The sequence below is a fragment of the Streptomyces sp. NBC_00554 genome, assembly GCF_041431135.1.
Lineage (GTDB): Bacteria > Actinomycetota > Actinomycetes > Streptomycetales > Streptomycetaceae > Streptomyces.
Genome location: NZ_CP107799.1, coordinates 57672 through 170767, shown reverse-complemented (window position 1 = coordinate 170767; position 113096 = coordinate 57672). Strand labels below are relative to the sequence as shown.

Genomic DNA, 113096 nt, shown 5'->3' with positions numbered 1-113096 from the left:
GACTGGCTGAAGGTCGAGAAGGTGATGCTCTCGCCCCACTCCTTCGCGTGCTTGGCGTACCCCGAGTCGGCGGCGTGGAAGGCCACGACGACCCCGGCCTCAGCGGCCATCGCCCAGAACCTGTCGTGGGCGGGGTCGCCGAGCGACCGGGGAGCCCCCGGGCTGACGACCGGTGCCGGGCGCAGCACGATCATCCGCGTACCGGCCTCGATCACCCGCCGCAACTCGCGCTCCGCGGCGCCGGGATCGACCAGGCTGAACACGGGCGGGGCGATGATGCGGCCGTCGCGGTTGTAGCCCCACTCGTCGTCGATCCAGCGGTTGAAGGAGTCGAGTACGGCGTGCAGGGCCGGCGGGTCGTCGTGGAGCAGTTCCTCGATGCCGAGCGCGAGGGTGGGCAGGATGCAGACCTGGGCAACCGACTGACGCTCCAGCACATCGAGGCGCAGCGCGCGGTCGCGGTACTCGGGTCGGATCGGCTCCAGTGTGCCGATCAGCTTGCGGCCGTCGGAGCCGGCACTGTTCTCGGCCCGGAAGTACTCGATGAGCGCTCCGGGCCTGGCGACCGGATCGAAGGTCGGGTTGCTGATCATCGTGAAGAGCCGGTCACCGATCAGCAACCGGGTACGCCCGTCCTCGGTCTTCGCCCAGCGGAAGGCCTGGCTGAACCGCTTGTCGAGATGCCGGGTGAATGAGTCGGCGGACTCGTAGAAGTGCTGGTCGACGTCGGCGAGGGCGAAGTCCGGCCCCAGGAGTGAGCTGTCCATGAGAAACCTCTCTGTCCCGTACCCCGACGGGACGGCGGATGAGGCGGATCGAGCATCTCTCAGGGAACGTATCGTAAGCCTTTCGATATGGGAACGGGATGGAGACAGACTGTCAGATACAGTGAGGTGTGAGCGATTGAATCCTGTCTCTACACTGCCGCACTATGTGGGGCCAGTGTCAGAATCGCCGGGTCGACCAGGTGCCGCTCGCGCCCGGTCGACTGCCCGCGGGAAGAGGAGAACCGATGTCGATGCTGCCCGAGGCCGGAGCGTGGGGAACCCAGGCGCCGGTCCCGCGGGATGTGGCTTCGCCGTCCCAGCCGGATGTGGCGTCGCCGACCCCACCCGATGTGGCTTCACCGGCCCCTGCCGTCCACACCGTGCTGGATCTCCTCGAACTGGCGGAGACCGAACCGGACGTCTACCAGGCCTCGTTGGTCTACGACGACGACCAATACGTGCTGTACGGAGGGCAGGTGGCGGCGCAGGCCCTGCTGGCGGCAGGCCGCACCGTGCCGCAGGAACGGCTACCGCACTCCCTGCACGGCTACTTCCTGCGCGGTGGATCCTCGGCCCGGCCGACGGTGTTCCGCGTCGAGCGGGACCGTGACGGTCGGTCCTTCTCCGCCCGTCGCGTGGTCGCGCTTCAGGACGGAGCGGTCATCTTCACCATGTCGGCGTCGTTCTCGGTGGCCGAGGCGGGCGTCGACGTCGAAGCCGGCCCGGACCCCGAACTCCCGCCGCCCGCACGCCTACCCGACCTGCCGCTGCACCGGCTGCTGTCGTTCGAGGGAAGGCTCCCGCCACAGGTACGCCCCGGTCCGGACGATCTGCCCACCCGCCTCTGGGCCCGCTGCACCGCCAGCCTGCCGGACTCGCCGCTCCTGCACGCCTGCGTACTGACCTACCTGTCGGACTTCTCCACCGGCCTCGCCCTGCTGGAGGACGACACGTCCGCCACCGGGGCGAGCCTGGACCACGCGGTGTGGTTCCACCGCGACATCCGGATGGACGACTGGGTGCTGATGGAGCTCGCACCGCACACCGCCGCCGGCGCGCGCGGGTGGTACACCGGCTCCGTACACCGCTCCGACGGCGTGCGGGTGGCGAGCCTGGCCCAGGAGGCACTCTTCCGCAAGCGCCGATGACGCGCCGCGAGCCCGGCTCGACCCCAAGTCCACCGATCCTCAAGGATTTTCAGTCGAGGCAGATCGCTTTGGTTCCGTGCGGTGCGGTGAGCTCCCCTCCCTTGATCTGGGCGTACCAGCCGCAGGCGGCGACCGTGGCGGGCTTCCCCTCGTGGTAGGTGGTCGGCGGGATCATCCCGTCGAGAGTGTCGTTCGCCGGCCGGGCCAGGAGGCCCTCGATGACGTCCGCGGAGGTGGGCGGCGCGGAGGTCGCCTTGGCCAGTGCCTTGCCGAACATCACCGCGGACGCCCAGCCCGCCGTCGCGCTGGTGTTGAGCGGGGAATCGGGGGAGTAGACGCTCATCGTCTCCCGGAACTGCTTCGCCGCCGCGTCGTCGGCGAACCAGTCGAACGAGTCGTTGGCCAGGTACGCACCCTCGTGGACCGGGTTCTTGGCCACGTCCGCCCGGTAGCTCTGGCCGGGAATCATGAACAGCGGTTTGTAGCCCTGCTTGGCGCAGTCCGAGATGAAGCGGGTCGTCACCTCCTGCGAGGTACCGGTGATGACCGCCTCGACACCCTTGCCGCGCATGCTCAGGCACTGGGAGGTGTAGCTCGGTGTGGAGGCGGAGACGGCGAGGCCCGAGGCGAACGTCACCCCGACCTCCGGCGCGGCACGCTTCACCAGGGAGAACATGTTCTGGCACGCGGGAACCTCGGCGCAGGCGATCGCGCCGACCTTGCCGTGGCCGGCGAGTTTCGCCGCGTTCACCCACAGGGCGATGTAGTTGGCCCCGGTCTGGGCCGTCGGGAAGAACAGAGGGTTCGTCTCGTAGACGGTGGCGTTGGAGGAACCGCCCAGCACGGGAATCCCCTTTTCGGCCGCGTACTTCTCCCACACCGCCTCAAGACCGGCCTCGTGGCTGCCGACGAGCGCGATCACCTTGTCCTGCTCGACCAGGCTCTTGACGGCGGCCAGGGCTTTGGCCGGGTCCGCCTGGTCGTCCTTGACGACGACCTTGACCGGATGACCGTTGATCCCGCCGTTGTCGTTCGTCCACTGCGCCCACGCCGACACCGCGTCCGGCGATGACTTGGACGTGGCGCCGGCGAACCCGCTGAAGTGGCCGACGCTCCCGATGACGATCGGCGTTCCCGTCGGATCCGCCACGTTCGGCCGCGCTTTGGCGCTCGTTCCCTCGCCGTCACCGCTTCCGCAGGCGGACGCGAGCAGCATCACCGCGACCGCCGCGCCGCTCATCCGCAGCGCACGCCTTCCTCGTATTCCTGGCATAACCCTCTCCTGTTCTGCGCCGGACCGTGGCGCGACCCGAATGCGGGCACGCCTGATGGACCCCCTGATGAACCCCATGTGCTGGTAAGCGTGTTGGCCGGCCGGTCAGTGGGAGACCGACGCCGAGCCGAGGTAGTGCTCGAAGATGTCCTCGCGGATGCCGGCGGGCTCGCCGTCGTACGCGATGCGCCCCTTCGCGAGGACGCAGACCCGGTCGGCAGCGGCCAGTGCCCTGTTGACGTACTGCTCGACGAGGAGGAGTGAGGCGCCTTCCTGGATGATCTTCGCGAGGAACTCGTAGATCTGGTCGATGACGACGGGCGCGAGACCCATGGACACCTCGTCGACGAGGACCAGACGCGGTTCGTCGAGGTAGCTGCGGACTACGGACAGCATCTGCTGCTGGCCACCGGAGAGTTCGCCCGCCCGCTGGTTCAACTTCCCTCCGAGCACGGGAAAGTGCTCCACGGCCCGCTCGACCGCGGCCTTGTCCTGCCGCTTCCAGGTGTGCAGGACCAGGTTCTCCCGGACGGTGAGGGACGGATACACGCCACGGCCCTCCGGGATGTGGCACAGCCCCTGCCTGGCGCGTCGGTGCGGTCGGGTGCCGGTGAGCTCCTTGCCGTCGAACCGGATGTGTCCCGCGGTCGGCCGCAGCAGCCCGGAGATCACGCGCAGCAGCGTCGTCTTGCCCGCGCCGTTGGGTCCCAGGAGCGCCACGACACTGCTCCGCGGCACGGTGAGGGACACCTCCCGCAGGACGCCGAGTCCGCCGTACCCGGCCTCGATCCCGCGCACTTCGAGCAGCGGCGGGTCTTCCGTAGCCGGTCCCTCCGTCGCCGGTTCGTCTGTCGTTGGTTCGTCTGTCGCCGGTTCTTCGCCGCGGCCGTCCTGGCCGGTGACACCCGTATGGACCGTCACAGTCCCACCTCCTCGGTGCCTGCACGCTGGGGCAGTTCGGTGGATGAGCCCAGAGCGGACGAGCCCAGATAGGCCGCCCGCACGGCGTCGCTGGCGGCGACCTCGGCCGGAGTGCCCTCGAAGATCGGCACCCCGAAGTCGAGGACGTACAGGTAGTCGCACACATCCATCACCAGCGCCATGTCGTGCTCGATGATCAGGACGCCGATGTCCCGCTCACGCACCGTCTCCCGCAGCACCTCGCCGAAGCGCGCGGTCTCGATCCGGTTCAGCCCCGAGGACGGCTCGTCGAGGAGCAGGGCGTCGAAGGGGCCCGCCAGGCAGCGGGCCAGTTCGACCAGGCGGCGCTGGCCGGTGGAGAGCCCGCCGACCGGATGGTCGAGGAGGTCGGTCAGTCCGCAGGTCCGTGCCGCCGTGGCGACCGCCTCTGCGATGGCCACCCGGTCGGCGGGGCTGCCGGCGATGTGCCGCCACGGCCACGCGCCGGCCAGCGACGCCTCGCGGCCGAGGGCGATGTTCTCCCGCACCGTCATCGAGTCGAAGAGCTCCATGCGCTGGAAGGTGCGGCCCAGACCGCGGCGGGCGCGGGTCGCGGGGCTGAGGCGGGCGAGGTCGCGCCCGTGCAGGTGCACGGAGCCGCTCGACGGCCGGACCAGTCCGCTGCACACGTTGAACGTGGTCGTCTTTCCCGCGCCGTTGGGCCCGATGAGGCCGGTGATGCGGCCCTTGGGAGCCGACAGGGAGAAGTCGTTGACGGCCACGCTGCCACCGAACCGGACGGTCAGCGCCTCGATTCGTACGCCCTTGGACGGCAGCGCCTCGCTCGGCGGGCGGCCCCCCTCGGACGCACCCAACTGCTTGACCGGTACTGTCAGATCTGGATCCCTTTTGGTGCTCGTCAACGCTTCCACGGATTCCGTCGGGGGGCCGGTCACCCCGGGGCGCGCACGACCGCCGATCCGGTCCAGGAAGCGGCGCAGTGCCGGAATCGGTTGCGGGCCGCCCGTCAGTGACACCAGCACCGCCGACGCTCCGAACACGAGGTTCAGCCAGTACGTGGTGTTCTCGTCGCTGATGTAGGCGCCCGGGAGTGTCATCGCCGCGGCCGCGAAGAACGCGTACCAGGGTTCGCCACCGAGTGCGAGCACGAGGACGGCCACCAGGACCAGCGAGGAGAACGAGGTGAAGGAAGCGCCGTTCACCGCTGAGATCGCGCCACCGTACAGGCCTCCGTAGACGGCGGCCATGAACGCGGAGACACAGAAGACCAGCACCCGCGTCGTGTTGACGCTCGTACCGTGGGTCGCGAGGGCCGTGGGGGAGTCGTCGAGCCCGCGCAGCAGCCGGCCGAGCCGGCTGTGGTGGATGAGGACGACCGCGACCGACGCGAGCAGTACGAAGACGAGGACGAGGTAGTAGTAACCGCGGTCGCCGCCGAAGAGATCCCCTCCTGGCCGTGGCACGGTACGACCGTCCGGACTGGAACCGAACAGCACGTTCAGCGGATAGCCCATCTGCTCCAGCGCGATACCGAACCCGAAGGTCGCAAGCGCCAGGAAGACCCCGGACATCCTGATGGCCGGGATCGCGATGAAGGCGCCCACGGGTACGGCGACCAGGCCGGCGAGCAGCAGAGCGACCAGCCACGGCAGCCCGAGTCCGCCCGAGAAGTGGGCCATCGACGCCGCTCCGACCGCGGCGAACGCCATGTGGGAGAGCGAGATCAGGCCGGCTGTCCGGATCAGCAGCCCGAGCGAAAGGAAGAGGACGACCTTCGTGAGGGCGTCCGTATAGGTGGGCAGGCGGGCGCTGCTCACCAGGATCGGGACCAGGACGAGGGCGACGACGAGTACCGCGCCGCCGCCGAACTGGACGCGGGCCGGCGCCCGCCACTGGCTGGTGACCAGGGGGCGGGTGGTGATGCGCCGGTCGGTCAGGCGTCGTCGCGGCGCCAGCACCAATACGGCGAACAGCACAAGGAAGGGCACACTGGGCGGCAACCCGGTGAGCAGGGCGTTCGGATGGGTCACCGATCCGTACCGGGTGAGGACCGAGGCGAGGACACCGACGACGATTCCGCCGGCGTACGCGAGCGGCAGACTGGAGAACAGGCCGAACGCGGCGGCGCCGAACGCCTGCACGACGAGCAGGGTCAGCAGGAGTGCGTCCAGGCTGAGACTCGGTGCGAGGAGCACCCCGGCCATGCACGCGAAGGTCGAGCCGATGATCCACGCCCATCGCCGGACCGCGACCGGGTTCGTGCCCGCGGTGTCCAGCAGCTCGGGATTGTCCACGACCCCTCGCATCGCGAGACCCAGTCTGGCGAACCGGAAGAAGAGGGAGAGCGCGGCGGTCGAGACGAGCGCGATCAAGGCGATGATGACGCGGTCCCAGCTGACGGCGGCATCCGCGAGGGTGAACGCGTTCGACGTAGGCAGGTAGTTGGGGAATGTCTGGCTCTGGGATCCGAACTTCGCGGTGAAGAACCCCTGGACCGCGAGAATCAGGCCGACCGTGGCGACGACCTTGTGGACGGTCCGCGCATCGGCGAGGCGGCGCGCCATCAGCTCCAGGAGCAGCCCGAGTGCCGGCCCCAGGACGCCCACGGAGACGAACGCCGCCCAGCCCCACGGCACGCCGTGGTTCACATGGAGTGTGTAGAAGGCGTACGCGGCTGTCGTCGCGACCGCTCCATGGCCGAAGTTGAGAATCCCGGACGTCTTGTAGGTCAGGACCAGGCCCGTCGCGGCAAGGCCGTAGACCGATCCTGAGGCGATGCCGATGATGACGAACGGCAGAAGATCGTTCATCGCGACACCCCGCTGTCGGCGGGGCTCTGGGCGGTGAGCGGGCACGTCGGTGTGACCATCTCAGACTCCTTCGTCCGAAGGCGTGAGGGGACGGTGCCGAGGTCGTGGCTGTGTGTCGGTGGACGCTACTAAGTACATGGCCGGAAGGGAACCCTCGGTCGACACATCTGTCAGAACTGGGGTCCATCGGGCAGTCTCGCCGTAGGCGGCGGGGAGAAATGTCGTCCCGACTTCCTCCGTCACGGGCCTAGGCAGCGCTCGTCTATATAGTGCAATAATAAATCTAGAAGATCTGAATGTGCCTTCGAGAGGCCGGGGAGACCCGGACGGATCCTGGAGGGGTCGTGAATCTGGCAGGCAGCGTTGTTCTGGTGACCGGTGGTGCCGGTGGGCTGGGGGAGGCCACGGTGCGCAGGGTCGCCGCCGCGGGCGCCTCCGTGGTGATCGCCGACCTCGCCGACGACCGGGCCGAGAAGTTGGCGGCCGAGCTGGGACCCGGCGCTCGCTATGTACGGACCGATGTGACCGACGAGGCCGGCGTCGCCCAAGCGGTGGAAGAGGCAAAGAAGTTGGGCACCTTCCGCTACGCGGTGGTCGCCCATGGCGGCTTCGGTGTCGCGGAGAAGGTCGTGGGCCGGGACGGCAGTCCCGCCGGGCTCGCGGGCTTCACGAAGACCGTCGACCTGTACCTGACGGGGACCTTCAACGTGCTGCGGATCGCGGCGGCGGCGATCGCCGAGAGCGAGCCGGACGCGGACGGACAGCGCGGAGCGATCGTGGCCACCGCCAGCATCGCCGCGTTCGAGGGGCAGATCGGCCAGATCGCCTACGCGGCGGCCAAGGCGGGGGTGGTCGGCATGACCCTCGTCGCCGCACGGGACCTCGGCTCGCTCGGGATCCGGGCCGTCACGGTCGCGCCGGGGACCATGCGGACTCCGATCATGGAGTCCGTGGGGGACGAGGCGCTGGCCAGGTTCGCCGCCAACATCCCCAATCCGCGACGGCTCGGCAGGCCCGAGGAGTACGCCGCGCTCGTGCAGCACATCCTCGAGAACCCCTACCTGAACGGCGAGACCATCCGCCTCGACGGAGCCCAGCGCTTCGGTCCGAGGTAGCGAGGCCACCGCAAGGTGGTGAGGCAACTCGCCCAGCCAGTCAGATGTTTGTACTCAATCGGACGGACGGCCGGTCACCAGAGAACAACGCTTGAAGGAGTCAGCAATGCCGCTGCAACCCTGGATGAAGCTCATCTCCGTCGACGACCACCTGATCGAGCACCCGATGGTCTGGCAGGACCGCCTGTCGGCCAAACACCGGGAACGCGCGCCGCGCATCGTGGAGACACCGCGCGAAGGCCTCCCGGCGGTCCAGTCCTGGCTCTACGAGGACAGGCCCTACCCCTACATAGGCCTCAACGCGGTGGCGGGCAAGAAGCCCGAGGAGTACGGCATCGACCCGGTCCGCTACGACGAGATGATCCCTGGGTGCTACGACCCCAAGGCACGCGTCGCCGACATGGACATCGACGGAGTGGAGGCCATGATGTGCTTCCCCTCCTTCCCGGGGTTCTGCGGCACGGTGTTCATGAAGGGAGACGACAAGGAACTGTCGCTGCGGTGCGTCCAGGCGTACAACGACTTCGTTCTCGACGAGTGGAGTGCCGCCGCACCCGGCCGGCTCATCCCCGTCGTGATCCTTCCGCTGTGGGACGCGCAGTTGTCGGTGCAGGAGATCCACCGCACCGCGGCGAAGGGCGCCAAGGCGATCTCGTTCCCCGACCTGCCGCATGCACTCGGACTCCCGTCCATGCACACCGACTACTGGGACCCGGTCCTCTCGGCGGCCGAGGAGACGGGCCTGCCCCTGTGCCAGCACTTCGGCAGCGGCGGCGCCATGTCGATTCCCCAGGTCGCGACGGACGCGCCGTTCGCCGTGATGATCAACCTGATGGGCACCAACAGCATGCACGCCACCGCCGACTGGCTGTTCTCCCCGGCGCTGCACAAGCACCCGAAGCTCAAGATCGGCCTCTCCGAGGGCGGCATCGGCTGGATTCCGTACATCGTCCAGCGGGCCGACTATGTATGGCGCAAGCACCGCGCCTACCAGAACATCAACCAGGACGTGATGCCCTCGGAGCTGTTCCGGAAGCACTTCCACGGGTGCTTCATCGAGGACGACTTCGGGGTCGACAACCGTCATGCCATCGGGGTCGACCGGATCACCTGGGAGTGCGACTACCCGCACTCGGACTCGTTCTGGCCCGCGAGCCGCAAGCGCGCGGCCGACGCGTTCGCGGACGTACCGGACGACGAGGTCCACAAGATGGTGGAGCTGAACGCCCGGCGGTTCTACAACCTGCCCGACGCCGTGCCCGCGGAGCGCGCCGCGGCAGTGAGCTGAGGGCCCGTCATGGACCGGATCGAGCAACTGCCGCTGGACGACTGGAACGACCAGGACCTCCTGACCCGTGACGAGGCGGGTGAGCGCCTTCAGCAGGAGATCCAGGTGGTCACCGGCGAGCTGGCGCAGCTGCGCCGGGGCACACCGGACCGGACCACCACGGCCGGCGTCGAACTCCTCGACAAACGGCTGACGGCGATGAAGGCGGCGCTCTCGGAGCTGACCGGCGGCTGAGGGGAACGGCGGCGGCGCCGTTGAGGGAAGTTGAAGAAAAGGGTGGTGGCGCCGACGCCGTTGCAGGAAACGGTGGTGGCGCCGACCGCTCGCTCATGCAACTGATGCGTTGCGTGCGCCTGGCCCACGGCGCGGGAGGCGACCGCAATCCGTCCCCTCTCCACCGCCGCCATCGCCACGTAGAACCCCTGCCCCTCCTTGCCGAGCAGATGGTCAGCGGGCAGCCGGGCCTCGTCCAGGAAGACGTCACCGGTGGAGATCGACCGGAACCCCAGCTTGTTGACGCGGCCGCGCGCCGATCAGGCTGGAGGGCAAGCTCATATGGACGGCCGCGATGTGGTCCACCCGGGCCATCTCCTCGATCACCACCGAGTAGGTGAGGTGGTCGAGACCGAGGCCGCCGGGCCTGCACCGGCAGGCTGCGGGTGACCCGACCGACCGGCCGCAGGGCCGGCCCGCCTGCCGTGATCAGGACCGCCCCCGCCCGGGTCCAGGTCCGCGGCGAGCACCAGGGTGCGGGGCCGGGCGGACAGTACGGCGTCCAGCGCGGCCGGAGCGCCGCCCCCCACCCGCTCGGCCACCTAGGTGTCCGGCGGCAGACCGAGGCCTGCCAGCAGGGCTGCCGAGTTGCCGCCCTCCAGCAGGGGCAGATCGCGGGTGACCAGCACCACGTGCGCCACCCCCGCAGCCCCTGCCGCCGCCAGCGCGGCGCGTCCGGCCTCGACGGCCATGGTGACGGCGTCCTCGTCACCGCCGGGGAGCCGTCTTTAGGGGAGCCCGTATCCAAGGGTGCGACCACCCCGCCAGGTGGCGGCATCCGGACCAGCCAAAACCCGCCGTCTGGCGATGGCCGCCGTACGGGCGCGCGTACCAGCATGAAGAGGTGGAACCCCCCACCCATCCGCCTCGGATCCATCAGTCCTTTTGATCCTTTTGATCAGCGAGGCGTCACGGGAAAGAGAAAGACAAGATGCTCGTAGAAGTCGATGTGCCGAAGTGTGTGGCCTCGGGGCAGTGCGTTCTGATCGCTCCAGAGGTCTTCGACCAGCGGGATGACGACGGCATGGTCGTGCTCCTCGATGAGCGGCCGGCAGCCGAACTGCACGAAGGGGTACGGGAGTCGGCCATGGTCTGCCCGGCCGCCGCGATCCGGCTGGTGGACGCGTGAGGCGCGTTGCCGTCGTCGGGGCCTCGGCGGCCGGTCTCGCCGCGGCGGAGACGCTGCGCAGGGAGAACTTCGGCGGCACCATCACCCTGATCGGCGACGAGCCCCATCTGCCGTACGACCGCCCTCCGTTGTCCAAGCAGATCCTCTCCGGGGAGTGGGGCGCGGACCGGCTGCCGCTGCGGGCCCCGGCCGACGTCGACGCGCTGAAACTGGAACTGCGCCTCGGTTCTGCGGCGACGGGCCTGGACCTGGCGGGCCGGAGCGTCGCACTGTCCGACGGCGACCAGGTGCCGTACGACGGCCTGGTCATCGCGACCGGGGTGCGCCCGCGGAGGCTGCCCGGCCATGCGCGGGCCCACGTGCTGCGGACCCTCGAAGACGCGCTGGCCCTGAAGGGGCGACTGGAAGCCGGGTGCCGCCTGGTCGTGGTGGGCGCCGGGTTCCTGGGCGCCGAGGCGGCCGCTGTGGCCCGTGGTCTGGGCGCGGAGGTGACCCTGTTGGAGCCGGCGCCGGTTCCCCTCGCCCATGCCGTGGGCGAGGAGGTCGGCCGGGTGCTGTCGGGGGCCCATGCCGAGCACGGGGTGGACCTGCGGACCGGCGTGCTGGTCCAGGAGGTCACCGCGGACGGCGTACGGCTGGCGGACGGCACGCTGATCGAGGCCGACGAGGTACTGGTGGCGATCGGATCGCTGCCCAACACCGAGTGGCTGGAGGGCAGCGGGCTGCGTCTGGACAACGGACTGGTCTGCGACGAGTACGGCCAGGCCGCGCCCGGCGTGTACGGGGCCGGGGATGTGGCCCACTGGTACAACCCGTTGTTCGGTACGTCGATGCGGATCGAGCACCGCACCCACGCCAGTGAGCAGGGCATGGCGGTCACCCGCAACCTGCTGTGCGACGACTCGGGCGCGCAGCGGGCGTTCGCCCCGGTGCCGTACTTCTGGTCCGACCAGTACGACATGAAGATCCAGGCGTACGGCTATCTGCGGGCCCACGAGGAGATGGCCGTCGTCGAGGGCTCGCTGGCCGAGCGCCGTTTCGTGGCCGCGTACCGGAGGGGAACGCGGTTGGTGGGGGTGCTCGGGGTGGGTGTTCCGCCCAAGGCGATCCGCTCCTGGCGTGCGGCGATCGCCGCCGGTGCCGAGTGGCGCGACACCGTGCGTGGTGTGCCGGCCGCGTAGTGTGCCGGACCTCACCAAGGGTGGCAGAAACTGCCACCAAGGTGTGGCAGTTTCTGCCACCCCCTGTTAGCGTCGGGCTCGGCGCCCCTCCGGATGTCGCACGGATGCCGTGTTCAGACGCCCACCGTCGACGCCCACCATCCGGATCCCGTTCCGATCCGCCCCATCCCGTTTCCGTCCTCCGATCTTCCTGAAGGAGCACTGGTCATGAGCCGCACATCCGTCACCAGCCCCGTCGTCATCGAGGCTGCCATCACTCCGCTGCGCAAGGGGGAGCCGCTCCAGACGAGCGAGGAGCTCATCCACGAGGCCACCGAGTCGCTGGCCGGCGGCGCCGCGATCGTCCACCACCACCACGACTTCCGGCAGACCCGCGAGGGCGCGATCGCGCAGATCGTCCACGTCGAGAGCGAGATCCTCAAGGCCTACCCGGAGGTGTTCGTCTACAACGACTACCTCCGCGGCGAGAAGATCATGGAGGAGAAGAACGCCCACCTGCCGGCGCTCGCCCAAGCGGGTGTCCTCACGATGGCCGCGCTCGACCCGGGTCTGACGCAGTTCGGCATGCTCGGCGAGAACGGTCTGCCCTCCATCCACGTGCAGGGCGGCGCCGACTACGCCTCCGCGCACGAGGTCGTCGAGTTCGCCGACAGGACGGGTACTCCGCTCAGCCTCGGTGTGTACGACCCGAGCAACCTGCGCTGGATCCTCGCCTACGCGGCCAAGGGCCTGTTCCCGGCCGGCTCGATGATCAAGCTGTACTTCGGCGGCGAGTACCAGCTCGGCGGCGTCAAGTGGCCGACCGCCGGATTCGGTCTGCCCCCGACCAACCAGTCCCTCGACATGTACCTCTCGTTGATGGAGGGCTGCGACCTCCCCTGGATCGTCAGCATCCAGGGCGGTGTCCTGCTCGACTCCGAGATCGCTCAGCGCACCCTGGAACTCGGCGGCCACCTGCGGGTCGGCGTCGAGGACACCGCGGGCGCCACCGCGATGTCCAACCGCGAGACCGTCGAGGCCGCCGTCGCGCTCGCCGAGAAGGTCGGCCGCCCGGTGGCGACCGGCGCCCAGGCGCACGCCGTACTCAAGGGCGGTGCGGCATGACGGCGCTGCCCGAGGTCCGCCTCTGGGTGGGCGAGAAGAAGCTGCCGACCGGCTCCGGAGGCGTGTTCGACCACGTCAACCCGGCGACCGGACAGGTGCAGGCGCAGATCCCGCTGGCCGGATCCGCCGAGGTCGCGGACGCCGTCGAAGCGGCGGCCGAGGCATTCAAGGTCTGGCGCGGAATGCGCCCCGACCAGCGCCGCGATCTCCTGCTGCGCCTGGGCGAGCTGATCCGCGAGAAACAGCCCGAGCTCACCCGGATCGCCGCCCTGGAAAACGGCACCCCCGTGATCGGCGGCCCGCACTATGTGAAGCTGGCCGTCAACTGGCTGACCTACTACGCGGGTTGGGCCGACAAACTGCAGGGCACGGTCACCGGATCGTTCGTCCAGGGAACCGACTTCACCTACAGCCAGCCCGAGCCGTACGGCGTGATCGGCGCGATCATCACCTGGAACGTGCCGCTCGCCTCGCTGTGCATGAAGGTCGTCCCGGCGCTCGCCGCGGGCAACACCGTCGTCATCAAGCCGTCCGAACTCACCCCGTTCACCGCGGAGATGTTCGCGCGCCTCGCCGAGGAGGCGGGCATACCCGCCGGTGTGATCACCGTCGTGCCGGGCACCGCCGATGCCGGTCAGGCCCTGGTCGCGCACCCCAAGGTGCAGAAGATCTCCTTCACCGGAGGCCCGGCCACCGCCCGCAAGATCCTCGCGACCTGCGCCGAGCATCTCAAGCCGTCCGTCATGGAGTTGGGCGGCAAGTCGGCCAACATCATCTTCGCCGACGCCGATCTGGACAAGGCGTCCGCCGAGGCCATCAGGATGGGGCTGTCCGCGCTGAGCGGCCAGGCCTGCATCCTCGGCTCGCGCGTCCTGGTCCAGGACAGCGTGTACGACGAGGTGGTGGCCAAGCTCGTGGCGGCAGCCGAGTCGCTGCCGATCGGCGACCCGTCGAACCCGGGTGTGCTGTTCGGGCCGGTCATCAACACCGCCGCCCGCGACCGGATTCTCTCCCTGGTCGACGAGGCCCGCGCCGACGGCTCCGGCCGGTTGGTCACGGGTGGCAACCCGATCCGCGGTGAACTCGCGGCGGGCAGCTTCGTCGAGCCGACCATCTTCGCCGATGTCGACCCGGGCAGCAGCCTGGCCCAGAACGAGGTGTTCGGTCCGGTCATCTCCGTCAGCAGGTTCTCGACCGACGAGGAGGCGGTGGAGATCGCCAACAGCACGGACTTCGGTCTTGCCGCGTACATCCACTCCCGCGACGTCACCCGCGTGCACGCCGTCGCCGACCGGCTGGAGGCGGGCACGGTCTACGTCAACGGCGCCGCCGTCGTCCAGCCCTGGAGCCCCTTCGGCGGGCAGGGCGAGAGCGGGTTCGGCCGCGAGGGCGGCTACCAGGGCATCGCCGAGTTCATCCGCCCCAAGACGGTCGCCATCGCGCCCCTGCGCTGACCCCGCGCAGGTACCCCGGTCTCCGACTGCACACGGAGGCCGGGGCGGGCCCTGGGACCCCGGACCGCACCCGGGGCCCCAGGGCCGACAGCAGCCACGAGTACAACGGAGTACACCACCATGAGCCTCACCACCTCCCTCGCGGGCCGCAGCGCGGTCGTGACCGGCGCCGGTTCCGGCATCGGCCGCGCCACCGCTCTCCTTCTCGCCCGCCAAGGCGTCCAAGTGGTCGTCGCCGACCTCGACGCCCAGCGTGCCGAGACCGTCGCCAAGGAGATCCAGCAGATCGAGGACGGCGGCGCCACCGCGCTCACCTGCGTGGGCGACCTGAGCGACCAGGCCGTCGTCGACCGGGCGGTCGCCACCGCCGTCGACGGCTTTGGCGGGATCGACATCCTGATCAACAACGCCGGGGTCTACGACACGATGTCCGCGGCCGGCGACGTCAGCGACGCCGAGTGGGAGCGGATCATCCGGATCAACCTCACCGCGCCGTTCCTGATGACCCGCGCCGCCCTTCCGCACCTCCTTGCCGGCAACGGGGGTGTCATCGTCAACACCACCTCCGAGGCGGGCCTGCGCGGCAGCGCGGCCGGCGCCGCCTACACCGTCTCCAAGCACGGTCTGGTCGGCCTCACCCGGTCCACCGCCGTCATGTACCGGGACAAGGGGCTGCGGGTCAACGCCGTCGCACCCGGTGGCGTCGCCACCAACCTGGTCACCGAGATGAAGGTCGACCCGGCCGCCCTCGGCCCCGGCACCGTCAGCGGCTACGCCAGGCTCAACGCCGGCCGGCTGGGCGAGGCCGACGAGGTTGCCGCCGCGATCGTCTTCCTGGCCTCCGACGCCGCGAGCAACATCAACGGAGTGATCCTGCCGGTCGACAACGGCTGGGCCGCGGTCTGAGCCACACCCCCAGACGAGTCGAGCCCGGCGTTCCTGCCACGCCGGGCTCGACTCGTTGCGTTGCATGCGCCTGACTGCAATGCGTCGCGTTGCAGTCAGGCCTCCGGTTCCGCCGGTGCGAAGAGGGAGGGGCCCACCAGCTCCAGGGCGGTGGCGAACATCGTCGTGGGGTCTTCGGCGCCATCCGTGTCGTCGTACGCCTGAGTCGACAGCCGGATCGCGGCGGCGACCACCGCGCCGGCCAGCGCGGCCCGGTAGGAGCGCGGGCCGATACCCAGCCGCTCGGCGATGACCCGCGACCACAGCAGCTCGCTGTCGGTGATGACTTGAAGCCATTGGGCGCGGAACGCCTCCGACTCCCGCAGGATCCCGTGCAGAGCGCGCAGTTGCCCGACGTGGGTGGCGGCCCAGGATCCGGACCAGGCATGCACCAGAGAGGTGGACAGCGGCTCGTCGGACGGGCGTCCGGCCACCTCCGCGGCGATCCGCTCGGAGCCCGCCGCGAGGAAGGGCCGTACGACGTCCTCCTTGCGCGGGAAATAGCGGTAGAAGGAGCGCTCCGAGATGCCGGCGTGCGCGGCGAGTTCCTTGATGGTGAAGGAGCTGGTGCCGTGGTCGATGAAGAGCTGGACCGCGGCCCTGGAAGCGTCCAGCATCGTCCGCTCCTTCTCCTCCTTCACCTCCCGTGCCGTACGCGTCTGCACGCCCACTCTCCTTCCGCCGTTTCCTGGCCCGACGCTAACAGGCGCATGGCAGTATCTGCCATGCGCCTGAACGCTGCGGTGCTGCCCGCTGGTCCTGCTCCTACCAGGCCACCGGGAGCCGGTCGAGGCCGTAGACGAGCGCGTCCTTGCGGAACGGAACCTCCTCGAACGGCACCGCGAGCCGCAGGCCGGGCAGCGTGCGCAGCAGCGTGGGCAGCGCCACCTGGAGCTCCACGCGGGCCAGCGCCTGGCCGATGCACTGGTGGATGCCGTAGCCGAAGGCGAGGTGGCCCACGGTGCGGTGGTCGATGTCGAATTCGTCGGGGGCGTCGGCGAGGAAGGCCGTGTCCCGGTTGCCCGCGGGCAGACTGATGATCAGGCCTTCACCGGCCCGGACCAGCTGGTCGCCGATAACGATGTCCTCTTTGGCCACCCGCGTGATCGGGTTCTCCAGGATGGTCAGATAGCGCAGCAGCTCCTCGACCGTGTTCGCGATCACCTTGGGGTCGTCCGTTTCGCGGACGCGGGCGAGCTGGTCGGGATGGCGGAGCAGGACCAGCGTGCCGAGCGCGATCATGTTGGCGGTCGTCTCGTGTCCGGCGAAGAGCAGCAGCATGGACATGCTCGCCACCTCATCGAGGGTGAGCTCGCCCTGGGTGACCTGCTCGGCGATCAGGGCGCTGAGGATGTCGTCACCGGGCTCGCGCTCCTTCGCGGCGGTCAGTTGGCGCAGATAGCCGAAGAGCGCCGCTCCGGCAGCCTTGGTCTCCTCGGCCGTGGCCTCACGGCTGATCATGGTGGCGCTGTTCTTCTGGAAGACCTCGTGGTCCCCGTACGGCACTCCCAGCAGCATGGAGATCACCAGCGAGGGCACGGGGAGGGCGAAATCCTGGACCAGGTCCGCGGGGCCTGGCCCGGCAGTCATCTTCCCGATGAGGTCGTCCACCAGTTCCTGGATCCGCGGCCGCAGCGCCTCCACACGCTTGACCATGAAGTTCTTGGTGACCATCCGGCGCAGCCGCGCGTGCTCGGGATCGTCCATGCGGATGAAGGTCGTGGACAGCGGGGTTCCCGCCTGCTGCCCCGCGTGGACCCGGGGCATTCCTGGGTTCCCGGAGTCGGCGCTGATCCGCGGGTCACTCATGGCGACCCGGATGTCCTCGTACCGCGTCACGGCCCAAGCGGTCTTGCCGTCCCACAGGCTCACCTTCTGCAGGCCCTCCGCGGCACGCCAGTCGGAGTACTCGGCGGGCGGAGAGAAGGGGCAGCCGGTGCCGCTGCCGCGGGTCTGGGGGAAATGGGGGAGGGTGCTGGTCGTCATGGGGAGCTCCCGTCTGCTCAGGAATAGGGCGTACGCGGGGCGCTCCGCGCCGGGAGTCTCCGGGCGGGCCGGGAAACACCGGGCGGTGGCCGAGCGGCTCGCTCACGCGCCGCGCACACCCCTCATGGTGGTTCGCCGGGCCTGGCCGCCACGACCGCGAACTGGCGGGAACTTGGCGCCCGTGGCCCGCCGCCTGGCGGGCGATTAGGGTGATGACGTGCGAGCACAGGGAGCCGACAGGAGCGTCTTGGACGTGGTGGCGTACTTCGACGCGCTCGTCCGGGACCGGGTCCAGCTTCCCGAACTGCTGCGGGCAGCCGCGCTGTTCACAGGTTGCCCGGCCGGGTTCGAGGCGCCGGACAGCGGCGAATGCGTACAGTGCGACCCCGACCCCGAGGGCGATACACGTCCGGTCGACGGGCCGCCCGCTTCGACAGGAGTCACGCCACTCGGGCGCCCGGGCACGGGCGGTCGAACGGGCCGTGTGTGGCTGGCGCGTGACGGTGTTCCGGATCCCCTGGATGAGGCCGTGCTGGAACGGCTCGCGCTCGCCGTCGAACTCGCGCTGGAGCGCGCCGAGCGCTTCGTACCGGGCATCGACGACCCTGAGAGCCTGATCCGCCTTGCCCTTGACTCTGCCGCTGACCCCACCGCGCGGGCGCGGGCTCTGGTGCTGCTCGGCTTCGACCCGGCGCGACCGATCCGGGTCTTCGCCGCTTTCGTCGAGGACGCCGACGGTGGCGAGAGTGAGGCAGAGGGCGGGGGCAAGGGCAAGGGCAAGGAGGAGAGCGAGGGAGGGTCCGACACCGAATCCGGCGAAGCGGTGGCGCGGGAGCTGAGGGCACTGGGGCTGTCCGCCCACTGGGCCCGGATGGGCCCTCTCATCGCCGTGCTGTCCGCGGTCACGCCGGACGAACGGCTGCCCGCGGGGGACTTCCCCCTACGTCTGGGCATCGGGACCGCGGTGCCGGGGCGGCTCGCCGCCGACTCCTGGGCCGCCGCCCGCATCGCCCTGCGGTTCTCCGTCACCGATGCCCGGCGCGGACGGGTGACGTCCTGGGAGAACCTCGGCGTGCTGACCCTGCTCGCCGAGCACATCCCCGATCACGCCATCGATGCCCAGCCGGACGTACGGGCCCTGGAGCGGCTGGCGGCACAGCCGCGCGGCCAGGAGGTCATCGACTCGGTGGAAGCACTGTGCCGCGAAAGGTCACTGCGCCGCGCAGCCGCCAAGATGCACCTCCACCACAGCTCGATGGCAGCCCGCATCGCCCGCGCCGAGACTGCCATGAATCTCAGCCTGGACAGCGAATCCGGCCGTCTCCGCGCCGAGTTCGCGCTGCTGATGCTCCGCCTGCGCGGCCACGCCTGATCGCATCCGGGCGTCGCCCTCCACGGCCCCATCACCCGCGAACCGCGACTCCTTCATGTTGTTTCCACCGTGTCACGACATGCCAGGCACAACCCCCACGGCCCGTGATCTGTATCACTCAGGAGTGGATCGCCGACCTCGCGAGCGAGCAGTACAGTCGGAACTGAACTTAGTTAGGTGACTGAGGCAACCACATTGCCTTGGGCTCCTGCACGGCGTCGCCCCTGGAAGGGGCTTGACGGAGGTAATTCCCATGGAAATTTCCATCGAGTTCGACAAGTGCTGCGGCGCGGGCCAGTGCGTGCTCGCCGCCCCGGAGGTCTTCGACCAGCGGGACGAGGACGGCATCGTCGTACTGCTCGACGAGAACCCGCCGGAGAGCGAGTACGAGAACGTGCGCCAGGCGGCCGCCGTCTGTCCCGCGGCCGCGATCGAGGTGCGCGGATGAGCTCCCCGGAGCGGATCGCCGTCGTCGGCGCCTCCGCGGCCGGCCTGAGCGTGGTGGAGGGCCTGCGCCGCGCGGGCTACGCGGGCAAGGTGACGCTGATCGGCGAGGAGAAACACCTTCCCTACGACCGGCCGCCGCTGTCCAAGCAGCTGCTCTCCGGCGAGTGGGACGTGGCCCGGCTTCAGCTGCGCGACGGCGAGGCGATCGAGGCGCTCGACCTGGATCTGCGGCTCGGTGTCGCTGCCGTGGCCCTGGATACCCGTAACCGTGAGGTCGCCCTCGCCGACGGCAGTCGGGTCGGTTACGACGCACTGGTGGTGGCCACCGGCGCGGCGGCTCGTCGGCTGCCCGGTACCGAGGGCGTGGCCGGAGTGCACGTGCTGCGCACCCTTGAGGACGCCCTCGCCTTCCGTGAGGCACTGCGCACGCGGCCCCGTCTGGCGATCGTGGGATCGGGCTTCGTCGGAGCCGAAGCGGCGGCGGTGGCCCGGGAGTTGGGTGCCGAGGTCACCATGGTCACCGATGTCGCCGTACCGCTCGCCGACGCGCTCGGCCCCGAGCTGGGGCGGATGCTCTCGGAGGTCCACCTCGAACACGGCGTGAGCATTGTGGCGGGGATGCTGGTCAAGGAGATCCTCGCCGAGAACGGCCGGGCCACCGGCGTCCGGCTCGCGGACGGCCGGGTGGTGGAGGCGGACGAGGTCCTGGTCGGCATCGGCGCCCGGCCCGGCACGACGTGGCTGGAGGGCAGCGGCATCGCGGTGGGCAACGGGGTGGAGTGCGACTCCACGCTGTACGCCGGGAGCGGGGTGTGGGCGGCCGGAGACGTCGCGAACTGGCTGCACCCACGCACCGGTGAGCCGACCCGGATCGAGCACCGGACCAACGCCGCAGAACAGGGTCTGGCCGTGGCCCGCAACATCCTGGCCGCGCCCGGCGAGGCGGTGCCCTTCAACCCGGTGCCGTACGTCTGGTCCGACCAGTACGACCTGAAGATCCAGATCTACGGCCGTACCCGCGGCGCGGACGAGGTGCGGATCGTCGAGGGCACCGTCGAGGACCGCAAGCTCGTCGCGCTCTACGGCAAGGACGGCCAGGTGTGCGGCGTGGTCGGCGTCAACATGCCCCGCGCGACCCGCACTTACCGCGCACTGGTCGCCGAAGCCGCCGAGTGGGACCAGGCCCCCGACACCGCACTCATCGGAAGGACCGCGTGATGACGAACACCCAAGCGCTCAAGGCCGGAGTCGTCGGCCTCGGCATGATCGGCGGGGGAGTCGCCGTCAGCCTCGCCCGCAGCGGGCGTGTCCCGGCGGTCTACGACATCAGGCCGGACGCCTCCGACAAGCTGGACGGCGTACCTGCCCCGCTCGCCTCACCCGCCGACGTCGCCCAGGCCTCCGACGTGGTGATGGTCGCGGTGGTCAACGCCGCCCAGGCCCGCACGGTGATCGCCGGAGACGGCGGCCTGCTGTCCGGCGCCCACCCGGGCCTGACGATCGTGCTGCAGTCCACCGTCGCGCTGCCCGTCGTCCACGAACTGGCCGAGCTGTGCGCCAAGGAGGAGGTCGGCTTCCTCGACTGCGGCGTCACCCCCGGCGACAAGGCCGCCGAGCACGGCATGGTCGCCATCATCGGCGGCGATCAGTCCGTCGTCGACCACGCCCGGCCCGTGCTGGACGACTGGGCCAAGAAGGTCGTGCACTGCGGCCCGCTGGGCGCCGGGATGGCCACCAAGATCGCCCGCAACGTCGTCACCTACGGAACCTGGCGCACCGTCACCGAGGCCGCCGCGCTGGCCGCCGCCGCGGACGTCGAACCGGCGCGACTGGCCGAGGTGATCGACAACGCCGACCCCGAGGGGCGGACCCTGCTCCAACTGCTGCGCATGCGCGGCGCCGACGGCACCCTGCCCGAGCCGATCGCCCGGCAGATCGAGCCGCTCATGACCAAGGACCTGGACGCCGCCCGCGACCTGGCCGCCACGCTCGGCGTCGACACCCCCCTCGTCGACGTCACCCGCGCGCAGGCCGAGCGCACCCTCGGACTGGACGCGGAGCCGGCCCCGTCGGCCGCCGACGAAGACCCGCTTCAGCGCGGCCTGGCGATGATGGACAAGGTCTACGGCCCGGGGTTCAGCACGAACATGCCGGAGCAGCTGGACCCGTACACCAGCGAAACCGTCAAGCACCTGTTCGGCGACATCTGGAACCGTCCGGACCTGTCCGTCCGCGACCGCCGGCTGCTGGTGATCGGCGCCACCGCCGCCCTCGGCCGCGCCGACCTCATGCAGATCCAGGTCGAAGGCGCCCTCGTCAACCAGGAACTGACGACGGACCAACTCAACGAAGTGGTCCTGCACCTCGCCTTCTACGTCGGCTGGGGCAACGCCACTTCCGCCCACCGCGGCATCTCCGCCGCCATCGCCGCACAGAGCACCGCCGCACAGAGCACCGCCAAGGAGTCCCGATGACCGACACCGTTGTGCAGCAGCCCGTCACCCGCGACCCGAGCCGTCCGCTGGACCCGCCCGCGGAGTTCACCCAGCTGCGCGAGGACCAGCCGATCCTCCGGGTGCGCTTCCCCAACGGTACGAGCGGCTGGCTGGTCACCCGCTTCGACGAGGGCAGCCAGGTCTTCAACGACCCGCGGATGAGCGCGAAGCGCGACCGTCACGACACCCCCGAGGGCGAGGAGCCCGAGGACCACGAGAACATGCCCTTCGACGTGGGGTTCGTCTTCATGGACGAGCCCGATCACGGCGCCTACCGTCGCCTGTTGACGGCCCGGTTCACCCCCAAGGCCGTTCAGAACAAGCTCCAGCCGTATCTCGACAAGATCGTCGACGAGCACCTAGACGCCATCGCCGCCGGGCCCGAGACCTTCGACTTCGTCGAGGCGATGTCGCTGCCGATCCCCTGCCTGATGATCTGTGAGCTGCTCGGCGTCCCGTACGAGGACCGCGACGGCTTCCACGAGGCCACGGTGGACATGATGGACATGGCCAAGACCAAGGAGGAGCGCGACAAGGGCGCGCACTGGCTGGTCAGCTACATCACCCACCTGGTGGCGGACAAACGCGAGTCCGGCGACACCGTCGGCATCCTCGCCGAGCTGATCAACAAGGCCGACGGCGAGGACTCGATCCTGTCCGAGCGGCAGCTGATCGGTCTCGGCGTCCTGCTGCTCTTCGCCGGCCACGACACCACCGCCGCCATGATGGGACTGTCCACGCTGACCCTGCTCACGCACCCGGAGCAGCGGCAGCAGATGCTGGACAACCCCGCGAAGGTGGGGCCCGCGATCGAGGAGCTGATGCGGTACCTGACCATCGTGCAGTTCGGTCTCGGCCGGACGGCGCTGGAGGACCTGGAGATCGGCGGCGCGCAGATCAAGAAGGGCGAGCTGGTGGTCGTGGCGATGAACGCCGCCAACCGTGACCCCCGCGCCTTCGAGAACCCCGACACCCTCGACGTCGACCGCAAGATGGTCCGTCACATGGGCTTCGGCTACGGCGTCCACGCCTGCCTGGGGCAGAACGTCGCGCGCGCCGAGCTCAGGACCGTCCTGCCCAAGCTCTTCGAGCGCTTCCCGAACCTGCGGCTCGCCACCCCGCTGGAAGAGGTACCAATGGACTTCACCGGTACGAACTACGGCGTCCGCAAGCTGATGGTCACCCGCTAGCGGCCAGGAGCGCACAGGCAGACGGGGTGGTGGCGTGCGCACTGCGCACGCCACCACCCCGAGGTGGGCTCTTTGGCCGTCCCCGGCAGGTGGGCTGCCGGCAAGGGAGACGAGCGCGTTGTGGAGTTAGGTGCGGCGTCTGGCTCACCGGTTCGGAAACGCCGCCGACAGCGGGGTCCGTGAGCGCCGACACCCGAGCGGCAGGACGGATGCGGGGTGGGCGGCGGTTCGGCCGCTGCTGCCGGCGGATGGCTGGATGCGCGGCCGGGGAGGCCGGCCCGCGTCCCCAACCTCACGGGTCAGTACACCTGGCACCTGTGACGGACCGGGCCAAACCCACTCCGCTCGCGGCCACCCGCAGCGAGCGCGCTCGGGCGGCGATCATGGCTGCCGCACTCGGCCTCCTCGGGGAGGCCGGATCTAAGGCGATGACCGACCAGTCGGCCTCCGCCCATGCTCACGCACGAACTGCTCGAGTGGCAGCCCGTCCAGCCTGGGCGTGGATGTACCGGTCACCGCCCGTGGCTCGGGTAGACGCTTTCACGGCCAGGCCCTTGATGCGGCAACGGTCTTCCGCCTGCCGAAGGGCGCGAGGTGAGCACGCTGGGAGTGTTGTACCGGCTGCGGCGGGCGGGGCTCTGGGTCAGATCTCGTTGTTCCACATGCGGAACAGGGCGCACTTGCCGTTCTCGTCGAACGTCACCGTCCATAGGTTGGCGAAGGTGCCCAGTTCCTTGTAGCGGCCGGTGCCTTCGATCGCCGCGGTGTCGCCATTGATGGCGAGCACCGTCCAGTCGAAGTCCCAGCCGCCCTCCTGCCACGATGCGCGGCCCTGCCAGCCTTCGACGATCGCGTCACGGCCGATCCAGTCGGTCTCGTAGGGCCACTCGTGATATTCGGCCTGTGGGGTGAACAGTGCGGCGATGTCCTTCTTGCTGTTGGTGGTCCAGGCACGTAGGTAGCCCTGCACTCAGCTGCGTACCCAATCTTCCGTCATCATCTCGGTTGCCTTTCTGTAACGGGAGCCATACGTCCACAGTGGCGGCTGGGTGATGGCGCAGTGGACCGCCTCGCCGATCGCCGGCTACCCGGCCCCCGCCCCGCAGCTGATGGACGAACTGACGCTGACCCTGCCGCGCAGGATCCGCCAGGAGACGGCTGCTGCCGTGGAAGCCGAGGGCGGTACGGGAGTCACGCACGGCTCCGAGGCGGTCGTCGACCGGTTGATCGACGACTTCAACCGCAAGGGACGCTTCAGCGGCGCCGGGTTCCACGCCTACGCGGACGGCAGGCGGACCGGCCCGTGGCCAGGGCTGACGGCGCATTTCACCGAGCCCGGCCATGAGATCCCCTTCGCGGACATGATGGAACGGATGCTCTTCGCCGAGGCTGTCGACACGGTCCGATGCTTCGACGAGGGAGTGCTCCGCTCCGTCCCCGAGGCCAACATCGGGTCGATCCTCGGTATCGGATTCCCGGGATGGAGCGGAGGCGTCATCCAGTACATCAACCAGTACGAGGGCGGCCCGGCCGGCTTCGTCGCCCGGGCGCGCGACCTCGCGGAGCGGTACGGCGAGCGTTTCGTTCCTCCCGCCTCGCTGGTCGAGCAGGCCGAGAAGGGCGAACTGTTCAGCTGAGCCCGGGTGTACCGGGGTCACAGCGGAGCAGTCCAGGCGGCGCCGGATCCGGTCAGCTTGAACGCGGCGACTGTGACTGCCGCGAGGAGCACGGTGGCAATCAGAAGGGGCAGGGCAGGGGCGCCGTGCAGAGCTGCGGCGGCGCCGACAAGGGCGCCGACGAGCATGGCGACCGTGGAGAGGGTACGCCGTCCGGCCTTGCCGCCGCTGCCTCCGGCGGCTCGGCTGTCGGAGGCGATGCCGGTGATGGTGAGGGTCAATACAGTCGTGGTCAGGTCGGGGACGGCAAGGGCTCGGGATGTGGCGTTCTGGACGCCCAGACCGAGCCCGAGGAGCGCGATCAGCCCGTAACGGGCGACGCCCGCGTACGGGGCGCCGACGGTCTGGGCGATGACGTACGCGACCAGAATGAGGAGCGTCTCCAGCACCAGCGCTTGGTGCAGCAAACGCCCGCGGTGACGGGCCCGGTGCGCGACGCGGCCGCCCAGCAGGGCGCCGACGGCGAACGCGGCAAGCGCCGCCAGCGAGGCGGCCAGGGAGAATCCGGCGGCGCCGATGATGGCGAAGCCGAAGAAGACGACGTTGCCGGTCATGTTGGCGACGAAGACATGCCCCAGCAGCAGATAGCTGAAGGCGTCCACAAGCCCGGTCACCACCGTCAGCGCGAGCATCAGTGGCGGGAGAGGGCCGTGCCGTCCCCTCAAGTCGGGGACCATGGTGGTCCATGCGTCCCGCAAGGCGACAGACATGACGGCGCTCCGTTCACGAGGCCCGGAAGTGCGGTGTACCTCCGGTGGATCCACTCCAGCCTCAGGCGGACCCCGGCCTCGCGTCCAACATATGGATGTGCGCTCAGCGATCTGTTCTGCCGATCAATCTTGCGTGCCGCTCCACGACGTCGAGGAAAGCGGCGGCGGCAGGAGCCAGCCGTTTGCTGTCGTAGACCACGGAGACGTCGTGCACCGCTGCCGCATCTCTCAGGCGGAGTGCCCGGGCGCCGTCGGGCAGAACACCGTGGGGGTGTGGGCCGAGGGGGGATCCGGCCGCGAAGACGGACCAGCGCGGTACGACGGTGACGCCGACACCGCGTGCGGCCAGCCGGACCATGTCGTACACCTGGCCGACCTCGAAGTGCCGGCCCGGTTCCACGCCGGCTCGCGCGAATGCGGCCTCGACCTGGTGGCGCAGTCCGGTGCCCTGCGCGAACTGGATGAGCTGATGATTCCGCGGCAGGTCGGCGAGGTCGATCACGTCCCGGTCCGCCAGCGGGTGATCGTGCGGGACGATCACCATGAGCGGGTCGCTGCCCAGCAGCCGGTGATCGAGGCCGTCCGGCACCTCGTGCGAGCCGAGGCCGACCACGGCGACGTCCAGGCGGCCGGACAGGACGGCGGCGGTCATCTCCGAGCTGGGAGCGTTGGCGACGTGGAAGTCGATACCGGGATGGCGGACGTGATACTCGGCCATCAACTCGACCATGTCGATCGAACCGGCGAGCGTCTGGACCAGGCCCAGCCGCAGCCGCCCGACGCGCAGGCCCGCCAGCGCGTCGACCGCGGCCTGCGCGTTGTCGACGTCAGCCAGGATGCGCCGGGCCAGCGGTTCGAGCAGTTCACCGGCGGCCGTCAGTCGCACCGACCGGCTCGTACGGCTGAACAGCGCGGCGCCGACGGTCGTCTCCAGGCGGGCGATCTGCTGACTGAGCGCGGATTGCGCGACGTAGCAATTCGCTGCGGCCTGCGTGAAGTTACGCGTCTCGACGACAGCGAGGAAGTACTTCAGATGGCGCAGTTCCATCTCTCATGCCGATCGACTTGAGCAAGGCGATGTGCTGGACCGATCCATTCTGGTGCCCTCAATCCGATTCCGCTCGCCTGACCCGTTCAATCCCGTCGAGCAGCAGATCCAGCCCGAACCGGAACTCCTCGCGCAGCGGCACGGAGGTCAGCTCCTCGGCCGCGGCCGTCGTGGCCGGGTAGGCGGCCGGATCAAGGGAGCGGTAGTAGTCCCGCAGTTGCGCCTCGTCCTCGGGTCGCGCGGCTCCGGGGCCGTGCTGCTGGATGGCGAAGCCGACGACGTAGTGGCCGAGTGCGGTGAAGGCGCGGGCGGCCAGGCCGATCGAGAATCCATGGCTCAGGAGCAGTCCGAGGATGCGCTCACGGTTGACGAGGCCGTTGGGGCCGACGGGCACCTGCGCCACCAGCAGGGGCAGCGCGTTGGGATGCCGGCACAGGGTGTCGTAGAAGGCCTCCGCGCCCAATGTCGCGGCTTCACGCCAGGACAGACCGTCCAGGGCTTCCGACGGAACCCTCACCTCGCCGAAGATCCGGTCGACCACATGGGTCAGCAGTTCGTCCTTGCCACTGAAGTGCCGGTAGAGCGTCGCCGTACCCGACTCCAGAGTGTCTGCCAGCATCCGCAGGGTGAGTGCCTGAACTCCGACCTCGTCCACGAGTTTCAGTGCCACGTCGATGATGCGGCCGACATCCAGGGGCGGACGGCCCCGACGGTAGGTTGGAGTGGGCGGGCGGCTCGCCCACCAGGCGGGACTCCCCGGGACGGCGGGCACTTCTGAAGCCACGAAATCTTCCCTCCTCGTCGAGGCATCGAGAGTATCCGGATACTTGCGGAGTCAAAGTATCCATAATAATAGTTTCGGTGCTAGCGTAGCCGTTATGTGCCGCAGCACCGCTTCCACGACCGAAACCAGGCAGAACGGGTAAAGGTGGCGGAGGTGGATTTTTCTCCCCTGTTACTGCTTGACAGGCTGGCGCCGGCCCCAGTGGACCTGCCAGCCTTCGACATGGTCGAGAACGTTCTCCAGGCCCATCACCGTGGCGAATCCAGCCTTGGACAGTCCGGAGGCCACCAGTTGCATGGCGAGGCTCTCCTGGTGGGGCGTTTGATTCCGGATGGCCAGCCCACCGTGATCGGTTGGCGCGTAGAACCACTTCAGTCGTTCAGCCTCCGCTCCCGGCGTCAGTGGGGAGCCGCACGGGGCGACGGCCACCTGCTCCGGCGTCAGGGAGCGCGACCATGCCGCTGCCGCACTGGACATGGTGGCAGCACCGCTTCACGTTCCGGGGCCGTGGCGCTGGGCACCAGCCGCGATGAGCTCTCAGCCGACACGGGACTCCTCCGTGTCCTCGGACACGTCCAGCGTCACCTTGATGGCGTCGCCTCTCCGCTCCGCGTATGTGTCAAAGGCTTCTATGACGTCATCGAGGGCGAAATGGTGTGTCACCAGTTCGGAGGCGCGGAGCCGTCCGCGGCCCGCCGGCGAAACCGCTCTGGCCACTGAGCCCGTCCCCTCGCCCCGGACTGTCTCGATGGAGATGCCGTTCATCACCGCGGGGTTGAGGTCAGCCAGGACCGGCCGGTCGAAGAACCCGACGAGCACGACCTTCCCGGAACGCTTGGCCATGTGCAGAGCGTCGTTGACCGCGCTCGGGGCTCCCGAGCACTCCAGGACGATGTCGGCGCCCTGTCCCGCGGTTGCGCCGCGGACCGCCACGACGGCGTCTTCCTCACGGGAGTTGACGGTCAGGTCGGCCCCGAATTTCCTGCCGATCACCAGTCGGGAATCCCGCGTCCCGATCAGAGCGACCACCTGGGCCCCGAGCTCGCGGGCGACTTGCACCGCGAGGAGCCCGATGGGAGATCCGCAGCCCTGCAGTTCGCCATCGAGGGCATCGGCATGGCGCTGGCTCCGGAGAACGCTGTGCCCAGTGCCTGGTCGAAGCATGCGCGGAGGATCGGCTTCGGCGTTTTCCGTGAACTCGTCGCCCATAGCCGGAAGCAGCCGTCCCAGCTGGCGGAGAAGTGTCAGAACATGCTCACCTCGGCGCAGCTCCCGCTGACGGCCCGACATGAACTGCCGTCCGGCGCGCTCTGCTGCTGACACGTGTGTCAACTGTGATCATGGCGCCAGGGCCGCGTGCAGGATCGGCCTGTCGAGTTGCAAATCGAGGTCCTGGTCGTCCCCGGGACCGTGAGCGCGGTGGGTTGAGGCTTGTCACGCCGTCCGCCTGGCGTGCCCGCCAAGCCGTCAAGGATCGAGTCAGAACCGGAATCCTCCGGCATTGGCAAGCCGGTGAGGCGCTCCGTGGAAGCCGTCGTGGACTGGGGTGTCCGGCCGGGTCCAGAGATCGGCAGTGGCCGTTGTCGGTGGGGCCGGCCTTCGGGGCGAGTTGCTCGGGTCCCGAACCGTTCTGCTGGACGACGAATCCCGCAACGTGGTGGCCGATCGCGGTGAACGCGCGGCCCGCCTGATCCAACCCCGGGTCAGCGCTCGGATCCCCGCTTCTTCGATGAACTGCCGCGCCATGTCCACGACCTTGCCCGCGTCCACCGGTGGCCTCCTCCGCCGGTGGGCCGGAACCGGCGGGCGGCACGCCCACCGGTCTGGACTCCCTGGGATGCCAGACCTATCCGAGGTAGTTGAAGCTTCACTTGCCCCGACCACCCAATTACGGATTCCTTGTAGCCGTAAAGTGCTTTTCGGTGCTAGCGTAGCCGTTATGACCTCCAGCACCACACCCACGATTCCGAGTCGCATGCGGGCCGCCCGCGCCGACCGGTTCGGCGCAGCTCAGGACGTCTTCGAGGTGGTCGACGACGTGCCGACCCCCACGCCGGGCGAGGGTGAAGTCCTTGTGCGGCAACGGGCCACCTCGGTCAATCCGATCGACTGCCGCAGACGGAGCGGATACGGCCGGCAGCTGATGAAGCTGCGGGGGCTCACCGGGTTTCCCCTCGTCCTGGGCAACGACATCTCCGGGGACATCGTGGCTGTCGGCCTCGGTGTCACCTCTCTGAAGCCCGGGGACGCCGTATTCGGCGCCAAAAGGCCCTCGCCGCAGGGGACGTACTCCGAATACTGCGTCGTCCAGGCCGACGATGTCGTGGCCAAGCCCGAAGAGCTGTCCTACCGCGAAGCCGCCGCGCTGCCTTACGCGTTCCTGTCGGCCTGGGCCGCGTTGAGAGATGCCGGGTTCCGGCCAGAGACCGCTACCGGAAAGCGGGTGTTCCTGCAGGGCGGCTCGGGCGGCACGGGCGTGGTCACCCTGCAGGTCTGCAAGGCGCTGGGCGCCCATGTGGCCACCACGGCCGGGCCCGCGGGCGTTGAACTGTGCGAGAGTCTCGGCGCAGATCAGGTGATCAACTACCGGACACAGGACTTCGCAGACGATCTGCGCGGCTTCGACTTCGCAATCTGCCTGGCCGACGACGCCGACGAGCGGAAGATGCTCTCCATCCTGCGCCGCGGACCAGGCGCCGGCTACGGCACGCTCGTACACCCCCTGATGCGCCTTGTCGATGACAAGGGCCTGCTTCTCGGTGGGGTTCAGGCCGCCGCAACCCTCATCGGCCGACGCCTCCGTGAAGCTCTGCACCGTCGACGTTACGGCTGGAGCCTGTTCGGCCCCGACCGCGCGGCACTGGAACTGCTGGCCCGCCTGGCCGCCGAGGGCAAGGTGCGCGCCGTCATCGACCAGACGTATCCACTGACTGACATCGCCGCGGCTCAGGAGTACGTCGAACGCGGACGTGCAAAGGGGAAAGTCGTTGTCGACATCACCTGATCATGTACTGATCGCAGGAGCGGGTGTCGGTGGGCTGACCACCGCAGTGGCCCTCCAGCGGCGTGGGATCCCGTGGACGATCATCGAGGCGGCACCGCGGCCGACGGCGATCAACACGAGCATCCTCCTGCAGAACAACACCGTGCAGGTGCTCAGCGAGCTGAACATCGGCCGTCAGGTGGCAGCGAAGGGGCAGCGAGTCGCACACACCTCGATCATGTCGGTCACCGGCAAGGTCCTCACCGAGGTGCGCGCCGAGGACGTAGAAGGGACCGTCGGCTCTCCCGCACTCGGGATCCATCGCGCTGACCTGCACGAGGTTCTCGTCTCCGAGCTTCGCGACGGATGCCTGCTCACGGGTGATCCTGTGATCGGATTCGAGATGAGCGCCGGTGGAGTAGCGGTGTACCTGCGCTCGGGGGAGCGTCTGCAGGGGCGCGGTCTGGTGGCCGCGGACGGCATCGGCTCCCTGGTCCGAGCACGCCTGCACGGCGATCGACCGGCCGTCCACGCGGGGACGACCTGCCTACGGGGGGTCACCGAGGTGTCGGCGGACCTTCCCGACGAGGTACTTGAATGGTGGGGATACCGGCTGCAGTTCGGGATCATCCCGCTGTCTGACGGACGCAGCTCCTGGTTCGCGCTGATACCGACGCCGACCCGCCCCGTGCCGGATCCGGCGGACCGTCTCACGTTCTATCAACGGCTCTACCGCGAATTCCCCGCCCAGGTGCGGGACTTGCTGGCCGCCACCGCGCCCGAGAACACCATCGAGGTCGAGCTGCGACACGGGCCGTGGCGCGGCGGATCCGGCGCCGTGACGCTGCTTGGGGACGCCGCACATCCGATGCTGCCCAATCTCGGGCAGGGAGCCGGTCAGGCCATCGAGGACGCCGCGGTGCTGGCGCGCCGCCTGGACACCACTGCCTCAGTGGCCGACGCCTTCAGGAACTACGAACAGGAACGCCGCGCGCGGGTCCGCTGGATCCAGCGTCAGGCGATTCGTATGAACCATCTCGCTTCCGTGCCCCGAGGGCCGCTCAGCACCGCACGGGACGCCGTGCTGCGTGGGCTGCCTGCCCGAGTCGAGCGCACCTCCGTGATGCGCATGTTCGACGGAGCCCACACATGACGCCTCCACACGTGACACCTTCCGAGACGTACAGCGACGCCTTTGTCGACGAGGAATCCCGTTTCACCTGGGTGAACGGAGTGCGGGTGCACTTCAAACGGGAAGGCAACGGTTCCCCGCTGCTCCTGCTGCACGGCAGTGGTTCCTCACTGCAGGCCTTCGACCCCATCGCCGACGACCTCAGGACCGCCTGCGAGGTCATCAGGCTCGACCTGCCGGCCTTCGGCCTCACCGGCCCCCGCCCCGACCGGGATTACCGCATCGAGGCCTACGTGTCCTTCGTGGCGGAATTCCTCTCCGGCCTGGGCCTCGACAAGCTGAACGTGGCCGGCAGTTCGCTGGGCGGAAACATCGCCTGGAACCTGGCGGTCGAGCACCCGGAGCGGGTGCAGAAGCTGATCCTGATGAACGCCACCGGATATCCCGAGAAGTCCTTGCCGACGGCACTGAAGATGGCCCGCAACCCCCTGCTGCGCCCACTCCTTCGCCGGTGGGCACCGAGCGGCGCGGCCGAGCAGAACCTGCGTTCCTCCGTCGGCCCGCGCATGCACGTGGACCAGGCCCTGATCGACAGGGTCACCGCGATGATGAACCGGCCGGGCAACCGGTCCGCCTTCATCGATTTCGCCAACACCGGCCAGGCCGACCGCTCCGGCCGGATCGCTGAGATCGTCGCCCCGACGCTGGTCCTGCGCGGCGACCTGATCGACGGCCAGCACTTCCACCGGGACATCCCCGGCAGCCACGAAGTCGTCCTCACGGGCATCGGGCACCTCATGCCCGAAGAAGCCCGCGCGGAAGTCAGCGAAGCCATCCGCTCGCATCTGGGGCTTCCCTCCTCGACCACCCAGGAATGAGTCCCGCGCCGCTACGAGGAATTGAGTTCCGCCATGCCCCAGATCTACCGAGCCAGGGGCGAGAACCTCCCCCTGAACCCGGACACCCGCAGCCGCCTGCGGGGAAGCTTCATCGAGCTGTCCGACGGCACCACGCACTACGAACTCACCGGACCCGACGACGGTGAACTGGTCTTCCTCCTCGGGGGTCTCACCGTCCCGCTGTTCTACTGGGACGGCGTCGTGGACCATCTGCACCGCCGAGGTCTGCGCACCCTCACTTACAGCGCCTACGGCCGCGGCTATTCGGACCGCGTCGCGGGGCCGTACGACCGTGATCTATTCGTGCGCCAGGCACACGACCTGGTGAAGGCTCTCGACGTCCCGCAGTCCTGGCACACCGCGGGCTCCTCCATGGGGGCACTCACCGCCCTGGGCCTGCTGCGGCACACTCACGAACAGACGAAGTCACTGACCCTGCTCGGCCCGGCGGGATTCACCGAGGGCGACGCCCCGCCCGTACGGCTGGCCACCACGCCCACCATCGGCTCGTTCCTCGGCAAACGCCTGGGTCAACTCCTGCTGCGCGCGCACCTGTCGCACAACGTCCGCACCCCCGCACAGGTTCGGGCGCTCACCGACATGGTGTGTGACACGTACCGCTGCGAGGGCTCGATGTACGCCCTCCTCGCCACACTGCGCGATTACGACTTTCACCGTCAGCAGGACCTCTACCGGCTGGCGGGGCGCCTCGGCACGCCCACGCTGCTCCTTTGGGGCGAGGAGGACAAGGTCACCCCGGTCAGCAAACTTCCCGAGGTCAAAGCTCTGTTGAACCCACAGGTCTGCCAAGTCGTCGCCGGATGCGGGCACATGGTGCCTTTCGAGTACCCGGAGAAGACAGCGGTAGAAATGGCGGACTTCTTCGCCGGATTCTGAACGCCCCCGGCCGATGACAGAACGAGGAACAGCATGGAGAACACAACGATGTGCGCTCTGATGCAGCAGACCATCTCCGAGCACGGGGACGCGGTGGCGCTGCGGGACGCCGACAGCAAGTCGGTGCTGACATGGCGCGAGTACGGGCAACGCGTCGAGAGAGTGGCGCGCGGACAGCCGCCGAGGGCTCGTCCGCCGACGCAGACGGCCACGGCGTCGGCCAGGTTGCCCAGGGTCCTGGGCGACTCCACCGGCGGCCGTGTCCTCACCTATCTGCCGGATGCTCACGTCGTCAACCGGTTCAGTGCCCACTACGCGCCCATGGCGCTCCAGTCCACCACAGTCACCCTCAACGAGCCCACGCGACTTCTGGAGATCTTGCAACAGGTGCGCCCGACCGAATTCGTCGGCGTACCGATGCTGTGGTACCGCATCATCGGGTCGATCCAGGCCGGCCTGGATCAGCAGTCGGGGCTCAAGGGCTCACTCGCCCGTTGGGCCCTGCGTACCGGCAGGGCCCGGGCGCAGGCCACTTTGGTGGGGCGCGGGCGCCCGCCCCGGTCCCGGCTCCCTGAACTGGTCGCGGACCGCCTTCTGCTCGCCAGGATTCGCAGGCAGATCGGCCTGGACCAAGCCGGCAGCGTCATCACCGGTTCCGCACCACTTGATCAGGACGCGATGGTCTTCCTGTTCGCGCTGGGCCTGCCGATCAGCGAGGCCTGGGGCATGTCCGAAACCACCGGTGTCACCACCCTCAACACCGCGTCGAAGCCGCGCCTCGGCACCGTCGGAACCCCCCTGCCCGGCACGGAGGTCCGGGTGGCCGACGACGGTGAGCTCCTGGTCCGCAACGCCGCGCTCATGAAGGGATACCGCGGCGACCCCGCCAGGACGTCCGAGACCATCGACTGCGACGGCTGGATCCACACCGGGGACGTCGGCAGCATCGACGCCGACGGCTACGTGACCATCGTCGACCGCAAGAAGGAGCTGATCATCAACGCGTCGGGCAAGAATATGTCGCCCGCCAACATCGAGAACGTGCTGCAGATCGCCTGCCCCCTCGTCGCGGCCGCCATCGCGATCGGTGACCGCCGTCCCCATGTCAGCGCGCTGTTCACCCTCGACCCGGACGCCGCTCAGGCCTTCGCCGCCCAGCGCGGCTTGGCCGATACGTCACTTGCCGCACTGGCCGCCTCCCCGCAGATAAAGGCCGCCGTACAGCAGGGCGTTGACGCCGCCAACGCGCGGCTCTCCCGTGTTGAGTACATCCGCTCATGGACCATCCTGCCCCACACCTGGGAACCGGGGGGCGACGAACTGACCCCCACCCTGAAGCTCAGGCGCCGCTCCATTACCACCAAGTACGCCGCCGAAATCGAGAGGCTCCATACGGCAGGTGATTAGCGGACGTTGCTCGGCGTCCGGCAGCGAGCAGGGAGACGGTCATCGGAGTTCCGCCGGGTACCTCATGTATCGGCTCACGGCTGACGAACTGATCTCGCGCCGGACAACTGTCCGGCGCGAGACCTGTCGCTGTCATGGCGAGCACGGTCGTCGCGAGGTGCCGATGACCCTGGCACGACTGCGGAAGCGGAACCATGAGAAGTCGTCGTTGCCTGCCAGGCGAAAGCCGACGGCCACTGGGCGGCCGAGGAGATCCGAATGGACGGTGTGGTCGGCCGCATCCATCCCGGCCCGCACCCTGGTCCCCGCTCCGATCGTCCCTGGCTCCAGCCCGCCCCCGCTCTCCCGGTCCGGACGGGGGTCTCGCGGACATACTCGTGGTGCTGCGTTCCGGAGAGATCCACCTCTGCCTCATCGCCCCGGACCCCGGCTCGCCCGACATCGCCTCCGCGATGCTCGTCGAGCAGGAGATGCGCCTCGTCGTCCCGCGTTCGCATCCACTGGCCGAGCGTGTGTCGATCCGGCTGGCCGAAGCCGCGGACGAGACCTTCGTGGCGATGCAGTCTGCCTACGGGACGCGGCAGATCGCCGATGAACTGTGCCGAGCGGCAGGATTCGAAGCACGAATCGCCTTCGAGGGCGACGACACGGAGATGGTGCGCGGTCTCGTCGGATCGGGCCTGGGCCTTGCGCTGCTCCCGTACGGACACACATCCCACCCGGCCGTTGTGGATGTCCCGCTCACCGAGCCACCGGGCACACGGAAGATCTGCCTCGCCTGGCTGTCGGGCACGGTGGAACCCGCTCCGGTGACGCTCTTCCGTGAATTCCTGCTGGAGCGCAAGGAGCGGCTGCTGCCCATGCGCTGACGCCTGTCCATCTCAGCCTTCGCCCTCGGCCTTTTGGGGTGGCGTCGGTCCGCTCGGGCCCAGCGCGTAGGGAATCTGTGCCGAAGAGCGGTCGGCGAGCAGGGAGAGCCTCCGGAGCGATTCACTGGGAACCGACGACGGCCCGCAGGACGGTCTGCGGAGGGCAGACAACCCCGGTGATCCCAATGCGGGTGTAAATCCCCGCTTCGAAACCCCTCGGCACGTCTGCGGATCTGGCCGCGCGTCGCGTCAAGGCATCGAAGGAGATCGGCACGATGACCGCACCTGACACTGTGCCCCTGCACACCCTCGCGGAAGACAATCTGGCGGCGACGAGTCCGGATCTGCTGCATGCGATGTTGAAGACGCTCGTCGACGCGATCACGTCTGCGGAGACGGATGCCCTCTGCAACGCCGAATACGGGCAGGACAGCGACGAACGCGTCAACCATCGCAACGGATACCGCCCGCGCGAGTGGGACACCGGCGCCGGGGTCTACGACCTCACCGCCGACACGGGCTGGGCCAACGTCAGCACCTACCACGACACCTCAGTCTTCGCCGATACCTCCATCCGCCGCTGGTGGAGGTCCGAGGCCGCCTGGATTATCAGCAGGCCACCCGCTTGCTGATCACCGCCGTCGCGGGCGGCTCGAACAGCTACCGCTACCGGGTCTGGAAGTCGGAACTGACAGCGCTTACGGTCGAGTTGGGCTTGGTCGATCACCGTCTGCCACTACTCACGGGCGCGTCGAAGTGGAACAGGATCGAACACCGGATGATCTCCCACATCACGATGAACTGGCGAGCCAGGCCCCTGACCAGCCACGAAGTAGTTGTGAATGCCATCGCCTCCACCACCACCCGCACCGGTCTGCGTATACGGCGGTCAGTCCTTGACGGAGCCGGTGGCGAGTCCGCCTTGCCAGTGGCGCTGGAGAAGGAGGAATGCCGCGACCAGGGGGAGGATCGAGACGAGAGATCCGGTGATGACGATGGAGAAGAGGGCGTGGGCGCCGCCCAGTCCGCCGGCTTGGGCCTGCCATTGGGCGAGGCCGATGGTCACGGGGTAGAGCTTGGGGTCGTTGAGCATGATGAGCGGCAGGAAGTAGTTGTTCCAGCTGGCCACGAGTTGGAAAAGCAGGACGGTGACGAATCCCGGCAGGAGCAGGCGGAAGCCCACCTGCCAGAAGATGCGGAAGGCACCGGCGCCGTCCATGCGCGCGGCGTCGATGAGGCTGTCGGGGACGGCGCTGTCGGCGTAGACCCGCATCAGGTAGAGGCCGAAGGGGCTCACGAGCATGGGCACGATGACCGCGAGCGGGGTGTTGACCAGGCCGATCTTACTGAACAGCAAGTAGGTGGGGATGGTCAGGACGGTGCTGGGGACCATGATGGAGCCCAGAACGAGGGAGAAGAGCAGATTGCGGCCTGGGAAGCGGAACTTGGCGAGGGCGTATCCGCCCAGTGCCGCCAGGAAGGCCGATCCGACAGCGCTGATCCCGGCGTAGAGCGCGGTGTTGAGCAGCCAGCGGCCGTATATGCCGTCGTTGTAGGTGAATACGTCGTGGAGGTTGCCGAAGAGGTCGAAGCCGCCGCCGAACCACAGCCCGAAGGTGGAGAACAGGGAGCCGTTGTTCTTGGTGGCCGAGACGACGAGCCAGAACAGCGGCAGCAGGAAGTACACCAGGCAGGCCAGCATCAGCAGGGTGAGCAGATTGCTGGGGCGGCGGGCGGAAGCGGTTTGGCTGTTCATGACCGGCGGATCCTCCGATGGGACGCGAGCTGGACGGCGTAGGAGACGACCACGATCACCGCGCCGAGCAGGAAGGACACGGCCGAGGAGTAGTTCACTTCCTGGTTGGTGAACACGAGCGTGTAGGCGTACATGTTCGGGGTGTACGAGGTGCTGATGGCGTCCGGCGCGATCGTGGACAGCAGCTTGGGCTCGTTGAACAGCTGGAAGGTGCCGATCACCGAGAAGATCACGCAGAGCAGCAGCGCCTGCCGGATCGCGGGGATCTTGATGTGCCACGCGACGCGCCAGGCGCCGGCGCCGTCCACGGCGGCCGCCTCGTACAGAGTGGCCGGGACCGACTGGAGCGCGGCGAACAGAATGATCATGTTGTAGCCGATGAACTCCCAGGTCACGATGTTGCCGAGGGAGGCCAGAATCCAGTCCGGCGTGAGGAATCCGGGGGCGTCCAGGCCGACACCCCGGGCCAGTTGGGCGAAGGGGCCGAAGTCCGGGCCGTACAGGTAGCCCCACATGAGGGCGGCGATGACGCTGGGGATCGCGTACGGAATGAAGATGCCGAGCCGGATGAGGCGCGCGAAGCGCAGTCGGCCGCTGTCCAGAACGAGGGCGAAGAAGAGCGCGGCGCCCAGCATGACGGGCACCTGGACGACCAGGAACCGCGCCATCCGCAGCACGCCGTCGCGGAACAGCGGATCGTCCAGAGCCTGACGGTAGTTGGCGAGCCCGGCGAAGACGTTGCCGCCGACCAACTGCTCGCGGAAGAGGCTGAGGTAGCCGGCGTAGCCGAGGGGGATCACGAGCAGGGCGACGAACAGGATCATGAAGGGGGCGACGAACGCATACGCGCCCAGCGCCTCGCGGGTGGATCGTCGCCATGCGCGGCGGGGTGCTCGGCCGGCGGGCGGCGGGACGGGGTGCGCGGCTGCCGACGGGGTGGTCTGGCTCATGTCGTACCTTCCCTCCGCCCCCGCGGACGCCGGTGGTGACCGTGCCGGTGTCCGCGGGGGCTGGGTGTCCTCCGGTCAGCTGCCGCCGACGGTGAAGCCCTGCTTCTTGGCGTATGCGGTGACCGAGTCCTGCCACTGGGTGAGAGCGGCGGTGAGGTCCTGCTTGCGGGTCATCGCCTTGCCGACGGTGTCGTTGAAGTCGCTGAAGACGTAGTCCTGGACGGGACTCCAGGTGAAGTCCGTCTTGACCGTCTTGGAGATGTCGGAGAAGACCTGGTTCACCTTCTGGCCGCCGAAGAACGGCAGCGACGTGTCCAGGAACGTCTTGTCGTTGAGCAGCGCCGTCGTGGCGGGGAAGAGGGACTGCTTGGAGGCCAGCATCTTCGTCGACGCGGGGTCGGTGTTCAGGAACTGGGCGAATGCGGCCGCGGCGGCTGGGTGCTTGCTGCTGCGGACGACGGCGCTCGTGGAGCCGCCGGTGTTCCCGGAAGCCGACTCTCCCGCGCTCCACTGGGGGAGCGGGGCGACGCGCCACTTGCCCGACGTCCCCTTCGCGGTTCCCTGGAGGAACATCGGGCCCCAGGCGGCGGTGAGCCAGGTGGCGTACTTGCCGCTCGCCAGGCCGCGGTACCACTGGTCGGTGAAGTCCGGGTCGGTCGAGACGGCGCCCGACTTCACCAGGCCGCTCCAGTAGTCGGTCACCTTCTTGGCGGGCGCGTCGGCGATGTTCACGTTGAGGCTCGTGGCCGAGCTGCTCGTGAACGGCCGTGATCCCGCCTGCCAGAGCAGACCGGTGAAGACCGCGCCGTTGCTCGGGGACGCGTTGGTCAGATACGCCTTCGGGTCGGCCTTGTGGAGCTTCTCGGCTGCGGCCGCGAACTCCGCCCAGGACGTGGGGACCTTGATGTCGTACTTGTCGAATATGTCCTTGCGATACAGCATGCCCATCGGACCGGTGTCCTGCGGGATGGCGTAGACGGAGGAGCCCTGCGAGACCTGACCCCAGGCCCACGGCTGGAACTTGCTCTTGATCTTGTCGGCCCCGTACGGCGCCAGGTCGAGCAGGCTCTTGGTGATGGTGAAGGAGGAGACCTCGTGTGCTTCGAGCTGTACGACGTCGGGGGCGCCGCTGCCCGCCTTCAGGGCGGTACGGAGCTTGGGGTACTCGGCGGCGGGCTGCCCGGCGTTGACGACCTTGACCTTTATGTTCGGGTACTTCTTCTCGAAGAGCTTGGCCTCGTCCTCGATGCCGTCCACCCAGCTCCAGAACTCGATGGTGGCCGGCTTCTTCAGCTCGGCGGCCATGTCGACGGGCTTGGTGCCGCCGCCCGCGTCCGCTCCGGACGTACCCCCGGAGCAAGCCGTCAGCACCAGCAGGGCGAGCCCGCCCGCGGCCACGGTGAGCAGGCGCGAACGCCGGCCCGTTGTCGGAGACCTCATCGTCTCTCCTCCTGTCGTTCGGTGTCCCGCTCGATGAGCACCCGGACATCCCAGGGGCCGAGTGAAAACTCCGATCCGGCGTCGAGCGTCTCGCCGGACAGCAGATCCATGGCGGCCACGGGCACGCGCACGGGCGCCTTCTCCCATGACCAGTTGCTGACGAACCGCAGCCGCCGTCCGTCGGCCGCGCGCGCTCCGGTGACGGTGACCGAGCCGGGCGTGGCGTCCCACGGGTCCTCGGGCAGCGTCGTCTCCGCCACCCAGCGGGCCAGCCCCCGCGCCATGGCGGCGTCGGGCAGCGTGCCGAGATAGGTGACCCGGCCGGCTCCGTGCTCGTTCGTCACGACGGCGGGCCAGCGGCCCGCATGCGGGTGTTCGTACCAGGCCAGGGGCGTGGCGGTGTCCGGTACGAGGGCGTCCGCCCAGGCCGTCGCGTGGCCGTCGAACCCCCTTACGGGCACCGGTTCGGCGAGGTTGGTGTACTCCAGGTAGTGCGCCCCGACGGCCTCGCGCAGGACTCCGGGCATGACCCGGGGGCGCGGCCTGGCGTCATGGTCCGCATACCCGGAACGGAAGGTCAGGAGGAGGTGGCCGCCGTGGTGCGCGTACTGCTCCAGCAGCTCCAGAAGTTCGTCGCTTGCCACATACAGCGCGGGCACCACCAGCACCGGCCAGCGGGCGGCGAGCGCCGCCGGGTCCGTCCCGAGCTGTTCCGGGCTCAGTACGGCGGCCTGGAGGCCGGCGTGGAACAGGCCCTGGTGGAGGGCGGAGACGACACGGTCGTAGGTCCCGGGGTCCGGGTCCCCGCCGTTCCTTGTCGCGATGGGCGGCTGGAACTCCAGCGCCCACTTGCTCTCCAGCGAGTACAGGATCGCGACATCGGCGTCGGGCTCCAGGCCCGCGAGCACGTCCCCGGCCTGGTGTAGTTCGGCGCCGGTGCGGCTCAGCTCCTCGTAGCAGCGGCCCGGTTCCAGGCTGTGCCCGAGGACTCCGCCCCAGTACGTCTCATGGCCGAAGTGCAGGGAGTGCCAGTGCCAGTACTCCACTGCCGCGGCGCCCCGGGCCACCATCGCCCACACGGCCTGGCGCCACTGGCCGTCGTAGGCCGGGTAGTTGACGTGCGACTCGCCGATCGACTGGGCGTGCGTCTCGGTGACGAGGAAGGGCTCGCGGCGTATCCCGTACGACAGGTCGGACTTGAGGTACAGCGCCCAGGCGCCGGACCAGGGCAGCCACCACGGGCGGCCCGCCGCGGGCGGGTCGGTGGGGGCAGGGTGCCGCATGCCGTCCTGCATCGGGAAGTAGATGTTGGTGGCGGTGACGTCCAGCCGCTGCCCGAGCGCGACTTCGTCGAGGGCGCTGCGACCCATGTCAATGCACGTCGTGACGAACTGGCCGGGGGCCGCGAGCTCACGCACGATATCGGCCTGCCAGCCGATGAAGTCGGTGGTCAGCCGGGCCTGGTAGCGGCGCCATGCCAGGTCGTAGGACGGGGTGCTGTTGCCGTCCGGTGTCCACAGCTGGGACCAGTCGGCTATGCGGTGGGACCAGTAGGTGAGCCCCCAGCGGTCGTTGAGGGTCTCGACGTCTCCGTAGGTCGTACGGAGATGATCGACGAAGCCCTGGAACACGGCGGGATTGTGCAGCAGGTGGATACCGGGTTCGTTGTCGACCTGCCAGCCGATGACCGCAGGGTGGTCGGCGTAGCGCGCGACGATCTTCCGGACGAGCCGCTCGGCCAGGTGCCGGAAGGCGGGGTGCGTGAAGTCCGCGTCCTGTCGGCCGCCGTACGGGACGGGCTCGCCGGACTTCCAATGCGCCGCCGTCTCCGGGTACTTGTGGCGCAGCCACGGCGGGACGGCGTAGGTCGGTGTGCCGATGATGACCGAGATGTCCCGGGCGTGGGCCTCGTCGAGGACCGGCTGGAGCCAGTCGAGGTCGAAGCGGCCTTCCTCGGGCTCCCAGGTCGACCACACGGACTCGCCGACGCGGATGAGTGAGAATCCGGCCTGTGCCATCAGGTCGAGGTCGGTGGTGAGCCGTTCGTAGGGCTGGTACTCCGCGTAATAGGCGGCTCCGAAGAGGATCCTGCCGGGAGGATTGGTAGCGTTAACAATCTTGGCCTGGTGCGGCTGCTGCGACGTGTTCATGAGATCGGTTCCCCCGTGTCAGTCCCGGGCCGCCGGGCCCGTGCTGCTGCGTACGATCAACTCGGGCTCGACCACGGTCAGTCCGTCCCGCTCCGCCGTGCCCTCTATCTGCTCCACCAGCAGGTCGAGGGCGAGCCGACCCGCCTCGTCGAAGTCCTGCCGCACCGTCGTCAACGGCGGCCAGAAAAACGCGGCCTCCGGGATGTCGTCGAAGCCCACCAGGCTCACATCACCCGGTACGTCCAGGCCCGCCTCGCGCAGCGCGAGGAGCACGCCGAGCGCCATCTGGTCATTTGCCGCGAAGATCGCGGTGACGTTCTTGCGCCGGACCAGCCGCCGGCCCTGTTCATAACCCGACTGAGCCGTCCAGTCGCCGCGCAGCGGAGGCGGCGCCTTGCGTCCCGCCTCGGTGAGCGCCGTCCGCCAGGCGGTCTCGCGGACCTGCGCCGACGGCCAGTCCACCGGTCCCGCGACATGCCAGACGGTCTGGTGGCCGAGGGACAGCAGATGCTCCGTGGCCTTCCGGGCCCCCGCGTACTGCGCGATGCCCACCACGGGGGCGGACTCCTGCTCGATGTCCACATCCACCACGACCACGGGCGTCTCTTTGGTCAGATGCCGCAGCGCGTCCGCCGCCCAGTCGTGCGGCGCGGCCAGGATGACCCCGGCCAGCGACTCCGACATCAGGCTGCGCATCACCTCTTCGCCCGAGTGCTGACCTGCGGACTCCAGCGTGGTAACCCGCACGGTGTACCCGGCGTCGCGGGCTGCCTGCTCGATACCGAACAGCGTGCTCGCGGGACCGTACAGCCTCGTGTCGAACGCGACCACTCCAAGCACCCGCGACCTGCCGGTCACCAGTGTCCGCGCCGCGCTGTTGGGCCGGTACCCCAGCTCCGTCACCGCCGCCAGTACTCGCGCCCGCGTGCTGGCCTTGACCCCGGGGTTCTCGTTGAGCACCCGCGACACGGTCATCACCGACACCTTCGCCAGCCGCGCCACGTCGCCGAGAACCGCTGGGCGCCCGGCCCGGTCAGTGGACGGCGTCACAGGGCATCACTGGGCATCACTTGAAGATCGCTCCCTTGTGTTTCTTGGATGTTGCGCTGGACGTTAACGTTAACAAGGCGTGGGATTCAAGACCCCTGCGTAGGAATCTGGGTGAGACTCACCGGCAGAGAGATGCTGAGTTGGCTGGTTGTTGATCGGGGCTGTGTTCGGATCGCTTGGAGGCACGGCAAGCTGCGGCTCATGGGCGGGTGGAGGAACTCGAGTCCCGGATCGCGGGGTTGGCGGTGCGGCTCGACGCTGAGCGGGAGGCGTGATCGCGGTTGCCGGTGACGCCGGAGGCGCTGGCCGAGGCGGTCGCGTCGAGCTCCACCACCTCGCCCAGCACCGCTGCCCCGTCCGCCCCGGACATCTCCGGAAGCAAGCTGCTGGTGGTGACGGCGAATGTTGAGGGCGCGAGGAAGCTGACGTGGCTGGTGGAGCGGGTTCGGTTTGAGGAGGATCAGCTCGGACCACTGCGGCGAACTCCTTGTGGCCCGGACCCTGATCGCCACCGCGGCGGTGCGGAACATGGTCGGCGGGATCGAGCTTCCGCATCGACGGAGGTTCTGCGGGAAGAGGGCCTGACCGACGACCTCCAGCGGTGTGGATGGGCTCGCTGCCGTCTACGAGTACGTCTTCGCGCTGCTGGATCCGTCGCTCGTCGAGGTGATCAGCGGGGACCCCACGTGCCATGGGGATGGGCTCGCGCAGGTTGGCAAGGGATCGTTCCGAGTCGTTCGCGCATCTGGAGGGCCGCCTCGACGACGCCGAGCGCCGCTACGCCGAGGCCGTCGACACCATGCGGCGCCAGGCTTCGCTGCACGTCGGCAGCATGACACTCCAGTCCAGGGCCAGCGTGCTGGCCACCCGCGGCCGTCTCGCCGAACTCGCCCCGGATACGGATCAGTTGTCGCAGGCCCGCCACCCCATGTCGGTGGACATTCTCGGCGCCGCGCTGGCGGCGGCGGGTCGCCACGACGGGGCCCGAGCCCTCCTCGCGGATTCTGTCCCGCTCTCCCACCCGCTCCTGTTCCCGCTCTTTTCCACCTTCCGCGCCCAGGCCGTCATCGCCCTGGACGACCGCGAGACCGCGGACGCTCTGTACGCGTCCCTCCTGGCCTACCGAGACTCCCCGCCCGCCGGCATCGCCAACCTCGCCGTTGTCGTGCCGCCGGCCGCCCACACTCTCGGCGAACTCGCTGTCCTGCTGGGCCGCCACGAGCGGGCCGCCGAGCACTTCACCCGGGCGGTCGCCATCGCCGAGCATTGGCACGCCACCCGCTGGGCCGCTCAATCCCGTACCGCGCTGGCCGCCATACGCAGCGCGGTCATCACGTGACTCAGGTGCCATGGCTGTGATCTTCAATGGGTGTCGTCCGGTGCCCGTGCCGATCCGCCGGCGGGTGCCAGGTGAGCCGGGGTGGGCGCGCGCCCTGGCCCCAGTCCCCGGACGGCCCGGGGAGCGCTGGATGGGAGCGAGGCCTGGTCGTGCGGTGCTTCGAGGAGGCGTTTCGCCGGGCCTGAAGCGACGTGGCGGCGCTGTCGTCACCGAATGTGTCCGGCCCGGCCCATCACACCCGCGGCGTTCAGTGTGCGGGCCGCCTCGACGGACCTGGGAGGGCTTCGCGAACCTCTACGACTCGGGCAGGCGGACAAACCCGGCCTAGACTGAGGAAACCGTAGCGCTGCTAGTCGACAGGCGGATCATGACCGCAACCCGATCGAAGCCGCGCGTCGGATGGGGCCTGACGCGCCTTACGGTGGTCGCGAGCGCCCTGCTCGCGCTGCTGATCGGCCTCGCCTTCGGCGTCCTGCTGTGGGCGATCGAAGACATGCGTGAGTCGACGGACGCGAGGAAGAGCATCCGGACGGCGCTCGTCGAGGCTGCAGGCCTTGAGAAGCTCGTCCTCGACGTCGAGACGGGCCAGCGCGGATTCGTCATCACCCGGCAGGACCGCTTCCTTGAGCCGTGGGAAACCGCCAGGCGCGACTTTCCCGGGCAGGCAGAGAAGCTCGTGCGTGTCACCGACCCACCCGAGCTGCGGGAACTGGCACTGCAGATCACCCGTGACGGAGAGTCCTTCATCCGGGACTATTCGGTCCCACTCGTCGAGGCGGCAAAGCAGGGCGATCCTTCTACGCGGAGCCTGAAGACGACGGCCGCAGGTACGGACCGGGTCGACGGATTGCGGGCTGAGTTCGACCGTTTCGAGAGGGAAGCGCGCTCCATCCTGGCGGCGCGTGAGGAAATCGCCGAGGACAGGGTTCAGTGGTCGATCGCCGCGGCGACGGCCGGGCTCGCGGGATCGTTTCTCCTCGTCGCTGCTTACACGGGGTATCTGACACGGGCGATCGTCAGGCCGGTCCGTAGGGCAGCCGGCATTGCGGCCCGGCTCGCCGACGGTGAACTCTCGGCGCGTATGGCCGAAACGGGTGCGGGCGAGATCGGCGAGCTTGAGGCCGCGTTCAACACCATGGGGAACTCGCTTGAGGAGAGCCGCAAGCTGACAGACGTGGCGCACAGACGCCTGAAGCTGCTGTACGGCGCCAGCGTCGCGGTCGGCGCCACCCTTGATGTGGGGCGGATTGCGCAGGAGTTGGTGAAGGTCGTGGTGCCCGGGTTCGCCGACTTCGTCACCGTCGACCTGGCCGTGTCCGCCTTGCAGGGCGGCGAGCAACCGCCCGCCGAGGGTGTGAGAATGCGCCGGATCGCAGTAGGAGGCACCGCGAAGGCCCCTCCGCTCCAGCCGGTGGGCGCACTGATCAAGTTCTCTCCGTCCACGCCGCAGGCCCGCAGCTTCGGCAGCGGGCTCGCGACGATCGTGCCCGATCTGTGGGCTTCCGCGGCATGGCAGTCTCAGGATCCGGAACAGAGCAGGCGGATGCTGGACCACGGCATCCATTCCCTGATCGCGGCTCCGCTACAGGGCCGGGGCATGCGGATGGGCGTGGTCACCTTCTGGCGCTCCCGTCCGACCGGACGATTCGAGGAGGCGGAACTGTCCTACGCCGCGGAGCTGGCTGCCAAGGCGGCCGTCGCGATTGACAACGCCCGGCGCTACACCCGTGAGCGCGACACCGCGCTCACCCTGCAGCGCAGTCTGCTGCCACAGCGACTCCGCGCGCAGGCAGCAGTGGAGATCGCGTCCCGATATCTGCCGGCGGGCTCACAGGCAGGAGTGGGCGGCGACTGGTTCGACGTGATCCCGCTGTCCGGCGCCAGGGTCGCCCTCGTCGTCGGGGACGTCGTCGGTCATGGCATTCACGCCTCCGCCGACATGGGGCGGCTGCGCACTGCCGTACGCACCTTGGCCGACGTCGACCTGCCGCCCGACGAGCTCCTCACACACCTCGACGACCTGGTCATTCATCTCATCAGTGATGAGCAGCCAGGCATCGTTGAAGACGACGCGGCTGCGAGCGGTGACCTGGGGGCCACCTGCCTGTACGCCGTCTACGACCCCATCTCCTGCTGTTGCACTCTGGCCACCGCCGGTCACCCCATGCCCGTCCTCGTCACTCCCGACGGCGCCCCGGAACTTGTGACCGGCCCCATCGGCCCCCCGCTCGGTGTCGGCGGCCTGCCGTTCGAGACCACCGAGCTGCGCCTGGCCGCGGGCAGCGTCCTCGCCCTGTTCACCGACGGTCTGATCGAATCCCGCGACCACGACATCGATCATGGTCTCGCCGAGCTGACCCGCGCGTTGGGAGGGTCGGCGACATCGCTGGAAGACGCTTGCGACAACGTGATCGATACCTTGCTCGTCGGCCGGCCGGCCGACGACGTCGCCCTTCTCCTCGCGCGAACCGGAGCTCTGTCCCCGGATCAGGTCTCCACCTGGGACATCCTGCCCGACCCGGCCCAGGTCGCGCATGCTCGGACTCTCGCCACCGGCCAGCTCGACGCCTGGGGACTCGCCGACATGGAGTTCATCACCGAACTCGTGGTCAGCGAACTGGTCACCAACGCCATCCGCTACGGGGCTCCACCGATCCAGCTGCGGCTGATCCGCGACCGCACACTGATCTGTGAGGTCTCGGACGCCAGCAGCACGGCACCCCACCTACGCCGGGCCCGGGCCTTCGACGAGGGCGGCCGCGGCCTGCTGCTGGTCGCACAGCTCACCCAGGGCTGGGGCAGCAGACAGACCACCTCCGGCAAGACCATCTGGTGCGAACAGACCCTCAATACCCTTACTACCCGGCCTTGCGACAAAGCCCCTCCCTGAGCTTGTTGCCCAGCCGGGCATGTTCACGGGGAGATGAGGGGGTCAGCGGACGGAGGACGGGTGCTGGGCCAGCGGGGTCACGGTGACGTCCATGTACGGGAAGAGTGGTAGGCCCCACAGGAGTTCGTTGAGACGGTCGTTGTCGATGACGTCGAAGACACTGAGGTTGGCGTACCTGCCGGCGCAGCGCCACAAGTGCAGCCATTCGCCGGAGCGTTGGAGCTTCTGTGCGTAGTCCTTCTCGGCGGCGATGGTCGACGCCTGGAGTGCCGGGTCGAGATCGGGCGGCAGGTTCACGGTCATGTGGACGGCGAAGAGCATGTCGGTGTCCGATCAGGAAGCGGGATCGAGGACGAGGTCGTAGGTGACCTGATTGCCGCCGTCGCCCGTCGGCTGCGGGTCGATGACGAGTTCCGGCTTGACGGCGGAGGCCACGTCGTCCTCGACGTGTTCGCCGCCGCGGAAGTACAGCTGGGCGGTGAGCGTCTCGTGGCCGGGCGCGGAGACCTTCAGGTGCAGATGGGCCGGACGCCAGGCGTGCCAGCCGGCGGCGGCGATGAGCTTGCCGCACGATCCGTCGGTGGGGATCTGGTAGGGGGCGGGCTGGATGGTGCGCACCGCGAAGCGCCCCACGTCGTCGGTCTCGACGGCACCGCGCAGGTTCCACTGGGGGATGCCGGGCGCGAACTGCGCGTACAGGCCGTCGTCGTCGGCCTGCCACATCTCCAGCAGCGCGCCGGACAGGGGCTCGCCCGAGACTCCCGTGACCTGGCCCTGGAAGAGGAGCGGGGTGCCCGGCTCGTCCTCGCGCATCGGCAGGATGCTGACACTGGGGAGGGCGGGAGCGCACGGCACGTAGTACGGCCCCTCGATGGTTCCCTTGCTTCCCTTGCGGTCGGCACCTGCGACCTCCTCGACGACGTGCTCGATCCACACGTCCAGGAAGAGCGGCCACTCGCCGTCCTCGCCCACGGAGATCAGCCATGACTTGAGGGCGTTGTACTCCTCGTACGTCACCTGGTGCCGGCGGATGACGTCGTGCACGGCGGATATCAGCTCGGTGGCAAGGGTGTTGACGCGCTCGGTGTCGGCGGTGGCCTGGCCGGATGCGGTGGCCTTGTCGGTGCGGAAGCGGTCGGTGGCGGAAGCACCGGACGCGGCGGCTGTGGCTTTCAACGTGGTGTCGGACATGATGTGCGGCTCCTTTGCCGGTCGGGAAATGCGGTTCAGCGGTCCTGGCGGTAGCGGGTGAGCTTGTCCGGGTCGATCGCGATGCCCAGCCCTGGCAGATCCCGTACGGCGAGCGTGCCGCCGGTGATCGTGACCGGTTCGGTGAGCAGGTCGTCGCTCATGTCCAGGAAGTTGGAGAGTTCGCCGGCGCGGCGGGAGGCGGCGGCGTACGCGGCACCGAAGGCGACCGTGCACACCGTGCCCAACTGGCCGTCGATCTGGTTGCCCATCACCACCTCGGCGCCCATCCCCTCGCACTGGAACAGCACGCGCTGGGACTGGGTGAAGCCGGTGCGGGCGGTCTTGACGCTGATGGCGGTGGCCGCGCCGTCCAGCAGGGAGCGGGTCACCTCCGCGGGCGTGGTGGCGGACTCGTCCGCGACGAAGGGCACGGGACTCTGCCGTACGAGCCATCGGCGTCCCAGCACGTCGTCGGCGGGGCACAGTTCCTCGGCGAGTGTGATGCCGACGGGTTCGAGTGCGCGCAGGGCGGCGGCGGACTCCGAGGCGGTCCAGCCGCGGTTGCCGTCGACGTACAACTCGGCCTCGTCGCCCAGGGTTTCGCGGAGTGCCCGGCACACATCGAGGTCGAGCGTGATGGGCCGCCGCCCGACCTTCACCTTGAAGGTGGTGATGCCGTACGTGTCGCGGATCCGCTCGGCTTCGGCGGTCATCCGCGCCGGGGCGTCGAAGCCGAGCATGTGCGAGACGCGCATCCGGTCGGTGTAGCCGCCGAGGAGTTGGGTGACGGGTTGGCCAAGGGCCTGGCCGGCGATGTCCCAAAGGGTCATGTCTATAGCCGACTTGGCGGCCGGGTTGCCGACGGTTCGGTGCAGCCTGGCGTGTATCTGCTCGCGTGCGAACACGTCCATGCCGGTGAGCTGCGGGGTGAAGATCTTCTCGATGACGGCGATCACGGACTGTTGTGTCTCGCCGTAGGTGAAGGGGCGCGGTGGCGCGTCGGCGACTCCGACCAGCCCTTCGTCGGTGTGGACCCGGACGAGGACGTGCTCGGCGCTGTGCACCTCACCGCTCGCGAAGCGAAGGGGTTTCACATACGGGATCGAGTACGGGATCGTCTCGATCGCGGTGATTTTCATCGGGTGCCCCCGGCGGTCTCCTGGACGATCGCCTCCGCGTGCTGGGCGATGCCGAGCAGTCGGGCCACGCGGTCGGGGTGGCCGATGAGTTGGAGGCCGAGCGGCATGCCGTGCGGGTCGCGGTGGCCGGGGACGGTGACCACGGGCAGGCCGAGCAGTTGCCAAGGGCGGCTGAGCACGGGGGTACCGGTGGCGTCCAGCCCGTGCGGGGCGGGGCCGGGGGCGGCCGGAGCGAGGATCACGTCGACCCGGGTGAGCAGGTCGAGGATGCGGGCACGGGCGGTGCGCGCGGTGTCCTGTGCCGTGCGGTACTCGCCCTCGGGGGTCCGGCGGCCGCGTTCCAGCAGTTCGCGCAGGGGCGTACTCAGCGACTCCGGGTGCTCCGCCTCGGCGGCCAGGGAACGCGCGGCCTCGTACGCCATGACGGTGGCGTGGGTTTCGGCGAGTTCGGGTGTCCGGACCTGGCCGCCAAGGTCGTTCGTCTCGGCGCCGGCTGCAGTCAGGGCCCTGGCGGTTCGGTCCAGCGCGTCGAGCATCGCCGGGTCGATGTCGGCCAGTTCGGTGCCGGGCCAGACCAACACCCTGATCTCGTCCGAGAGTTCGGCCCTGGTGCCGTCGACTGCCTCGACCACTGCCGCCAGGTCGGTGACCCCGGCCGTGATCAACCCCGGCGCGTCCAGGCTCGGACTGAGCCCGGTGAACCCCCGCGTCGACCAGGCGCCGACCGGGGCGACGTACCCGGCGACACCGCAGAATGACACCGGCCTGGTCAGCGAACCCGCCGTCTGCGAGCCCAGAGCCAACGGCACCACACCCGCCGCGACCGCGGCCGCGGACCCACTGGAGGAACCGCCCGGAGTGTGGGCGAGGTTGTGCGGATTGCGGGTCGGACCCGGCTGGAAGTACGCGAACTCGGTGGTGACCGTCTTGCCCAGCGGTACGGCGCCCGCCCGGCGCAGCCGGTCCACCAGCCAGGCGTCGGACGTGGCGATCCGCCCTCGCCGGAGCGGGGAGCCGCACTCGGTGGGCAGCCCGGCGACGTCGATGATGTCCTTGACGCCGACCGGTACACCCCGCAGCGGCCCGTCCGTGCCGCGCCCGGCCGCCACGCGCGCACCCTTCGCGTCGACGAGGACCCAGGCACGGATGTCCGGCTCGCTCTCGCCCAGGCGCCGCAGAGCGCTGTCGACCGAGGCCAGCGGGTCGTGCGCGGCGGATGTCAATGAGGGCACGTCAACCTGCTTTCGAAGTAGGGGCGTTCCTCAACAGGCCACCGGCGGCGCCGAGTCCAGCCGGTGGAAGCTGCGGTTGAAGTAGACGAGGCTGTGGCCGCCCGGCCGGGTGCGGATCCGCTCGATCTCGACGAACAGCACGCTGTGGGTGCCCATGGCCTTGGAATCCTTGATGGTGCCGACCACGGTCACCACCGCGTCCTTGAGCACCGGCACGTCATGAGTCCGGTCCCAGACGTCCCAGGTGAAGCGCTCGGCCATGGACGCCTCGGTCGCGCCGGCGAAGTGCAGCGCCAGCTCCTGCTGGTCCCCGCCGAGGACGTTGACGCACACGCGGCCGTTGGCGCTGAAGACGTCGTGCATGGCGCTCTTGCGGTTGACGCAGACCAGGACGGTCGGCGGATCGTCGGTCACCGAGCAGACCGCGCTGACGGTGATGCCGCACCGGCCGTTCGGTCCGTCCGTCGTCAGGATGTTGACGGCCGCGGGAAGATGCGCCATCGCCTCCCGGAAGTCCGCCCGATTCGGGGCGCGTTGGGTGTCGTACGCGTTCATGGTCGTCTGTTCCTCTCTGCGCCGGACTCCGGCGCGGCGCGTCGCTCGGCGTGCCGGTTCACCACAGCTCGACCACCAACCGGGGTGACCTGGAGCGTGAGACGCATGCGGCGATCTGGTCGCCCGCCGCCTTTTCCTTGGCGGTCAGGCAGTGGTCGCGGTGGTCGGGCTCGCCGTCGAGGACCCGTAGGACGCAGGTGCCGCAGATGCCTTCGCGACAGGAGGTGTCGAGTGGGACTCCGTTGTCCTCCAGCACTTCGGCGATGCTCTTGTCTGCGGGCACCGTGTAGACCTCGCCAGTGTCGAGTTCGACCTCGAAGCTCTCGGCGGGGGCTGCGTCCGGCTGGTCCGCCGCCTGGAACAGCTCGGAGTGGATCTGGTCCTCTGGCACGCTTCGGGCCGCGAGCGCGGTGACCTGTTCCATGAACCCCTGGGGCCCGCAGGTGTACACGTGCGCACTCGCCGGGAGACCGGTGAGCGCGTCGGAGAGCGCCCGGATCGCCGTCTCCCGCCCGTGCCCGAAGTGGCGGACGACCCGATCGGCGAAGACGGATTCCTCCAGCCGGTCCGCGAGGGCCGCCTCGGCCCGGCTCCGCGCCACGTAGTGCAGCCTGAAGTCCGCACCGGTGGCGAGGAGTTCGTACGCCATCGCGAGCAGCGGCGTGATACCGATGCCGGCCGCGACCAGGTGGTGCTCGCTCGCGCCGGAGTCGAGGCCGAAGAGCTGTCGGGGTGCGCCGATGCGCAGCTCCGTGCCGGGTTCCGTCTTGTCGTGCAGGGCCTGGGAGCCACCCCGGGACGTCTCCTCGCGTTTGACCGCGATCGTGTAGGCGCCGGGGTCGTGCGGCGGTCCGCACAGTGAGTAGGGGCGGGTGATCCCGGTCGGTCCGGTCACATCGATGTGGGCACCGGCCGGGTAGCCCGGGAGCGGGCTGCCGTCGGAGCGGGCCAGCCGGAGGACCTTGACCGCGTCGGTGACGTCGACGGCCTCGGTGACGGTGACAGTGAACATCCGTCTGCCTTCACATTCGGGTGGAACCGGTCGGGGTGGATCCAGAAGGGCGAGGGGCTTCAGCGCATGTAGAGGCCGCCGTTGGCGTCCCAGCACGCCCCGGTCACCGAGTCCGCGTTGTCCGCCGCCAGCAGCACGGCCATGTCGGCGATGAACTCGGGGCGCCCGAGGCGGCGTACCGGAATCGAGGCCTCGATCTGCGCGAGCCTGTCCGGGTCGACGCTCTCGCGGACGGACGGCAGTTCCTGCGGGCCGGGGGAGATGGCGTTGACCGTCACGCCCTGCGGCCCGAGTTCGCGGGCGAACACCTTGGTCAGCGTGATGACGCCGCCCTTGGCCGAGGCATAGTGCGCGCCGGTCGCCGTGCCGCCGTTCTGCCCGGCGAGCGAGGCGATGTTGACGATGCGTCCGTAACCGCGGTCGGCGAAGTACGCGCCGAGCACCTGGCAGCCGAGGAACGTGCCGTCGAGGTTGGCCGAGACGACCGAGCCGAAGCTCTCGGGGGTGATGTCCATCAGCGCCTCGACCTTGGAGAGGCCCGCGTTGTTCACCAGGACGTGAACGGCGCCCCAACGTGCCACCAGGTCGTCCAGTACCCGTACGAACGCGGCCTTGTCGCGGGCGTCCAGGCCGAGCCCGACCGCGGAACTCCCGGTCGGATCCAGGGTGGCGGCGGCCTTCACCGCGGCTTCCCCGTCCAGGTCGGTGACGGCGACGCGGTAGCCGCGGTCGTAGAACCGGGAGGCGATACAGGCGCCCAGGCCACGGGCCGCTCCGGTGACCAGCACGACGCGCGGCTGGTCGTCCTCCCACCCTGCCGGGCTCACAGGAGGAACCCCGACGCCGTCACGGCGTCCTCGGAGTTGATCAGACGGACGATCTTGCGCACGATGCGGGGACCGTCGCCGGCGAAGGCGATGCGGTGCGTGAGATCGGCCGCCAGGACGAAGGTTTCGCCGCGCTTGTAGCCGACGACCACCTGCGCCGAACAGATCTCGATGGAGTCCTCGGACTCGTCACGTGCGGCGACCGTGAAGCGGGAGACGGAACGGACCGTACGGGCCGCGGCCGTCGCCGAGATGGAGAGACCACCGGTCAGCCGCTCGATGCGCATCCGGCGCATCCGGTCGTTGTCGTACATCAGGTTCAGCGAGCCGGCGAAGTCCGTCGTCTCCGGGTCGATGGGGACGACGTACTCGCCGCCCTCGGCCCACAGCGTGTCCCACTCCTCGTACCGCTTGGCGTCCAGGAGGCGGGCCTCGCGCCAGATCAGGGAGAGCGCGGCGAGGGCGCGCGGATCGTCGAGCGGCAGTTCGGCATCCACAACTGCCGTACTGAGAACGCCACCAACTGTCGTGCTGAGAACGTCACTTGACATCGGTCATCATCCTCTTCCACATCGCGTAGGCCTCGCGCATGCCGGTCTCGTCCGTCGCGTGGGAGGTCGGCTGGCCCAGGTCGTTGGGCTTCTCCCGGCCGAGGCCCCGGTTGACGAGGATCGGCATGTCGGCGCCGCCGGTCACGCCGCGCTGGACGCGGTTCCAGGCTTCGGCGTCGTCGGGGCTGCCGAAGCCGAAGGGGCCCTGGAAGTGCTCGTGGATGCGCAGCCGTTCGCGGTTGACGATCTCGGGGCCGCCGTCCAGGCCGAGGGCCACGTGCCGGATCTCCGTCTCCGCGACCGAGATGGGCCGCAAAACCCGGAAGAAGGACATCGACATGGCCACGTTCGGGAACAGGTTGAGGTTGAAGCCCGCGCCGTGCAGCGAGCGCACGATCCGCCGTACGCGCTCCGGAGGCAGGTCCTTCGACAACTCCTCGATGACATGGCTGAAGCGGTCCTGGAGCTTTTCGCTGCCGTCGTCCACGTCCAGGTCGACGTGCTCGGCTACGGAGACGGACACGCTGTGGCCGTTGCCGAGGGCGTGGGTGACCGCGCTCTCATCGGTCATGATCGACAGCATGCTCGCGGTCTCGGCGTCCACGGACGACATCCAGGAGCGGTGCACGATCGGGAAGTGGTACCAGTCGGTCGTGTTCTCCAACTGGATCTTCCAGTTGCCCTGGAAACGGAACTTGTGCTCGCCCTGCACCTTGATCGGGAAGCCGGCGCCCTGCTTCATGAAGCGGTCGATCCACAGCCGGGCCCCGCCGAGGAAGTCCTCCAGCGGTTCGATCTCGTCGTTGAAGCTCGCGAAGATCATGCCCGCGTACGTCCCGACCTTGAGGCGTTGCAGCGGCAGGTCCTTCTTCTCCGTGACGTTTTCGTAGCCCTCGGGATAGGGGATGCCGCGCAGCGTGCCGTCCAGGGCGTACGACCACGCGTGGTACGGACAGGTGAAGCCGTTGCCGTTGCCCTTGGGGACGTCGCAGACGCTGGCACCGCGATGGCGGCAGCGGTTGAGGAGGACGTTGATGCCGCCGCGGCGGTCGCGGCTGACGATGACGGGACGGCGGCCGACCCAGGCCGTCTTGAAGTCGCCCGCCTTGGCGATCTCGCTCTCGTGGGCCACCCACACCCAGGTGCGGTGGAAGATCCGGTCCATCTCCAGCTCGAACAGCTCCGGGCCGGTGTAGAGGGTGCCGGCGACGCGGTCGTCCTCGACGAGCGCGGCGATGTCGGGAACCTCCGGGGACACGGTCATCGGGTGGCCTCCGGCTCCGGCAGCGGACGGCCGACGCGCGCCTCGATCTTCATGTAGCGCCACAGCCCGTGCTCGCCGACCTGGACGGTGCGGAAGAGGTTGCAGGCCGCGGCCACCGTCGGCTGGTCGGCCACGTCGGCGAGGACGTACGACGTCCAGGGCCAGGAGTCGGAGGGGCCGACCATGTGCTGGTCGTCGTCCATGGTGCCGAGGACGCTCACACCGGGCAGCTCCCAGAGCTGGGAGAGCATGGTCGTGAAGCCGTCCCAGACCGCCTTGCCCTGACCGGTGGGCAGATCGAAGAAGTTCTGGTTGACGCCGATGCAGAAGAGCACGCGCAGGGGTTTGTCGCCGGACTGGGGCATGGTGGAGTTCCCGCCTTTCAGGGGTGGGCCGGACAAGGGCTGCTCGGAGGTGGCCGGACAGGGGCTGCTCGGAGGGGGCCGGGAAGGGCTAGAGGTAGCCGGGGAAGGGCTGGACGCCCATGAGGACCGCGCCGGCGCCGTCGTACATGCCCTCCTGGAGGAAGGCGTGCTGCGGGACGACGGACGCGTCGCGCAGGAAGCGCTGCATCGGGTGGCCGTCGGCGATGGCTGGGATGCCACTGAGCTGGTAAGCGGCGCGTACGACCTCGAACGAGGTCTTCGCGAGATGGGCTGAGGCGAGCCGCAGCAGACTGGCCTGCTCGGAGGTCGCGGGATCTCCCGCCTCCACTGTCGCCCACACCTCGCCGGTGGTCTCGTAGAAGAAGGCGCGCGCGGACCGGAGTTGGGCCTCCGCCTGGCCCACCGCGATGCGGTAGGTGGCGCGTTCGGCGGGCTTCGGGGCGCCGGTGAATCCGGCGCGTCCACCGCTGGCGATCGCCTGGTCGAGTGCGGCGCGGGCGACTCCGAGACCGACCACGGCAAGGACCTGGGCGGCATAGGGGACGGTCGGGTAGCGGTACAGCGGTTCGTCGACGGTGGGTTCGCCGCCGCGTACGAACGTCCACTCCTCGGGGACGAGCGCTCCGTCGGCCACCAGGTCGTGGCTTCCGGTGCCGCGGAGGCCGATGACGTCCCAGTTCTCGACGATCTCCAGCTGCTCGGGACGCATCACGGCGGTCAGCGGACGACCGGCGTTCTGCTGCCCCGCCGTGTCGCCGCTCGCCTTGATGCCGACACCGAGGACGTCCGCGCCCTTGCAGCCGCTGGCGAACTTCCACCGGCCCGAGACCCTGTACGTGCCGTCGACGAGTTCGGCCGGTTGTACGGGGAACAGGCCCCCGGCGAAGGCCACATCGGGTCCGTCGGCGTACAACTCGGCCTGGGTCTGAAGGGGCAGTGCGGCCAGGTAGACGAGGGACGAGCCGAAGCTGGCCACCCAGCCGGCCGATCCGTCGACCTGCGATATCCGCTCGATGAGCCGCAGGAACTCGGCCGGCGGCAGTGCGTCGCCGCCGAAGCGCTTCGGTGCACCCGCCCGGTAGAGACCGGCTCGCTTGAACTCCGCGACCATGTCCCGCGGAACGTGCCGCTTCTCCTCGAACTCTGCGCGGCGCTCGGCCACTTGGGACAGCACGCGGTCGAAGGCGGCCGCTCGGGCGTCGGAATCGACCGGTGCCGGGGATTCCAGCGACTGCGTCATGGGACGAACTCCTCGCGTTGCCGGGCGGTTCTCGATCCCGCCGTGTCTTCACGCTAGGCGCGGCGGGAACGGGCCGACAATTGGGAGTTGGCTGGAGTGTGTAGGGGATTCCTTTACACGGTCCGGCGCGTTAGGAGCCTTATGTGGGTCCGGCGCGCCCGGAGCAGTTACGTGGGTTCGTTCGCCAGGAGTCGTGCGATGCCCGGCGGGCTGAAGATGTCCTGGGTGGCGAGCGCGATCCCTCCGTGGATCCCGGCTGCGGCGCCGAGCTGGGTGGTGGTGATGGTGAGTTTGCGGGTGGCCAGGGGCAGGGCGCGCTGGTAGACGACCGCGCGGACTCCGGAGAGCAGATCGTCGCGGAGTTCGCTCAGTGGGCCGCCGAGCACCAGGGTGCGGGGGTTGAACATGTGCACCAGCATCGCCACCACCTCGCCGATCTCGGTGGCGGCCTGGCGCAGCGCGTGCAGGGCGGGCGGATCGCTGTTGGCCACCCTTTGCGCCAGTTCGTGGGCGCCGTGGAGCGGGTCCTCGCCGGTCGTCTCGGGGATGCCGAGGCTGCGCAGGATCGCCCGGTGGGAGGCGAGCGCTCCCACGCAGCCGATGTTGCCGCAGGCGCACAGCACGTCGCCGCCGCCGACCGCCCGGATGTGGCCGATGTCGCCGGCGGCCCCGTCGGCTCCGCGGTACACGTCACCGTTCGCGGTGACGATCCCGGCACCGATACCGCTGGCGATCTTGATGCAGAGCAGCGGAGTGTCCGCCGCGGCCTGGCCGGCCTCGCCGAGTGCCATGAGGTTGACGTCGTTGTCCACCACGACCGGGCAGCGGAAGGCGGTGCGCAGGTGCTCGGCGACGGGGTAGCCGTCCCATCCGGGCATTCCGGTCGGACGTACCGCGCAGCCGTGCTGGAAGTCGACGGGACCGGGCAGGCCGACCACCGTCTCGCGAACCCGGTCCGGGGCGCGGTCGTGCTTCGCCAGCAGGCTCGACAGTCGCTCCGTCACCGCGTCCAGCACCGCCCGGGGGCCGGCGTCGATCCGGATGTCCACGGTCTCGTGCGCGATCACCCGCCGGGTGAGGTCGGCGATGGCGACCTGGCTCGACAAGGTGTCGATGTCCGCGACGGCGATGGTCCCGGCCTGCGGGCTGATCGTCAGGACCCGCGGCGGGCGTCCCCGGACCGACTCCCTGCTCTCGAGCTCCTGGAGTATGCCGCGCGCGACGAGGTGGTCGACCTGTTGACCCACGGTCGAGCGGGCGAGGCCGCTGCGCCGGGAGATCTCCGCGCGGCTGGTCGCCTCACCTGAGACCACGAGACCCAGCACCCTGCGCAGGGCGACCGGCACCGGGGAGGACGGGGCCGTCCCGGCGGTGTGCCCATCGCTATATCCGTCGCCTTTATGCATTCCAGTGACCTTAATAAGGTCACCTTCCGCTCGTCAACGGGGTCTTCAAGCCAGGGATGTCGGGATCATGTCGAGATCGTTTCGCTGTGGGCCCGGAGTTTGGCCGATTTTAGGCCTTGTAGAAAATTAAATGGGGCCTCTTGTGCTCCTTCGGCGAACTAAACGATGGTGATGCGCAACGCGGCGTTCAGGCCGCGGTCGGTCGGAAGACGGCGGAGGTGCACCGGTGAGTGGTTCCCTGCGAGCGGTTGTGATCGGGACCGGAATGATCGGCGCGGTACACGCCGCGGCGATCCGCTCGGCCGGCGGAATCCTCGCCGGAGCGGTGGCATCGACACCCGAGCGCAGCGCACAGGTCGCCAAGGAGTGGGACGTACCCGCCCGGTATCCGGACTTCGACGCGGTCCTCGCCGACGAGAGCGTCACGGTGGTGCACCTCTGCACACCCAATGCCCTGCACGTCCCGCAGGCCGAGGCGGCCCTGCGCGCCGGCAAGCACGTGATCTGCGAGAAGCCACTGGCCACGTCCGCCGCCGATGCCGAGCGGCTGACCCAACTCGCCGAACGCGCCGGGCTGTTGCTGGCCGTTCCCTTCGTCTACCGCTATCACCCCCTCGTCCGGGAGATCCGCGACCGCCGCCTGCGTGGTGAGTTCGGGGCGTGGCAACTCATCCACGGCAGCTATCTGCAGGACTGGCTGCTGGCCGAGGACGCGACGTCCTGGCGGGTGGACCCGGCCGAGGGCGGGCCCTCGCGAGCCTTCGCCGACATCGGATCCCACTGGTGCGATCTGGTGGAGTGGGTCGCCGGAGTCCGCTTCACCGAGCTGACGGCTCGCATCGGTACCACGTTCGCGAACCGGCCGACCGAGGACGTGGCCGCCGTGCTGCTGCGCACCGAAGACGGTGTCCTCGGCACGCTGACGGTCTCTCAGGTCTCGGCGGGCCGCAAGAACCGGCTGTGGTTCGAGCTCGACGGTGCCGACGGCAGTGCGGTCTTCGACCAGGAGAACCCCGAAACCGCCTGGCTGGGCGCCCAGGACGGCGCACGAATTCTCGTACGCGATCCGCAGCACGGCTCCTCCGAGCAGCGGCGGCTCTCCCGGCTGCCCGCCGGACATGCCCAGGGCTACGCCGACTGCTTCAACTCCTTTGTCACCGACGCCTATACGGCGATCGAGGGCGGTGCGCCCGAAGGGCTGCCCACCGGCGCGGACGGGCTGCGTTCGGCGCGGCTCGTCGAGGCCGTGCTGCGGTCGGCCGACTCCTTCGCATGGACCGGCGTGTCCGGCCCGCGTGACCAGGAGACCCTCATCAGCCAGGAGACCCTCACATGAAACTCGGAATGCTCACCGCCTGTCTGCCGCAGCTCTCCCTGGCGCGCATCGCCGCCTGGGCGAGCGAGGCGGGATACGAGGCGCTTGAGGTCGCCGCCTGGCCCGTCACAGGCGGCCGCGACTTCGAAGCCGCACACCTGCCGGTGGCCGACTTCGGCACCCAACAGGCGGACGAGACAAGGGGGTTGTTCGAGCGCCACCGGCTCCAGCTCTCGGCGCTCGCGTACTACGAGAACAACCTCCACCCCGACGCCGGGCGCCGGGAACAGATCCACGCCCACCTCAAGAAGGTCATCGACGCCGCGGCCTGCCTCGACGTTCCGTACGTCGGCACCTTCGTCGGCAGGGACTGGACCCAGCCCGTGGCGCACAGCCTCCGCGAGGCCGAGAAGATCTTCCCCGAACTCGTCGAGTACGCGGGCGAACGCGGCGTACGCCTCATCATCGAGAACTGTGTGATGGAGGGCTGGCACCCGGACGGCTACCCGGGCAACCTCGCCTACTCGCCGGAGCTGTGGGAGTGGATGTTCTCTCTCGGTCTCTACCTCAACTGGGATCCGTCGCACCTCACTTGGATCGGTGTCGACCCGGTGAAGACCATCGCGCCGTACGCCGACCGGATCGTCCACGCCCAGGCCAAGGACGCCGAGATCCTGCCCGGCGCGATCGACCGCTACGGCGTCTTCGGCAAGGCGGTCGGGCGTAACGACCCTTGGGACAACGGCTGGTGGCGTTACCGCGTCCCGGGCCGCGGCCAGGTCGACTGGAACGCCGTCGTGGACGCCCTGTACGCGAACGGCTTCACCGGGACGCTCTCGGTCGAGCACGAGGACCCCGTGTGGAGTGGCACCGAGGAGAAGGTCAAGACGGGTCTTGAGATCGCCCACCGCACGCTGCGCCCACTGATCGCGGCCTGACGGGCGGTGCCCCGCCACTCGACCGACACACCCCCCAACTGACAAGAAAGCGCAGGAGATTCATGGCTCAGGAGAACACGCGGCACCGCATCGGGATTCTGGGCGCGGGCAACATATTCGGCCGTTACGTCGAAGGCCTGCGTAATTTCCCGGAGCTGGAAGTGGTCCGCGTCGCCGACATCGACCCGGCCCGCGCCAAGCAGGCCGCCGCCGAATTCGGCATCCCGGAATGGGGGGACGACACCGAACTTCTCGCCGACGACAGCGTCGAGATCATCATCAACATCACGCCGCCGCAGTTCCACGCGCAGACCACCATCGCCGCGCTGGAGGCCGGAAAGCACGTCTACGCGGAGAAGCCGCTCGCCGTCACCATCGAGGAGGGCAGGAGCATCCTCGAAGCCGCGGCGCGCAGCGGATGCCTGCTGGGCTCGGCTCCCGACACTTTCCTGGGCAGCGCCGTGCAGACCGCACGGCACGCCATCGACGCCGGACTGATCGGCGAGGTCGTCGGCACCACCGCCTTCGTACGCTCCAGCCGCGCCGAGACCTGGCACCCCGACCCCCGCTCCTTCTTCCAGCCGGGCGCCGGCCCCGTGTTCGACATGGGCCCCTACTACCTGGCAGCCCTGATCAACTGCCTCGGCCCGGTGAGCTCGCTTTCGGCGGCCACCCGCATCGGCGCGAAGACCCGGAAGGTCACCAGTCCCGACCGCGTGGTCGACGAGATCACCGTCGAGGTGCCCACCCACGCGTCCGCGGTGCTGACCTTCACCTCCGGAGCCATCGGCACCGTCCTCATGAGCTTCGACGTCTGGGACACCGAACTGCCCCGGATCGAGATCTACGGCACCGAGGGCACCCTCTCCCTGCCGAACCCCAACTTCTTCGACGGCGACGTACGGATCAAGCGCCACCAGGACACCGACTGGGAGGTGCTCACCCCGGTGACCGAACTGTTCGGCGCCGTGGGCACACCCGAGCAGCACCGCCGGGGCCTGGGAGTACGGGACCTCGCCGGCGCACTCGCCGGCGAGCCGCACCGCGCGAACGCCGACTTCGCCTTCCACACCCTGGAAGTCCTCGCGAGCTTCGAGATCTCGCAGCAGGAGAAGCGGGTCGTCGCGCTGGAAAGCAGCTGCGAGCGCCCCGAGCCCCGCTACGCCCACTGATCCCGAGCCACGCACCGCACGCTGAAAGGACCCGAGAACATGAAGATCAGGCAGGACCGTCTCGCCATCAACCCCCTGCAGTGGGTCGCGAGCCCCGACGGCTGGATCGACCCCACCCTCGCGCCGTCGCTGGAGGACCGGCTCGAAGTCATCCGTGACGCCGGCATCACCGCCGTGCACAGCGACGTCCCCGGCGACATGACGGCCGCCGCGTACGCCGCGCTGCTGGCCGACCACGGACTCAGCGCAGCGCCCGGTTACGTTCCCGTACGGCTCACCGACGACGAGGGCGAGCGGCAGAAGTACCGGGACACCGCCGCGCGGATCGCCGAAGAGCACGCGGAACTCGGCGTGCCCACGTTGTTCCTCGCCATGGGGATGGCCAAGGACGCGGAGCGCGTGGCCCGCCCGGCGGTCGGCCAGGACGCCGACCAGGGCAGGCTGGAACGCGTACGGGACCTGCTGGCGGAGACGGCCGGCATCATCCGCGCCCAGGGGATCACCCCCGCCTTCCACCCGCACGTGGGCACCTGGGCCGAGACCGAGGAGGAGACCCGCTTCGTCCTCGACACCGTCGACGCCTCGGTCCTCGGGTTCGGTCCCGACATGGGCCACCTGGCCTGGGCGGGTGCCGACGCCGCGCAGCTCGTCCGCGACTACGCCGACCGCGTGGCGAGCGTCCACATCAAGGACCTCGACCTCGACCTTGCCGCACAGGCGAGGGAGGCGGGCTGGGACTACCGCAGGACGGTGAAGGCGGGCCTGTGGTCGGAACCCGGCCACGGAAACGCCGACATCGAAGGCTTCGTCGACGCGCTCCCGGACGGCTTCGACGGCTGGCTGATCATCGAGGTGGACCGCGGGGCCCAGCCGACGCCGGAGGAGAGCGTCCGTAAGTGCGGGGAGTGGGCCGCCAAGTACGTGCAGTGATCCACAGGCTCGGAACGTCGAATGACTGGTTGTTCACACCCGGGGAGCGGGACGACCACGGGGAGCCGAGGAGACAGTGGTAATGGAACAGATGGAGAGATCATGCGCAAGACAGCGGCGTTCATCGGCGCCGGATTCCTGACCATCACGACCGCCGCCTGTGGCGGCACCGCCTCGACCGGTGCCGCCGACAAGACACTGACCATCTCCGAGTCGGTCACGGCCACGCCGTGGGACCTCGCGAAGGCCAGCATGGGCCCCGAGGCCCAGTACTACCAGCCGGTCTACGACACGCTGGTCCGGCTGAACTCGAAGAACGAGCCCACCCCGAACCTGGCCACCTCGTGGTCGTACGACAAGGCCGAGACCACCCTGACGCTGAAGCTGCGCAGCGGTGTGAAGTTCACCGACGGCACGGCGCTCGACGCGCAGGCCGTCAAGCAGAACCTCCTGCACACCAAGAGCGGTACGGGCACGGCCGCCGGCGAGATCCAGGACATCGCGAGCGTGGACGCCACGGATGCCCAGACCGTCGTCATCAAGCTGAGCCACCCCACCGCCGCACTCCTTCCCGCCCTGGGCCAGGTCTCCGGCATGATCGCCAGCCCCAAGTCACTGGAGAACCCGAAGGCTCCCGTCGGGTCCGGCCCGTACCAGCTGGACACCTCGGCGACCACGGCCGGGCAGACGTACACCTACACGCGCACTTCGGGCTACTGGAACGCGAAGGCCTTCCCGTACGACAAGATCGTCATCAAGTATCTGGCCGACCCGACGGCACGTACCAACGCCCTGCTCTCGGGCCAGCTCGACGGCGCCTCGCTCAGCCTCAGCCGCGTCAAGACCGTCAAGGACCGTGGCCTGAACGTCGTCACCTATCAACCCGGCGACATCGAGGGCCTGTTCATCTGGGACCGGGCCGGCAAGATCGTCCCCGCGCTCGGCAAGCTGAAAGTCCGGCAGGCGCTCAACTACGCCTTCGACAAGCAGGCCATCATCAAGACGGCCAAGACCGGACTCGGGGAGCCCACCACGCAGCTCTTCGCCCCTGGGGAGGAGGGCTATGACGCCTCGCTGGACACCAAGTACTCCTACGATCCGGCGAAGGCCAAGAAGCTCCTTGCCGAAGCCGGTTACCCGAACGGCTTCGCGGTCACCCTGCCGGACCTGTCCGCCCTCTTCCCGCAGGAGCAGGCGGCCCTCACCCAGTCCCTCAAGGACATCGGCATCAAGGTGAAGCTGGACAACCTGCCGAGCGACCAGATCTTCAGCAGCATGCTGGCCGGCAAGTATGCCCTGTCCTACTTCAAGCTGGGCGCCCCGAATCCGTGGGACAAGGTCCAGCTGGAGCTGACCAAGAACTCGACCTGGAACCCCTTCAAGTACGACGACCCCAAGGCCGACGACTTGATCTCCCAGATCTCGAAGGCGACCGGAGCCGAGCGCACCACGCTGTTCAAGGAGCTCAACACCTATGTGGTGGACCAGGCGTGGGACGCCCCTTGGACCCCCACCGTGAACGCCTACGCGACCGCCAAGGATGTGAAGGTGACTCCGCAGCCCGGTATCAATTTCCCGCCGATCTACAACTTCGCGCCGGCCACGAGCTAGCGGCAAGGCCGCTGCGACAGGCGGACGCTAGCGGCGAGGCCGCTACGACCCGCGGAAGGAGGAACTGACCGTGCTTGTCTTCTTGTTCCGGCGCATCGCCGCCGGCGTCGTCCTGGTGGTCGTCGTGGCCACCGCGACGTTCCTGCTGCTCAGCCTGACCGGCACCGACGTGGCCCGCAACATCCTCGGCGAGACCGCCTCGCCGTCCCAGGTGTCCGCCAAGGCCCGTGAACTCGGCCTCGACGAACCCCTGGTGGTCAGGTACGGACACTGGATCGACCGGGCCGTGCACGGCGATCTGGGCCAGTCCTGGTTCACCGGCGACTCGGTGAACCAGTCCCTGGCGAACACCCTTCCGGTCACCCTCTCCATCGTCCTCGTCGGCATGCTGATCGCCCTGGTCCTCAGCATCGCGCTGGGGACCCTGGCCGCACTGCGCGGCGGCTGGGTGGACCGCGTCGTGCAGTTCGCCGCGGTGCTCGGCACCGCCATCCCCAGCTTCCTGATCGCCTTGGTCCTCGCGGTCGTCCTGGCGGTCCAGCTCGGACTGCTGCCGGCCACCGGATATGTCGCCCTCGGCACATCCGCCACGGGATGGCTCCAATCGGTCATCCTGCCGGCCGTGGCACTGGCGGTCGCGGCCACGGCGGCCACGGCGATGCAGGTGCGCGGGGCACTGATCGACGTCCTGCGGGCCGACTTCGTCCGCACGCTGCGCAGCCGGGGGCTCAGCACACGCAGCGTCGTGTACAAGCACGCGCTGCGGAACGCCGCCCCACCCGCGCTGACTGTGCTCGCCCTCCAGTTCATCGGCCTGATCGGCGGCGCGGTCGTCGTGGAGAAGGTGTTCGGGTTGCCGGGCATCGGCACGCTCGCCAACTCGGCGGCCGTCCGAGGAGACGCGCCCGTCCTGCTCGGCACGGTCGTGGTGACCGTGGCCGTCGTCGTCGCCGTCAACCTGCTGCTGGACATCGCGTACGGCTGGCTCAACCCGAAGGTGCGTGTCTCATGACCGTCCCGGAGACCGCCGCGATCCCGAAACGGGACCGCCTCCTGCGCCGGACCCTGCGCGACCCGCTCGCCGTCGGCTGCCTCGTGATCCTGGCGCTGGTGATCCTCGCGAGCCTGGCCGCCCCGCTGCTCACCGACCAGGCACCGGATCACAGTGTCCTGGCGGACACCCTCGCACCGATGTCGGGCGCCCACCCGCTCGGCGGCGACGGCGTCGGCCGGGACGTGCTGTCACGGCTGCTGTACGGCGGCCGGACCAGCCTGCTCGGCGGCACGCTCGCCGCCCTGGTCGCCTTCCTGGTAGGCGGACCGCTCGGCCTGGTCAGCGGCTTCTACCGGGGCTGGTTCGACGCGGTGGCCGGCTGGATCATCAATGTGATCATGGCCGTGCCCGCCATCATCGTGATGCTGGTGGTGATGGCGGCCGTCTCTCAGGATCTCAACGTCGCGATGGTCGTCCTGGGCGTCATCATGGCGCCGATGGTCTTCCGGCTGATCCGCGCCTCGGTGGTCTCGGTGCGCGAGGAGCTGTACGTCGACGCCGCGCGGGTCTCCGGCCTCGGCGACCCCCGCATCATGCGGCGGCACATCCTGCCGGTGGTCATCGCGCCCTCGGTCATCCAGGCGACGCAGCTGTTCGCGGTGGCGATCGGCATCCAGGCCGGTCTGTCCTTCCTCGGTCTGGGAAAGTCGTCCCAGGCCAGCTGGGGCGCGATGCTCAACGACGGCTTCACCAACGTCTACACCACACCGACGCTGCTGATGTGGCCCGGCCTCGCGATGGGCGTGACGATCCTGGCGGCCAGCCTGCTCGGCAACGCGGTGCGCGACGCACTGGGGACGACCGAGACCCGGGTGGTCCGCCGGCGTCGACCGGCGCCGAGGAAGACCGCTGGCGGGGTGCCGTCGCCGTCCGATCGCCTGCTCACCGTGGAGGGACTCCGCATCAGCTACCCGGGGCCCGGCGCTTCCGGTGGCTCCGGAGGTTCCGGCGGTGACAAGACCGTCGTTGACGGAGTCAGCCTCACCGTCGAGCGCGGTGAAGTCCTGGGTCTGGTGGGGGAGTCCGGCTCCGGCAAGAGCCAGACGGCGTTCGCCGTCCTCGGACTGCTGCCGAGCGAGGCCGAGGTGACGGCGGATCAGATGGCCTTCGCGGGCAAGGAGTTGCTCGGTGTGAGCCAAGCCGCGCTGAACGCCCTGCGCGGCCGTGGGATCGGATACGTACCGCAGGAGCCCATGTCCAACCTCGACCCCTGCTTCCGCATCGGCTCCCAGCTCGTCGAACCCATGCGCAAGCACCTGGGGATCTCCAGGGGTGAAGCACGCACCAAGGCGCTGGAGCTCCTGGCGCGCGTCGGTATCCCGGATCCGGAGCGGGTGTTCAAGTCGTACCCGCACCAGGTCTCGGGCGGCATGGCCCAGCGCGTACTGATCGCGGGCGCAGTGTCGTGCGATCCGCAACTGCTGATCGCCGACGAGCCGACCACCGCACTCGACGTCACCGTCCAGGCCGAGGTGCTCGACCTCATGCGCTCCCTCCAACAGGAACGCGAGATGGGCATGATCCTCGTGACCCACGACTTCGGCGTCGTTGCCGACATCTGTGACCGGGTCGCCGTCATGCAGAGCGGACGCATCGTCGAGACGGCACCCATCGAGAAGATCTTCGCGTCGCCCGAGCACGCGTACACGCGGATGCTCCTCGATTCCACGCTCGAAGGCGGCCCGGCGCGCGCCGCCCTGGACGCCCCCTTGAAGGAGGTGACGTCATGACCGCTCTCCCCGCGGCCCCGACCCCGCTGCTCGAACTCGAAGACGTCGTCGTGGAGTACCCGGGCAAGGGCCGCCGCGCGAAGCCCTTCCGCGTCCTGCACGGAGTGTCCCTGTCGATCGCACCCGGCGAGACACTTGGCCTGGTCGGCGAGTCCGGCTCCGGCAAGACGACCCTGGGCCGCGCGGTCCTCGGCCTCGCACCCGTCGCCAGCGGTGCGATCCGCTACGGCGGAAAGCCGGTCTCGGGGCTCGGTAAACGGGAGCGGCGGGCGCTGAGCAAGGACATCCAGGTCGTCTTCCAGGACCCGTTCACCTCACTGAACCCGGCCATGACGGTCATGGACATCCTCACCGAACCGATGCTCGTGACCGGCGTCTCGCGCGCCGACGCGGAACGCCGCGTCCAGACCCTGCTCGACCAGGTGTATCTCCCGCACGACGCGGCGCAGCGGCTGCCGCGCGAGTTCTCCGGCGGCCAGCGGCAGCGCATCGCCATCGCACGCGCCCTGTGCCGGGATCCCAAGCTGATCGTGTGCGACGAGCCGGTCAGCGCCCTGGACCTGTCCACGCAGGCGCGGGTGCTCGACCTGTTCATCGAGATCCAGGAGGCCACGGGGGTGGCGTATCTGTTCGTCACGCACGACCTCTCCGTCGTACGGCACATCAGCCACCGGGTGGCCGTGCTGTACCGCGGCGACATCGTGGAGACGGGCGACGCCGCCCAGGTCACCGAGCACCCCGAACACGCCTATACGAAACGGCTGTTGCTCGCCGCGCCCGTGCCCGATCCCCAGCGGCAGGCGCAACGCCGCGCGGAGCGGCTGAGGTTGGCGCAGGAAAGGGACGCGTCATGAGCGAGGAATCGAGCGAGAGGTTGGTCGTGGACACTCTGGCCCGCTATCTCGCCCTCTGTGACGTTCCGGTGCGTACGGAAGGCGAGTTGGGGGACCTTTTCACCGAGGACGCGGTCTGGGAGGGCGGCGGCAGCGAGTACGCCGAGAAGTTCGGCCGCACCGAGGGTCGCGAGGCGATCGTCGGGATGCTGTCGGCCTATCTGCCGCCCACCCCTCACTTCCGTACGAACGTGCACTTGCTCTTCCCTGGCACGGTCGACGTCAAGGGAGTTACCGCCCAGGGGAGTTGGCCGATGCAGCAGCTCTCGCGCTACGAGTCGGGCGCCACCGAGGTCCTGGTCGCAAAGCTCGACGTGACCTTCCGGATCGGCCCGGATCATCCCCGTATCTCGGCCTTCCGTACGGAACGGCTTTTCAGCGCACCGTTGACGGGAGAGTGATGAGCGCGGACACCGACGACCGGACGATGTTCCTGACCTGCTACGCCGACACCCACCAGTACGGCTGGCACCACGTCGACCTGTTCGTGCACGACAGCGCGGGCCGAGAGGTCAACTGGGTCCACTGGCAGGTCGATCAGGACGGCCCCGACGGCGCCGATGCGGCGACCACGCGGGTCGAACCCGCCCTGCGACGCACCAGCGAGTGGAAGCGCGGCGTCAGCGCCGACGGCAGCGAGTACTGGATCGCCCAGGCTGCCTGGGGCGATTGAGATGTGCCTCGTCTACATCCTGGACGACGACGAGGATTTGTGCACCTCGCTGGCCTGGCTCCTGGAATCGGTGGGCATCCGTTCCCAGTGCTTCTCCGACGCCCGGACCTTCCTGCGGTCCTACGACCGGGACCGGCCCGCCTGCCTGGTCCTCGACGTGCGGATGCCGGAGATCAGCGGGTTCGGCGTGCAGGAGATGCTGAACGAGGCGGGCGCGGCGCTGCCCGTCGTCTTCGTCTCGGCCCACGGAGACATCCGAATGTCGGTACGGGCCCTCCAGAACGGGGCCGTCGACTTCCTGGAGAAGCCGTACGACCCCCAGCACATGCTCGACGTCGTGCAGGCGGCGCAGCGGACGGCACGGGAGCGCTTCGAGGAACTGGCCCAACGGCGCGAGCTGCTGCGGCGGTTGGACAGCCTGACCTCCCGTGAACGGGAGGTGCTGCACCTGGTGGTGGACGGCGTGCCCAGCAAACAGATCGCCGGGCGGCTCGGCATCAGCACGAAGACCGTCGACGTACACCGCACCCGTGTCCGGGAGAAGACCGGCGCGGAGAGCATCGCGACGCTGGTCCGCGACGTACTCCGGCTGGGACTGCGGCTCCCGGCCGCCCGATGAGAGCGAGGGCAGGCCGCATGAACGATCTCGAACCGGCCGACTTCCGGGCCCTGACCCAGGCGTTGAAGTACTGCGTGCTGCTCCACGACGCGAGGACGTACGACATCCTCTGGGCGAACCAGGCGGCCTGCGACCTGCTGGAGTGGACCGTCGCCGAACTGAAGCCGCTCAAGGCCCCCGACATGAGCAAGAACGCCCGCCAGTACAGCCGGGAGTTGGGTCACCGCTGGCTCGGGCAGGCGGTCGAGGACGGCGTCAGCGCCACCGAGTGGTGCTACCGCTCCAAGAGCGGCGAGGAGATCCTGACCGAGGCCATCGCGATCCGCGTTGACCTGCCGTTGCGCCCCGTCGTGATGGTCCAGTTCCGCGACATCGCCGAGGAGAAGGCCGTCCGCCACGATCTGTTCCGCACCGAGGGACGACTGCGCACCTTCCTCGGCAATCTGGCCGAGGGCATCGTCGTCCTCGACGACGACGGCGGTGTGGTCTTCGCGAGTGAGTCCGCCGCCAAGCTGCTCGGCGTCGACGTACCGGCCCTGCACGGTACCGACTTCGCGGACTACTGCCGCGACGGCACCGTCCCCGAGCGTGAGGGCCGCTACCGTCTCGCCGCACCCGGCGGCGAACCGCGCTGGTACGCGGTCACCTGCCAGCACATCGACATCGAGAGCGATCTGCGCGGCCGGCTCCTGCTCTTCTACGACATCACCGACCGGGTGCGCGCCGAAGAGGAACACCGCCGGGACACCCAGCACATGAACCACCTCGCCCGCTACAACGCCATGGGCGACATGGCGATGGCGATCGCGCACGAGGTGAGTCAGCCGCTCGCCGCCGCGTACAACTTCGTGGAGGGAGCCCGCGGTCGGCTCGCCGTCGGCGACGAGTCCGTCGCCTGGGGGCTGGACAACGCCGTACGGCAGATCGAGCGGGCCCGGCGGATCCTGGGCAGCCTGCGGCAGTACGTGGGCCGCCTGGAACAGTCCGAGCAGCTGACCGACCTCAACACGATCGTCGAGGACTGCGCCTACTTCATCGACCTGAGAGCCCAACAGCACGCCGTGGACGTCGAGTTCGGCCTGACCGACGCGCCCCTCCCGGTGCGCTGCGAGAACGTCCTCATCGGGCAGGTCGTCATGAACCTCGCCTTCAACGCCATTGAGGAGATGGCGAGTTGGCCAGCGGGGGAGCGCAAGGTCGAACTCACCACGCGGCGGACGGCGGACGGAAACGCCGAACTCGCCGTCCGTGACCACGGCCGGGGCCTGCCGGCCGACCTCCCCGGCGACCGGATCTTCGACGGCGTCTTCACCGCGAAGGAGAACGGCAGCGGCATCGGCCTGGCCCTGAGTCACCGCATCATCACCCGCCACGGCGGCCGTATCCACGCGGCCGGCAACCAGCCGCAGGGAGCGGTCTTCCACTTCGCTCTCCCTCTCGTCCCAGAGGAGGATCATGCCTGACCAGGACATCCACGTGACTGGACTAAGGGCCGAGCACCACAGAGAGCCGCTCGGGATCGGCGAGCCCCGCCCCCGGCTGACCTGGCAGACCGTCACCACCCGTCCGGGTTGGACCCAGTCGGCGTACGAGATCCGACTCACGGACGGCGAGCGGGAGTTGTACACCGCCCGTCGCCTGTCCGCGGACTCGGTCCTGGTGCTCTGGCCCGGCGACCCCCTGTGCTCGCGGCAGCAAGTCGACGTGTCCGTACGGGTATGGGGGTCGGACGGCGCGAGCGCGAGCCCATGGTCCGCTCCGCTGACGGTCGAGGCCGGGCTGCTCGAACCGGCCGACTGGCAGGCCCACTTGGTGTCCCCGGCTTGGCCCGAGGCCACCGACCGGCAGGTCTCGCCCCCCGTACTGCGCGGCACCTTCCGGCTGCGCGCGCCCGTGGCCTCCGCCCGCCTCTACGCCACGAGCCACGGCCTGTACGAGGCCGAGATCAACGGCGTACGCGTCGGCGACCACGTCCTGGCCCCCGGCTGGACCCACTACACCGAGCGGCTGCGCCACCAGACGTACGACATCACCGAGGCGCTGCACACGGGGACCAACACGGTCGGCGTGCTGCTGGCCGACGGCTGGTTCCGCGGCCGGATCGGCTTCGGCGGCGGACGCCGCAACATCTACGGAGACCGGCTGGCCGCCCTCGTCCAGATCGAGGTCCGCTACACCGACGGCACCACCGAGACCTTCGGCAGCGACGCGGGATGGCAGGCCGCACACGGCCCGATCCTCAGCTCCGGGATCTACGAGGGCGAGGAGTACGACGCACGCCGCGTACCCACCGAGTGGAGCCCGGTCGAGGTCCTGCCCTACGACCTGGCACCGCTCGTCGCCCCGGACGGCCCGCCCGTACGCCGTACCGAAACACTGGCTCCCGTCACCGTCCTCACCTCACCGTCCGGCCGTACGATCCTCGACTTCGGCCAGAACCTCGTCGGCCGCCTCCACATCCGGGTCACCGGCGAGGCCGGACACACCGTCACCCTGCGCCACGCCGAAGTGCTGGAGGACGGCGAACTCGCCGTGCGCCCGCTGCGCGAGGCCCGCGCCACGGACACGTACACCCTGCGGGGCGAGGCGGGCGGCGAGGAGTGGGAGCCACGCTTCACCTTCCACGGCTTCCGCTATGCCGAAGTCACCGGCTGGCCGGGGGAGATGGGCGAAGGCGACATCCAGGCCGTCGTCCTGCACACCGACATGCGCCGCACCGGCTGGTTCACCTGCTCCGATCCGCTGCTCAACCGCCTGCACGAGAACGTGGTGTGGGGCATGCGCGGCAACTTCGTCGACATCCCCACCGACTGCCCGCAGCGCGACGAACGCCTCGGCTGGACCGGCGACGTACAGATCTTCGCCCCCACCGCGACCTTCCTCTACGACTGCTCCGGCCTCCTGCGCTCCTGGCTGACCGACCTCGCCGCCCAGCAGTACCCGGACGGCCGGGTACCGATGTACGTGCCCTTCTTCCCCGACCGCTTCCCCGAACTGCGCGCCGCCGCCTGGGGCGACGCGGCGGTCATCGTGCCCTGGGTGATGTACGAGCGCTACGGCGACCTCGGCATCCTCGCCGCTCAGTACGACAGCATGGAGGCCTGGGTCGAGGGCATCACCGCCGTGGCCGGTGACCGGCACCTGTGGAACACCGACCGTCAGCTCGGCGACTGGCTCGACCCCACCGCCCCGCCGGACCACCCCGGCGACGCCCGCACCGACGGACAACTGGTCGCCACCGCCTACTACGCCCACTCGGCCTCCCTGCTCGGCCGCACCGCCCAACTCCTGGGCAGGGAGGACGACTTCGCGCACTACACGAAGCTGGCCGAGACGGTACGGGCCGCCTTCCGCGACGAGTACGTCGCCCCGGGCGGCCTCCTGACGAACGACGCCCAGACCGCGTACGCCCTCGCCCTGCGCTTCGACCTGCTCGCCGACGACCAACGGGCACCAGCGGGACGCCGCCTCGCCGAACTCGTCAGCGAGGGCGGCTTCCATATCGGCACCGGCTTCGTCGGCACGCCGCTGATCTGCGACGCGCTGTGCGACGCGGGGGAGTACGACACGGCGTACCGACTGCTGCTGACGAAGACGTGCCCGTCGTGGCTCTACCCGGTCACCATGGGCGCGACCACCGTCTGGGAACGCTGGGACAGCATGCTGCCGGACGGCACGGTCAACCCCGGCGAGATGACCTCCTTCAACCACTACGCCCTCGGCGCCGTCGCCGACTGGCTGCACCGCACTGTCGCCGGGCTCGCTCCCGCGGCCCCCGGCTACCGCCGCCTGCTGGTCCGACCCCGCCCCGGCGGCGGACTCACCCACGCCTCCGCCACACACGAAACGCCGTACGGCCGCGCCGCCGTGTCCTGGACCCGCACCGACGGAGTGCTGCGTGTGACGGTCACGGTCCCGCCCGGCAGCACCGCACTGATCGACCTGCCGGGCATGGCGGAGCGCCCCGAAGTCGGCTCCGGCGAACACCGCTTCCTCACGGAGATGCCATGAACACCCGCTACCAGCACGCGACTCTGATCGACGGAACCGGAGCCGCGCCCGTACCGGACGCGGTCCTCGTCGTGGACGACGCCGGTCTCATCGCCTATGTGGGACCGGCGGCCACGGCGCCCCCGACACCGACGGCGGTGACAGTGGACCTGCGCGGTCGCACCCTGCTCCCCGGCTTCTTCGACTGTCACACGCACCTGTGCATGACCCCGGGACGCGGGCTCACCGCAGGCCTGACCACCGACCCGACGGTGGAGACCTTCGAGATCGCGCGGCGACTTCGCACGACCCTCGACGCGGGTGTGACGGCCCTGCGCGACCTCGGCGGTCTGCCCGCGGGCTATCGCACCGCCGTCGAACGTGGCCTCGTCGAAGGCCCCCGGCTCCAGACCGCCGTCAAGGTCATAGGCCACACCGGCGGCCACGCCGACTGCTCGCTGCCCAGCGGGGTGAACGCCGCTCCCCATCTGACCGAGCTCGCCGACACCCCCGACGAGGTACGGATCGCGGCCAGGCGCATGCTGCGCGACGGCGCGGACCTCATCAAGGTCTGCGCCACCGGCGGCATGGGCAGCCCGCACGACGACCCCGACGACGAGGGGCTGACCCTCGACGAGTTGAAGGCAGTTGTCGACGAGGCCCGACGACATCGCGGCAAGACGGTCGCCGCCCACGCCCAGGGCACCGCGGGCATCCGCAACGCCCTCCAAGCCGGTGTCACCAGCATCGAGCACGGCTACGGCATGACCGACGAGCTATGCGACTTGGCCCTGGAGCGGGGAGCCTTCCTCGTCCCCACCCTCGCCACGGTCTTCGCCCCACTCGACCAGGCGGCCATGCCCGACTACCACTTCCGCAAGAAGAGCCGCTGGTCCGGCATCACCAAGGAGAACATCGCGCACGCCATCGCCCGCGGCGTCCCGATCGTCCTCGGCACGGACGCCGGTGTCGTCGAACACGGCCGAAACCTGAGCGAGTTGTCGCACCTGATGGAACTCGGCATGGACCCACTCGCCGCGATCACCTCAGGCACGCTCACCGCGGCTCGACTCCTCGGGGTCGACGACCGACTCGGCTCCCTGGAGGCGGGGAAGACTGCGGACTTCGTGGCGGTCGACCAAGACCCCTTGCGCGACATCGGCAGCCTTGGCCGGCCGGAGAATGTCGTGCTGGTCGCCCAGGGGGGAGAGCTGCGCAAGGACCTTACGAGAGTCTGACGCGGTGTCCGAACGCCTTCATACGGCGCTGCACAGTGGCAACTCTGGTCCCACACACCCCGGGCCAGAGGAGCCGCACATGAGCAGGCACAGCAAACGCAGGTCGAAGCTGCAGAAGAGGCTGACCGTCTTGGGCGGAGGGGCGGTGGCCGTCGCGGCGGCTGTGGTCGCGGTCAACGTCGCGTCCGCGTCGCAGGTTTCACCCGCCCCGCGTGCCGCCTCGAAGGCCGACCACGCCGTCTTCGTCCAGGGCAACGAGCTGGCCGGGAACACGATCCGCGTCTTCCGCCGGGGCGACGACGGGCAGTTGACCGCCGCGGGGAAGTACGCGACCGGCGGCAAGGGCGGCGACCAGACCGACGCGCCCACCGACTCGCTCGCCTCGCAGGGATCGCTCGTCTACGACCACCGTTCCGGCCGGCTCCTGGCGGTCAACGCGGGCAGCGGCACCCTGACGTCCTTCGCCGTGCACGGCCAGAAGTTGACGGACCGTCAAACATTGTCCACGGGAGGCGACTTCCCTTCGTCCGTCACGGTCTCGGGGGATCTCGCCTACGTCATGAACGCGGGCGGGGCGGGAAGCGTCCAGGGCTTCCGGATCACCTCCGAGGGGCTGAAGCCGCTGAGCGGTTCGAACCGCGGTCTGGAGCTGAAGAACGAGAAGGTGCCGTTGTTCAGCAGTTCGCCGGGGCAGGTCGCGTTCACGCCGGACGGCCGGGACCTGGTCGTCACCACCAAGTCGGCGAACACCATCGAGGTCTTCCCCGTGGGGAAGGACGGCCTCGTGGCGGACAAGCCGGTCGTGAACAAGTCGGCGGGCATGGTGCCGTTCGCCATCGCCTTCGACAAGTCCGGGCGCATGCTGGTCGCCGAGGCCGCCAACTCCACCGTCACCACCTACAAGGTGCGCCACGACGGCGAGTTGAAGACCCTACAGGCGTCCTTGCCGAACGGGCAGATGGTCCTGTGCTGGCTGGAGCGGGCCGGTGACTTCTTCTACGGCGGCAACACCGGCAACTCCACCGTCAGCGGCTACCGCCAGGACGCGCACGGCCGACTCGCCCTGACCAACGAGGCGGGCATCGCGGCCGCGCCGTCCGGAATGTCGCAGGGCGTCATCGACCTCGCCGTCGCCGCCGACAAGTTCGTCTACGTCCAGAACGCGACCTCCGGCACCGTCGACGGTTTCCGTGTCGGGCGCACCGGCGCCCTCACCAAGATCACGACGGTCACGGGACTGCCCGCCTTCGCCGCCTCCGGCATGGAGGGCATCGCCGCGGTGTAAGAAAGCGGCCACCGCGGCGGAACGTCCCGGGCACGCGACGAGCGCGCCCGGGACGTCGTATATAGGGCGGGCGCGCTTCGGCAGTGCTGTAGTGCGCGGACGCACTGTGCTGCGTTTCACCACGCGGGAGGCCTGGCTGGCGATGTTCCGCCCACCCGCCGTTGACCGTGGTATCGCGTCCCGCCGGGACCAGATCCGGCGCATTCGATCGGCTACGGTCTTCGGCCACCGTCTCGGCTACGACGGCCCCGACCGCCGCTTCAGCGCCCGCGGTCCTCATCACCTGGACTGGTCCAGGTTGTGCCGTCATTCGCAGGTCAGAATGACCTTGCCCAACTTGCCCGCCTCGGCGAGCCGGTCGTACGCGTCGCGGTAGCGGTCGGGCGGGAAGGTCGAGTCGACAGCTACCCGCACCAGTCCCCGGGCCGGCAGCGGCACCATCGTCGGGGCGATGTCCTGGGCCAGCGCCGCCTTCTCCGCGTGGGTCCGCCCCCGGATCGTCGAACCGATCAACTGGCCCCGCTTCAGCATCAGATCGTAGATCCACAGCGGCCCCACCACCGTGGTCGTTCCCGCTCTGGCCAAGACCTACGCACGCATGGATCCCTGCCTACGAGGCACGCTGACCTGGGATCGCGGCATGGAACTGGCAGCCCACAAGCGTCTCCGCGCTGACACCGGTGTTGACGTGTTCTTCGCGGCACCGGGTAGCCCCTGGCAACGTGGTGGCACCAACGAGAACACCAACAAGTTGTTCCGGCAGTACCTACCTAAAGGAACGAACCTGTCGCCCTTCAGCCAGGACGACCTTGACGCCATCGCGACGAAGCTCAACAACCGTCCGCGCAAGTGCCTGGGATTCCGAACACCAGCCGAGAATGTTGCCTTGACCGGTTGAATCTAAGGTGGTCCGCCTGAGGATGTCGACGTCCTCGCGCAGTCGGCGCTTCTCCCGCCGCAGCACGGCCGATTCCTCACGTTCACTGCTGGTCAGCCCGTCGCGCTCGCCCGCGTCGACCTCGGCCTGAGTGACCCACAGCCGCACCGCGGTCTCGGTCAGGTCGAAGTCCTTGGCGATCTGACCGACCGTACGGTCACCGCGCCGGCACAGCTCGACGATCTCGGCCTTGAACTCCGGCGTGAACGAACGGCGAGGCCGAGGCTCCTTCTTCCCCATGCTCTCCATGACGGACATCCTCCCGGGGCAGAACCCCCGATCTCGAATGTCCGTCAAAGCGGATCAAGCCCACTCTCAATCAGTTCGTTCGACAGAACATCTCCCAAGTGCAGGTTTCTCACGCCCGACGAAGACTCATGCGGTCTTCGACGATGAGTACGTTGTTGCCCGTGTCCCTCCCCTCATAGGGTGGAGACCATGGCTGCAGGGGAAGTTGGGGGAGTTGCCTTCGCATCCTGAAGGTTTCCAGCCCACGACGGATTTGGCTCTCTACGAAGATCGCAGTGTGGAGGCGCGAGGCCGGTGCGGCCTCTTCCTGAAGGAAGGCCGGATCCCGAACCGGCTCTCGGAAGGCTGTTGGCGCCGTCGTTTCGTATCAAGGAAAAAGGCAGTCATGAGATTGCGAAGGCATGGATTGCGGCGGATTCGCCCCCATACCGTCGCCGCCGGTGCATGCGTTCGGGCGGGCCGGTCGGCTGTGCGGCGAATCACGTGGCTAGTGCCGATGCTGTCGCTCCTGGCGTTGGCCGGGTGCACCGAGGCGGCACCGTCGAAGTCGACACCAACGGCGGCGGCCGGGACGGCGACCGTCGATTGCAACCGGATCTCAGGTAACGGCCGGACGTTCTATGAGAGCAATCCGACGTACACGGATCCCCGGGACGACGGTGCGGACTGGTCGGCGACCTCGCCGGAGGAGCAGGGGATGGATTCAACCCTGTTGCGTACGGGGTTGACCAAGCTCGGGAACAACGCGTCGTTGTTCAGCGCGCTGGTCATCCGGCACGACCGTCTCGTCGCCGAGCGGTATTACCACGGTAGTGGCGCACAGCGGAGCAATAACGTCCACTCGGTGTCGAAGAGTATTTTGCAGGCGCTGGTCCACATCGCCGTCGCGAAGGGCTACATCGGAAGCCTGGACGACCCGGTGGCCGACTATCTTCCGGAGTACTTCGGCAATGCATCGCCGGAGAAGAAGAAGATCACCATCCGACACATGTTGACCATGAGGTCGGGTCTCGACTGGACGGAGGATTCGACCGAAAGCCAGGTCGAGAAGGCGTCGAACTGGGTCCAGCCGATTCTCGGCCGTCCGCTCGTGTCCGTCCCCGGCACGACGTACAACTACAGCACCGGCAATACGCACGTCGTCTCGGCCGTGCTGCAGAAGGCCACTCGCATGAGCACCTGCCAGTTCGCCCACCAGTACCTGTTCGAACCGATGGGCATCACGGCCGAGCATTGGGGCCGTGACCCGCAAAGCATCTTCTCGGGCGGGTACAACGTCTACCTGACGCCACGGGAGATGGCCAAGTTCGGCCTGCTCTACCTGCACGACGGCAAGTGGGCCGGCCAACCGCTTGTGCCAACTAGTGCGGTGCGGGCGGCGCAAGCCCAGACCACACAGGTCGACGACACCTTCGCCTATTCCGAGGGTTGGTGGATGCACACCATCTCCAGACGCGCGATGTACTTTGCCTGGGGATACGGCGGGCAGTTCGTCTACGTAATCCCCAGCGCGGACATCGTGCTCGTGACCAGTGAGAACACCAGCGACAACAGCAATGAAGAGATCAGCGCAAGGGCGTTCATTCGCAACTACCTGCTGCCCTCCATAACCGGCCCCTGATCTTACCTGCGGCAACTGATCGCGCGGGCGAAGGGCGCCACCATCCCGCAGCGAGAGGTGAAGGAGATCGCCAGTGGGAGCGAAGTACCGGAAGCAGATCCTCGAGTTGTTGTGGTCCCCCGGTGGGACCTGAGTGGCCAGGCGTTCATGGCCGCGGTCTCGGGGGCGGGAGAGATCCTGCATGACGGGTTCGACGCCGACCTCCTCCGCGCACTGCTGAAGCTCGCCGAGCAAGGCCGCGGTGTGTACGGCGACGATCTCATGCAGCGTCTCGCGGTGGAGGCGATCGCCCGCTCACTGGGCGCCGGCCACACCGAGTCGATGAGACCGCCCGAGGGAGTCACGCGTTCGGAGTCGGCGCAGGGCCTGCTGAGGGTCGCGCGTGACCGACTGCACACGCAGCCCCTGCCGGACCGCGGACTCTGCGCTCAGCGTGAGATCGGCGTCGGTTGGACCGGGTAATGGGCCAGTACGGCGTTGGCGCGGGCGATGACGTCCGGGACGGCAGAGCCGTCCACACCGAGCAGCCGCAGCGATCCCCGCACCGCCGATTCCGCGTAGCGTGCGCGCTCTCCCTCTCCACCCCACTGACGCTGTGACACCGAAGCCTCCACCAGGGCGAAGACGAGGTCCAGGTCGCGGGCGAGGTCGGCGGCGTGCTCGTGGGTGTGCAGTGCGCCGAGTGCGGCGCGGCCGAACTCGCGGTACGTGTCGCGCAGGACGGTCTGTGCGGAGCGGGTCGGTACGAAGTCGGCATCCTCCAACTCCGGCAGGTGGTAGACGACATGGAGGTTCAACCGGTCGCGCAGCAGGGTTTCCAGGTCGAAGGTCACCAGGGCGCAGACCCGGATGACGGGGTCGAGGTCCTGCTCGGTCAGCCAGCGCGCGAACTCCAGGGCCGGGGTGACCGTGCTGGACAGCAGCGAGGTGAGGATCGTCCCCTTGTCGGCGAAGTGGTAGTACATCGTCGACTGCTTGATACCCACGGCCTCGGCGATCTGACGGGTCGTCGTCTTGCCGTACCCCTGCTCACCGAAGAGCCGGGACGCCGCCTGGAGGATCTCCTCCCTGGTGCTGAGTCCATTGCGCTGCTTGGGGGCGGAGCGCGGACGGCCCGGTTTCCCGGCGGTCGGCCGCTCCGGTGGGGTGACGGCTCCTGTCGTGTCGTCGTCGTGCGTCACGCGGCCCGCTCCCGTCCGGCTCCGATGCCGCTCGTCAAGTCCTTGACGACGCGGCCCCCTTGGATCACGGTCCGGATCGCGTCGGGCTCGCCGAGCGCCGCAATGTCGGTTAGCGGATCCACGTCCGTGAGCACCAGGTCGGCCCGCAGTCCGGCACGCACCGAACCCACCTCGTCGTCGAGCCGGCACATCCGGGCCGCCACGGAGGTGCCCGCGGCGATCGCGGCGGCGGGGGAGAGGCCCAGCCGCACCAGCAGTTCGAGTTCGCGCAGGTTCCCGCCGTGCGGCGCGATGCCGGCGTCGGTACCGAGCACCACACGGACGCCGCTGGTCAGCGCGACTGACAGGCGCTCCAGTGCCGTCTCGCGCAGCCGTCGGCGCTGCTCCACGAGGTGCGGGGGCCCGTCGGCACATACCGGACGGGTCAGTGCGGACAGGGTGGGGACGAGGTAGGTGCCCCGCTCGCCCATGTCCTGAAGCGTGGTGTCGTCCACGAGGTAGCCGTGCTCGATGCTGCGTACGCCGGCCCGCACGGCGGCCGCGATGCCCGCGGCGCCCTGTGCGTGGGCCGCCACACCCACCACGCCCTGACGTTCCGCCTCGGTGACGACCGCGCTCAGTTCGGGCCCCGTCAAGCCGCCCGACTCCGGGGCGCGGCGCGGGCTCGTCATGCCTCCGGTCGCCGCGACCTTGACCCAGTCGGCACCCTGGCGCACCACCTCGCGTGTGGCCCGTACGAACTCGTCCGGCGAGTCGGCCACCGCGCCCGCTCCCGGGCCGGAGTCGAGCGGCATGCCGCTGACGGTCCGCCAGTCCCCGTGGCCGCCGGTGATGCTGAGGATGCGCAGGGCGATCTGCAGGGCGGGGCCGCGCACATAGCCGGCCTCCAGTGCCTCGCGGAATCCGGAGTCGGCCCCCGCGAGGTCCCGCGCGGAGGTGATGCCCGCGTCGAGTGTCGCGGACAGGGCGGGCACCGAACGCAGTGTCAGCAGGCTCTCCGGTGCGAGCACCGTGTCGAAGCGTGCGGCGTCCGGACTGGTGCTCACATGCACGTGACAGTCGAAGAAGCCGGGCAGGAGGGTGTATCCGCCGGCTTCCAGGATCCGTAGCCGCGCGGGGGAGGCCGCGGTGGGCAGGCTCAGGGTGCCGGTGGGCGCGATGGCGCGGATCCGGTCGCCCTCCACCAGGACGTCCTGGCCGGGCGCGGGGCTTGGTGTCACGCCGTCGATGACGGTGACGTTCCGCAGCAGCAGCGTGGGGGCGTTGGCGTGCTCGTCCTGCCGCACGTGCGTCCTCCTCGGTGGTCGGTGCGGGCGGCCGGGGGTGGACTGGCCCGAAGGCCCGCTGGGGCAAGGCACTTCCGGTCGGGGAGGAGCCACCGTACCAAGAGGCCGAGGGGTTTTCTATCAATGACAGAATTTACCGCTCGGCAATGCTCGGCAATGCCCGGGAAACCCCAACTCGCGATCCGCCGTCTAGTTTTCGGTCACTGACAGGAATCCCCGAGTCCTCCGTGCGGCCCGCCCGCCGGACCTCCTCAACGAGAGGGTCCTGATGCGATCCAGTGCCAGAACCGGCCTCCGGACCACGCCCGCGAACAGCGACCGGCCCGCCGCGCAACGTCGCCCGCGGGCCCGGCTCGGTCTCGCCGCCGCCGTGGCCACCGTCCTCGCGCTCACCGGGTGTTCGGCCGGTCAGGCCGGGACCGCAGGGGACACGGACCTGTTCACCGCGGCCATCGTGCAGGCCTACACGACGCCCCCCGACCCCGACGTCAACTACGACGGCCCCGGACTGAACATCATCCAGAACACCTACGAGGGGCTGGTCAAGTACGAGGACGGCACCGGCACGGCCAAGATCGTCCCCTCGCTCGCCTCCGCCTGGAAGGTCTCGCAGGACGGCCTGACCTACACCTTCACCCTCCGCGACGGCGTCACCTTCCACGACGGCACCCCGCTCACCTCCAAGGCGGTGGCGGAGGCGGTCGAGCGCCGCGCCCAAGTCGACGGCGGCCCCGCCTACATGACCGCCGACGTCACCAAGGTGGCCACGCCCGACGACCACACGGCAGTCCTCACCCTGTCCGCGCCCAACTCGGCGTTCCTGGACTACCTCGCCTCACCCTTCGGCCTGAAGCTCATCAGCCCCACCGTGCTGGCGAAGCACGCCGGCAAGGACCACGCCCAGACCTGGCTCACCAGCCACGACGCCGGCACCGGACCGTACGAACTGACCTCCGCCAAGACCGGCGACAGTTACGAACTCACCGCCTACGACGACTACTGGGGCGACAAGCCCGCCTTCGCCGCCGTCGAGCTGGAGATCTCGCAGAACGCCTCCGCGGCCCAACTGGAGCTGGAACGCGGCGAGATCGACGCCATCCTCGGCAATCTCAACAAGTCCTCCTTCGAGTCCTACGCCAAGAGCCAGGCCGTCACGACCAGCACCTTCCCCAACCTCACCACGCAGATGGTCTACGTGAACCCGCAGTCGAAGGCCTTCACCTCGGCCGGGCAACGTAAACGCCTCTTCACGGGCATCGACACCAAAAGCATTCTGGCCGCGGCCATGGGCAGCCTGGAGGAACCCACGAGCCAGCTGTTCCCCCAGGGCATGCTGGACTCCGCCCTCGACGACCAGGGCATCACCTACGACAAGGACGCGCTCGCCGGCATCGCCGCATCCGCGCCCGCCAAGGGCCGGACCGTCCGTATCGGTTACGCCGGCAGCAGCGCCGACGGCAAGGCGGTCGCCGAGGAACTCGCCTCCCGGATGAACAGCGCCGGTCTCAAGGCGGAGGCGGTCGCCTACGCGGCCGGCTCCATCTACAAACTGACCGACGACCTCGCCGCCGCCCCCGACCTGGCCGTCTTCGCGGTTTTCCCGGACGCCGGTCACCCCGACTCCTGGGGCCGCATCATCTACACCCCCAAGGGCGGCCTGGACCTCTTCGGTGCCGAGGTCGACGGCCTCGATGCCGACCTCGACAAGGCCCTGACCACCACCGAGTCGTCCGCGTACGGACCTGTCGCCCGCTCGGTCATCGACTCGCGCAACTGGTTCTCCATCGGCTCGCTGAACACCACCCTGCTCACCACACCGGGCATCACCGGCACCCGTGAGGCCCAGAACCTGCTCGAGTACAACGTCCTGCACTTCGCCGCCCTCGGCCGCTCCTGACATGCCACCCGACATGACGGGAACGGACGACGTGACGGCCAGGACGTACGACGAGAGGGCCAAGGACGAGCGGCCCACACTGTCGGTGCGCGACCTCGACGTGCGGCTCACCCGCGACAGCGGCACCGTTCACGCGGTACGGGGCGTCAGCCTGGACGTGTACCCGGGCGAGATCGTCGCCATGGTGGGGGAGTCCGGCTCGGGCAAGAGCGTGCTGAGCCTCGCCGTGATGGGGCTGTTGCCACGCCGCTCCCGGCCGCGGGTCGACGGCTCGGTTCTGCTGGCCGGCACCGACATGGTCACCGCCGGGGACGAGGCCCGCCGCCTGGTGCGCCGCCGGCACGTCGGAGCCGTGTTCCAGGACCCGATGACCTCGCTCGACCCGACCATGACCGTCGGCGCCCAACTGGCCGAGGTGACCGCCGACCGGGCCGAACGGCTGCGGCTGCTCGCGGACGTCGGCATCCCCGACCCCGCCCGGCTCAAGGCCTTCCCGCACCAGCTCTCCGGCGGCCTGCGGCAGCGCGTGATGATCGCCCTGGCCGTCGCCCGCAAACCCTCCCTGATCGTCGCCGACGAGCCCACCACCGCGCTCGACGTCACGGTGCAGGCACAGGTCCTGGACCTGTTGCTGTCTCTGCGCGACACCATCGGCTGCGCCATCGTGTTCGTCACCCACGACCTGGGAGTCGCCGCCCGGATCAGCGACCGGATCGTCGTGATGCACCAGGGCGGCCTGGTCGAGCAAGGCAGCACGGACGAGATCTTCCACCACCCTCAACACCCCTACACCCGGCGGCTGTTGGCCTCCCGGATCGATCTCGACACCCCACGGGACCGGCCGCTGACCGTGGACCGCCCGACGGGGGACGAGGTGGAGGACGTACGCGCGGAGGGCGCGCAGGCGCACCGGCCGCGCACCGTGACCGAACTGGCCGGCGGCGGACGCGGCCGGGCCGTGGACGCGGACGGCGTGCTGAGGAGCGGTCAGGCACCGGCGGCCGACCGCGACCTGCCCGCCCGGTGGCCCGAGCCGGTCATCGGCAGCGACTTCGCCGTGCGGCTGCGCGGGGCTGCCCGGCTCTTCCGCTCCGGACCCCCGTGGGCCCGCAGGGAACTGAACGCGCTGCGCGGTGTGGACCTCGAGGTCGCCCAGGGCGAGTCGGTGGCGCTGGTCGGCGAGAGCGGCTGCGGCAAGTCGACGCTGCTGCGGATCGTGGCCGGCCTCGACAAGCCCACCTCGGGCGAGGTGCACGTGCTCGGCAGCACCCCGCAGATGGTCTTCCAGGACGCCGGCTCCTCGCTCACCCCGTGGCTCACCGTCGGCGACATGCTCGAGGAACGGCTGGCCCTGACGGCCGGGCGGCTGACGCGCGCCGAACGCCGGACGGCCGTCGCGGACGTACTCGAAACCGTCGGCCTGCCCGTCGCCACCGCGGACGTCCGCGGTGGCCAGCTGTCCGGCGGCCAGCGGCAGCGGGCGGCGATAGCGCGGGCCGTGATCGTGCCGCCCCGGGTGCTGCTGTGCGACGAGCCCACCTCCGCGCTGGACGTGTCCCTCGCGGCAACCGTGCTGGACCTCCTCGGTCGGCTCAGAAGGGAGTTGGGCATGTCGATCCTCTTCGTCACCCACGACCTGGCGGCCGCACGGATCGTCGCCGACCGGATCGCCGTCATGTGCGGGGGCCGCATCGTCGAGGAAGGTCCCACCGAACAGATCTGCTTCGCCCCGGCACAGGAGTACACCCGCGCCCTCCTCGATGCGGTCCCCGGCCCCCGCCGCCACCGGCCCGCGACCGGCCCGGCGGCCACGGCAGGAGGTCCCCGATGACCACGATCGGCCCACTGACGCTCCGGCGGCGCACGTACGCCGAAGCCGTCCGCGCCCGCAGCACTACCGCGGACCGGGTGGCTCTCGCGGCCCTCGCGCTGCTCGTCCTGCTGGCCCTGCTCGCTCCGGTCCTCGCCCCGCACAGCCCCACGCTGCGCTCCGGCGAAGCACTGCTCCCGCCGGGCAGCAGCGGCCACCTGCTCGGCACCGACGCCCTCGGCTACGACCTGTTCGCCCGCGCCCTGTACGGCATGCGCGCCAGCCTGTTCGCCGCCGCCCTCGTCATCTCCTCCGGAGTCCTCGTCGGCGGACTGGTCGGCGTCCTCGCCGGCACCCTGCCGCCCTGGGCGGACGGACTGCTGATGCGGATCACCGACCTGTTCCTGGCACTGCCGGGACTCGTCATCGCCATGGCCGTCGCCGCCTCGCTCGGCGCGAGCTACAGCAGTGCGCTGATCGGCATCGCCGTCGTGTGGTGGCCGATGTACGCGCGGCTCGTCCGCGGCGAGATCCGTGCCTGGGCCGCCCGGCCACACCTGGAGGCGGCCCGCCTGGCCGGGGTGCCCTGGGGACGCCGGGTCACCCGCCATCTGCTGCCCGGCGTCCGCTCCACCGTGGTGATCGCCGCCAGCCTGGACGTCGGAGGACTCGTCGTCGCCCTGTCCGCACTGTCCTTCATGGGCCTCAGTTCACCCGCCCCCGCACCGGAGTTGGGCGCCATGGCCGCACAAGGCATGCAGTACCTACTGACCGCCTGGTGGGTGCCGATCGTGCCGGGCGTCGCCGTGATGCTCCTCGCCCTCACCGCGAACTACGCCGGTGACGCCGTGCGCGACATGCTGCGACGCCGGTGAACCCGCCCGACCGCCCGCGCCGGAGAGGACTTACACCGTGAAGCCGGAGAGGACCCGCACCGTGAAAGTGGAGGACTGACACGTGAAATTCGTCCTGCGCCGCGTAGCGGCGACGGCAGGGGTACTGCTCGCCCTGACCGTGCTCCTGTTCGCACTCCAGGAGATGTCCGGCACCGACCCCGCCAAGGCGTACGTCGGCGCCAACGCCTCCCAGGCAACCGTCGACGGCGCCCGCGCCCGCCTGGGGCTCGACGAACCCCTGGTGCCCCGCTATCTGCACTACCTGGCGGGGCTGCTCCACGGCGACCTGCAGAACTCGCTGCGGACCCGCACCCCCGTCGCCTCCGACCTCGCCGACGTACTGCCCGCCAGCCTCGAACTCGCCGGCTGCGTCCTGCTCGTGGCCGTGCTCCTGGGCGCCGTGTTCGCCTACCTCACCACAATGCGCCGACGTGGCGCCGCGGTACTGCGCAGCGTGCTGTTCGCCGGTGCGGCCGCCCCCGCCTTCCTGCTGGGGATGGTGGCGCTGCTCGTCTTCTACGGCCGGCTCGGCTGGCTGCCGTCGGGCGGGCGGACGTCCTTCCGGGACGCCCCCACCGGGCCCACCGGCTTCCTGCTCCTGGACAGCCTTCTGACCGGACGGATCGACGTCTTCGCCGACGCGGCCACCCACCTCGCGCTCCCCGCGCTGTGTGCCGCGATCTCCCCGGCCGTGGCGATCGGACGGGTCCTGGTCGACGGGCTCACCACCAATCTGGAGGCCGACCACGCCCGGACAGCCCGCGCACTCGGCCTCACCGAGCGCGCGGTCCTGCTGCGGCACGCGCTGCGCAACTCGCTGGGGCCCGCCCTGTCCATGGTCGGCATCCAGGCGGGCGCCCTGCTCGCAGGACTGGTCGTCGTCGAGAAGATCTTCGACTGGCCGGGCATCGGCTCCTACCTGGACAGCTCGGTCGCGGCCGCCGACCTGCCGGGCATCACCGGCGTCGCGCTGCTGCTGGGCGTGGTCTACGTCGCGGTGAACACCATCGTCGACGTCCTCCAGGTCCTGGCCGACCGCCGACTGGCGCTCGCCTAGCCGCCGCACCGCCCGCACACACCGCGGGCACGGCCCCAACAGGCCGTGCCCGCACCGAGAAAGGAAAGAATCCGGATGAACACAGCCGGCAATACCGTCCTCATCGTCGTCGACATCCAGGGCGGTGATGTCGAGCAGTCCGCGTCACGCACGGAGATCCCGCACATGGCAGGACGCGCCGAGCGGGCCCCGCGGGTGCGCGAGCTGATCAGCCGCACCCGCGAACAGGGCATCCCCGTCGTCTGGATCCAGGAGGTCCACAAGCCGAACCTGGTGGACATCGGCCGCGAACTCGACGGTGCCGAAGGACCGCACTGCGTCGAAGGCTGGCCCGAGACCGAGCTGTCCAAGGGCCTGGAACCGCGCCCGGACGAGTTCCTGATCCGCAAGCGCCGCTACTCGGCGTTCTTCGGCACGGAACTGGAGATCGTGCTCAAGGCCTACCGGGCCCAGACCCTGATCCTCATCGGCGGACTCACCGATGTCTGCGTGCACTACACCGCCGTCGACGCCCACCAGCACGACTACCGGGTACGCGTGGTCACCGACTGCGTCGGCGGATCCAGCCAGGAAGCCCACGACGCCGCGCTGCGCGCCATCCACTACCTCCAACGCGACGCACTCGTCGAACAGGCGGAGGTACTGCGGTGGCTGGAGTCCGCGGAGCCCAACCCCGAAGTGACCCGCGCCGACCGGACCCACCTCGCTGGCCGCCCCGCCTGACCCACGACAGCATCCGCCCCGCCGGCCCCCGGCGGTCCCGGCCCGTCCGGAACGGGAACGCCGAGGGCCGCCGGACAAGGAACCGCCCGCATGACCATGTCCCGCACACCGGATCACCTCCACGCCGTCCCGCACGGAAACGACGTACACGCCGGCCGAGGCGCCGCACCGGAGACCGCATGACCGAAGTCGCGTGGGAGACCGCATGATCGAAACCGTTCTCGGACCCGTCGACGCCTCTACGCTCGGCCCGACCTCCATGCACGAACACCTGCTGAGCGACGCCCGCGTCCTGCACAGGCCGCCGCGCGAGCCGATGCCCGACGACCCCAGGGTCACCCCGGAAAACCTGGGGTTCCTGCGCTGGAACCTGCTCGCCCTTCAGGACAACCTCGTCCTGGACGACCCGGACACCGCCGTCACGGAACTCGCGCCCGCCCGCGAGCTCGGCCAGTCCTGCGTCGTCGACCTGACCACCTGGGGCCTGGGCCCGCGCCATGCCGAACTGCCCGCCCTGTCACGGGCGTCGGGCCTGCACATCGTCGTCGGATACGGCGCCTACCTGGGCCGCTCCCACCCCGACTGGCTGCGCGCGCTCGACGAAACCGCCCTGGAAGAGCACCTCCACCGGGTGCTTACCGACCACATCCCCGGCGTCCCCTACCGGGCCGCCCTCCTCGGCATCATCGGCACCGGCGCACCCGTCGATCCCGCCGAACGCCGCATGCTGCGCGCCGCGGGACGGGCAGCCGCGCGCTGCGGCGCCACCGTCAGCGTCCGCCTCGACCCCGGCGCCCGGCTGGGCTTCGACGTACTGCAGGTGCTGGCGTCCGCCGGACTGCCGGCCGAGCGGGTCGTCCTCGGCAACGTCGACGAGTACATCGACCCGCGATACCTCCGCGAACTGGCCTCCGCCGGGGCGACGCTGGAGTGGTGCTTCGGCAACGAGGCCTACTACCGGGACGGCTACAAGGACGCCACCGACGCCGAACGCCTCGACGCAGTCGAGGAGTTCCTCGCCGACGGGTTCGCCGACCGCATGGCGCTCGGCTGCTCCGTGTGGACCAAGACCCAACTGCGCCGCTACGGCGGCATGGGCTACGACCACCTCCTGCGCCGGATCGTCCCGGCCCTGCGCGACCGCGGCATTGCCCGAAAGCTGCTCGACACCATGCTGGTCGACGTCCCACGCCGCCTGCTGGACCGGCCCCCACCGGCCGACTGAACCCGTGCCGCCCCCTGAACCCGCGCCGATTCGCCGTCCCGCACACGGAAGGCCACCTATGCCCGTCCACACCGTCCTCGGCCCCGTCGACGCCTCCACGCTCGGCCCGACCTCCATGCACGAACACCTGCTCAGTGACCTCAGCCTGTGGGCACGTCCCGCCCCACCCGGCGAACCCCCGCTCGACGGCCCCATCCGTCCGCACGACATGGCCCGCCTGCGCTGGAACGCCCTGTCCGTCCCGCACAACCTCATCCTGCACGACCCCGACGTGGCCGTCGCCGAGATGACCGCCCTGCGGCAGGCGGGCGGCGCCGCCGTCGTCGAACTGACCCTGCGCGGCATGGGCCGCCGTCTGCAAGAACTCCCGGACATCTCACGCCGCAGCGGCGTCACCATCTGCGTCGGCACCGGCTGGTACGTCGACGCCACCCACCCCGCCGACGTCCGCACCGCCGACGTGGACACCCTCGCGGCCAAGCTCGTGAGCGACCTGCGCGACGGCATCGACGGCACCGGTATCAAACCCGCCCTGATCGGTGAGCTGGGCACCAACCACCCCCCGACCGAAGGCGAGTTGCGGGTGGTCGCCGCCGCCGGCAGGGCCGCCGCCGAAACTGGCTGTACGGTCAACGTGCACCTCTCTTTCCGCGGACAGGACGCCCTGTCCCTCGTTGAACTCCTGCTGTCCGAGGGCATGTCCGCCGACCGCATCGTGCTCAGCCACATGGACGAGGTGCTCGACCGCGCCTACCACAAGGACGCCGCCCAGACCGGAGTCGTCCTGGAGTACGACACCTTCGGCACGGACTTCTCCTACGGCAGCCCCCACCTGCGTTCGCCCGCCGACCACGAGCGTCTCGACATGGCGGCATGGCTGCTCTCGGAAGGCCACCAGGACCAACTGGTGATCGGCTGTGACGTGTGGACGCAGTCCAACCTGCTGCACAACGGCGGCTACGGCTATGAGCACCTGTTCCGCCGCATCGCGCCCGCCCTGGAGAAGCTGGCCGGCCCCGAGGCACTGCGCCGCATCCTGGTCGACACCCCACGCCGCCTGCTGGACCGTCCATGAGCCCCGCCGAGAACGCCGAGGCCCGCGCCGCACGACTGGGCCTCCGCATCCCCGACTACGCCGACCCGCCCTACGGCGGCCGGTACGGCACCGTCAAGGCGTTCCACCGCAGCGGGCCCCTGGTCTTCCTCAGCGGCTTCACCCCCGAGGACCGCGAGGGCGTCATCCGGCATCCGGGCCGCCTCGGCGCCGACGTGTCCCTGGAACAGGGCCGAGAGGCCGCCCGCACGGCCGCGGTCAACGCCCTGGGCGGCATCCGGCTCGCCCTGGGATCCCTGGACCGCGTCACGGCTGTCGTACGCGCACTGTGCTTCGTGGTGTGCACGCCCGAGTTCGACGAGGTGCACAAGGTCGCCGCCGGCGCCACCGACGTGTTCACCGAGGTCTTCGGCCCCGAGGCGGGGGTGGGCGGCCGCGCCGCGATCGGCGTGATGCAACTCGCCCGCCGCAATTGCTTCGAACTCTGGCTGACGGTCGAGGCCGACTCGGCCGACTGACACCGGACGCCGGGGATGGAGCCCAGCCGGAATCGGGCGGCCGTTCCAAGAAGCCAAGGTCAACCGTGTCGCTGTGCGTACGGGAGGCATGCGCGAGAACGATCTGCTTCCCGAACCGCTCTGCGGGACGCCCCTGACCGGCACTGTACGGACACGCCACCGAGTTGGCCGCCGACTGCGTTCGTCGGGTAGCACGGCCAGGAGGAACCAGAGGCTGGGACTCAAGAGAAAGGGCTTCACCAGGAAGTCCCGGAGGCCGAAGGGGTGGGCGGACCAGCGCCGCGCCGAGCGGCAAATCTCGCAAGGTACCCAAGCCGACCGACCACGTGCCGCGAGTTGCCGAACGGTCGGCGGTGCTTCGCCGGTCAAGAACTCGCGTCGGCCTCAGCGAAGGCCGGGTTCGTCGGACTCCGCAGACGGCCCCGAGGCTTGCCGCTCGCGTCGCGACCGCATTGCCTACCGGTGCACCAAGGAAGGGAAGCCCTTGGTGGCGCGGTCAGTAACGCCGGGCGGGCCGTGGGCCACCGCCCTTTCCTGGACCTGGACGGCGGCTGGTGTCCTCCCACGCGGGTCGTCCGTTACTGAGCGGGCCATCCGATCGCGTTGAAGATTGCGACGGGGTCCAGGTAGTCCCGCCAGTGCGTGACTTTGCGGTCCTTGATGGTGATCACGGAGACGAAGTGGTTGTCGTAGGCCCGCCCGGTTCGGACTGCCTGCCCGTGCACCGCGTACTCGAGCACGATTCCCGACGCCTCAGGATCCCGGTGGACGGCCAGTTCGTCCGCGCTGCGCAGGACCATGGTGCTGCCGTAGCCGCGGTAGAGCTCGGCCACGGCCCGGCGCCCCTCGACCCGTCGCGGGTATCCGGGAACGGAGATCACGTACTCGAAGATCACGTCTTCGGCCAGGAGATCGAAGAAGTGCCGTCCGTCGACGAAGCCTGCCAGTCCTTCCTCAATGATGCGGAAGAAGGGGTCCAGCGCCGCGAAGTCGTCGAAGTGGTCGATGGGCGTGGTCACTTGGCCGCCTGGAGGGTCCATGCGGATGCATTGCGCCGGGCGAAGTCCTGGAAGGTGACCGGCGGCCTGCCCGTGACCTTCTCGATGTCGTCGTTCGGCCTTGAGCCGTTGCCGGAGATGATGGTCCCCGTCAGCCAGCGAAGCATCACGGCGTAGTCGGCGGGCACGGCGCCGGCCGCGATTGCACCGCCGATCCATGCGTCAGGGTCGATGTCGTGGTGGGTGACGGGTCCGCCGATCACGTCGGCGATGATGTCGGCGACCTCGCCGACCGTGAGCGCCTGAGGGCCGGTCGGCGCGTACTGCGCGCCGGCATGGGCATCAGGGTCTACCAGCGTCTCGACCGCGACCGCCGCGATGTCCGCGGCATCGACGAAGGCTTCCGCGCCGCCACCGGTCGGTACGGTGATGACACCTTCGATGACCGGCGTGTGCTCGTCACTGAAGTTCTGCATGACCCACGCGGGACGCAGGATGGAGTGCGTGAAGGCTCCCCGGCCCGCGAGGCCGAGTTCGACGGCCCGGATGTCGACCTCCGGCGGTGCCTGGTCACTCCCGTAGGCGCTGAGGTACGTGACGTGCCGCACCCCGGCTCCCGCGGCAAGATCGAGGAAGTCGGACACCGGACCGGCGTACTTGACCCGCATGACGGGCGTGACGAGGTAGATGCGGTCGACGCCGTCCAGGGCACGGGCATGGGTGGTCGGGTCGTCCCAGTCGAACGGAACGTCGGCGCCGCGGCGCGAGACAGTACGCGCGTTCAAGCCTCGCTCGATGAGGTTCCGCGCCACCAGCGATCCGGTTCGTCCGGTACCGCCGAGGACAAGTGTCGTCTGCTGTGAATCGGTCATGACTCCATGGTGAGACCGCCTATCGAGCTAATCAATGCGTGATCCGCTCAGTTCTTTGTTTCAAACACTCACACAATTGACCACCGTGAATGTCCTGCTTAATACTTGGCGCATGGATCTGCTGGCGGACCACCTCGCGAGAGCGCGCGCCTCGGGCGCTGTTTTCGCTCGAACGGTGGCCACGCCTCCCTGGGGGTTGCGGCTTGGGGGCTCCATCCAGCTCGCGGTGCACGCCGTCGTACGGGGGCGGGGGTGGCTGTGGTTCGACGACGGCTCACAGAGCCCGATGGAGCTCTCGCCGGGTGACGTGACCCTTGTCCGCGGGGGACCCGATCACTACATCGGCCATGAACCCGGCGCCGACTGCCTCGAACCGGAGGAGTTCCGGGCGCGTCACGGGCGCGACGGACGCTCGGACGACCCAGGGGCCACGGTGTTCCTGTGTGGCGCCTACCGGTTTTCGGGAGACATCGGCAGCGGCCTGCTCGAAGCGCTGCCCCAGGTGCTGCCGCTCTCGGCTGCCGTCGGCGATCCCCTGCGCGACGTGATCGGCCTGCTGTCCCGCGAGCTGGCTTCCCCTGAACCAGGTCAGCCCACTGTGCTGGACCGGCTCCTCGACATACTTCTGGTTCTTGCCATCCGTACCAGTTTCCGGCAGAGCACCACCGCACCTCGCTGGTACCGGGCGTCGGCGGATCCCCGGCTGAACGCAGCGCTGCAAGCCATACACGGCGATGCCGGGCACCCATGGTCGGTCCCCGAACTCGCCGAGATCAGCGGACTCTCCCGGGCGGCCTTCGCCCGGACCTTCAAAGACGCACTCGACCAGACCCCGATGCAATACCTGACGGACTGGCGAATGACCCTGGCCCGCGACCACCTGCGCAACGGCGAACTGGGCCTGGCGAAAATCGCCGACCTGACCGGCTACGGCTCTCCCTACGCCTTCGCCGCGGCCTTCCGCCGCCATCACGGAGACCCGCCCGGAGCATGGCGCCAACGGGAGTCGACCCGCGGCAGCAGTCCAGCAGCCGACGACCGCATCCACCCCCGCTGACACCCGGACGCCCAGCCTCACCGGTCGGATTGGACGCGACCGTGACACGCAGTCAGTCCGGCACCATCGGCGGGCTCGTCAGCGTCGTCGCGCTCACCCAAATCGTGGTGCTGCTCGGCGGCGGGTCGTGGTTCCCCTATGCCGCGCCATCCCTGTGGACAGACAGGGGAACCGACGTCGAGGCGCCGTCGACCCGCCCCACCTGCTGCTTGGCGCGGCGGTCGCACCGCTCGCCACGCCGCCGCCGTGCACGCCTGCCGGCGCCTTACGAAGGTGTGATCCCCGGTTGCCGCACATGCCGCGTCATGACCGCACCGGGGATGGCGACCGCGAGCAGGACCGGGATCGCGGCGGCGATCCGGAACCAGAGAAAGATGGCAAGGTAACCGTAAGCAGCGTTCCCCACGTCCGCGTCCGCCTGTGCGGATGGCCGTCAGTGTCGGCAAGGGGCGAGCGGCGGGCCTGCGCCGGGGCCGCATCCTCTAGGAGGCGTCGAGCCCGGCAATTCACGGGAACCGGAGGCGTTGCCGCCGGTCTTGGACCTCGTGGGTTGGCGGCCGGGAAGCGACCGGATCGACGTTGAGCACCTTCGTCACCAGGTCGAGGAAGCGGTCGAAGTCGAGGCCGGACACGGTCCGGATGACGGGCAGATCCCGGTGTATCAGGCACCGTCAGCCCTGGCCTGCCATTCGCGCGGGGACATCCCGTACGCCGCCCGGAACACCCGGCTGAAGTGCGCAGGGTTGGCGAAGCCCCAGCGGTGCGCGACGGCGGCCACGGCTGGGCTCGTGCGGCCGGGGCGGCTCAGTTCACGCCGGCATTCCTCAAGGCGGCGGAGCTGGATCCAGCGGCTGACGGTGGGGCCTTCGTCCTGGAAGAGCCGGTGCAGGTAGCGGACGGAGATGCGGTGGGCGGCGGCGATCGATTCCGGCGAAAGGTCGGGATCGGCGAGGTGGTGGCCGATGAAGGCCCGGATCCGCACCAGCAGCGCGCGGTGGGCGGCGTCGGTGCCGACGGCGTCCCGGCCGAGGTGCTCGGCGATGAGGGTGGTGAGCAGGTCCACGGCGTTGCGCGCGAGCATGTCGCCGACCTGGGGGAGGCAGGAAGCGGCTCCGTCGGCGAGACCGGCCAGGAAGGGGGCCACCAGGGCGGCCGGTCCCTCGTCGCCGCGGAGGGTGATGCCGGTGATGCGCCGCAGGTCGGACTCCCGGAGCCCGAGCGCCTGTCGCGGTAGCTGGAAGACCTTCATCTGGAAGCGGTCGGGGAAGCTCAGCGTGTACGGCCGGGTCGTGTCGTAGAGAGCGAAATCGCCCGGCCGCAGGAGAGCGTCCCGGCCGTCCTGGGTGACGACGGCGGGGCCCCGTCCCTGCAGGCCGATGAGCATGTACTCGTCGCTGTCCTGAGCGATCAGCCGCGGAGTGCGGAAGACCCGCTCCGGGTCGGCGTCCACGGTGGAGATCTGGAGGTGGCCGAGGCGGTCGGTCCTGACCGCTCCGGAGAAGGGCGCGTCCGTGGGGTCCTTCGGGGTGGAGACGTCCAGGGGCACGAACGTGCGCCAGACGGCATCGTGCCAGTAGGCCCGCCGCTCGCCCGGAGGCACGGAGTCTGTGGAAAGGACAAGGCTCATGGCGCCTCCTCCACCGGAAGGCCGATTTGCTCGTCCAATCTAGCCCGGCCCGCCGTTTCCCCGGGGTCACGCGCTCGTATCGGTCTTATGACCCGCCGGTCGGTCTCATGAACCGCCGACCCGTGAACCCGCGAGTTCGCTCTCGGGCAAGTTCCAGTGCGCTGATGGTCAAGCCGCGGCCGTCGAGCGGCCCACGCTTCGAGTCACGGACAGTTCGTCGAAGGAGCGCGCCATGCCGAGAACGGCCCCGCCGGGACACACCCCTCGTTTCACCGCCTACAGTGCCCGATTCCCGGAGGGCACGGACGCCTTCGTCTTCGCGCAGTACGGCTGCCAAGCGCCTTCCCGGGAGGAAGCCGAGCGGGGCGCGGCGTGCCTCGCCACGCTGTTCGCCGGGCCGGACGGGCCGGACCTGGTCGACCGCGGATCCTTCTACGACACCGCCGGAGCGCACAACGTGACGTTGCTGGCGTACTGGTACGACCCGAGCCGCCACCGGCGCTGGCGGGGATCGGAAGCCGTCCGCGCCGCCTGGGACGGCCTCCCCACGCAGGGGCCGGTCGGGCACTGGCGCGAGGAGTCCGTCATCCCTGTCGAGCGGAACGAGACGCTGCACACCCACCGCCGTGAGGACTATGCGACCAGCGGACTGTCGCAGTCCGGCGCCCTCGAACTCCCCGAGACCCAGGTGCACGACTACTGGGGCGCCGCCCGTGACCGCATCGCGGCGTCGGCCACTGAGGCGCTGGAGCCCGCGATGCCGGCCTTCGAGCCTCAGGACCCCCGGACCCAGGAGACTCGTGGCCGCCGCGTCAGCGTCGAAGTACCGGGAAACGTGGCGCTGATCCGCACCGCGCAGGACTGGTCCGCCAGCACGCTGTACCGCGAGACCTACCTGGCCGACGTCAAGCCGGTCAAGGACCGGGGCGTCGACTTCCTGGCGGAGAATGCCGGGTCCGGCTGTATCGCCGCCCGCAACCTCACCGAGGAGTCGGCGGACGGCGCGCCGCTCGAACGTGCCTGCACCATCGCCTGGTTCGCCTCGCTCGAGCACCTGATGACCTGGTGCCGGTCGCACCGCACGCACCTGGACATCTACGCCAGCTTCTTCCAGATGGTCGGCGGCGGCGAGGGCCCGCTGGACGTCGCCTTCTGGCACGAGGTCTCCGTACTGCCGAGCGGTTCGGTGACCGCCGAGTACGTCAACTGCGATCCGCGCACCGGCTTCCTGCCGCTGTCCCCAACCACCTGACAACAGAGGAGAGTTGACCATGGTCGAGTACACAGGGGCCTTCAAGGCGGCCGTCGTCCAGGCCGAGCCGGTATGGCTCGACGCCGACACCACGATCGACAAGAGCATCGGCCTGATCGAGGAGGCCGCCCGCGCGGGGGCACAGCTCATCGCCTTCCCCGAGACCTTCGTTCCCGGTTACCCCTGGTGGCTGTGGCTGGACTCCCCGGCCGCCGGCATGCCGTTCGTCGGGCGCTACCACGAGAACTCGCTGACCCTGGACGGCCCTCGCTTCCAGCGGCTGCTCGACGCCGCACGCGCGAACTCCATAGCGGTGGCCGTCGGATTCAGCGAGCGTGGCGGCGGCAGCCTGTACATGGGCCAGGCGCTCATCTCCGCCGACGGCAAGCTCGTCGGAGCCCGTCGCAAGCTCAAGCCCACCCACGTGGAACGCACCATGTTCGGGGAGGGCGACGGCTCCGACCTGCTGGTCCACGACACCGCGCTCGGCAGGATCGGGTCACTGTGCTGCTGGGAGCACCTCCAGCCGCTGACCAAGTACGCCATGTTCAGCCAGCACGAGCAGGTGCACGTGGCCGCCTGGCCCAGCTTCTCGGTGTACAAGGGGGCGGCCTACGCGCTCGGCCCGGAGGTCAACACCGCCGCCTCCCAGATCTACGCCGCCGAGGGCCAGGTCTTCGTACTCGCCCCGTGCGCAGTGGTCGGCGAGGCGGCCATCGAGCTGTTCTGCGACACCCCCGTCAAGCAGCAACTGCTGCAGCGCGGCGGCGGCTTCGCCCGGATCTACGGTCCCGACGGCCGCCCGCTGGCCGACCCGCTGCCCGAGGACGCCGAGGGCATCCTGTACGCCGACATCGACCTGACCGCGATCCCGTTCGCCAAGGCCGCCGCCGACCCGGTCGGGCACTACGCCCGCCCCGACGTCACCCGTCTCCTCCTCAACCGCACCGAGCGGCGCCCCGTGGAGTACGCCACCTACGCCACCCCGTCGGCCGAGCACTTCGACGATGCTGAGGCGATCATCACGGAGCCGGAGGCAACACCGGTCGGCTGAGGCCCGCGCCACTGCGCAGAACCGAAGGGGCGTACGGTCGTCTCGCTTCCGGAACAACTCGCTGAAGCCGCCCGGTTCCCGGAAGCCGAGGCGGTCGGCCGCAGCCACGACCCATGCGGGCGGTGAAGGAGAAGCTGCGGCACTCCACCATCACGCTGACCTCGGACACCTGCACGAACCTGCTCCCTGAGCCGGACCGTGAAATCGCCGAGAAGGCAGCGAAACTGATCCCCCGGTCACGTCCGGGAGCAAGCGGTCCCGCTCCTGATCCGCAGGCCACGAGCACATCCGCTCACGCACGGCCCCGAAAACGAAGCAGCGCCCGACCCGACCGAAGTCGACTCGGGCGCTGCGTAGCAGGTCAGGGGCTATATCCCCCGCCTGCCACCCGTAGACCGCCCGGAGGGCCGGTCCCTCCGGGCTACTGGTCGTTGGCGTGGGCAAGCGCGACGCCCTTGTACAAGAAGGCGGTACGCGCTGTTGCCATCTCCTAGGCCAGTGCTTCGCGTGCGCGGCGGGCGAGTTCGGCGGCTCCGGGCACGTTGCGGCGCTGGTAGATGGAGAGGGTGGAGCGGAGCGAGGTGATGGCCTTGCGGGTGCGGTTGGAGGTCATGCCCTCCGTGAGCGTCAGGGCTTGGGACCACACGGCTACGGCCTCGGCGGCGCGGACCTGGGCAGCGAGGCTGTCGCCGAGGTCGGCGTAGGTGAGGGCGTGGACGCGTTTGTATTGCTCCGGGTCCCAGCGCACCAGGGCGTCGCGGTGCTGCTGTTCGGTGCCGATGCCGCAACGGGACCGACTCGTCCACATTGACCAGCGGCTGACCGTTCATGAGCCCGGTGGTGGTCCACAGACGGCGGACTGGGAAGAGGTAGTAGACCGATCCGCGGGGGCCACGCCGAGGATCCTCTCCCGTGAATACGACCCTCTGCAGGCATCCCTTGGAATTGAGCCGTGGCCGGCGAAACGCTATGGCTCGGCCTGCGACTCAAGGGCGCGCCCCCGCCGGACTCCGCGTGAGTAAGCCAAGACTAAGACAGGTCTGTCTCTTTTGAAGAGACAGACCTGTCTCATTCCGGTAGGGTGCAGACATGGCTACGACGGACATTCGACCAGGCTGGGCAGTGTCAACACGTCCTGGCGTGAAGGCGCATATCGCGCTGCTGACCTCGATCAGCGCGATGTTCCTCGCGACGTCCAGCGCCCCGACTCCGCTCTACGGCGTGTATGCCCAGCTGTGGGGTGTGTCGGCAGCGGCGACATCGGTGGTGTTCGGCGCGTACGCCCTCGCGTTGCTGCTGGCTCTGCTGGTGCTCGGCCGGGTCTCCGACCACATCGGACGTCGGACGGTCATCTGGCCTGCGCTCCTCGTGCAGGTGGTGGCGATGCTCGTGTTCGCCACCGCTGGGGGCGTCGGCGGGCTGCTCGTGGGACGCGTGCTTCAGGGGCTGTCCACGGGCGCGGGTCTCGCCGGGGTGGGCGCGGCGCTGCTCGACACCGACGCCGAGCGTGGCCGGATCGCGAACTCGGCAGCGCCTCCGATCGGGTCGGCAGTCGGGGCCCTGGGCTCGGCCGTGCTGGTCACTTTCGCACCCATGCCGACCCGCCTGGTGTACCTGGTTTTCGCCATCGTGCTGGTGCTGCAGATCGTCGCGTTGTCGCGGTTGCCGGAGACCGCGCCGCGCACGCCGGGAGCGGTGCGTTCCCTACGGCCCAGGCTGCGCGCGCCGCGGCGAGTACTGGCGCTGCTGGGCGCCGCCGTGCCCGTGCTGTTCTCCGTGTGGGCCGTATCGGGCCTGTTCGGAGCATTCGGCCCGCACCTCGCCGCCCTGCTCACCGGGTCGTCATCCCCCGTACTCGGCGCCCTGCCCATCGCGATCGTCGGGGCGGTGGCGCCGGTGGTCGCGTTCTCCACCACCGGGCTGGCCGGGCGTAGGTCACTGGTTTACGGCATCACAGGCCTGCTGACGGCGCTCGCGATCACCGCGATTTCGCTGCTGTTGGGCCAGATGTGGCTCCTGCTGGCGGGTGCGGTGGTGGCGGGAATCGGCTTCGGATTGGGCTTCCGAGGTGCCATGGACCTGGTACTGCCCGCCGTCGACGAGTCCGAGCGCGCGGACACCTTGTCGCTGCTCTACATCGCTTCCTACCTCGGGTTCGGCGGACCGGCCATCGTGGCTGGCATCGTGTTGCAGAGCACCGGAAACCTGACGGCGACGACGCTCGGCTACGCCGTCGTCCTCGCAGTGCTCGCCGCAACGGCGGCCGGCGTCCTCCGCCTGACCGGCGACACCGAAGGAACGAACTCGTGACCACTCACATCACCGGCAAAGCAGCGGCGCGCTCCCCCCGCGAACGCCTGCTGGCCTCCGCCGACGAGCTCTTCTACAGCGAGGGAGTGCACACCGTCGGCATCGACCGCGTGATCGAGCATGCCGGGGTGGCCAAGGCATCGCTGTACCGCCTGTTCGGCAGCAAGGAAGAACTCGTCGCCGCGTACCTGGGCGCCCGGCACGAGCGGAATCTGGCCGAACTGCGCACCGCCGCCGGGCGGCTCTCGGATCCTCATGACGGCATCCTCGCGGTGTTCGACACGCAGGCGCGCTGGCTGCGGCGCCGGACGTATCGTGGCTGCGCGTTCGCGCGGGCCAGCGCCGAGCCCGCCGCGGGCGTGCAGGTGCAGCGGGCCACCGACGCCTACCGTGCCGCGGTCCACGAGCTCTTCAAAGAATTGGCCACCCAGGCAGACGTGCGGGATCCCGAGATGCTCGCCGCCCAGCTGGACACGCTGTTCCACGGCGCCGGTGTCCTCATCGTCAGCAGCAGCCGGCGCAGCGGCCTGATCGCCGCCACACGGGCTGCCGCCGAAACGCTGATCGCCGCCGCGTAGCGTCGCCGACCGAAAGGTCTCTCATGCCCCGCTCGTCTCCGGTGGACGGCTTCGCTCACGCCTACACCGACCGCACACCCCCACCCCCAACGCTGGAGCCTGCTGCCGTCGTCCTGCCGGCCGGGGGACTCGGCCGACTCCCGGCTCGTCCGAAGTGCGTTTCGGGACCGCGCGAGTTGCTGAGCACCACCTGGTGCCCGGCCCCGACAGCGAGTCGCGCGAGGGTCCTGCCGATGCTTCCGCTTCCGATGAATCCCACAGTCGTCATAATCTCAACGTCCTTCAGAAGAGCCGAACTTGGCGGTTGCCGGGCTCGTTGCGATCCGGGTTCCTGCCGTCAGTCGGCGGGGAAGTAATGGCCGTTGTCCAGATCGGCGAGCAGGCCGGGCTGGGCGGGTTCCCAGCCGAGGGTCCGGCGGGTGATGAGGTTGGACGCCGGGTAGCTCTGCGAGCAATACGCCCTCGGCGCCGCCGGGTGGGATCTCCACCTCGGCGGTGAGACTGTGCGGGCGGTTGAGGACCCGGGGGGGGGCGACGGCCGCCGAGAGGACCTGAGTGTCGGGACGCAAGGTGTAGCTGGTCCGGGCCGCGGTGATCTGCGGCCGCTCGAGCATCAGGCGCTCAAGGGCGCTGCCGTCGATCGGCAGCACGTTGTACTTGCCGGCCTCGACGTACCACAGCGCGATCATCTCTATCAGCTTGCCGCGGTGCTCCTGGGTGAGGTTGCGGGTCTCGGCGACGTCCTCGGCGACGTGGTAGAGCTCCCAGTGATGGGCGTCCAGGTCGTCCAGGTCCGTCATGGTGATCGGGGTGCCGAACGGCTTTCCGGCCTCGACGAACGAGGGGCCGGGCCAGGGGCAGACCGCACGCCAGCCGTTATGGTCGATCGCCCGGTGCCCGAACATCTCGTAGTACTGAGTGCGGTGACGGGTCGGCGCGGCGGCGTCGTCGAAGGTCTGAGCGAAGCTGACCCCGTGCAGGGGCGACTGGGTGACACCCCGGATGGTGGCGGGCGGCTCGATGCCCAACACGTCGAGGACGGTGGGCACCATGTCGATGATGTGCGCGAACTGGTCGCGGATCTCACCGCGGGCCTGGATGCCCGCCAGCCAGTGGACCAGGAACGGGTCGCTGACGCCGCCCCGGTAGGTCTCCCGCTTCCACCGCCGGAACGGTGTGTTGCCGGCGGACGTCCAGCCCCACGGGTAGTGGTTGAACGTCTCAGGGCCGCCGATCTCGTCGATCCGCGCCAGGCTCTCCTCCAGAGATTCGGGCGCGTAGTTGAAGAACTGCAGCTCGTTGGTCGTCCCGGTCGCCCCGCCCTCGGCGCTGGCGCCGTTGTCGGAGACCACCATGATCAGTGTGTTGTCGAGTTCGCCGATCTCCTTCAGGAAGGCCATCAGCCGTCCGATGTGGTGGTCGGTGTGGGAGAGGAACCCGGCGTAGACCTCCATCATCCGTGCCGCGAGGCGACGGGCGTCCGGGGAGAGGGACTCCCAGACAGGCACGTCCGGGTCGGGCGGGGAGATCTGTGCGTCCTGCGGCACGATGCCGAGATGCTTCTGCCGGGCGAAGGTGCGCTCGCGGTAGGCCTCCCAGCCGTCGTCGAACTTGCCCCGGTACCGGTCTGCCCACTCCTTGGGCACATGGTGCGGGGCGTGCGTCGCGCCCGGGCAGAAGTGCAGGTAGAACGGCTTGTCCGGGGCGACCTGCTTGGCATCGGTGATGAACGACATCGCCCGATCGGTCAGGTCCTCGGTGAGGTGGTAGCCCTCCTCCGGCGTCGACGGCTGCTCGACCTGGTGGTTGTCGTACACCAGATCCGGATACCACTGACTGGTGTCGCCGCCCAGGAAGCCGTAGAACAGCTCGAATCCCCGCCCCAGCGGCCACCTGTCGTACGGCCCCGCGGCCGACTCTTGCTCCGAGGGCATCAGGTGCCACTTGCCGACCATGTACGTGTTGTAACCGTGCTGGAGCAGCATCTCGGACAACATCCCGTTCTCGAACGGGATCTGCCCGTTGTAGCCGGGATACCCGGTGGCGAGCTCGGTGATCGACGCCATTCCGTTGGCGTGGTGGTTACGGCCGGTCACGACGCAGGAGCGCGATGGCGAGCACAGGGCGGTCGTGTGCATGTTGCTGTACAGGAGCCCGCCCGCAGCCAGGGCGTCCAGGCTGGGCGTCTCGATCGGGCTGCCGTAGCAGCCCAGCTGCCCGTACCCGGTGTCGTCCAGCACGATCATCAGCACGTTCGGCGCATCCGGCAACGCCCGCACCGGCTGCGGCCATGCGGGGGTCGACTCATCCGTGGTTCGCCCGACGACTCCGGGAAAAGTCCGTCCCGGCTTGTACTCGCTCCAGGATGTCTGCGACATGCCCGGTCTCCGTTCCACCGGCGCGCACATTACTCGTTCCGGCCGGCACTTGAGGTTTCAGAGTGATGAGGGCACCGTGAATTCGTCAGCCGGGCTTTCCGTCTCTCCGGCTCTTCCACGAAGCGTGTGCGCACTGCGGCACAGCGGGCACCTGCCCGGCTGTTCGAAAGCCTCTTTTACACGCTAGGCCGCAAGGACCCACGCCGACACTAGAGAGCCTCTGCCTTGCGGCGGAGCTGTGTCTCAATGGGGCACAGTGAAGGGACCATGCGCTCGGCGACGCTCGTTGGCCGAGCTCAGCGGTTCGAGCTGGACTCCGTTATCCGCAGCGATGGAGAGCATCACGAGATCCTTCCCCAGACGCTTCACCTCGCCCGCCTCGGCCACACGGTCCGGCCCGGCCAGGGAATCCGCCGGGACGAATTCGCTGCGAAATAGCAACGGCGCCCTGTACAAGACCAGGATGTCGCGGATCCACTGCCCGTAGCCACGCCGCCACTTCACAGAAAGGCCCGGGACGTCGCCTTGGACGACACGGATTGCGCACTTGAAGGATCCGGTCTGACGCCTGACCCACCGTCGTCTCAGCAATACGGCGGTCAGGAAGGCGAGAATCACGATCAGATCGACGCCCAGGACGGCGAGTAGCGCGACCAGCATGGTCAAAGTATCCCTCGGCGACAGCCGCGCTGCTCGCTGGATGGCGTAAGGACGACCTCGAATGCCCAGAGCTGACGACACCGGGACGATGGAACCAGCCGTAGCAGTTGTGGCATCAGCTCACATGTCAGGGCTGACTGGTTCGTGGGGAGCCGTCGCGCTGTGTCGCCATAAGTGTTCGGCTGGTATCAGTACTGAGCGGAGAGAGTTACCGTAAGGGCGGCAGGCCGTAAAAAGTTCTTTGCGGGTTCAACAGTTGGCCTGCCATTAGCTGATCCGGCGTCCGCATCATCTTCCCGTGACATGCGCAGCGTTCTGGCCAATGTTGCAATGGGAGGATGAAGTTGGGGCGACCACGCTTGCCAAGGTCCGGTGTGGACAGCTTGGTCATGGCTGCGTCCCAGCCCTGTGAGGAGCGGTCATGAGCGACGATTTCGAAACCATGGGACCGGTCGACTTTCTGGTCATCGAGTTTCCGGGCAACCGCATGACGGGTGAGGGATTCCCCTTGCTTCTCGACCTGGTGGACAGAGGAATTATTCGAATTCTGGACCTTCTGTTCGTCCGGAAGGACACCGACGGAAGCGTCGGCGGTCTGGAACTGAAGGATCTGGATTCTGACGGTGAACTCGACCTGACCGTGTTCGAGGGAGCCTCATCAGGGCTCCTGGGTCAGGATGACATCGAAGAGGCGGGGATGGCCCTTGAGCCGGGCAACTCGGCCGGCATCCTGGTGTACGAGAACCTCTGGGCCGCTCCCCTCGCACAGGCACTGCGACGCGGAGGAGCGCAACTCGTCGCAAGCGGGCGCATCCCGGTGCAAGCTCTTCTGGCCTCGCTCGATGCTGCGGAGGCCACAGTGGGAGATGGAGCCGCAACCTGACCCCGCGGACGCTTCGGGCAAACCTGATCAACTCGACATCAGCCAAGGAGCATTGACATGCCAGGACTTCTCCGAGGGGTAGCGCGCACGGCGGTGGTGGCCGGCACGGCTACCGCGGTCTCCAACAGAGTTTCGCGGCGCCAGGCCGGCCGTTGGGTCCAACAGGAACCAGCGGCAGCCGAGCAGAGTGCGCCGCCACCGGCCGCAGCACCGGCACCGGCCGCACCGGACATGGAGAGCAAGATCGCTCAACTCAGGGATCTCGGACAGCTGAAGGAGCAAGGTGTCCTGACCGAGGAAGAGTTCGCGGCCCAAAAGAGCAGGATTCTCGCTTCGTGACCAGCTGCTGAGGGCGGGCCTCACCGGCAGCCTGCGGTTCTGGCACCGCGACGCCCGCGGCATCACCGAACTCATCCAGCTGCGCGCGCTCACCCTGTACGGCGTGGCCAGCGCGGCTGCCGCCGCCCCCAACCGAAGCCGACAGGTTCGCGGATTCCTGAGGGCCCAGGACAGCGAACTGGCTGGCCACCTGAGGTCGAGACGGCGATAGTCCAGCCGGTTGAGGCAGCAGGGGCTCGTACGGCCTGTGCTCGGGAGGGTGTAGTGAAGGAGGCGGTCTTCTTCCACGTGAGGCTTCGCTAGGGCGAAGGGCTCGGGGAGCTCATGGAGGGTGATCGAGCGGTTTACCCCGCTCGCCCAGTCGTTGGTGCCGTCGGAGGCCGTTGTCCGGGTGGGCGGAGCTCTGCGGCTGTTCGGTTCGGCCCGGTCTGGCGCAGCTGCTGCGGGCTTCAAGCGGCTGCTTTGTACAGCCTGGGCACGGTCGTGGGGATCGGCTCTTCGTGGAGTGTTGCGGCCATGGCGTCCTCGCGTACGGGGGGCGAGCGGCGTCCTTCACGTGTCGGCGTCCGACACCGCGGACTCGGGCCACTTCCGGTCGGCGAGTTGTACGGGATCCGGCATTCCCAGGCCAAGACGCTTCGTGCCCTGGGAGTGCAGACGATCGGGCAGCTGGCCGTGCTGCCCGGTGCCACGGTGCCACGGTGCCACGGTGCCACGGTGCTGCGGGTCCTGGGGCGGCCGGGCCGCGCGCTGCAGGAACGCGCGCAGGGAGTGGACCATCGGATGGTCGTGCCGGGCCGTGCAGCGGAGACCGTCAGTGTTCGGGCCGACTTCGCTGTGGATGTTCTCGACGGCTTCGAGGTCCGGTGCGCGGCTGTGCGGCTGGCTGCGGAGCTCGGGCCCGGCTGCGGTCGCGTGAGCAGGCGGCGCGCTCGGTCGCCGTGGCGGTGTGCATGGCTGAACGGGCGGCCCTGTCGAAGGCTCGTACGCTGGTCGCTCCTTCGGCGCACACGGACGATCTTCACCACGCTGTGTACGACGTCCTGGACGGCTGCGGCCTGCAACGCACCCGGATACGGCGCCTCGCCCTGGCCACGGAGACGCGATGAGGAGACGTCATCGCCCAGCTCCCAGAGCTGCCTGGCCGGCCTGAGGTCAGCCAGTGTCCAAGGGGGCGCGGCCAACGTTCAACGGGTCGCCGCCGGGCGATCCGGCGTCCGGAGAAGCGGAGGCGAGGGCGACGTCAAGCAGGTGCAGGATCTCGGAGTTGATGGACCGCCGGTCGGCTGCTGCCTGGGCGGTCAGCCGGGCGTGCAGGTCTTCGGGAATGCGCAACGCGAAGCGAATCATGATGCTACCTTGACATCATGACGACATCGGGGGAAGTCGAGGGCGCCGGGCATGCCCGGTGGACGTTCCGGCTTCGCGTGTCGTCCACCGCCCGCACTGCCCTGATGGATGAGTGGGACCGGTGTCGCTGGGTGTGGAACGAGTGCGTGGCCAAGTCCAAGCAGGTCCATGCCCGGAACAAAGCTTGCCCCGGAGGCGCGGACAAGCGGACGTGTGGTCCGGCGCAGCTCGACAAGATGCTGACCGAAGCCCGCGCCCGCACGGGATGGCTGCGTGAGGGCTCCTCGGTCCCGCAGCAGCAGCTCATCCGGGACTTCGGCAAGTCCAGGGCCAAGGCGCAGAAGGACATCCGTGAGCGCGTCCCGCAGCAGCGCCGGGCGGGCATGCCGAAGTTCAAGAAGAAGCGTGAGGCTCTGCCCAGCCTGAACTACACCCAGCGCGGCTTCCGTCTGAAGGACGGTCAGTTGCACTTGGCCGGGGGCATCGTGGTGACGGTGGTGTGGTCGCGGGAACTCCCCGCCGCCTCCTCCGTGCGTGTCTACCAGGACAGCGTCGGGCACTGGTACTGCTCCTTCGTCGTGCCCGCCGAGGTCCAGCCGCTGCCCGGGACGGGTGCGGTGATCGGTGTCGACTGGGGCGTGAAGGAGACCGCGACCACCACATCCGACACCCACGACCTGCCCCACGCCGGGCACGGCAGGAAGGCCAAGGCCAGGCTGAGCCGGTACGACCGGATGATGGCCCGGCGCAAGCCGAAGAAGGGGCAGGCCGCCTCGAAGGGCTACCGGGAGGCGAAGCGGCTGCGGGCCAAGGCGTGCAAGAAGGTCGCCCGGCAACGGCAGGACACCGCCCGCAAGTGGGCCAAGACGGTCGTCCGTGACCACGACGCCCTGGCCGTCGAGGACTTCAAACCGAAATTCCTGGCCAAGACCACCATGGCCCGCAAGGCCGCCGACGCCGCCATCGGCGCCACCAAGCGGGCCCTGGTCGAGATGGGCCGCAAGCACGGCCGCGCCGTGCATCTGGTCCACCCCGCGCACACCACGATGGACTGCGCGCACTGCGGAGCGAGAGCCAAGCACGCACTGCCGCTGGGGATGCGCACCTATACCTGCACCGCCTGCGGAACCGAAAGCCCACGGGACAAGAACTCCGCACGCGTGATGCTGATCCGGGCTGGTCTCAACCCGGCTGGCGCCGATGGCGGAAGACCTCCTGGAGCGCTGCTCCAGGAGGCGGCCTGAGCCAGGAATCCCCCTCATCCACGAGGGGGAGGATTCAAGTGTCGCGAGGCCATGCCGCCGCCGTGGCGGCGCAGGCAAGGGCATGGATGGTGGCGAGGGCCGCGAAGGCGGTGATGCCGGGTTTCACGTCGGTGTCGTTGAGGCGTTCGGTGGCGATGGGCGGGGCCCAGCCGCTCGGGACCACTGAGACGCTGATGACGGCACCGGGGAGGGCGCGCGTCCGTGGTCCGAACCGCATCCAGCCGAGGTCACGCTCGGTCTCCGCCTCGGCGAGGTGGTATCGGGTGAGCCCGGTGTCCTCCTCTTCGCTGTCGATGGAGGGCTTGGCCTCGATGACGCGGGCCAGGGTCGGCCGGCCGGAGAGATCGTGGAGGGGCCAAGCGGCCAACCACGGAGCCGTGATGAGCAGAGCGGCGGCGGTGAGTCCGGGCAGGGCGGTCAGGTGCTCACGTACGTCGTCCCACCCGTACCAGGAACCGGCGGTTGTCACGGCCATGGCGAACGAGGCAACCGCGAGAAGGGCGCAGACCAGCACCCATCGAGCTCCTTGGTTGCGCGAGCCGAAGAGGACCGCGACAGGTATGACGGCCAGGGACCACAGCATCACAGCCACGAAGCGGCCTTTTCCCTCCAGGCTCCACCACATCGCGTCGACGGCTTCGACGGCCAGACCCACAAGTATCGCGACCACGATGCGGCCTCTTCCGGGCATGCGCAGCCTCCTCACTCCGGTGGTTCGTCGGCTGTGCCGTGCAGTGAGCGGGTGACCTCGTCGAGGGTGTCGAGTCCGGCCTGTACGGCTTCGAGTTCGTGGTCGAGGGCGGTCAGGTCCGTCGGGACGGCGGAGGCGTCCGTCGCGGCTTGGAGCGACAACAGCATGGCGCCGCGCTCCGCAGCGGCTTCCAGGCGCAGGGCGGTGGCCTCCATCGTGGTGATCAGGAGTTGGCGCAGTTCGGTCAGGCGCTTCAGGGTCGCGGCGCGTTGGCCCGTGGCGCGGGCGGCGTCCTGTTTGGCCCGCCGGAGCGGGCCGTCGGGGAGGGCTCGGGCCTCCTTCTCCAGGCGTTCCCGCTCGCGGTCCAGGTCGTGATGGTCGGTGGATGTGCCGCTGGTGTCGATGACGCGGACCGCCTCGGCCGCCGTGGTCAGCCGGTCGGCCGCGGCCCGTACAGAGGTCGCCGCCGTTGCCAGCGCGGGCCAGAGCGAGGCTTTGGGGCTCTGCCGGCACTGGTTCTCCAGCCGGTCGGCGGCCGCCGCCGCGCGGGTCAGCCATCGGGTTGCGTCGGCGGGCGGTTGGGATGATGCGTCCGTCGGCCGGTCAGCGTCCGGGGAGTCTGATCGGCCCGTCGCGGGCCTCGCGGATGCCGATGATGGTGCGGGGCGGGTGAGTCGGCCGGTGATTGCGTGCGCCGCCCATACGAGGCCACCGACGCCCGCGCCGACGGGCAGGGCGGCGGCTGTCGGGGCGCCGGCGAGGAGGGCCGTGACACCGCCCGCGACGCCGAACAGCCCGACCGCGGCGGCGGGAAGGAGACGGCTGCCCATCGTGTCCTCTCTGTCTGCACTGCCCATCGGGTCGGAACCGTCAGAAATTGCTGATGACGGAGACCATCACCTTGTCGATGACCGCCGGGTCGCGGGCGTCGTAGGAGGTGGCCTTGGTTGCCGCGGCGATCTTCGTGAGCGTGCCGAAATCGGCCTGATCGCTGAAGGCGACCGTGAAGACACGTACAGAGCGCTCCAGTTGGCCGGCGTCGAGGTCTCCCAGAAGTGCGTCGAGGTCGTTGTCCGGCGGATACTCGTTCCTGCCGTCGGTCAGTACGACGACCGCGTTAATGCGGTCCGTGTCCAGATCGGCCAGCATCGCCTGCTGGGCGGCGCGCACGGTGGAGTAGAGGGCGGTGCCGCCTTCGGCATTGAGCCCGTTGATGGCATCGGTGAGCCGCTGTTCGTTGTCGCGGATGGCGCCAGGCGGCACGATCTGCCGGTACGGCTCGGGGTGGTCGCCGGTCTCGGTGGAGAACGCCCACAGGCCGACCTCGTCGTCGGGGTGATAGAGGCCGAGCGTGTCGGCGGCGGCCTTCTTGGCCGCCTCCAGCCGGCTCTGGCCGCCGCCCGCGGCCTGGTTCATCGACCCGGAGACGTCCATGACGAGCAGCACCCGGGCCTTCTTGCGCAGCTCGTCCCAGCTGTCCAGGATCGCCTCCAGCACCTCGGGCGCGGGCGGGTCGATCAGCGACAGGTTCCGCTCGCTCTGCTCGGACAGGCTGACCGAGCGGGCGAGTTCACTGCCGGCATTGCCCTCGTGGTCGCGGAATCCGGTCTGCTGGAAGCGCCGCTGCTGAGCATCCGCCAGCAGGAAGGTGCGGAAGTCGGCGGCTGCGGCCCGCTGTTCCTTGGAGGCCGTGGGCAGCACCACGAAGGGGTGATCGAACATCAGCGTGCCGTCGGCCGGGTGCACGGCCACCAGAGGCACCTGCGGCTTCTTGCCCTTGCCGATCGGTTCGGTCTCGCCCGTGGGGCTGCCCTGGTTGTACAGGTGGATCAACTGCTCCTGTACGGCGATGGCGCTGGCGTACGACAGAGCCTGCCCGTCGGCGTCCGCCTCGGCGAGGTTGGCCATGTACGCCGTCGCGTCGGAGGCGTAGTGGAGGACCCCCGCCTCGACACCCGACACGAACCGCCGGGTCTTCGCGTCCTCGACCTCGTCAAGGGTCAGGTCGCTGGAGCGACCGGTGGCGGCATAGAAGGTGGCCAGAGTCGCGGCCAGACCGGAGGTGGAGGTGTGCGGGTTGTCCTTGCCCAGGCTGAAGCGGCCCCACTCGGGCCGACCGACCGAAGCCCAGCCCTTCGTCGTCAGCGACAGCACATCCCGCCAGCCGATCGGCTGCTCCGGCCAGCCGAGCGCCTCCGCCATGGGCCGGGGCATGGCGATCGCCAGAGGGCTCGTAGCGAGCGAGAGCGGCTTCTCGTCGGTGAGGAGTGTGCGGTCGGCGGCAGTCGCGTCGCGCTGGAGGAGCGTCAGCCACAGCGAGGAGGACGGCGTCCACACCTGCGGTTCCGGCGCACCGTCGCGCTGCTCCTCCCACCCCTGGGCCAGGGCGTCCTTGGCGACGCCGGAACTCGTCTCCGACACCGTCACCCGGGCGCACCCTCCGCCCGCGAGTTCACGCCCGGATTCGTTGTACTCCTCGGCCAATTCGGCGAGCAGATCGCCCTTCTCCGTCGAGGAGTTCACCTCCAGTCGCACCGCGCAGTCGCTTCCCGACGACCCGCCGACGGACACACGCACCAACACGCCGACGGCCACGAGCAGCGCCAGCCCCACCCCGATCGCCACGAGCATCGGCAGCCTGCGTACGTTCCTCATGACACCCCCCGTTTCCTTGGGCTCTTCACTTCTCACGCCACCGGATCGACGTAGTCGTGCGGCCAGTTGCGCTTGGCGACGTACGTGCGGCCGGTTGAGGTGTAGCCGGACTGGATCCGGGTTCCGGTGCCAGGGTCGAGGACGTGGGCGGAGCCGTCGAAGGCGTCGGCACTCCGACGGTCGGCGAAGCGGCGGGCGGAGGTGGGTACCAGGCCGTCCCCGCCTTGCCGGTTGTCCGCGTGGCCTCGGATTCCGTCCCCGCGCCCCACGTCGCCCCCGCGACCCCGGCCGAGAGTCCGGGCAGTTCGTTCGGCACGTCCCGAACCGTTCCCCCGGGGCTCTCTACACGTGGCGAGCCGTCCAGGCTCGTCGGCATCGGGGTCTGTGGCTCCTCGCTGGTCCGCCCGTCACTCTGTGCCGCGGCGTCCTCGGTGGCCACGCCGTTGAGGTTCCGTCCGTCGTCTCCACGTCCCCCGAGATTCTTCACGCTGTTCCCCCATAATCTCCGCAGCATGCATATGACAAGATGCCCGTCCTGGAGCCGTCTACACAGCGCGTTGTGCTCTCAACAGCCCTTCCGGCAACGGACGTTGAAGCCATAAGCCCGCTTGGCGTCCCGTTGCCCGGCCGCACCTCGCATCTCACTTCGCCTGCTCGCTGCCGGTGACGCGTCCGGCGCGCGATACGGTTCCCGGCGGGCCGGACCCACCGATCGTCGCCAACTCCTGTGCAAGCAGTGAGAGGTGAGGCTGCGGGGGACCTTCGATCGGACCGACTCCGGGGCGACGCCGCGGGGCCGGAGCGGAGAGGCGACGCCGACGGTGAGCCGGACGGGGGATACGGAATCGGGAGCAGAGCCTTCGGTGGGCCCAAATGCCGACGTACGGCCGGCATCGTTGCCCTTCGAGCGCCCCCGCGCTGTCGGCGGCTGGATTCCCCGACGTAGAGGCGTCCAGCGATCTCCGTGCAGGTGAGGCCCTGCGCCGTCGGGTGGTGTGGTCGCATGGCTCATCGGGGTGCGGTGCGCGGCGGGTGAGAGGACGGGTCCGCCGCGGACCGAACGGCGGGTGAGTCGACGATCTCGTCGGGGGCCGTGCGCGTGAAGGAGGCGGCCGCTGGCGGCGCCCGCAGGCACGGCGACGGTCGGTGGCACCACCTGGCCTGCGACGGCCGGGGCCGGCCGCTGGCCTTCACCCTCACCGGCGGGAACGTCAACGACTGCACCCAGTTCGAAGCAGTGATGGCCCGGATCCGGGTGCCGGGATGCGGGCCGGGGCGACCCCGGACCCGGCCCGAGCGGGTCGCCGCCGACAAGGGCTACTCGTCCACGAAGATCCGCACCTACCTGCGCCGACGCGGGATCAAGGCAGCGATCCCGGAACGCATCGACCAGATCAACGGCCGCATCCGCCGCGGCGAGAGCCTCTGCCGGCTCGACAAAGCGGCCTACCGGCGCCGCAACCTCGTCGAACGCTGCTTCAACAAGCTCAAGCACAACAAAGCCCTCGCCACCCGCTACGACAAACGCGCCCGCCACTACCAAGCCCTGGTCACCATCGCCTGCCTACGACTCTGGCTCCCCTGACATTGCGGACACGACCTAGTGGCCTACCTGGCAAGCGAAGACGCCGGATACGTCACCGGCGCCACGTTCGACATCAACGGCGGGACCCACATGCGCTGACGTCGTGCGACACGGCCGCCACTCCCCGCGAAAGCTCCATCAGACGGCTGCCCCCGGTAAGCACCACGCCCGGCCAGAACCGCGGCTCACCCCGTGCCCCCCTGCTCATCCAGGTCGTAGGCGCCATTCGCCAACGCGTGAGGCATACCGGCCCAGCGACTGCCGACCCGCACATCGCGCCATCGCTTGACGATCAAGGGACATGGCAATCTAGCGAGCGCACCGCATGGCGTGGGCGGCGTCGGCGGCACAACCGGTCATGCAGTCCAGAGACGTACCACGCCGTCGGCGAGCTGCAGGAACTGCTGGGCACCTGGGTGGTAGTGCGCGGGGGAGAAGCCGGGAACGGTGCCCAGAAGCTTCCCCTCGGCCGGAGCCCATATCGACAGATCGGTGTCACCACAGCTGAATAGATGGGTGCCATCGCTGAAGAAGCGCCCGGTCGGGCCTTCGAACGCAAGGAGTTCTACGGCCGTCGGCCTCCGCGGCGGTTCACTGCGACCGGTGCGACTCGTATCGAAGATCCGTGCCCCGGGCCGCATGGCAACGTCGTGATCGCCGAGGCCCTCGACGGCGACCCGGGTCGAGTCGATCCAGGTCATGCCATGGTCCCAGTAGTCCGCCCGGTCGCAGAGACCGACCCGGCTCGGACCGTCCTCGGACTCCCAGACGTTGCCCTCGATCCACTGGTCGAGATCCCACACCGCAGGGATCCCGATCGGATGCCAGATCCAGCCGTCGTCCAGGATCCGCTTCCCATCAGGGCTCACATACAGTGCGCCGTGGAAGTAGTCGAGGTCGTGCTCCGGCACGGCTTCCGCGTCTGCAGGCGTGGGGAGCGAGCGATCAGTCAGCAAGACTCCCGTTTCCGCGTCCGACACATCCAGCCGGTTCCAGGCCGTGCGGTGGATCACGACGCAACGCCCGCGACTCTGCGCGAACTCCAGTGAGAACGGCACTGTCTCTTCTTCATCACCCTGGTTGTCCAGAGCCAGCGTAACCTCGCCGGTCCGGAGGTCGACTACCTCGCCAAACCGGCCGTAGTCGTTGACCACCGCGGCGAACCTACCGTCGTGCGAAGCATGCAGGCGCCTGCGGAGCTGGTGGCCGTTCCATGGTTCGTGATCGGGTTCCGCCGGAACGGTGGTGGCCCCGACAGCCTCGTGATTGCCGGCCGTCAGGTCCCACCGGCTGATCGTGCCGTCCTCGCCCAGCGCCAGCCACACAGGCCGATCGCGATCACGCACCGGCGCCAGATCGGCAACAGCATCCAAGCTCGGTGGCGCCGAGATCTCGCTGACGGTGCCGTTGCTGCCGATCATTGCTGAGCCCCCCACTCCCCAAAACCGAATCGACAGCGTATCCAGGCGCGACTCATAGCTGGCCTTGGCCAGATCAACTGATCTCATCGAGATCCCACTACGGCGGGCGCGTCACGCCAAGCAAGCCCCGCCCCGCGGCCGTGCAACCACTACTCGCAGTGAGGAGATCGCCGGGCGCGACGACCTCAGTTCCCCGCCGGGTTGTACCTCCAGCCTCCCCGGCGGGGCCGGTTTGACCAGGGAGATGATCCCGGACCGCTCGGCCTCGGTGGTCCGCCGCTTGCGGCCTTGCCCGCCCAGATCGCCCAGCCCCTCCAGCCCGGAGCGGTTGAAGCGGTGCAGCCACGCCGCACCGTCTTCTGGCCGCAACCCAGCTCGTCCGCGATCACCGGAACTCGCAGCCCGGCCTGGCTCAGCTCGACCATCCGGGCCCGCATCACCACATCCCGGGGCGCCTTGCGGGCCTGCGACAGCCGACGCATCACTGCCCGCTCATCCTCAACACGGTCCGGCCGTGCCCGTAATACCACCGCCCAGC

105 protein-coding genes and 8 pseudogenes (1 of these 113 only partly in view) are annotated in these 113096 nt (G+C 69.3%); 60 read left to right on the top strand and 53 right to left on the bottom strand.

Features of this window, described 5'->3' with window-relative positions; genetic code table 11:
- Positions 1-767, bottom strand: partial view of an amidohydrolase family protein gene (locus OG266_RS00805; RefSeq protein ID WP_371541460.1) — the 5' portion only. The gene continues 433 nt to the left of window position 1, outside the view; the window shows 767 of its 1200 coding nt (coding positions 1-767); its start codon is at positions 765-767; its stop codon lies off the left edge, out of view.
- A gap of 245 nt (positions 768-1012) precedes the next feature.
- On the opposite strand from OG266_RS00805, the gene OG266_RS00800 reads away from it, so the two are divergent.
- Positions 1013-1915 (top strand): acyl-CoA thioesterase, encoded by a 903-nt coding sequence (locus OG266_RS00800; protein WP_371541458.1) that lies wholly within the window; start codon positions 1013-1015, stop codon positions 1913-1915.
- Between the two features lie 49 nt (positions 1916-1964).
- Here the strand turns inward: OG266_RS00800 and OG266_RS00795 are convergent, their stop codons facing one another.
- The 3 genes from OG266_RS00795 to OG266_RS00785 all read right to left on the bottom strand — a co-directional run bounded on the left by OG266_RS00795 (position 1965) and on the right by OG266_RS00785 (position 6919).
- Positions 1965-3188, bottom strand: a complete 1224-nt coding sequence (locus OG266_RS00795) for an ABC transporter substrate-binding protein (RefSeq protein WP_371541455.1) — start codon at positions 3186-3188, stop codon at positions 1965-1967.
- A 105-nt stretch (positions 3189-3293) separates the two neighbouring features.
- Entirely contained in the window at positions 3294-4109 is an 816-nt protein-coding gene (locus OG266_RS00790; RefSeq protein ID WP_371541452.1) for an ABC transporter ATP-binding protein, read from the bottom strand.
- Entirely contained in the window at positions 4106-6919 is a 2814-nt protein-coding gene (locus OG266_RS00785) for an ATP-binding cassette domain-containing protein (RefSeq protein WP_371541450.1), read from the bottom strand. Before OG266_RS00785 ends, OG266_RS00790 begins: the two co-directional genes overlap by 4 nt.
- A 344-nt stretch (positions 6920-7263) precedes the next feature.
- On the opposite strand from OG266_RS00785, the gene OG266_RS00780 reads away from it, so the two are divergent.
- The 3 genes from OG266_RS00780 (at position 7264) to OG266_RS00770 (ending at position 9556) form a co-directional block, all read left to right on the top strand.
- A complete protein-coding gene (locus OG266_RS00780) occupies positions 7264-8034 on the top strand; it encodes an SDR family NAD(P)-dependent oxidoreductase (protein ID WP_371541447.1) in 771 nt (256 codons plus the stop codon).
- A 106-nt stretch (positions 8035-8140) separates the two neighbouring features.
- Positions 8141-9322 carry an amidohydrolase family protein gene (locus tag OG266_RS00775; protein ID WP_332880749.1) on the top strand — a complete coding sequence of 394 codons (1182 nt, stop codon included), beginning with the start codon at positions 8141-8143 and terminating at the stop codon, positions 9320-9322.
- A gap of 9 nt (positions 9323-9331) precedes the next feature.
- Positions 9332-9556 carry a hypothetical protein gene (locus OG266_RS00770; RefSeq protein ID WP_371541444.1) on the top strand — a complete coding sequence of 75 codons (225 nt, stop codon included), beginning with the start codon at positions 9332-9334 and terminating at the stop codon, positions 9554-9556.
- A gap of 246 nt (positions 9557-9802) precedes the next feature.
- Here OG266_RS00770 and OG266_RS00765 read toward each other — a convergent pair.
- Both OG266_RS00765 and OG266_RS00760 read right to left on the bottom strand, forming a co-directional pair.
- A pseudogene (locus tag OG266_RS00765) lies at positions 9803-9946 on the bottom strand (hypothetical protein); the annotation flags it as partial.
- Between the two features lie 191 nt (positions 9947-10137).
- Positions 10138-10287 carry a hypothetical protein gene (locus OG266_RS00760; protein WP_371541442.1) on the bottom strand — a complete coding sequence of 50 codons (150 nt, stop codon included), beginning with the start codon at positions 10285-10287 and terminating at the stop codon, positions 10138-10140.
- Positions 10288-10526: 239 nt separating this feature from the next.
- On the opposite strand from OG266_RS00760, the gene OG266_RS00755 reads away from it, so the two are divergent.
- The 5 genes from OG266_RS00755 (at position 10527) to OG266_RS00735 (ending at position 15369) form a co-directional block, all read left to right on the top strand.
- Complete coding sequence (locus OG266_RS00755; RefSeq protein WP_371541439.1) at positions 10527-10724, top strand: ferredoxin; 198 nt, start codon at positions 10527-10529, stop codon at positions 10722-10724.
- Entirely contained in the window at positions 10721-11905 is a 1185-nt protein-coding gene (locus OG266_RS00750) for an NAD(P)/FAD-dependent oxidoreductase (protein WP_371541436.1), read from the top strand. The genes OG266_RS00755 and OG266_RS00750 overlap by 4 nt, the downstream gene beginning before the upstream one ends.
- Before the next feature lie 207 nt (positions 11906-12112).
- Positions 12113-13009 (top strand): 3-keto-5-aminohexanoate cleavage protein, encoded by an 897-nt coding sequence (locus OG266_RS00745; RefSeq protein WP_371541433.1) that lies wholly within the window; start codon positions 12113-12115, stop codon positions 13007-13009.
- The gene (locus OG266_RS00740) at positions 13006-14463 is read left to right on the top strand and encodes an aldehyde dehydrogenase (RefSeq protein ID WP_371541429.1); all 1458 of its coding nucleotides are present in this window, start codon (positions 13006-13008) and stop codon (positions 14461-14463) included. Before OG266_RS00745 ends, OG266_RS00740 begins: the two co-directional genes overlap by 4 nt.
- Positions 14464-14583: 120 nt before the next feature.
- Positions 14584-15369, top strand: coding sequence for an SDR family NAD(P)-dependent oxidoreductase (locus tag OG266_RS00735; RefSeq protein WP_371541426.1), 786 nt, complete (start codon positions 14584-14586; stop codon positions 15367-15369).
- Between the two features lie 95 nt (positions 15370-15464).
- Here OG266_RS00735 and OG266_RS00730 read toward each other — a convergent pair whose 3' ends face one another.
- Together OG266_RS00730 and OG266_RS00725 are read right to left on the bottom strand one after the other, a co-directional pair.
- Positions 15465-16073, bottom strand: coding sequence for a TetR/AcrR family transcriptional regulator (locus tag OG266_RS00730; RefSeq protein WP_371541422.1), 609 nt, complete (start codon positions 16071-16073; stop codon positions 15465-15467).
- Positions 16074-16173: 100 nt separating this feature from the next.
- Positions 16174-17394, bottom strand: coding sequence for a cytochrome P450 (locus OG266_RS00725; protein ID WP_371541420.1), 1221 nt, complete (start codon positions 17392-17394; stop codon positions 16174-16176).
- 217 nt (positions 17395-17611) lie between these two features.
- On the opposite strand from OG266_RS00725, the gene OG266_RS00720 reads away from it, so the two are divergent.
- The 5 genes from OG266_RS00720 to OG266_RS00700 all read left to right on the top strand — a co-directional run bounded on the left by OG266_RS00720 (position 17612) and on the right by OG266_RS00700 (position 22898).
- Positions 17612-18766: a PucR family transcriptional regulator gene (locus OG266_RS00720; RefSeq protein ID WP_371541417.1), complete on the top strand. Its 1155-nt coding sequence runs from the start codon at positions 17612-17614 to the stop codon at positions 18764-18766.
- 253 nt (positions 18767-19019) lie between these two features.
- The gene (locus tag OG266_RS00715) at positions 19020-19214 is read left to right on the top strand and encodes a ferredoxin (RefSeq protein WP_332880759.1); all 195 of its coding nucleotides are present in this window, start codon (positions 19020-19022) and stop codon (positions 19212-19214) included.
- The gene (locus OG266_RS00710) at positions 19211-20431 is read left to right on the top strand and encodes an NAD(P)/FAD-dependent oxidoreductase (RefSeq protein WP_371541414.1); all 1221 of its coding nucleotides are present in this window, start codon (positions 19211-19213) and stop codon (positions 20429-20431) included. The genes OG266_RS00715 and OG266_RS00710 overlap by 4 nt, the downstream gene beginning before the upstream one ends.
- Positions 20431-21687 carry an NAD(P)-binding domain-containing protein gene (locus tag OG266_RS00705; protein ID WP_371541412.1) on the top strand — a complete coding sequence of 419 codons (1257 nt, stop codon included), beginning with the start codon at positions 20431-20433 and terminating at the stop codon, positions 21685-21687. The genes OG266_RS00710 and OG266_RS00705 overlap by 1 nt, the downstream gene beginning before the upstream one ends.
- On the top strand, positions 21684-22898 hold the full coding sequence (locus OG266_RS00700) for a cytochrome P450 (RefSeq protein ID WP_371541409.1): 1215 nt from the start codon (positions 21684-21686) through the stop codon (positions 22896-22898). Before OG266_RS00705 ends, OG266_RS00700 begins: the two co-directional genes overlap by 4 nt.
- A gap of 643 nt (positions 22899-23541) precedes the next feature.
- Here OG266_RS00700 and OG266_RS00695 read toward each other — a convergent pair.
- The gene (locus tag OG266_RS00695) at positions 23542-23868 is read right to left on the bottom strand and encodes a nuclear transport factor 2 family protein (protein WP_371541407.1); all 327 of its coding nucleotides are present in this window, start codon (positions 23866-23868) and stop codon (positions 23542-23544) included.
- A 109-nt stretch (positions 23869-23977) separates the two neighbouring features.
- On the opposite strand from OG266_RS00695, the pseudogene OG266_RS00690 reads away from it, so the two are divergent.
- Positions 23978-24535: pseudogene (locus tag OG266_RS00690) on the top strand (3-hydroxyacyl-CoA dehydrogenase); the annotation flags it as partial.
- A 17-nt stretch (positions 24536-24552) separates the two neighbouring features.
- On the opposite strand, the gene OG266_RS00685 reads toward OG266_RS00690, so the two are convergent.
- From OG266_RS00685 to OG266_RS00665, 5 genes are all read right to left on the bottom strand, one after another.
- Positions 24553-25284: a YoaK family protein gene (locus OG266_RS00685; protein WP_371541405.1), complete on the bottom strand. Its 732-nt coding sequence runs from the start codon at positions 25282-25284 to the stop codon at positions 24553-24555.
- A 103-nt stretch (positions 25285-25387) separates the two neighbouring features.
- The gene (locus OG266_RS00680) at positions 25388-26332 is read right to left on the bottom strand and encodes a LysR family transcriptional regulator (protein WP_371541402.1); all 945 of its coding nucleotides are present in this window, start codon (positions 26330-26332) and stop codon (positions 25388-25390) included.
- A 58-nt stretch (positions 26333-26390) separates the two neighbouring features.
- Positions 26391-27002, bottom strand: coding sequence for a TetR/AcrR family transcriptional regulator (locus OG266_RS00675; protein WP_371541400.1), 612 nt, complete (start codon positions 27000-27002; stop codon positions 26391-26393).
- Positions 27003-27287: 285 nt separating this feature from the next.
- Positions 27288-27593 (bottom strand): DUF3500 domain-containing protein, encoded by a 306-nt coding sequence (locus tag OG266_RS00670; protein WP_371541398.1) that lies wholly within the window; start codon positions 27591-27593, stop codon positions 27288-27290.
- A gap of 60 nt (positions 27594-27653) precedes the next feature.
- Complete coding sequence (locus OG266_RS00665; protein ID WP_371541395.1) at positions 27654-28325, bottom strand: zinc-binding dehydrogenase; 672 nt, start codon at positions 28323-28325, stop codon at positions 27654-27656.
- Between the two features lie 730 nt (positions 28326-29055).
- Between OG266_RS00665 and OG266_RS00660 the strand changes: the two genes are divergently transcribed.
- The 7 genes and pseudogenes from OG266_RS00660 to OG266_RS00630 form a co-directional block, all read left to right on the top strand.
- Positions 29056-30120, top strand: a complete 1065-nt coding sequence (locus OG266_RS00660; protein WP_371541392.1) for a zinc-binding dehydrogenase — start codon at positions 29056-29058, stop codon at positions 30118-30120.
- Positions 30104-31252: an FAD-dependent monooxygenase gene (locus OG266_RS00655; protein WP_371541390.1), complete on the top strand. Its 1149-nt coding sequence runs from the start codon at positions 30104-30106 to the stop codon at positions 31250-31252. The genes OG266_RS00660 and OG266_RS00655 overlap by 17 nt, the downstream gene beginning before the upstream one ends.
- Positions 31249-32109, top strand: a complete 861-nt coding sequence (locus OG266_RS00650) for an alpha/beta fold hydrolase (protein WP_371541387.1) — start codon at positions 31249-31251, stop codon at positions 32107-32109. The genes OG266_RS00655 and OG266_RS00650 overlap by 4 nt, the downstream gene beginning before the upstream one ends.
- 33 nt (positions 32110-32142) lie before the next feature.
- The gene (locus OG266_RS00645) at positions 32143-33027 is read left to right on the top strand and encodes an alpha/beta fold hydrolase (protein ID WP_371541384.1); all 885 of its coding nucleotides are present in this window, start codon (positions 32143-32145) and stop codon (positions 33025-33027) included.
- A 33-nt stretch (positions 33028-33060) separates the two neighbouring features.
- Positions 33061-34434, top strand: coding sequence for a long-chain fatty acid--CoA ligase (locus OG266_RS00640; protein WP_371541381.1), 1374 nt, complete (start codon positions 33061-33063; stop codon positions 34432-34434).
- 377 nt (positions 34435-34811) lie between these two features.
- Positions 34812-35303, top strand: coding sequence for a LysR substrate-binding domain-containing protein (locus OG266_RS00635; RefSeq protein WP_371541378.1), 492 nt, complete (start codon positions 34812-34814; stop codon positions 35301-35303).
- Positions 35304-35578: 275 nt separating this feature from the next.
- Positions 35579-36189 (top strand): annotated as a pseudogene (locus OG266_RS00630) (transposase); the annotation flags it as partial.
- A gap of 3 nt (positions 36190-36192) precedes the next feature.
- Here OG266_RS00630 and OG266_RS00625 read toward each other — a convergent pair.
- From OG266_RS00625 to OG266_RS00600, 6 genes are all read right to left on the bottom strand, one after another.
- On the bottom strand, positions 36193-37059 hold the full coding sequence (locus OG266_RS00625; protein ID WP_371541375.1) for a carbohydrate ABC transporter permease: 867 nt from the start codon (positions 37057-37059) through the stop codon (positions 36193-36195).
- Positions 37056-38009 (bottom strand): carbohydrate ABC transporter permease, encoded by a 954-nt coding sequence (locus OG266_RS00620; RefSeq protein ID WP_371541373.1) that lies wholly within the window; start codon positions 38007-38009, stop codon positions 37056-37058. Before OG266_RS00620 ends, OG266_RS00625 begins: the two co-directional genes overlap by 4 nt.
- Before the next feature lie 75 nt (positions 38010-38084).
- Positions 38085-39449: an ABC transporter substrate-binding protein gene (locus OG266_RS00615; RefSeq protein ID WP_371541371.1), complete on the bottom strand. Its 1365-nt coding sequence runs from the start codon at positions 39447-39449 to the stop codon at positions 38085-38087.
- Positions 39446-41599: a beta-galactosidase gene (locus tag OG266_RS00610; protein ID WP_371541369.1), complete on the bottom strand. Its 2154-nt coding sequence runs from the start codon at positions 41597-41599 to the stop codon at positions 39446-39448. Before OG266_RS00610 ends, OG266_RS00615 begins: the two co-directional genes overlap by 4 nt.
- Before the next feature lie 18 nt (positions 41600-41617).
- Entirely contained in the window at positions 41618-42649 is a 1032-nt protein-coding gene (locus tag OG266_RS00605; protein ID WP_371541367.1) for a LacI family DNA-binding transcriptional regulator, read from the bottom strand.
- A gap of 199 nt (positions 42650-42848) precedes the next feature.
- Positions 42849-43019: a hypothetical protein gene (locus OG266_RS00600; protein WP_371541365.1), complete on the bottom strand. Its 171-nt coding sequence runs from the start codon at positions 43017-43019 to the stop codon at positions 42849-42851.
- Between the two features lie 342 nt (positions 43020-43361).
- Between OG266_RS00600 and OG266_RS00595 the strand changes: the two genes are divergently transcribed.
- On the top strand, positions 43362-43988 hold the full coding sequence (locus OG266_RS00595; protein ID WP_371541362.1) for a hypothetical protein: 627 nt from the start codon (positions 43362-43364) through the stop codon (positions 43986-43988).
- A gap of 367 nt (positions 43989-44355) precedes the next feature.
- Complete coding sequence (locus OG266_RS00590) at positions 44356-46878, top strand: SpoIIE family protein phosphatase (RefSeq protein ID WP_371541359.1); 2523 nt, start codon at positions 44356-44358, stop codon at positions 46876-46878.
- Positions 46879-46920: 42 nt separating this feature from the next.
- Here the strand turns inward: OG266_RS00590 and OG266_RS00585 are convergent, their stop codons facing one another.
- The 12 genes from OG266_RS00585 to OG266_RS00530 form a co-directional block, all read right to left on the bottom strand.
- Positions 46921-47199 (bottom strand): muconolactone Delta-isomerase family protein, encoded by a 279-nt coding sequence (locus OG266_RS00585; protein ID WP_332880770.1) that lies wholly within the window; start codon positions 47197-47199, stop codon positions 46921-46923.
- 12 nt (positions 47200-47211) lie between these two features.
- Positions 47212-48069, bottom strand: a complete 858-nt coding sequence (gene catA / locus OG266_RS00580) for a catechol 1,2-dioxygenase (RefSeq protein WP_371541357.1) — start codon at positions 48067-48069, stop codon at positions 47212-47214.
- A 35-nt stretch (positions 48070-48104) separates the two neighbouring features.
- Positions 48105-49208: a mandelate racemase/muconate lactonizing enzyme family protein gene (locus OG266_RS00575; protein ID WP_371541355.1), complete on the bottom strand. Its 1104-nt coding sequence runs from the start codon at positions 49206-49208 to the stop codon at positions 48105-48107.
- Entirely contained in the window at positions 49205-50440 is a 1236-nt protein-coding gene (locus tag OG266_RS00570; RefSeq protein WP_371541352.1) for an amidase, read from the bottom strand. The genes OG266_RS00575 and OG266_RS00570 overlap by 4 nt, the downstream gene beginning before the upstream one ends.
- Before the next feature lie 30 nt (positions 50441-50470).
- Positions 50471-50995 (bottom strand): 4-hydroxyphenylacetate 3-monooxygenase, reductase component, encoded by a 525-nt coding sequence (hpaC, locus tag OG266_RS00565; protein WP_371541349.1) that lies wholly within the window; start codon positions 50993-50995, stop codon positions 50471-50473.
- Between the two features lie 58 nt (positions 50996-51053).
- Complete coding sequence (locus tag OG266_RS00560) at positions 51054-52007, bottom strand: PDR/VanB family oxidoreductase (protein WP_332880775.1); 954 nt, start codon at positions 52005-52007, stop codon at positions 51054-51056.
- Between the two features lie 59 nt (positions 52008-52066).
- Entirely contained in the window at positions 52067-52834 is a 768-nt protein-coding gene (locus tag OG266_RS00555; RefSeq protein WP_371541346.1) for an SDR family NAD(P)-dependent oxidoreductase, read from the bottom strand.
- Positions 52831-53385, bottom strand: coding sequence for an aromatic-ring-hydroxylating dioxygenase subunit beta (locus OG266_RS00550; protein ID WP_371541343.1), 555 nt, complete (start codon positions 53383-53385; stop codon positions 52831-52833). Before OG266_RS00550 ends, OG266_RS00555 begins: the two co-directional genes overlap by 4 nt.
- On the bottom strand, positions 53375-54649 hold the full coding sequence (locus OG266_RS00545) for a Rieske 2Fe-2S domain-containing protein (RefSeq protein ID WP_371541340.1): 1275 nt from the start codon (positions 54647-54649) through the stop codon (positions 53375-53377). Before OG266_RS00545 ends, OG266_RS00550 begins: the two co-directional genes overlap by 11 nt.
- Entirely contained in the window at positions 54646-55014 is a 369-nt protein-coding gene (locus tag OG266_RS00540; RefSeq protein ID WP_332880779.1) for a hypothetical protein, read from the bottom strand. The genes OG266_RS00545 and OG266_RS00540 overlap by 4 nt, the downstream gene beginning before the upstream one ends.
- Before the next feature lie 88 nt (positions 55015-55102).
- Complete coding sequence (locus OG266_RS00535; protein ID WP_371541337.1) at positions 55103-56275, bottom strand: acyl-CoA dehydrogenase family protein; 1173 nt, start codon at positions 56273-56275, stop codon at positions 55103-55105.
- A 167-nt stretch (positions 56276-56442) separates the two neighbouring features.
- The gene (locus tag OG266_RS00530) at positions 56443-57681 is read right to left on the bottom strand and encodes an ROK family transcriptional regulator (RefSeq protein WP_332880781.1); all 1239 of its coding nucleotides are present in this window, start codon (positions 57679-57681) and stop codon (positions 56443-56445) included.
- Between the two features lie 226 nt (positions 57682-57907).
- Here OG266_RS00530 and OG266_RS00525 point away from each other — a divergent pair, with 226 nt between their 5' ends.
- From OG266_RS00525 to OG266_RS00455, 15 genes are all read left to right on the top strand, one after another.
- Complete coding sequence (locus OG266_RS00525) at positions 57908-59017, top strand: Gfo/Idh/MocA family protein (protein WP_371541334.1); 1110 nt, start codon at positions 57908-57910, stop codon at positions 59015-59017.
- Positions 59014-59934, top strand: coding sequence for a sugar phosphate isomerase/epimerase family protein (locus OG266_RS00520; RefSeq protein ID WP_371541332.1), 921 nt, complete (start codon positions 59014-59016; stop codon positions 59932-59934). Before OG266_RS00525 ends, OG266_RS00520 begins: the two co-directional genes overlap by 4 nt.
- A 62-nt stretch (positions 59935-59996) precedes the next feature.
- The gene (locus OG266_RS00515; RefSeq protein WP_371541329.1) at positions 59997-61106 is read left to right on the top strand and encodes a Gfo/Idh/MocA family protein; all 1110 of its coding nucleotides are present in this window, start codon (positions 59997-59999) and stop codon (positions 61104-61106) included.
- A 39-nt stretch (positions 61107-61145) separates the two neighbouring features.
- Positions 61146-62036: a sugar phosphate isomerase/epimerase family protein gene (locus OG266_RS00510; RefSeq protein WP_371541326.1), complete on the top strand. Its 891-nt coding sequence runs from the start codon at positions 61146-61148 to the stop codon at positions 62034-62036.
- Between the two features lie 102 nt (positions 62037-62138).
- Positions 62139-63647: an ABC transporter substrate-binding protein gene (locus tag OG266_RS00505; protein WP_371541324.1), complete on the top strand. Its 1509-nt coding sequence runs from the start codon at positions 62139-62141 to the stop codon at positions 63645-63647.
- A gap of 70 nt (positions 63648-63717) precedes the next feature.
- On the top strand, positions 63718-64659 hold the full coding sequence (locus OG266_RS00500) for an ABC transporter permease (RefSeq protein WP_332880787.1): 942 nt from the start codon (positions 63718-63720) through the stop codon (positions 64657-64659).
- Positions 64656-66431: an ATP-binding cassette domain-containing protein gene (locus OG266_RS00495; protein ID WP_371541320.1), complete on the top strand. Its 1776-nt coding sequence runs from the start codon at positions 64656-64658 to the stop codon at positions 66429-66431. Before OG266_RS00500 ends, OG266_RS00495 begins: the two co-directional genes overlap by 4 nt.
- Complete coding sequence (locus OG266_RS00490; protein WP_371541317.1) at positions 66428-67285, top strand: ATP-binding cassette domain-containing protein; 858 nt, start codon at positions 66428-66430, stop codon at positions 67283-67285. The genes OG266_RS00495 and OG266_RS00490 overlap by 4 nt, the downstream gene beginning before the upstream one ends.
- Complete coding sequence (locus OG266_RS00485; RefSeq protein ID WP_371541314.1) at positions 67282-67725, top strand: nuclear transport factor 2 family protein; 444 nt, start codon at positions 67282-67284, stop codon at positions 67723-67725. Before OG266_RS00490 ends, OG266_RS00485 begins: the two co-directional genes overlap by 4 nt.
- Complete coding sequence (locus tag OG266_RS00480; RefSeq protein ID WP_371541311.1) at positions 67725-67997, top strand: hypothetical protein; 273 nt, start codon at positions 67725-67727, stop codon at positions 67995-67997. Before OG266_RS00485 ends, OG266_RS00480 begins: the two co-directional genes overlap by 1 nt.
- Position 67998: 1 nt before the next feature.
- Entirely contained in the window at positions 67999-68616 is a 618-nt protein-coding gene (locus tag OG266_RS00475; RefSeq protein ID WP_332880792.1) for a response regulator, read from the top strand.
- Between the two features lie 17 nt (positions 68617-68633).
- The gene (locus OG266_RS00470; protein WP_371541308.1) at positions 68634-70079 is read left to right on the top strand and encodes a PAS domain-containing sensor histidine kinase; all 1446 of its coding nucleotides are present in this window, start codon (positions 68634-68636) and stop codon (positions 70077-70079) included.
- On the top strand, positions 70072-72627 hold the full coding sequence (locus OG266_RS00465; RefSeq protein ID WP_371541305.1) for a glycoside hydrolase family 78 protein: 2556 nt from the start codon (positions 70072-70074) through the stop codon (positions 72625-72627). Before OG266_RS00470 ends, OG266_RS00465 begins: the two co-directional genes overlap by 8 nt.
- Positions 72624-73844 (top strand): amidohydrolase family protein, encoded by a 1221-nt coding sequence (locus OG266_RS00460; RefSeq protein WP_371541303.1) that lies wholly within the window; start codon positions 72624-72626, stop codon positions 73842-73844. The genes OG266_RS00465 and OG266_RS00460 overlap by 4 nt, the downstream gene beginning before the upstream one ends.
- 79 nt (positions 73845-73923) lie before the next feature.
- Entirely contained in the window at positions 73924-75129 is a 1206-nt protein-coding gene (locus OG266_RS00455; protein WP_371541301.1) for a lactonase family protein, read from the top strand.
- A 306-nt stretch (positions 75130-75435) separates the two neighbouring features.
- Here the strand turns inward: OG266_RS00455 and OG266_RS00450 are convergent, their stop codons facing one another.
- Positions 75436-75687, bottom strand: coding sequence for a hypothetical protein (locus tag OG266_RS00450; protein ID WP_371552594.1), 252 nt, complete (start codon positions 75685-75687; stop codon positions 75436-75438).
- Positions 75688-75703: 16 nt separating this feature from the next.
- On the opposite strand from OG266_RS00450, the pseudogene OG266_RS00445 reads away from it, so the two are divergent.
- Positions 75704-76015: pseudogene (locus OG266_RS00445) on the top strand (IS30 family transposase); the annotation flags it as partial.
- Here the strand turns inward: OG266_RS00445 and OG266_RS00440 are convergent.
- On the bottom strand, positions 75896-76306 hold the full coding sequence (locus tag OG266_RS00440; RefSeq protein ID WP_371552591.1) for a transposase: 411 nt from the start codon (positions 76304-76306) through the stop codon (positions 75896-75898). The pseudogene OG266_RS00445 and the gene OG266_RS00440 sit on opposite strands and share 120 nt — an antisense overlap.
- Before the next feature lie 505 nt (positions 76307-76811).
- Between OG266_RS00440 and OG266_RS00435 the strand changes: the two genes are divergently transcribed.
- Positions 76812-77936 (top strand): serine hydrolase domain-containing protein, encoded by a 1125-nt coding sequence (locus OG266_RS00435; protein ID WP_371541299.1) that lies wholly within the window; start codon positions 76812-76814, stop codon positions 77934-77936.
- A 147-nt stretch (positions 77937-78083) separates the two neighbouring features.
- Positions 78084-78398 (top strand): hypothetical protein, encoded by a 315-nt coding sequence (locus tag OG266_RS00430; RefSeq protein WP_332880799.1) that lies wholly within the window; start codon positions 78084-78086, stop codon positions 78396-78398.
- Here OG266_RS00430 and OG266_RS00425 read toward each other — a convergent pair.
- Entirely contained in the window at positions 78365-79117 is a 753-nt protein-coding gene (locus tag OG266_RS00425) for a TetR/AcrR family transcriptional regulator (RefSeq protein WP_371541296.1), read from the bottom strand. The two genes, OG266_RS00430 and OG266_RS00425, sit on opposite strands and share 34 nt — an antisense overlap.
- Complete coding sequence (locus OG266_RS00420) at positions 79114-80403, bottom strand: amidohydrolase family protein (RefSeq protein ID WP_371541294.1); 1290 nt, start codon at positions 80401-80403, stop codon at positions 79114-79116. Before OG266_RS00420 ends, OG266_RS00425 begins: the two co-directional genes overlap by 4 nt.
- Positions 80404-80671: 268 nt before the next feature.
- On the opposite strand from OG266_RS00420, the gene OG266_RS00415 reads away from it, so the two are divergent.
- From OG266_RS00415 to OG266_RS00380, 8 genes are all read left to right on the top strand, one after another.
- The gene (locus OG266_RS00415; RefSeq protein ID WP_371541291.1) at positions 80672-82300 is read left to right on the top strand and encodes an ABC transporter substrate-binding protein; all 1629 of its coding nucleotides are present in this window, start codon (positions 80672-80674) and stop codon (positions 82298-82300) included.
- 13 nt (positions 82301-82313) lie between these two features.
- Complete coding sequence (locus tag OG266_RS00410; protein WP_371541289.1) at positions 82314-84131, top strand: ATP-binding cassette domain-containing protein; 1818 nt, start codon at positions 82314-82316, stop codon at positions 84129-84131.
- Complete coding sequence (locus tag OG266_RS00405; protein ID WP_371541287.1) at positions 84128-84985, top strand: ABC transporter permease; 858 nt, start codon at positions 84128-84130, stop codon at positions 84983-84985. Before OG266_RS00410 ends, OG266_RS00405 begins: the two co-directional genes overlap by 4 nt.
- An 82-nt stretch (positions 84986-85067) precedes the next feature.
- Positions 85068-86063 (top strand): ABC transporter permease, encoded by a 996-nt coding sequence (locus OG266_RS00400; protein WP_371541285.1) that lies wholly within the window; start codon positions 85068-85070, stop codon positions 86061-86063.
- Between the two features lie 75 nt (positions 86064-86138).
- The gene (locus tag OG266_RS00395) at positions 86139-86786 is read left to right on the top strand and encodes an isochorismatase family cysteine hydrolase (protein ID WP_332880806.1); all 648 of its coding nucleotides are present in this window, start codon (positions 86139-86141) and stop codon (positions 86784-86786) included.
- Between the two features lie 205 nt (positions 86787-86991).
- Positions 86992-88011 carry a hypothetical protein gene (locus OG266_RS00390; RefSeq protein WP_371541282.1) on the top strand — a complete coding sequence of 340 codons (1020 nt, stop codon included), beginning with the start codon at positions 86992-86994 and terminating at the stop codon, positions 88009-88011.
- Positions 88012-88069: 58 nt separating this feature from the next.
- Entirely contained in the window at positions 88070-89086 is a 1017-nt protein-coding gene (locus OG266_RS00385) for a phosphotriesterase (protein WP_371541280.1), read from the top strand.
- Positions 89083-89583 carry a RidA family protein gene (locus tag OG266_RS00380; protein ID WP_371541277.1) on the top strand — a complete coding sequence of 167 codons (501 nt, stop codon included), beginning with the start codon at positions 89083-89085 and terminating at the stop codon, positions 89581-89583. Before OG266_RS00385 ends, OG266_RS00380 begins: the two co-directional genes overlap by 4 nt.
- Positions 89584-90161: 578 nt before the next feature.
- Here OG266_RS00380 and OG266_RS00375 read toward each other — a convergent pair.
- Together OG266_RS00375 and OG266_RS00370 are read right to left on the bottom strand one after the other, a co-directional pair.
- Complete coding sequence (locus tag OG266_RS00375; RefSeq protein ID WP_371541276.1) at positions 90162-90602, bottom strand: nuclear transport factor 2 family protein; 441 nt, start codon at positions 90600-90602, stop codon at positions 90162-90164.
- Positions 90599-91453 (bottom strand): NmrA family NAD(P)-binding protein, encoded by an 855-nt coding sequence (locus tag OG266_RS00370; RefSeq protein WP_371541274.1) that lies wholly within the window; start codon positions 91451-91453, stop codon positions 90599-90601. The genes OG266_RS00375 and OG266_RS00370 overlap by 4 nt, the downstream gene beginning before the upstream one ends.
- 85 nt (positions 91454-91538) lie before the next feature.
- On the opposite strand from OG266_RS00370, the gene OG266_RS00365 reads away from it, so the two are divergent.
- Positions 91539-92510, top strand: a complete 972-nt coding sequence (locus OG266_RS00365; RefSeq protein WP_371552589.1) for a cupin domain-containing protein — start codon at positions 91539-91541, stop codon at positions 92508-92510.
- 506 nt (positions 92511-93016) lie between these two features.
- Here OG266_RS00365 and OG266_RS00360 read toward each other — a convergent pair.
- Complete coding sequence (locus tag OG266_RS00360) at positions 93017-93142, bottom strand: hypothetical protein (RefSeq protein WP_332880813.1); 126 nt, start codon at positions 93140-93142, stop codon at positions 93017-93019.
- Positions 93143-93171: 29 nt separating this feature from the next.
- Complete coding sequence (locus OG266_RS00355; protein WP_332880814.1) at positions 93172-94137, bottom strand: helix-turn-helix domain-containing protein; 966 nt, start codon at positions 94135-94137, stop codon at positions 93172-93174.
- Between the two features lie 232 nt (positions 94138-94369).
- Between OG266_RS00355 and OG266_RS00350 the strand changes: the two genes are divergently transcribed.
- Together OG266_RS00350 and OG266_RS00345 are read left to right on the top strand one after the other, a co-directional pair.
- The gene (locus OG266_RS00350; RefSeq protein WP_371541270.1) at positions 94370-95389 is read left to right on the top strand and encodes a phenylacetaldoxime dehydratase family protein; all 1020 of its coding nucleotides are present in this window, start codon (positions 94370-94372) and stop codon (positions 95387-95389) included.
- Positions 95390-95408: 19 nt separating this feature from the next.
- Positions 95409-96443, top strand: a complete 1035-nt coding sequence (locus tag OG266_RS00345; RefSeq protein ID WP_332880816.1) for a carbon-nitrogen hydrolase family protein — start codon at positions 95409-95411, stop codon at positions 96441-96443.
- A gap of 490 nt (positions 96444-96933) precedes the next feature.
- Here the strand turns inward: OG266_RS00345 and OG266_RS00340 are convergent.
- Positions 96934-97224: pseudogene (locus OG266_RS00340) on the bottom strand (tetratricopeptide repeat protein); the annotation flags it as partial.
- A gap of 359 nt (positions 97225-97583) precedes the next feature.
- On the opposite strand from OG266_RS00340, the gene OG266_RS00335 reads away from it, so the two are divergent.
- Together OG266_RS00335 and OG266_RS00330 are read left to right on the top strand one after the other, a co-directional pair.
- Positions 97584-98753, top strand: a complete 1170-nt coding sequence (locus tag OG266_RS00335) for an MFS transporter (protein ID WP_371541267.1) — start codon at positions 97584-97586, stop codon at positions 98751-98753.
- A complete protein-coding gene (locus tag OG266_RS00330) occupies positions 98750-99331 on the top strand; it encodes a helix-turn-helix domain-containing protein (protein WP_332880818.1) in 582 nt (193 codons plus the stop codon). The genes OG266_RS00335 and OG266_RS00330 overlap by 4 nt, the downstream gene beginning before the upstream one ends.
- 157 nt (positions 99332-99488) lie before the next feature.
- On the opposite strand, the pseudogene OG266_RS00325 reads toward OG266_RS00330, so the two are convergent.
- The 4 genes and pseudogenes from OG266_RS00325 to OG266_RS00310 all read right to left on the bottom strand — a co-directional run.
- Positions 99489-99599: pseudogene (locus OG266_RS00325) on the bottom strand (NAD(P)-binding domain-containing protein); the annotation flags it as partial.
- A 69-nt stretch (positions 99600-99668) separates the two neighbouring features.
- Positions 99669-99782, bottom strand: a pseudogene (locus OG266_RS00320) (3-beta hydroxysteroid dehydrogenase); the annotation flags it as partial.
- 580 nt (positions 99783-100362) lie between these two features.
- A pseudogene (locus tag OG266_RS00315) lies at positions 100363-101577 on the bottom strand (arylsulfatase); the annotation flags it as partial.
- A 375-nt stretch (positions 101578-101952) separates the two neighbouring features.
- Positions 101953-102369, bottom strand: coding sequence for a DUF2550 family protein (locus OG266_RS00310; RefSeq protein WP_371541265.1), 417 nt, complete (start codon positions 102367-102369; stop codon positions 101953-101955).
- 421 nt (positions 102370-102790) lie between these two features.
- Here OG266_RS00310 and OG266_RS00305 point away from each other — a divergent pair, with 421 nt between their 5' ends.
- Positions 102791-103252, top strand: coding sequence for a DUF6325 family protein (locus OG266_RS00305; protein WP_332880821.1), 462 nt, complete (start codon positions 102791-102793; stop codon positions 103250-103252).
- 57 nt (positions 103253-103309) lie between these two features.
- Positions 103310-103591 (top strand): SHOCT domain-containing protein, encoded by a 282-nt coding sequence (locus tag OG266_RS00300; protein WP_371541262.1) that lies wholly within the window; start codon positions 103310-103312, stop codon positions 103589-103591.
- Positions 103592-104143: 552 nt separating this feature from the next.
- Here the strand turns inward: OG266_RS00300 and OG266_RS00295 are convergent.
- Positions 104144-104371 (bottom strand): hypothetical protein, encoded by a 228-nt coding sequence (locus tag OG266_RS00295; protein WP_371541259.1) that lies wholly within the window; start codon positions 104369-104371, stop codon positions 104144-104146.
- Between the two features lie 173 nt (positions 104372-104544).
- Here OG266_RS00295 and OG266_RS00290 point away from each other — a divergent pair, with 173 nt between their 5' ends.
- The gene (locus OG266_RS00290) at positions 104545-104700 is read left to right on the top strand and encodes a hypothetical protein (protein ID WP_371541257.1); all 156 of its coding nucleotides are present in this window, start codon (positions 104545-104547) and stop codon (positions 104698-104700) included.
- Between the two features lie 46 nt (positions 104701-104746).
- Here the strand turns inward: OG266_RS00290 and OG266_RS00285 are convergent, their stop codons facing one another.
- Entirely contained in the window at positions 104747-104941 is a 195-nt protein-coding gene (locus OG266_RS00285) for an Arc family DNA-binding protein (RefSeq protein ID WP_332880823.1), read from the bottom strand.
- A 17-nt stretch (positions 104942-104958) separates the two neighbouring features.
- On the opposite strand from OG266_RS00285, the gene OG266_RS00280 reads away from it, so the two are divergent.
- Positions 104959-106185 (top strand): RNA-guided endonuclease InsQ/TnpB family protein, encoded by a 1227-nt coding sequence (locus OG266_RS00280; RefSeq protein ID WP_371541254.1) that lies wholly within the window; start codon positions 104959-104961, stop codon positions 106183-106185.
- Positions 106186-106219: 34 nt separating this feature from the next.
- On the opposite strand, the gene OG266_RS00275 is transcribed toward OG266_RS00280, so the two are convergent.
- From OG266_RS00275 to OG266_RS00260, 4 genes are read right to left on the bottom strand one after another with little or no spacing between them, the layout of a single operon-like run.
- Positions 106220-106897, bottom strand: a complete 678-nt coding sequence (locus tag OG266_RS00275) for a hypothetical protein (RefSeq protein ID WP_371541251.1) — start codon at positions 106895-106897, stop codon at positions 106220-106222.
- An 11-nt stretch (positions 106898-106908) separates the two neighbouring features.
- Positions 106909-107727 (bottom strand): hypothetical protein, encoded by an 819-nt coding sequence (locus OG266_RS00270; protein ID WP_371541248.1) that lies wholly within the window; start codon positions 107725-107727, stop codon positions 106909-106911.
- 40 nt (positions 107728-107767) lie between these two features.
- A complete protein-coding gene (locus tag OG266_RS00265; RefSeq protein WP_371541245.1) occupies positions 107768-109552 on the bottom strand; it encodes a substrate-binding domain-containing protein in 1785 nt (594 codons plus the stop codon).
- Positions 109553-109584: 32 nt separating this feature from the next.
- Entirely contained in the window at positions 109585-109821 is a 237-nt protein-coding gene (locus tag OG266_RS00260) for a hypothetical protein (protein WP_371541242.1), read from the bottom strand.
- Between the two features lie 824 nt (positions 109822-110645).
- Between OG266_RS00260 and OG266_RS00255 the strand changes: the two genes are divergently transcribed.
- Complete coding sequence (locus OG266_RS00255) at positions 110646-111137, top strand: IS5 family transposase (protein WP_371541240.1); 492 nt, start codon at positions 110646-110648, stop codon at positions 111135-111137.
- Between the two features lie 356 nt (positions 111138-111493).
- Here OG266_RS00255 and OG266_RS00250 read toward each other — a convergent pair whose 3' ends face one another.
- Positions 111494-112558, bottom strand: a complete 1065-nt coding sequence (locus tag OG266_RS00250) for a hypothetical protein (protein ID WP_371541237.1) — start codon at positions 112556-112558, stop codon at positions 111494-111496.
- Positions 112559-112743: 185 nt separating this feature from the next.
- The gene (locus OG266_RS00245; protein ID WP_371552587.1) at positions 112744-112983 is read right to left on the bottom strand and encodes a hypothetical protein; all 240 of its coding nucleotides are present in this window, start codon (positions 112981-112983) and stop codon (positions 112744-112746) included.
- Positions 112984-113096: the final 113 nt, after the last annotated feature.

Excerpts from the sequence above, each read along its gene's own strand:
- OG266_RS00295 (WP_371541259.1), bottom strand. The coding sequence starts at position 104,371 with ATGGTCCACTCCCTGCGCGCGTTCCTGCAGCGCGCGGCCCGGCCGCCC.
- OG266_RS00405 (WP_371541287.1), top strand. The coding sequence starts at position 84,128 with ATGACCACGATCGGCCCACTGACGCTCCGGCGGCGCACGTACGCCGAA.
- OG266_RS00350 (WP_371541270.1), top strand. The coding sequence starts at position 94,370 with ATGCCGAGAACGGCCCCGCCGGGACACACCCCTCGTTTCACCGCCTAC.
- OG266_RS00495 (WP_371541320.1), top strand. The coding sequence starts at position 64,656 with ATGACCGTCCCGGAGACCGCCGCGATCCCGAAACGGGACCGCCTCCTG.
- OG266_RS00755 (WP_371541439.1), top strand. The coding sequence starts at position 10,527 with ATGCTCGTAGAAGTCGATGTGCCGAAGTGTGTGGCCTCGGGGCAGTGC.
- OG266_RS00505 (WP_371541324.1), top strand. The coding sequence starts at position 62,139 with ATGCGCAAGACAGCGGCGTTCATCGGCGCCGGATTCCTGACCATCACG.
- OG266_RS00725 (WP_371541420.1), bottom strand. The coding sequence starts at position 17,394 with ATGACGACCAGCACCCTCCCCCATTTCCCCCAGACCCGCGGCAGCGGC.
- OG266_RS00245 (WP_371552587.1), bottom strand. The coding sequence starts at position 112,983 with ATGGTCGAGCTGAGCCAGGCCGGGCTGCGAGTTCCGGTGATCGCGGAC.
- OG266_RS00485 (WP_371541314.1), top strand. The coding sequence starts at position 67,282 with ATGAGCGAGGAATCGAGCGAGAGGTTGGTCGTGGACACTCTGGCCCGC.
- OG266_RS00395 (WP_332880806.1), top strand. The coding sequence starts at position 86,139 with ATGAACACAGCCGGCAATACCGTCCTCATCGTCGTCGACATCCAGGGC.
- OG266_RS00285 (WP_332880823.1), bottom strand. The coding sequence starts at position 104,941 with ATGATTCGCTTCGCGTTGCGCATTCCCGAAGACCTGCACGCCCGGCTG.
- OG266_RS00585 (WP_332880770.1), bottom strand. The coding sequence starts at position 47,199 with ATGCTCTTCGCCGTCCACATGACCGTGAACCTGCCGCCCGATCTCGAC.
- OG266_RS00715 (WP_332880759.1), top strand. The coding sequence starts at position 19,020 with ATGGAAATTTCCATCGAGTTCGACAAGTGCTGCGGCGCGGGCCAGTGC.
- OG266_RS00660 (WP_371541392.1), top strand. The coding sequence starts at position 29,056 with ATGACCTCCAGCACCACACCCACGATTCCGAGTCGCATGCGGGCCGCC.
- OG266_RS00305 (WP_332880821.1), top strand. The coding sequence starts at position 102,791 with ATGAGCGACGATTTCGAAACCATGGGACCGGTCGACTTTCTGGTCATC.
- OG266_RS00785 (WP_371541450.1), bottom strand. The coding sequence starts at position 6,919 with ATGAACGATCTTCTGCCGTTCGTCATCATCGGCATCGCCTCAGGATCG.
- OG266_RS00670 (WP_371541398.1), bottom strand. The coding sequence starts at position 27,593 with ATGTCCAGTGCGGCAGCGGCATGGTCGCGCTCCCTGACGCCGGAGCAG.
- OG266_RS00515 (WP_371541329.1), top strand. The coding sequence starts at position 59,997 with ATGGCTCAGGAGAACACGCGGCACCGCATCGGGATTCTGGGCGCGGGC.
- OG266_RS00600 (WP_371541365.1), bottom strand. The coding sequence starts at position 43,019 with ATGTCCGGGGCGGACGGGGCAGCGGTGCTGGGCGAGGTGGTGGAGCTC.
- OG266_RS00265 (WP_371541245.1), bottom strand. The coding sequence starts at position 109,552 with ATGAGGAACGTACGCAGGCTGCCGATGCTCGTGGCGATCGGGGTGGGG.
- OG266_RS00770 (WP_371541444.1), top strand. The coding sequence starts at position 9,332 with ATGGACCGGATCGAGCAACTGCCGCTGGACGACTGGAACGACCAGGAC.
- OG266_RS00620 (WP_371541373.1), bottom strand. The coding sequence starts at position 38,009 with ATGAGCCAGACCACCCCGTCGGCAGCCGCGCACCCCGTCCCGCCGCCC.
- OG266_RS00410 (WP_371541289.1), top strand. The coding sequence starts at position 82,314 with ATGACGGGAACGGACGACGTGACGGCCAGGACGTACGACGAGAGGGCC.
- OG266_RS00480 (WP_371541311.1), top strand. The coding sequence starts at position 67,725 with ATGAGCGCGGACACCGACGACCGGACGATGTTCCTGACCTGCTACGCC.
- OG266_RS00470 (WP_371541308.1), top strand. The coding sequence starts at position 68,634 with ATGAACGATCTCGAACCGGCCGACTTCCGGGCCCTGACCCAGGCGTTG.
- OG266_RS00560 (WP_332880775.1), bottom strand. The coding sequence starts at position 52,007 with ATGTTCACTGTCACCGTCACCGAGGCCGTCGACGTCACCGACGCGGTC.
- OG266_RS00510 (WP_371541326.1), top strand. The coding sequence starts at position 61,146 with ATGAAGATCAGGCAGGACCGTCTCGCCATCAACCCCCTGCAGTGGGTC.
- OG266_RS00435 (WP_371541299.1), top strand. The coding sequence starts at position 76,812 with ATGCTGTCGCTCCTGGCGTTGGCCGGGTGCACCGAGGCGGCACCGTCG.
- OG266_RS00775 (WP_332880749.1), top strand. The coding sequence starts at position 8,141 with ATGCCGCTGCAACCCTGGATGAAGCTCATCTCCGTCGACGACCACCTG.
- OG266_RS00440 (WP_371552591.1), bottom strand. The coding sequence starts at position 76,306 with ATGGGGAAGAAGGAGCCTCGGCCTCGCCGTTCGTTCACGCCGGAGTTC.
- OG266_RS00465 (WP_371541305.1), top strand. The coding sequence starts at position 70,072 with ATGCCTGACCAGGACATCCACGTGACTGGACTAAGGGCCGAGCACCAC.
- OG266_RS00685 (WP_371541405.1), bottom strand. The coding sequence starts at position 25,284 with ATGTCTGTCGCCTTGCGGGACGCATGGACCACCATGGTCCCCGACTTG.
- OG266_RS00640 (WP_371541381.1), top strand. The coding sequence starts at position 33,061 with ATGGAGAACACAACGATGTGCGCTCTGATGCAGCAGACCATCTCCGAG.
- OG266_RS00795 (WP_371541455.1), bottom strand. The coding sequence starts at position 3,188 with ATGCCAGGAATACGAGGAAGGCGTGCGCTGCGGATGAGCGGCGCGGCG.
- OG266_RS00280 (WP_371541254.1), top strand. The coding sequence starts at position 104,959 with ATGACGACATCGGGGGAAGTCGAGGGCGCCGGGCATGCCCGGTGGACG.
- OG266_RS00430 (WP_332880799.1), top strand. The coding sequence starts at position 78,084 with ATGGCCGCGGTCTCGGGGGCGGGAGAGATCCTGCATGACGGGTTCGAC.
- OG266_RS00650 (WP_371541387.1), top strand. The coding sequence starts at position 31,249 with ATGACGCCTCCACACGTGACACCTTCCGAGACGTACAGCGACGCCTTT.
- OG266_RS00625 (WP_371541375.1), bottom strand. The coding sequence starts at position 37,059 with ATGAACAGCCAAACCGCTTCCGCCCGCCGCCCCAGCAATCTGCTCACC.
- OG266_RS00710 (WP_371541414.1), top strand. The coding sequence starts at position 19,211 with ATGAGCTCCCCGGAGCGGATCGCCGTCGTCGGCGCCTCCGCGGCCGGC.
- hpaC (WP_371541349.1), bottom strand. The coding sequence starts at position 50,995 with ATGAACGCGTACGACACCCAACGCGCCCCGAATCGGGCGGACTTCCGG.
- OG266_RS00300 (WP_371541262.1), top strand. The coding sequence starts at position 103,310 with ATGCCAGGACTTCTCCGAGGGGTAGCGCGCACGGCGGTGGTGGCCGGC.
- OG266_RS00645 (WP_371541384.1), top strand. The coding sequence starts at position 32,143 with ATGCCCCAGATCTACCGAGCCAGGGGCGAGAACCTCCCCCTGAACCCG.
- OG266_RS00680 (WP_371541402.1), bottom strand. The coding sequence starts at position 26,332 with ATGGAACTGCGCCATCTGAAGTACTTCCTCGCTGTCGTCGAGACGCGT.
- OG266_RS00290 (WP_371541257.1), top strand. The coding sequence starts at position 104,545 with ATGGCTGAACGGGCGGCCCTGTCGAAGGCTCGTACGCTGGTCGCTCCT.
- OG266_RS00345 (WP_332880816.1), top strand. The coding sequence starts at position 95,409 with ATGGTCGAGTACACAGGGGCCTTCAAGGCGGCCGTCGTCCAGGCCGAG.
- OG266_RS00310 (WP_371541265.1), bottom strand. The coding sequence starts at position 102,369 with ATGCTGGTCGCGCTACTCGCCGTCCTGGGCGTCGATCTGATCGTGATT.
- OG266_RS00745 (WP_371541433.1), top strand. The coding sequence starts at position 12,113 with ATGAGCCGCACATCCGTCACCAGCCCCGTCGTCATCGAGGCTGCCATC.
- OG266_RS00275 (WP_371541251.1), bottom strand. The coding sequence starts at position 106,897 with ATGCCCGGAAGAGGCCGCATCGTGGTCGCGATACTTGTGGGTCTGGCC.
- OG266_RS00665 (WP_371541395.1), bottom strand. The coding sequence starts at position 28,325 with ATGGGCGACGAGTTCACGGAAAACGCCGAAGCCGATCCTCCGCGCATG.
- OG266_RS00545 (WP_371541340.1), bottom strand. The coding sequence starts at position 54,649 with ATGACCGTGTCCCCGGAGGTTCCCGACATCGCCGCGCTCGTCGAGGAC.
- OG266_RS00590 (WP_371541359.1), top strand. The coding sequence starts at position 44,356 with ATGACCGCAACCCGATCGAAGCCGCGCGTCGGATGGGGCCTGACGCGC.
- OG266_RS00700 (WP_371541409.1), top strand. The coding sequence starts at position 21,684 with ATGACCGACACCGTTGTGCAGCAGCCCGTCACCCGCGACCCGAGCCGT.
- OG266_RS00535 (WP_371541337.1), bottom strand. The coding sequence starts at position 56,275 with ATGACGCAGTCGCTGGAATCCCCGGCACCGGTCGATTCCGACGCCCGA.
- OG266_RS00370 (WP_371541274.1), bottom strand. The coding sequence starts at position 91,453 with ATGACCGATTCACAGCAGACGACACTTGTCCTCGGCGGTACCGGACGA.
- OG266_RS00455 (WP_371541301.1), top strand. The coding sequence starts at position 73,924 with ATGAGCAGGCACAGCAAACGCAGGTCGAAGCTGCAGAAGAGGCTGACC.
- OG266_RS00355 (WP_332880814.1), bottom strand. The coding sequence starts at position 94,137 with ATGAGCCTTGTCCTTTCCACAGACTCCGTGCCTCCGGGCGAGCGGCGG.
- OG266_RS00520 (WP_371541332.1), top strand. The coding sequence starts at position 59,014 with ATGAAACTCGGAATGCTCACCGCCTGTCTGCCGCAGCTCTCCCTGGCG.
- OG266_RS00385 (WP_371541280.1), top strand. The coding sequence starts at position 88,070 with ATGCCCGTCCACACCGTCCTCGGCCCCGTCGACGCCTCCACGCTCGGC.
- OG266_RS00390 (WP_371541282.1), top strand. The coding sequence starts at position 86,992 with ATGATCGAAACCGTTCTCGGACCCGTCGACGCCTCTACGCTCGGCCCG.
- OG266_RS00475 (WP_332880792.1), top strand. The coding sequence starts at position 67,999 with ATGTGCCTCGTCTACATCCTGGACGACGACGAGGATTTGTGCACCTCG.
- catA (WP_371541357.1), bottom strand. The coding sequence starts at position 48,069 with ATGTCCGACACCACGTTGAAAGCCACAGCCGCCGCGTCCGGTGCTTCC.
- OG266_RS00250 (WP_371541237.1), bottom strand. The coding sequence starts at position 112,558 with ATGATCGGCAGCAACGGCACCGTCAGCGAGATCTCGGCGCCACCGAGC.
- OG266_RS00735 (WP_371541426.1), top strand. The coding sequence starts at position 14,584 with ATGAGCCTCACCACCTCCCTCGCGGGCCGCAGCGCGGTCGTGACCGGC.
- OG266_RS00530 (WP_332880781.1), bottom strand. The coding sequence starts at position 57,681 with ATGCATAAAGGCGACGGATATAGCGATGGGCACACCGCCGGGACGGCC.
- OG266_RS00760 (WP_371541442.1), bottom strand. The coding sequence starts at position 10,287 with ATGGCCGTCGAGGCCGGACGCGCCGCGCTGGCGGCGGCAGGGGCTGCG.
- OG266_RS00740 (WP_371541429.1), top strand. The coding sequence starts at position 13,006 with ATGACGGCGCTGCCCGAGGTCCGCCTCTGGGTGGGCGAGAAGAAGCTG.
- OG266_RS00540 (WP_332880779.1), bottom strand. The coding sequence starts at position 55,014 with ATGCCCCAGTCCGGCGACAAACCCCTGCGCGTGCTCTTCTGCATCGGC.
- OG266_RS00800 (WP_371541458.1), top strand. The coding sequence starts at position 1,013 with ATGTCGATGCTGCCCGAGGCCGGAGCGTGGGGAACCCAGGCGCCGGTC.
- OG266_RS00610 (WP_371541369.1), bottom strand. The coding sequence starts at position 41,599 with ATGAACACGTCGCAGCAGCCGCACCAGGCCAAGATTGTTAACGCTACC.
- OG266_RS00270 (WP_371541248.1), bottom strand. The coding sequence starts at position 107,727 with ATGGGCAGCCGTCTCCTTCCCGCCGCCGCGGTCGGGCTGTTCGGCGTC.
- OG266_RS00380 (WP_371541277.1), top strand. The coding sequence starts at position 89,083 with ATGAGCCCCGCCGAGAACGCCGAGGCCCGCGCCGCACGACTGGGCCTC.
- OG266_RS00460 (WP_371541303.1), top strand. The coding sequence starts at position 72,624 with ATGAACACCCGCTACCAGCACGCGACTCTGATCGACGGAACCGGAGCC.
- OG266_RS00615 (WP_371541371.1), bottom strand. The coding sequence starts at position 39,449 with ATGAGGTCTCCGACAACGGGCCGGCGTTCGCGCCTGCTCACCGTGGCC.
- OG266_RS00490 (WP_371541317.1), top strand. The coding sequence starts at position 66,428 with ATGACCGCTCTCCCCGCGGCCCCGACCCCGCTGCTCGAACTCGAAGAC.
- OG266_RS00550 (WP_371541343.1), bottom strand. The coding sequence starts at position 53,385 with ATGTCAAGTGACGTTCTCAGCACGACAGTTGGTGGCGTTCTCAGTACG.
- OG266_RS00575 (WP_371541355.1), bottom strand. The coding sequence starts at position 49,208 with ATGAAAATCACCGCGATCGAGACGATCCCGTACTCGATCCCGTATGTG.
- OG266_RS00705 (WP_371541412.1), top strand. The coding sequence starts at position 20,431 with ATGACGAACACCCAAGCGCTCAAGGCCGGAGTCGTCGGCCTCGGCATG.
- OG266_RS00415 (WP_371541291.1), top strand. The coding sequence starts at position 80,672 with ATGCGATCCAGTGCCAGAACCGGCCTCCGGACCACGCCCGCGAACAGC.